Origin of the sequence: Paenibacillus sp. GSMTC-2017 (assembly GCF_016019935.1) — a bacterium.
Classification (GTDB): domain Bacteria; phylum Bacillota; class Bacilli; order Paenibacillales; family Paenibacillaceae; genus Pristimantibacillus.
On sequence record NZ_JAECMT010000003.1, the window covers coordinates 403,701 to 519,043 of the forward strand.

Annotated in this window: 102 protein-coding genes (1 of these 102 only partly in view); 72 read left to right on the forward strand and 30 right to left on the reverse strand. The window is 41.0% G+C overall.

Annotated features, from left to right (window positions below):
* Nucleotides 1-76: 76 nt before the first annotated feature.
* The 6 genes from I6N90_RS13840 to I6N90_RS13865 all read left to right on the forward strand — a co-directional run bounded on the left by I6N90_RS13840 (nucleotide 77) and on the right by I6N90_RS13865 (nucleotide 4,506).
* Entirely contained in the window at nucleotides 77-838 is a 762-nt protein-coding gene (locus tag I6N90_RS13840; RefSeq protein ID WP_197936194.1) for a class I SAM-dependent methyltransferase, read from the forward strand.
* A gap of 104 nt (nucleotides 839-942) precedes the next feature.
* Nucleotides 943-2,238 carry an MFS transporter gene (locus I6N90_RS13845; RefSeq protein WP_197936195.1) on the forward strand — a complete coding sequence of 432 codons (1,296 nt, stop codon included), beginning with the start codon at nucleotides 943-945 and terminating at the stop codon, nucleotides 2,236-2,238.
* Entirely contained in the window at nucleotides 2,228-2,887 is a 660-nt protein-coding gene (locus I6N90_RS13850) for an HD domain-containing protein (protein WP_197936196.1), read from the forward strand. The genes I6N90_RS13845 and I6N90_RS13850 overlap by 11 nt, the downstream gene beginning before the upstream one ends.
* 105 nt (nucleotides 2,888-2,992) lie before the next feature.
* A complete protein-coding gene (locus I6N90_RS13855; protein WP_197936197.1) occupies nucleotides 2,993-3,337 on the forward strand; it encodes a hypothetical protein in 345 nt (114 codons plus the stop codon).
* Between the two features lie 135 nt (nucleotides 3,338-3,472).
* A complete protein-coding gene (locus I6N90_RS13860) occupies nucleotides 3,473-3,826 on the forward strand; it encodes a hypothetical protein (protein ID WP_197936198.1) in 354 nt (117 codons plus the stop codon).
* 131 nt (nucleotides 3,827-3,957) lie between these two features.
* On the forward strand, nucleotides 3,958-4,506 hold the full coding sequence (locus I6N90_RS13865; RefSeq protein WP_197936199.1) for a GNAT family N-acetyltransferase: 549 nt from the start codon (nucleotides 3,958-3,960) through the stop codon (nucleotides 4,504-4,506).
* Between the two features lie 1,213 nt (nucleotides 4,507-5,719).
* On the opposite strand, the gene I6N90_RS13870 is transcribed toward I6N90_RS13865, so the two are convergent.
* Both I6N90_RS13870 and I6N90_RS13875 read right to left on the reverse strand, forming a co-directional pair.
* Nucleotides 5,720-7,315, reverse strand: coding sequence for a copper amine oxidase N-terminal domain-containing protein (locus I6N90_RS13870; protein ID WP_232242987.1), 1,596 nt, complete (start codon nucleotides 7,313-7,315; stop codon nucleotides 5,720-5,722).
* Between the two features lie 111 nt (nucleotides 7,316-7,426).
* Nucleotides 7,427-8,197 carry a MerR family transcriptional regulator gene (locus I6N90_RS13875; protein WP_197936201.1) on the reverse strand — a complete coding sequence of 257 codons (771 nt, stop codon included), beginning with the start codon at nucleotides 8,195-8,197 and terminating at the stop codon, nucleotides 7,427-7,429.
* A gap of 189 nt (nucleotides 8,198-8,386) precedes the next feature.
* Here I6N90_RS13875 and I6N90_RS13880 point away from each other — a divergent pair, with 189 nt between their 5' ends.
* From I6N90_RS13880 to I6N90_RS25095, 3 genes are all read left to right on the forward strand, one after another.
* Nucleotides 8,387-9,148, forward strand: coding sequence for an SDR family NAD(P)-dependent oxidoreductase (locus I6N90_RS13880; protein ID WP_197936202.1), 762 nt, complete (start codon nucleotides 8,387-8,389; stop codon nucleotides 9,146-9,148).
* 24 nt (nucleotides 9,149-9,172) lie between these two features.
* Nucleotides 9,173-9,532, forward strand: a complete 360-nt coding sequence (locus I6N90_RS13885; protein ID WP_197936203.1) for a Lin0512 family protein — start codon at nucleotides 9,173-9,175, stop codon at nucleotides 9,530-9,532.
* A gap of 110 nt (nucleotides 9,533-9,642) precedes the next feature.
* Nucleotides 9,643-9,774: a hypothetical protein gene (locus I6N90_RS25095; RefSeq protein ID WP_269669508.1), complete on the forward strand. Its 132-nt coding sequence runs from the start codon at nucleotides 9,643-9,645 to the stop codon at nucleotides 9,772-9,774.
* 39 nt (nucleotides 9,775-9,813) lie between these two features.
* On the opposite strand, the gene I6N90_RS13890 is transcribed toward I6N90_RS25095, so the two are convergent.
* On the reverse strand, nucleotides 9,814-10,986 hold the full coding sequence (locus I6N90_RS13890; protein ID WP_197936204.1) for an acyltransferase: 1,173 nt from the start codon (nucleotides 10,984-10,986) through the stop codon (nucleotides 9,814-9,816).
* A 151-nt stretch (nucleotides 10,987-11,137) separates the two neighbouring features.
* Between I6N90_RS13890 and I6N90_RS13895 the strand changes: the two genes are divergently transcribed.
* Entirely contained in the window at nucleotides 11,138-12,034 is an 897-nt protein-coding gene (locus I6N90_RS13895; protein WP_197936205.1) for a helix-turn-helix domain-containing protein, read from the forward strand.
* A gap of 98 nt (nucleotides 12,035-12,132) precedes the next feature.
* Here the strand turns inward: I6N90_RS13895 and I6N90_RS13900 are convergent, their stop codons facing one another.
* Together I6N90_RS13900 and I6N90_RS13905 are read right to left on the reverse strand one after the other, a co-directional pair.
* Complete coding sequence (locus I6N90_RS13900; protein WP_197936206.1) at nucleotides 12,133-13,983, reverse strand: ABC transporter ATP-binding protein; 1,851 nt, start codon at nucleotides 13,981-13,983, stop codon at nucleotides 12,133-12,135.
* Nucleotides 13,983-15,761 (reverse strand): ABC transporter ATP-binding protein, encoded by a 1,779-nt coding sequence (locus I6N90_RS13905; RefSeq protein ID WP_197936207.1) that lies wholly within the window; start codon nucleotides 15,759-15,761, stop codon nucleotides 13,983-13,985. Before I6N90_RS13905 ends, I6N90_RS13900 begins: the two co-directional genes overlap by 1 nt.
* Nucleotides 15,762-15,950: 189 nt before the next feature.
* On the opposite strand from I6N90_RS13905, the gene I6N90_RS13910 reads away from it, so the two are divergent.
* Entirely contained in the window at nucleotides 15,951-16,634 is a 684-nt protein-coding gene (locus tag I6N90_RS13910) for a TIGR00266 family protein (RefSeq protein ID WP_197936208.1), read from the forward strand.
* A 47-nt stretch (nucleotides 16,635-16,681) separates the two neighbouring features.
* Here I6N90_RS13910 and I6N90_RS13915 read toward each other — a convergent pair whose 3' ends face one another.
* Nucleotides 16,682-17,437: an exodeoxyribonuclease III gene (locus I6N90_RS13915; RefSeq protein WP_197936209.1), complete on the reverse strand. Its 756-nt coding sequence runs from the start codon at nucleotides 17,435-17,437 to the stop codon at nucleotides 16,682-16,684.
* Between the two features lie 20 nt (nucleotides 17,438-17,457).
* Nucleotides 17,458-17,919: a DUF4190 domain-containing protein gene (locus I6N90_RS13920; protein WP_197936210.1), complete on the reverse strand. Its 462-nt coding sequence runs from the start codon at nucleotides 17,917-17,919 to the stop codon at nucleotides 17,458-17,460.
* A gap of 135 nt (nucleotides 17,920-18,054) precedes the next feature.
* On the opposite strand from I6N90_RS13920, the gene I6N90_RS13925 reads away from it, so the two are divergent.
* Nucleotides 18,055-19,812, forward strand: a complete 1,758-nt coding sequence (locus tag I6N90_RS13925; protein WP_232242988.1) for an ABC transporter ATP-binding protein — start codon at nucleotides 18,055-18,057, stop codon at nucleotides 19,810-19,812.
* Nucleotides 19,809-21,581, forward strand: a complete 1,773-nt coding sequence (locus I6N90_RS13930) for an ABC transporter ATP-binding protein (RefSeq protein ID WP_197936211.1) — start codon at nucleotides 19,809-19,811, stop codon at nucleotides 21,579-21,581. Before I6N90_RS13925 ends, I6N90_RS13930 begins: the two co-directional genes overlap by 4 nt.
* 67 nt (nucleotides 21,582-21,648) lie before the next feature.
* On the opposite strand, the gene I6N90_RS13935 is transcribed toward I6N90_RS13930, so the two are convergent.
* The 3 genes from I6N90_RS13935 to I6N90_RS13945 form a co-directional block, all read right to left on the reverse strand.
* Nucleotides 21,649-23,850 (reverse strand): MMPL family transporter, encoded by a 2,202-nt coding sequence (locus tag I6N90_RS13935; protein WP_232242989.1) that lies wholly within the window; start codon nucleotides 23,848-23,850, stop codon nucleotides 21,649-21,651.
* A 66-nt stretch (nucleotides 23,851-23,916) separates the two neighbouring features.
* Entirely contained in the window at nucleotides 23,917-25,296 is a 1,380-nt protein-coding gene (locus I6N90_RS13940) for a sensor histidine kinase (protein WP_197936212.1), read from the reverse strand.
* A complete protein-coding gene (locus tag I6N90_RS13945; protein WP_197936213.1) occupies nucleotides 25,293-25,973 on the reverse strand; it encodes a response regulator transcription factor in 681 nt (226 codons plus the stop codon). The genes I6N90_RS13940 and I6N90_RS13945 overlap by 4 nt, the downstream gene beginning before the upstream one ends.
* Before the next feature lie 201 nt (nucleotides 25,974-26,174).
* Here I6N90_RS13945 and I6N90_RS13950 point away from each other — a divergent pair, with 201 nt between their 5' ends.
* The 9 genes from I6N90_RS13950 (at nucleotide 26,175) to I6N90_RS13990 (ending at nucleotide 39,195) form a co-directional block, all read left to right on the forward strand.
* Nucleotides 26,175-28,061 carry an LTA synthase family protein gene (locus tag I6N90_RS13950; protein ID WP_332262457.1) on the forward strand — a complete coding sequence of 629 codons (1,887 nt, stop codon included), beginning with the start codon at nucleotides 26,175-26,177 and terminating at the stop codon, nucleotides 28,059-28,061.
* 215 nt (nucleotides 28,062-28,276) lie between these two features.
* Complete coding sequence (locus I6N90_RS13955) at nucleotides 28,277-28,849, forward strand: TetR/AcrR family transcriptional regulator (RefSeq protein WP_197936214.1); 573 nt, start codon at nucleotides 28,277-28,279, stop codon at nucleotides 28,847-28,849.
* 163 nt (nucleotides 28,850-29,012) lie between these two features.
* On the forward strand, nucleotides 29,013-30,419 hold the full coding sequence (locus tag I6N90_RS13960) for an aldehyde dehydrogenase (protein WP_197936215.1): 1,407 nt from the start codon (nucleotides 29,013-29,015) through the stop codon (nucleotides 30,417-30,419).
* Nucleotides 30,420-31,011: 592 nt separating this feature from the next.
* Entirely contained in the window at nucleotides 31,012-31,467 is a 456-nt protein-coding gene (locus I6N90_RS13965; RefSeq protein WP_232242990.1) for a hypothetical protein, read from the forward strand.
* A 595-nt stretch (nucleotides 31,468-32,062) separates the two neighbouring features.
* The gene (locus I6N90_RS13970) at nucleotides 32,063-33,043 is read left to right on the forward strand and encodes an ABC transporter permease (RefSeq protein ID WP_197936217.1); all 981 of its coding nucleotides are present in this window, start codon (nucleotides 32,063-32,065) and stop codon (nucleotides 33,041-33,043) included.
* Between the two features lie 34 nt (nucleotides 33,044-33,077).
* Nucleotides 33,078-33,974 (forward strand): carbohydrate ABC transporter permease, encoded by an 897-nt coding sequence (locus tag I6N90_RS13975; RefSeq protein WP_197936218.1) that lies wholly within the window; start codon nucleotides 33,078-33,080, stop codon nucleotides 33,972-33,974.
* 67 nt (nucleotides 33,975-34,041) lie between these two features.
* A complete protein-coding gene (locus tag I6N90_RS13980) occupies nucleotides 34,042-35,724 on the forward strand; it encodes an extracellular solute-binding protein (protein ID WP_197936219.1) in 1,683 nt (560 codons plus the stop codon).
* A 133-nt stretch (nucleotides 35,725-35,857) separates the two neighbouring features.
* On the forward strand, nucleotides 35,858-37,426 hold the full coding sequence (locus I6N90_RS13985; RefSeq protein ID WP_197936220.1) for a response regulator: 1,569 nt from the start codon (nucleotides 35,858-35,860) through the stop codon (nucleotides 37,424-37,426).
* Complete coding sequence (locus I6N90_RS13990; RefSeq protein WP_232242991.1) at nucleotides 37,423-39,195, forward strand: sensor histidine kinase; 1,773 nt, start codon at nucleotides 37,423-37,425, stop codon at nucleotides 39,193-39,195. The genes I6N90_RS13985 and I6N90_RS13990 overlap by 4 nt, the downstream gene beginning before the upstream one ends.
* 79 nt (nucleotides 39,196-39,274) lie before the next feature.
* Here the strand turns inward: I6N90_RS13990 and I6N90_RS13995 are convergent, their stop codons facing one another.
* The 7 genes from I6N90_RS13995 to I6N90_RS14025 form a co-directional block, all read right to left on the reverse strand.
* A complete protein-coding gene (locus tag I6N90_RS13995; RefSeq protein WP_197936221.1) occupies nucleotides 39,275-40,126 on the reverse strand; it encodes a carbohydrate ABC transporter permease in 852 nt (283 codons plus the stop codon).
* A 55-nt stretch (nucleotides 40,127-40,181) separates the two neighbouring features.
* Nucleotides 40,182-41,090 (reverse strand): carbohydrate ABC transporter permease, encoded by a 909-nt coding sequence (locus I6N90_RS14000; protein WP_197936222.1) that lies wholly within the window; start codon nucleotides 41,088-41,090, stop codon nucleotides 40,182-40,184.
* Between the two features lie 77 nt (nucleotides 41,091-41,167).
* On the reverse strand, nucleotides 41,168-42,535 hold the full coding sequence (locus tag I6N90_RS14005; protein WP_197936223.1) for an extracellular solute-binding protein: 1,368 nt from the start codon (nucleotides 42,533-42,535) through the stop codon (nucleotides 41,168-41,170).
* A gap of 273 nt (nucleotides 42,536-42,808) precedes the next feature.
* A complete protein-coding gene (locus I6N90_RS14010; RefSeq protein WP_197936224.1) occupies nucleotides 42,809-43,648 on the reverse strand; it encodes a PRD domain-containing protein in 840 nt (279 codons plus the stop codon).
* Nucleotides 43,635-45,137 (reverse strand): PTS transporter subunit EIIC, encoded by a 1,503-nt coding sequence (locus I6N90_RS14015; RefSeq protein WP_197936225.1) that lies wholly within the window; start codon nucleotides 45,135-45,137, stop codon nucleotides 43,635-43,637. Before I6N90_RS14015 ends, I6N90_RS14010 begins: the two co-directional genes overlap by 14 nt.
* A 159-nt stretch (nucleotides 45,138-45,296) precedes the next feature.
* A complete protein-coding gene (locus tag I6N90_RS14020; protein WP_197936226.1) occupies nucleotides 45,297-46,208 on the reverse strand; it encodes a DMT family transporter in 912 nt (303 codons plus the stop codon).
* A gap of 18 nt (nucleotides 46,209-46,226) precedes the next feature.
* Nucleotides 46,227-47,036, reverse strand: coding sequence for a 3'-5' exonuclease (locus tag I6N90_RS14025; protein ID WP_197936227.1), 810 nt, complete (start codon nucleotides 47,034-47,036; stop codon nucleotides 46,227-46,229).
* Between the two features lie 167 nt (nucleotides 47,037-47,203).
* On the opposite strand from I6N90_RS14025, the gene I6N90_RS14030 reads away from it, so the two are divergent.
* Nucleotides 47,204-48,445, forward strand: coding sequence for a multidrug effflux MFS transporter (locus I6N90_RS14030; protein ID WP_197936228.1), 1,242 nt, complete (start codon nucleotides 47,204-47,206; stop codon nucleotides 48,443-48,445).
* A 144-nt stretch (nucleotides 48,446-48,589) separates the two neighbouring features.
* Here I6N90_RS14030 and I6N90_RS14035 read toward each other — a convergent pair whose 3' ends face one another.
* Nucleotides 48,590-49,267, reverse strand: coding sequence for a class I SAM-dependent methyltransferase (locus tag I6N90_RS14035; protein ID WP_197936229.1), 678 nt, complete (start codon nucleotides 49,265-49,267; stop codon nucleotides 48,590-48,592).
* 115 nt (nucleotides 49,268-49,382) lie between these two features.
* Entirely contained in the window at nucleotides 49,383-50,510 is a 1,128-nt protein-coding gene (locus tag I6N90_RS14040) for a winged helix DNA-binding domain-containing protein (protein ID WP_197936230.1), read from the reverse strand.
* A gap of 232 nt (nucleotides 50,511-50,742) precedes the next feature.
* Between I6N90_RS14040 and I6N90_RS14045 the strand changes: the two genes are divergently transcribed.
* Both I6N90_RS14045 and fumC read left to right on the forward strand, forming a co-directional pair.
* Nucleotides 50,743-51,411, forward strand: coding sequence for a bifunctional 2-keto-4-hydroxyglutarate aldolase/2-keto-3-deoxy-6-phosphogluconate aldolase (locus tag I6N90_RS14045; RefSeq protein WP_197936231.1), 669 nt, complete (start codon nucleotides 50,743-50,745; stop codon nucleotides 51,409-51,411).
* A gap of 99 nt (nucleotides 51,412-51,510) precedes the next feature.
* Complete coding sequence (gene fumC / locus I6N90_RS14050; protein WP_197936232.1) at nucleotides 51,511-52,896, forward strand: class II fumarate hydratase; 1,386 nt, start codon at nucleotides 51,511-51,513, stop codon at nucleotides 52,894-52,896.
* Nucleotides 52,897-52,987: 91 nt separating this feature from the next.
* Here the strand turns inward: fumC and I6N90_RS14055 are convergent, their stop codons facing one another.
* A complete protein-coding gene (locus I6N90_RS14055; protein WP_197936233.1) occupies nucleotides 52,988-53,545 on the reverse strand; it encodes a guanylate kinase in 558 nt (185 codons plus the stop codon).
* A 146-nt stretch (nucleotides 53,546-53,691) separates the two neighbouring features.
* Here I6N90_RS14055 and I6N90_RS14060 point away from each other — a divergent pair, with 146 nt between their 5' ends.
* Together I6N90_RS14060 and I6N90_RS14065 are read left to right on the forward strand one after the other, a co-directional pair.
* Nucleotides 53,692-55,632 carry an ABC-F family ATP-binding cassette domain-containing protein gene (locus I6N90_RS14060; RefSeq protein WP_197936234.1) on the forward strand — a complete coding sequence of 647 codons (1,941 nt, stop codon included), beginning with the start codon at nucleotides 53,692-53,694 and terminating at the stop codon, nucleotides 55,630-55,632.
* 59 nt (nucleotides 55,633-55,691) lie between these two features.
* Nucleotides 55,692-56,327: a fumarylacetoacetate hydrolase family protein gene (locus I6N90_RS14065; protein ID WP_197936235.1), complete on the forward strand. Its 636-nt coding sequence runs from the start codon at nucleotides 55,692-55,694 to the stop codon at nucleotides 56,325-56,327.
* Nucleotides 56,328-56,456: 129 nt separating this feature from the next.
* Here I6N90_RS14065 and I6N90_RS14070 read toward each other — a convergent pair whose 3' ends face one another.
* Both I6N90_RS14070 and trxB read right to left on the reverse strand, forming a co-directional pair.
* Nucleotides 56,457-56,891 carry a Dps family protein gene (locus tag I6N90_RS14070; protein ID WP_197936236.1) on the reverse strand — a complete coding sequence of 145 codons (435 nt, stop codon included), beginning with the start codon at nucleotides 56,889-56,891 and terminating at the stop codon, nucleotides 56,457-56,459.
* Nucleotides 56,892-57,225: 334 nt separating this feature from the next.
* A complete protein-coding gene (gene trxB, locus I6N90_RS14075; RefSeq protein WP_197936237.1) occupies nucleotides 57,226-58,167 on the reverse strand; it encodes a thioredoxin-disulfide reductase in 942 nt (313 codons plus the stop codon).
* Nucleotides 58,168-58,391: 224 nt separating this feature from the next.
* On the opposite strand from trxB, the gene galU reads away from it, so the two are divergent.
* From galU to I6N90_RS14090, 3 genes are all read left to right on the forward strand, one after another.
* The gene (gene galU, locus I6N90_RS14080) at nucleotides 58,392-59,261 is read left to right on the forward strand and encodes a UTP--glucose-1-phosphate uridylyltransferase GalU (protein ID WP_197936238.1); all 870 of its coding nucleotides are present in this window, start codon (nucleotides 58,392-58,394) and stop codon (nucleotides 59,259-59,261) included.
* 198 nt (nucleotides 59,262-59,459) lie between these two features.
* The gene (locus I6N90_RS25275) at nucleotides 59,460-60,737 is read left to right on the forward strand and encodes an FxLYD domain-containing protein (RefSeq protein ID WP_197936239.1); all 1,278 of its coding nucleotides are present in this window, start codon (nucleotides 59,460-59,462) and stop codon (nucleotides 60,735-60,737) included.
* A gap of 12 nt (nucleotides 60,738-60,749) precedes the next feature.
* Nucleotides 60,750-61,886 carry a S1C family serine protease gene (locus tag I6N90_RS14090; RefSeq protein WP_197936240.1) on the forward strand — a complete coding sequence of 379 codons (1,137 nt, stop codon included), beginning with the start codon at nucleotides 60,750-60,752 and terminating at the stop codon, nucleotides 61,884-61,886.
* Nucleotides 61,887-61,975: 89 nt separating this feature from the next.
* On the opposite strand, the gene I6N90_RS14095 is transcribed toward I6N90_RS14090, so the two are convergent.
* Entirely contained in the window at nucleotides 61,976-63,088 is a 1,113-nt protein-coding gene (locus I6N90_RS14095) for a hypothetical protein (RefSeq protein ID WP_232242992.1), read from the reverse strand.
* A 200-nt stretch (nucleotides 63,089-63,288) separates the two neighbouring features.
* On the opposite strand from I6N90_RS14095, the gene I6N90_RS14100 reads away from it, so the two are divergent.
* From I6N90_RS14100 to I6N90_RS14120, 5 genes are all read left to right on the forward strand, one after another.
* On the forward strand, nucleotides 63,289-64,614 hold the full coding sequence (locus tag I6N90_RS14100) for an extracellular solute-binding protein (RefSeq protein ID WP_197936242.1): 1,326 nt from the start codon (nucleotides 63,289-63,291) through the stop codon (nucleotides 64,612-64,614).
* 101 nt (nucleotides 64,615-64,715) lie between these two features.
* The gene (locus tag I6N90_RS14105; protein WP_197936606.1) at nucleotides 64,716-65,573 is read left to right on the forward strand and encodes a carbohydrate ABC transporter permease; all 858 of its coding nucleotides are present in this window, start codon (nucleotides 64,716-64,718) and stop codon (nucleotides 65,571-65,573) included.
* A gap of 19 nt (nucleotides 65,574-65,592) precedes the next feature.
* Complete coding sequence (locus tag I6N90_RS14110) at nucleotides 65,593-66,426, forward strand: carbohydrate ABC transporter permease (RefSeq protein ID WP_197936243.1); 834 nt, start codon at nucleotides 65,593-65,595, stop codon at nucleotides 66,424-66,426.
* Nucleotides 66,427-66,453: 27 nt separating this feature from the next.
* Nucleotides 66,454-68,286: a sensor histidine kinase gene (locus tag I6N90_RS14115; RefSeq protein WP_197936244.1), complete on the forward strand. Its 1,833-nt coding sequence runs from the start codon at nucleotides 66,454-66,456 to the stop codon at nucleotides 68,284-68,286.
* Between the two features lie 37 nt (nucleotides 68,287-68,323).
* Nucleotides 68,324-69,493 (forward strand): response regulator, encoded by a 1,170-nt coding sequence (locus tag I6N90_RS14120; protein WP_197936245.1) that lies wholly within the window; start codon nucleotides 68,324-68,326, stop codon nucleotides 69,491-69,493.
* A gap of 114 nt (nucleotides 69,494-69,607) precedes the next feature.
* Here the strand turns inward: I6N90_RS14120 and I6N90_RS14125 are convergent, their stop codons facing one another.
* The gene (locus tag I6N90_RS14125; RefSeq protein WP_232242993.1) at nucleotides 69,608-70,219 is read right to left on the reverse strand and encodes a superoxide dismutase; all 612 of its coding nucleotides are present in this window, start codon (nucleotides 70,217-70,219) and stop codon (nucleotides 69,608-69,610) included.
* Between the two features lie 341 nt (nucleotides 70,220-70,560).
* Here I6N90_RS14125 and I6N90_RS14130 point away from each other — a divergent pair, with 341 nt between their 5' ends.
* The 8 genes from I6N90_RS14130 to folE all read left to right on the forward strand — a co-directional run bounded on the left by I6N90_RS14130 (nucleotide 70,561) and on the right by folE (nucleotide 75,375).
* Nucleotides 70,561-70,983 carry a GNAT family N-acetyltransferase gene (locus I6N90_RS14130; RefSeq protein ID WP_197936246.1) on the forward strand — a complete coding sequence of 141 codons (423 nt, stop codon included), beginning with the start codon at nucleotides 70,561-70,563 and terminating at the stop codon, nucleotides 70,981-70,983.
* Between the two features lie 113 nt (nucleotides 70,984-71,096).
* Entirely contained in the window at nucleotides 71,097-71,654 is a 558-nt protein-coding gene (locus tag I6N90_RS14135; RefSeq protein ID WP_197936247.1) for a DUF402 domain-containing protein, read from the forward strand.
* Entirely contained in the window at nucleotides 71,651-72,178 is a 528-nt protein-coding gene (gene lepB, locus I6N90_RS14140) for a signal peptidase I (protein WP_197936248.1), read from the forward strand. Before I6N90_RS14135 ends, lepB begins: the two co-directional genes overlap by 4 nt.
* A 33-nt stretch (nucleotides 72,179-72,211) precedes the next feature.
* On the forward strand, nucleotides 72,212-72,646 hold the full coding sequence (gene rnhA, locus I6N90_RS14145; RefSeq protein ID WP_197936249.1) for a ribonuclease HI: 435 nt from the start codon (nucleotides 72,212-72,214) through the stop codon (nucleotides 72,644-72,646).
* A gap of 3 nt (nucleotides 72,647-72,649) precedes the next feature.
* Complete coding sequence (gene queG / locus I6N90_RS14150; protein ID WP_197936250.1) at nucleotides 72,650-73,831, forward strand: tRNA epoxyqueuosine(34) reductase QueG; 1,182 nt, start codon at nucleotides 72,650-72,652, stop codon at nucleotides 73,829-73,831.
* Nucleotides 73,832-73,878: 47 nt separating this feature from the next.
* A complete protein-coding gene (locus tag I6N90_RS25100) occupies nucleotides 73,879-74,418 on the forward strand; it encodes a methylated-DNA--[protein]-cysteine S-methyltransferase (RefSeq protein ID WP_269669509.1) in 540 nt (179 codons plus the stop codon).
* 106 nt (nucleotides 74,419-74,524) lie between these two features.
* The gene (locus tag I6N90_RS14160) at nucleotides 74,525-74,746 is read left to right on the forward strand and encodes a YneF family protein (RefSeq protein ID WP_197936251.1); all 222 of its coding nucleotides are present in this window, start codon (nucleotides 74,525-74,527) and stop codon (nucleotides 74,744-74,746) included.
* Nucleotides 74,747-74,781: 35 nt separating this feature from the next.
* On the forward strand, nucleotides 74,782-75,375 hold the full coding sequence (gene folE / locus I6N90_RS14165) for a GTP cyclohydrolase I FolE (protein ID WP_197936252.1): 594 nt from the start codon (nucleotides 74,782-74,784) through the stop codon (nucleotides 75,373-75,375).
* Nucleotides 75,376-75,462: 87 nt separating this feature from the next.
* Here folE and I6N90_RS14170 read toward each other — a convergent pair whose 3' ends face one another.
* Entirely contained in the window at nucleotides 75,463-76,539 is a 1,077-nt protein-coding gene (locus I6N90_RS14170) for an alpha/beta hydrolase (RefSeq protein WP_197936253.1), read from the reverse strand.
* 336 nt (nucleotides 76,540-76,875) lie between these two features.
* On the opposite strand from I6N90_RS14170, the gene I6N90_RS14175 reads away from it, so the two are divergent.
* Together I6N90_RS14175 and I6N90_RS14180 are read left to right on the forward strand one after the other, a co-directional pair.
* The gene (locus tag I6N90_RS14175) at nucleotides 76,876-77,619 is read left to right on the forward strand and encodes an IclR family transcriptional regulator (RefSeq protein WP_197936254.1); all 744 of its coding nucleotides are present in this window, start codon (nucleotides 76,876-76,878) and stop codon (nucleotides 77,617-77,619) included.
* A 54-nt stretch (nucleotides 77,620-77,673) separates the two neighbouring features.
* Nucleotides 77,674-78,090, forward strand: a complete 417-nt coding sequence (locus I6N90_RS14180) for a DUF5984 family protein (RefSeq protein ID WP_197936255.1) — start codon at nucleotides 77,674-77,676, stop codon at nucleotides 78,088-78,090.
* A 267-nt stretch (nucleotides 78,091-78,357) separates the two neighbouring features.
* Here the strand turns inward: I6N90_RS14180 and acnA are convergent, their stop codons facing one another.
* Nucleotides 78,358-81,081: an aconitate hydratase AcnA gene (gene acnA, locus I6N90_RS14185; RefSeq protein WP_197936256.1), complete on the reverse strand. Its 2,724-nt coding sequence runs from the start codon at nucleotides 81,079-81,081 to the stop codon at nucleotides 78,358-78,360.
* Nucleotides 81,082-81,342: 261 nt separating this feature from the next.
* Here acnA and I6N90_RS14190 point away from each other — a divergent pair, with 261 nt between their 5' ends.
* From I6N90_RS14190 to I6N90_RS14230, 9 genes are all read left to right on the forward strand, one after another.
* Nucleotides 81,343-82,608, forward strand: a complete 1,266-nt coding sequence (locus I6N90_RS14190; protein ID WP_232242994.1) for an amidase domain-containing protein — start codon at nucleotides 81,343-81,345, stop codon at nucleotides 82,606-82,608.
* 103 nt (nucleotides 82,609-82,711) lie between these two features.
* A complete protein-coding gene (locus tag I6N90_RS14195) occupies nucleotides 82,712-83,896 on the forward strand; it encodes a D-alanine--D-alanine ligase (protein WP_197936257.1) in 1,185 nt (394 codons plus the stop codon).
* Between the two features lie 23 nt (nucleotides 83,897-83,919).
* Nucleotides 83,920-84,237: a hypothetical protein gene (locus I6N90_RS14200; protein ID WP_197936258.1), complete on the forward strand. Its 318-nt coding sequence runs from the start codon at nucleotides 83,920-83,922 to the stop codon at nucleotides 84,235-84,237.
* Nucleotides 84,238-84,240: 3 nt separating this feature from the next.
* Nucleotides 84,241-85,263 carry a UV DNA damage repair endonuclease UvsE gene (uvsE, locus tag I6N90_RS14205; RefSeq protein ID WP_197936259.1) on the forward strand — a complete coding sequence of 341 codons (1,023 nt, stop codon included), beginning with the start codon at nucleotides 84,241-84,243 and terminating at the stop codon, nucleotides 85,261-85,263.
* Between the two features lie 22 nt (nucleotides 85,264-85,285).
* Nucleotides 85,286-86,104 (forward strand): sulfite exporter TauE/SafE family protein, encoded by an 819-nt coding sequence (locus I6N90_RS14210; RefSeq protein WP_197936260.1) that lies wholly within the window; start codon nucleotides 85,286-85,288, stop codon nucleotides 86,102-86,104.
* A 119-nt stretch (nucleotides 86,105-86,223) separates the two neighbouring features.
* Entirely contained in the window at nucleotides 86,224-87,078 is an 855-nt protein-coding gene (locus tag I6N90_RS14215) for an inositol monophosphatase family protein (protein WP_197936261.1), read from the forward strand.
* Between the two features lie 103 nt (nucleotides 87,079-87,181).
* Nucleotides 87,182-88,324: a PQQ-dependent sugar dehydrogenase gene (locus I6N90_RS14220; protein ID WP_232242995.1), complete on the forward strand. Its 1,143-nt coding sequence runs from the start codon at nucleotides 87,182-87,184 to the stop codon at nucleotides 88,322-88,324.
* A 97-nt stretch (nucleotides 88,325-88,421) separates the two neighbouring features.
* Entirely contained in the window at nucleotides 88,422-91,538 is a 3,117-nt protein-coding gene (locus I6N90_RS14225; RefSeq protein ID WP_197936263.1) for a GNAT family N-acetyltransferase, read from the forward strand.
* Entirely contained in the window at nucleotides 91,525-92,382 is an 858-nt protein-coding gene (locus I6N90_RS14230; RefSeq protein WP_197936264.1) for an amidohydrolase family protein, read from the forward strand. Before I6N90_RS14225 ends, I6N90_RS14230 begins: the two co-directional genes overlap by 14 nt.
* A gap of 350 nt (nucleotides 92,383-92,732) precedes the next feature.
* On the opposite strand, the gene I6N90_RS14235 is transcribed toward I6N90_RS14230, so the two are convergent.
* Nucleotides 92,733-93,551, reverse strand: a complete 819-nt coding sequence (locus I6N90_RS14235; protein WP_197936265.1) for a DUF6060 domain-containing protein — start codon at nucleotides 93,549-93,551, stop codon at nucleotides 92,733-92,735.
* Between the two features lie 86 nt (nucleotides 93,552-93,637).
* On the opposite strand from I6N90_RS14235, the gene I6N90_RS14240 reads away from it, so the two are divergent.
* Both I6N90_RS14240 and I6N90_RS25460 read left to right on the forward strand, forming a co-directional pair.
* Nucleotides 93,638-94,105, forward strand: a complete 468-nt coding sequence (locus I6N90_RS14240) for a hypothetical protein (protein ID WP_197936266.1) — start codon at nucleotides 93,638-93,640, stop codon at nucleotides 94,103-94,105.
* A gap of 451 nt (nucleotides 94,106-94,556) precedes the next feature.
* On the forward strand, nucleotides 94,557-94,739 hold the full coding sequence (locus tag I6N90_RS25460; RefSeq protein ID WP_442950962.1) for an IS3 family transposase: 183 nt from the start codon (nucleotides 94,557-94,559) through the stop codon (nucleotides 94,737-94,739).
* A 132-nt stretch (nucleotides 94,740-94,871) separates the two neighbouring features.
* Here the strand turns inward: I6N90_RS25460 and I6N90_RS14245 are convergent, their stop codons facing one another.
* Nucleotides 94,872-96,182 carry a glutamate-1-semialdehyde 2,1-aminomutase gene (locus I6N90_RS14245; RefSeq protein ID WP_197936267.1) on the reverse strand — a complete coding sequence of 437 codons (1,311 nt, stop codon included), beginning with the start codon at nucleotides 96,180-96,182 and terminating at the stop codon, nucleotides 94,872-94,874.
* Nucleotides 96,183-96,307: 125 nt separating this feature from the next.
* Nucleotides 96,308-97,384, reverse strand: a complete 1,077-nt coding sequence (locus I6N90_RS14250) for an LCP family protein (protein ID WP_197936268.1) — start codon at nucleotides 97,382-97,384, stop codon at nucleotides 96,308-96,310.
* 321 nt (nucleotides 97,385-97,705) lie between these two features.
* Between I6N90_RS14250 and I6N90_RS14255 the strand changes: the two genes are divergently transcribed.
* From I6N90_RS14255 to I6N90_RS14310, 12 genes are all read left to right on the forward strand, one after another.
* Nucleotides 97,706-98,734 (forward strand): ABC transporter ATP-binding protein, encoded by a 1,029-nt coding sequence (locus tag I6N90_RS14255; RefSeq protein WP_197936269.1) that lies wholly within the window; start codon nucleotides 97,706-97,708, stop codon nucleotides 98,732-98,734.
* Nucleotides 98,731-99,525 carry an ABC transporter permease gene (locus I6N90_RS14260; protein ID WP_197936270.1) on the forward strand — a complete coding sequence of 265 codons (795 nt, stop codon included), beginning with the start codon at nucleotides 98,731-98,733 and terminating at the stop codon, nucleotides 99,523-99,525. Before I6N90_RS14255 ends, I6N90_RS14260 begins: the two co-directional genes overlap by 4 nt.
* Nucleotides 99,526-99,531: 6 nt before the next feature.
* On the forward strand, nucleotides 99,532-100,323 hold the full coding sequence (locus I6N90_RS14265; RefSeq protein WP_197936271.1) for an ABC transporter permease: 792 nt from the start codon (nucleotides 99,532-99,534) through the stop codon (nucleotides 100,321-100,323).
* A gap of 21 nt (nucleotides 100,324-100,344) precedes the next feature.
* A complete protein-coding gene (gene bcp / locus I6N90_RS14270) occupies nucleotides 100,345-100,815 on the forward strand; it encodes a thioredoxin-dependent thiol peroxidase (RefSeq protein WP_197936272.1) in 471 nt (156 codons plus the stop codon).
* Nucleotides 100,816-101,014: 199 nt separating this feature from the next.
* Entirely contained in the window at nucleotides 101,015-102,355 is a 1,341-nt protein-coding gene (locus I6N90_RS14275) for a polysaccharide deacetylase family protein (protein ID WP_197936273.1), read from the forward strand.
* A 101-nt stretch (nucleotides 102,356-102,456) separates the two neighbouring features.
* A complete protein-coding gene (locus I6N90_RS14280; protein WP_197936274.1) occupies nucleotides 102,457-103,500 on the forward strand; it encodes an AAA family ATPase in 1,044 nt (347 codons plus the stop codon).
* A complete protein-coding gene (locus I6N90_RS14285) occupies nucleotides 103,497-104,867 on the forward strand; it encodes a DUF58 domain-containing protein (RefSeq protein WP_197936275.1) in 1,371 nt (456 codons plus the stop codon). The genes I6N90_RS14280 and I6N90_RS14285 overlap by 4 nt, the downstream gene beginning before the upstream one ends.
* Nucleotides 104,854-108,054, forward strand: coding sequence for a transglutaminase-like domain-containing protein (locus I6N90_RS14290; protein WP_232242996.1), 3,201 nt, complete (start codon nucleotides 104,854-104,856; stop codon nucleotides 108,052-108,054). The genes I6N90_RS14285 and I6N90_RS14290 overlap by 14 nt, the downstream gene beginning before the upstream one ends.
* Before the next feature lie 139 nt (nucleotides 108,055-108,193).
* Nucleotides 108,194-109,732, forward strand: coding sequence for a glutamine-hydrolyzing GMP synthase (gene guaA / locus I6N90_RS14295; RefSeq protein ID WP_197936276.1), 1,539 nt, complete (start codon nucleotides 108,194-108,196; stop codon nucleotides 109,730-109,732).
* A 65-nt stretch (nucleotides 109,733-109,797) separates the two neighbouring features.
* Nucleotides 109,798-110,145, forward strand: coding sequence for a hypothetical protein (locus I6N90_RS14300; protein WP_197936277.1), 348 nt, complete (start codon nucleotides 109,798-109,800; stop codon nucleotides 110,143-110,145).
* A complete protein-coding gene (locus I6N90_RS14305) occupies nucleotides 110,139-110,348 on the forward strand; it encodes a hypothetical protein (RefSeq protein WP_197936278.1) in 210 nt (69 codons plus the stop codon). The genes I6N90_RS14300 and I6N90_RS14305 overlap by 7 nt, the downstream gene beginning before the upstream one ends.
* Before the next feature lie 315 nt (nucleotides 110,349-110,663).
* Nucleotides 110,664-111,842, forward strand: a complete 1,179-nt coding sequence (locus I6N90_RS14310; protein ID WP_197936279.1) for a DUF418 domain-containing protein — start codon at nucleotides 110,664-110,666, stop codon at nucleotides 111,840-111,842.
* Between the two features lie 217 nt (nucleotides 111,843-112,059).
* Here I6N90_RS14310 and I6N90_RS14315 read toward each other — a convergent pair whose 3' ends face one another.
* The gene (locus I6N90_RS14315) at nucleotides 112,060-112,914 is read right to left on the reverse strand and encodes a LysR family transcriptional regulator (RefSeq protein WP_197936280.1); all 855 of its coding nucleotides are present in this window, start codon (nucleotides 112,912-112,914) and stop codon (nucleotides 112,060-112,062) included.
* A 114-nt stretch (nucleotides 112,915-113,028) separates the two neighbouring features.
* Between I6N90_RS14315 and I6N90_RS14320 the strand changes: the two genes are divergently transcribed.
* From I6N90_RS14320 to I6N90_RS14335, 4 genes are all read left to right on the forward strand, one after another.
* Entirely contained in the window at nucleotides 113,029-113,538 is a 510-nt protein-coding gene (locus I6N90_RS14320) for a GNAT family N-acetyltransferase (RefSeq protein WP_197936281.1), read from the forward strand.
* Between the two features lie 171 nt (nucleotides 113,539-113,709).
* Nucleotides 113,710-114,231, forward strand: coding sequence for a hypothetical protein (locus I6N90_RS14325; RefSeq protein ID WP_197936282.1), 522 nt, complete (start codon nucleotides 113,710-113,712; stop codon nucleotides 114,229-114,231).
* A gap of 313 nt (nucleotides 114,232-114,544) precedes the next feature.
* Complete coding sequence (locus tag I6N90_RS14330; protein ID WP_197936283.1) at nucleotides 114,545-114,943, forward strand: hypothetical protein; 399 nt, start codon at nucleotides 114,545-114,547, stop codon at nucleotides 114,941-114,943.
* A 17-nt stretch (nucleotides 114,944-114,960) separates the two neighbouring features.
* Nucleotides 114,961-115,343, forward strand: partial view of a hypothetical protein gene (locus I6N90_RS14335; RefSeq protein WP_197936284.1) — the 5' portion only. 178 nt of this gene lie beyond the right edge of the window; only the first 383 of its 561 coding nucleotides appear in the window; the start codon lies at nucleotides 114,961-114,963; its stop codon lies beyond the right edge, outside the window.

Below are 115,343 nucleotides of genomic sequence, written 5' to 3' on the forward strand. Positions count from 1 at the left end.
TTACACGATCCAAATGGTATCGGTTAAGTTATCATTTTGAAAGTAGCATATAGATAATTTTGGAAGGTGCGGTGTAATGTCTATGAATGGGTCTTATGAAGGAATTGAAGCCGATACTTATGATTTGTGGTTTGTAGGAGACAGCTCCGAAGAATCTGATTTTTACGAAACCTGTATGAAGGAAGTACCTGGGCCAGCGCTTGAAATAGGCTCTGGTACGGGTAGATTACTGCTACCTTATCTTCAAAAGGGATATGATGTCCACGGTGTAGAACCTTCAAAACAGATGAATGATATTTGCAAAGCGAAGGGGAAACAAATTGGCGTAGATCCAGTGCTCTACGATCAGTATATGCAACATTTGGACCTTACTTTATCCTATAAAACGATCTACATTCCGCTAGCGTCATTTATGCTTGTTGCTGATCGTGATGAAGCGATTAAAGCATTAGAACTTATGTACCTTCATTTGGAAGAGGATGGACAAGTTATTATTCCTCTATTTATCCCGCGCGAGCAATTGTCTAGCCCTAAGAAGGAGTGGACTATTCGCCGATGTGGAGAACGTGAGGATGGCGCTACTATTGTCGTGAATCAATCGTCGGACATCGCCTTCAATGATCAAATTCAAACGAATTGGAATAGATACGAGATTTATCATGCGGGCAAGTTGGTAGAATCTAACTTCGAAGTTATGAAATTACGTTGGTATTACCGCTATGAGTTCGAAATGATGTTAGAGCGCGCTGGCTTCCGTGACGTTTCCCTATATCGGGGTTATGATCGTAGCCCGTTATCTGCCGATCAGTCGTTTATGATCTTCCGAGCTCGTAAGTAAGCGTCCCTATTGAAATTGTCAGCATAACTAATGATTGCAACGTTATAGCAATCGCAGTATGCTTTAGGAAGAGTTTGACAATTTCAAATGGGCGGGTGAGACTTATGTCACAGAACAGAGCAATTAATTCACCATGGATGTATGCGTTCGGGATGTTAGCGATGATGATTCCAAGCCATGCATTTAGTACGTTTTATGTGTTTTATTATTCCGATGAACTAAATTTAGGTCTTGGACTGCTTACACTCGGTCGTTTGATTTATTTAATTTGGGACGCTGTTAATCAACCGCTAGCTGGTTACTTATCGGATCGAACAAATACGAAATACGGACGTAGAAAGCCATGGATAAACATCTCGATTCCGCTATTTATGCTTTCCTTTATTATGGTGTTTAGTCCACCAGGGGGAATGTCGGAGTTCGGTTTGTTTACATGGTTCCTTATAACGCTTCTAATATTTGAGGCGGTTGCTACAATTCTTTGGGTCAATTACGGTGCGTTATTCCCTGAGCTATTCCGAGGTGGAGAGCAACGTGTAAAGGCATCCTCTATCCAGCAGGCTTATCAGATCATCGCCATTCTTATCGTGTCGGTAGCTGCTCCAATTATCATTGACGCACTAGGATACGGAAAAATGTCCATCATCTTAGCCCTGCTATTTGTCTTATTTATGTTCATATGTATGCGCTTTACTAAAGAGGATGAGAATGCTCGAAGTGCCCCGCAAATGAAATTAAAGGAAGCTTTTTCTTCAACACTTACGAATAAACCTTTCTGGATTTTCAATCTATCCAACTCATTTGCCCAAACAGTAAATGGCTTACTTAGTGCAACGATACCGTTTTATGCGAAATATGTCCTCAAAATACCAGTAGAGCAAGTTACCATTTTACTCGCTTCTATATTCGTTTCAGTTATACCATTGGTTGGGGTATGGTACTACCTTATTCGGAAGATGGAGCCCGTTAAAGCATGGCGATTATCATTGTTCGCCTATGCATTGTCCGTTATTCCGCTTTGGTTCGGCAGCAGTTTAGTAGGCGGTATTATTGCTGGTATCATTGTTGGTTTTGGTTTGGCTGGTTTCTTTGTTACTCCTGCACTTGTTAATAGTGTCATTATTGATCGTGATTTTGCTGCGACAGGGCGTAGAAGGGAAGGCGTCTATACTGCGGTAGCTGGATTTATCAACCGTTCAAGTGGCCTAATTTCGGCACTTGCTTTCCTTATCGTTGGTGTTATATTTGGATACGAAAATGGAGATAACCCAGGTAATGACCCAGAAACGACGTTCCGAGTTCTTATTAGTTTAATTCCATTTATTTTGCTTACGATTTCGATTATTTTATCTTATTTTGTAAAGCTTAAGGGCGAGGGAAACAAAGGTTATGACAATTAAAGAGGAACAAAAGAAGATTATTGAAGCCGCAACGAAGTTTGCTAGAGCGTTCCATGAAAATGATGTAACTGGTCATGATTGGTGGCATATTCATCGTGTAGTGGCAATGACGGAGCGTTTGGCAAAAGAGGAAGGTGCAGATCAGTTCGTTAGCCTTATCGCGGCACTTCTGCATGATGTAGCTGATGAGAAGCTGAATGATTCCAAAGAAGCTGGAATACGTAATGTAGAGGATTGGATGTTAAGTCAGCAGATAGGGACAGAGGATAGAGAGCATGTCATAGAGATTATATCGAGGATGTCGTATAACGGTGGGAAAAACCCGCCTATGCGTACATTGGAAGGCAAGGTCGTTCAAGATGCAGACCGACTAGATGCGATAGGCGCGATTGCAATTGCAAGATGTTTTCTGTATGCCGGGTTTACAGGTGATCAGATATACGATCCTTCACTCGCTCCGCGTGAGATGATGACGAAAGAGGAATATCGGAACGGGAAGAGTACGGCAATCAATCATTTTTATGAAAAACTATTAAAGCTTAAAGATCGTATTAATACGGTCTCAGGTAAGCGGATTGCTGAAGAGCGGCACCGCTTTATGGCGAACTATTTGGAGCAGTTTCATTTGGAATGGGATGGGCGTGTTTGACGATAAAGGTTCAAGAACATAATTGCTGACTCCCATCTTGCGTGTTTCTGTGCGGATGTGGTAGGGTAGACAAAATAACTACCCGATGAATAGGAGTTAGCGCCGATGTACGAAATAACGATAGATTTGGTGAATGATTGGATCAACACAGTGAAGGAAGTGCTGCGCGGATCTGGATATACGCTAGAGGATGGATTGACGAATGAAGAAATCGCTTTGCGGTATTTCTTGCATTCTCAACCTGAGGAACAAGCGCTTGAGCTTGCAACAGATACGATGAATCGACTGCGTGAGATGCAAGAGATTGTGATCAGTCATATTGAGTCTACAATTGTCCCAGATATTCGTAGCAGAACAAAGTATGAAGGTAATGTGTTTCAGTTCAATTGGGTTTACGATCAAGGTGAACATATTGTTGAACTCAACTCGGAATATCGAATTCCACTATAGACAAGTTAGCAGAGTAAAGATCGCACTATCCGGCTCAATGAGCTTGGTGGGGAGCGGTCTTTTTTGTTAAGGAAGTTGTTGATACTGTACTGTTGTAATAATATAACAAAAAATATTTCGAAAGGGGTGCACAATATGGGCGTTTCACTTTATTATAGCGTAGAACGTTCAGTACCATTAACAAATGAAGAAGATAGCGCAATTGAGGAAACGGTTAGTAAGTTTCAACAATCTTTTGAGTTTCAAGACGAGGGAGAAGATTTCTGTATTTATGAGCTAAATTCATCCGAACCTCAATATATTTTCCGTGGAGCGACAAAATTGCCAATGGGAGATGTTGAGGATATGTTAAGTGCTTGCTTGCATTGGGCAGCTTGTTTAACAGCGATTCGTCATATTATAAAAGATGGGGATTGGAGCGTTCATTTAGACGATCACGACTTGCTTTGGTGTGATGAAACAGGTTGGTATCTATCGGACGAGTTTTAATTAATAATCGTTTAATTAATGAGGCAGTTCCAGTTTGGTTATATCTGTTTGTTACCATAAAACCCAATAATGAAATGATAAAATAAATAGGAGTGGGTAAATAGACAAACTACGGCTGGGAGTGTGAGGTTGTGATTTTATTAGGAGATCGATTAGTGCTTACCCAAATAACGCATAATGATTTAGATTTTGTTTGCAATGTAGAATGTGATCAAAACTTATGGTACTACGAGGACTTTGTACATTCAGATTTAGATGTTGTACGGGAAAATTACATAGAGAAGATTGAAGAGGAAGGGGAGCGAAGCAGCTACGATTTTATCGTATCGATAAAAGGGGATGACCATAAGACACCAATTGGCCTAGCGCAGATTTGGCAATACGTTGATAATCGAAAGAGCTGGGAGTTAGGTTTTGCGATCCTTCCAGGTTTTGAGAGACAGGGGTATGGGCAAGAATCAGTTAAGCTCCTGATGGACTTTGCGTTTAATCAATTAAATGCACATAAAGTAGTAGGCATGTGTAACTCACTTAATATACGATCAGCAGCCATTATGGAACGTTTGGGTATGACTAAGGAAGCTGTATTTAAGGAAGAATTGAATTGGCATGATCAGTGGGTGGATCAAAACTTTTTCTCTATTTTGGAAAAGGAATATTATTCAAAGGTGCGGGAGTAAAGGAAACATAGTTTCATGAATAAACATAAGAGGGATTATTTTGAATAAAGAAGAGACGCTGGAAGACTTGGTCATGATTGAAGCTAATAAGGCAATACGCTGTTCAACGGAACACGATACTTTGTTGAAGCATACCGTTTGGCAGGAGAGTCATTGCTTGATGGGCTAGATGTTGATGAACGAGATTTTCTGATTAAGATAATTAGGGATGATGATATACAGAGTTAATGCTGTTCCCAAGAGGACATAGGATCCGTTATATATGTAAAAATGAATCAGAATGACATCTACGAGGACACAGGTTCCGTTATTTAGTCTATATGGAGCTAAAAAGCAGTAGATTTTCTGAATAAGAGATCCTATTTCCTCCAAAATAACAAAACAGGCGATATGTAACAAATAAGAGATCTGGTGTCCTCATCAATCTACTGTAATGGAAGATACTACAAGCCATTATAGTTAGGTTTTTTGCTTTATAGCAGTAGACTCAGTTAGTTCCCGTTGTAGGTTTCTGTGTTTTAATCAAAGTATAAGAAATGAGTGGATAAATAAAGGAGCCTTTAAATGACTAATGATCTATATAAATTTGAAATTTAATTTAATTTCGGATCATATACCTTGCTTCAGTGTAGTGAATGTGAACTTCATCAGATCAGTTAATTATTATATAGACTATAATAATTATTATGATGAAGTATCCTATTTGGAAGTGAGGTATGTTTATGAGGATCAAATTCTACAGAAGAGTTGAATCTCTTACTTAAATTCACTGACGTATCGTCATTATCTTTATCAAGATTTGGGGCTTTAATCAAATATCAGGTTTCAAAATAGATGATATGAGAGAACAGGGTTGGGGTAATGATTTGAGATATTTTGTACATGATTATGAAGAAAGTATAATGGAGTTTTATTGTAGTTTAATCGAAGTTCTTTCTGTTGAAGAGGTAATCTTCTAGCCAATATTTTTTTATAAATGAATTCTTGATTAATATGAAGGATATTGGCGATAGTGTTTTTTATATGATATTTTTGGTTTTCAGAAAAAAAAAGACGTTTACTATTGCCACAAAAGCTTTTGGTTATAGTTACAATAAATATTCAAACTCGATTCTCGGCTATCGCTTTTAACCTAATAAAATCACTTAAAAAGAAACCTCACATCCGCATTGAAAGTGGATGCGAGGTTTCTTCATTTATTGCGATAGTGATCTTACTTCCAATGCTTCTCTTCAAAACGCAATTGCGCTTGAAGCCTTAATTGAGCTAGCTGTTGCTTGGTTAATGCAGGCAACTTAGGATCAGTTTTTATGAGTACAAGCTTTGATTCTGCGTTCCAGTTAACCGTTGCACCGAACGCTTCGGCTATCACTTTTGCAGGTGCATAGGTAACGCCAGATGTCGTCTGAGGTGGAGCACTGAGCGTATGTGCTTTACCATTAATATAAGCTGTCTTTGAACCAATCGTTATGGCAACTTTAACATCGCCTTTAGTAGCTGTTAGTTTCTTCTTAGCGGGTTCCCAGGTAACCTTAGCACCAAACTTCCCTACTATTTCACGGAATGGAACGAGTATCACTCCTTTACTATTAATAGGAGTGTTCTTGAGCTCAGCAAGCTCATTGTTCCATACGACAGCGGCTTTATAGTCAATATCTTTAGGAGCTGCTGCTAGGTCAATTAGCCAGTCGCTCGCTGGTGGAAGCTTAACGGGAAGCGGTTCATGAAGAAAGTTTAACCACTCACCTGTCTGTGCGTCAATATAAGGATGTGGCTCTTGATAATATAATGGCACTCCGGCTTTTAATTGCAATCGATATGCAAGTTCGGCTTTATTAGGTGTTGTGTCCAAATAATAAAGTTCAAGATCATATAAAGCGAGCAGTCTATGTTTTGCATATTCTGCCGGATACTTCGCTTTTACTTTTGCAGGTGGTGGTGGATTTATAGGCTCATGGCCTTTAAAAAACTTCCCGTTTGCATTTAGCTTGTAAGAACCTTGTGTCGTATAAATAAGCTTGAACTTGCCAGGCTCTTTGAGTGATTCATGATTAACTAGTGTAGGTTTGATCGCATTAAACAAGATTCGGCCAGCTTCGGAAGCGCTGATTTTAGTTTTAGGGTTCACGAAATCAACTTTAGACCAGTGGGTATAATATTTAGCTACCTTACCAGTCCATCCATTTAAAGATATCGTAATATTGTTGGAAGGATAAATAATGCCGTTATGCGTTCGGTCGAATTTGACAAAAGGTCCAGTACCATGTCTGTATAGCTCATATTCAGAAATTGGATCATCACTAAGTTTCCAATCAGCATCTATTTTCCATTGATGACTTTTGAAAAATTTGGTTGCTGCTACTGTCGCTTTGGACAGAGGTAATTTTGGGCTATCGATTGTACAGGGTTCGGGACACGCTTCGTCACCAACAACAACTTCCTCTGAAAAATGTAGCAGCTCACCCGTAGCTGCGCTAAGTGAAATAAATCCTCGTTCATTAATAACTAATTTATTAGTTGGATCTTCAACCGTATAACCGATTTGCCAACTCTCAATTGGCTTTGTATATTTAATAACTTCAATTTTAGCTTCTTCTTCAGGCAATAGCTTTAATTGCTTTGCTCTTTCAATAGCCTGCGTTTTGTCAGTAATCTTAACTGCTGAAAGCGTAGTTACGGAATTTGCAGCTTCTACCTTAGGAAGAATAGTAAATGTGGAGCTCCCGAGTGTAATTGCTACAATTAGAAGCAACTTCATTAATAAATCTCTCTTCTTCATGGGGTCGGCTTTTTGAGTATGATTCATCATGCACCACCTTTATCCATTTTATATAAAAATTATATAAATGATTAGACGGTCATTTTTATGAAAGGTTGCAGTGGGATGCTAGTTTTTTCAACAAAAGAAGGTTAAGGAATCTCAAAACAGCCCCTTATCCTTCATATAATGCTCCATTACTTGTTGTATCCACACATCCTCGTCTGGAGTAAAAGGCGAGGGTGCCAAAGCTTCGAGTTCTTTAATTTTGTCTTCGTCAATTTCGGCTAGTCCGGCTAGCGCTTCAAAGGTATCTTCTCCTACATAACCTAAATTCAACTTGATCTGCTCGTCTACCATTTGCTGAACCTCAGGATCTTCAACTGGTCTGCCTACTAAGCGCCTTACCTCTTGAATGAGCTTTACATATTGTTTGTCGAGCTCCTCCATCTCTTCATCAGATCGGTCAAATAGCCCCTTTATCGTCTTCGACTCTACATATTTTCCAAGCCATTCTCGTTGCTCCTTCTCTGTCTGAATACTACGAATGATGCTGATAAGCACTTCACTATCAATGACTTTGGTTTCATCAAGTAACGCTATTGCCCGTTGGATCGCTTTTAACGTCGTATCGATATGTGCCTTTTTTGCTTCCAACTCACTTTTCTGAGCAAGCAGTGTTTCTTGCAAGTCGGCATCGAATTGTTGCTGTTTTACGAGTGTAACGATTTGCTCTAAGCTATAACCAAGAAATTTGAAGGTAACGATCTTTTGTAAGGTTACAAGATCTGTATGGGCATATTGACGATGTCCGGACTTCGTGTCTTTATTTGCTTTAAGTAAACCAATCTCATCGTAATAGTGAAGAGTGCGAATAGAAATGCCAGTAAGTTTAGAAAATTGTCCAATCGAATAAATAACAGGTTTAGTCATTTCATAACCACCTTTGATCGTATCAACTATGTACTTGTTATCATTTTACAACCTCACGTAACTGTAGGTACAACATTTTTTTAGTTGATTCACGTTAAGTGGTGCCATCTTCAATATGGTAAAATGAATACAGCTGTGAAATAGTGGAATTTTCATATAAAAGTAACTATATGGAGAGGTGAATTTAAGTTGAAGCCAAATTTCAGTATCGAAGGTAAAGTTGCAATCATCACAGGCGCAAGCAAAGGAATCGGTTATGGGCTGGCGAAAGCAATCGCTGAATCGGGTGCGAAGGTAGCTCTTACTGCAAGAGATAGTAATGATCTAACACAACTAGTTTCGGACATTCGTGCCGAAGGAGGAATAGCTTCAGCATATTCCCTTGATGTACGCGACATTGGTGCAATTCGTGATGTGTTTCAGCAAATAGTAACTGACTTCGGACATATGGATATTCTCGTTAATAACGCAGGTTTAGGCGAAGGTATGTTAGCTGAGGATGTTACCGAGCAATATTGGGATGACATGCTTGATGTTAATTTGAAAGGTGTATTTTTCTGTTGTCAGGCTGCAGGTCGTTACATGTTAGAGCAAGGTAATGGAAAGATTGTTAATATAAGCTCACAAGTTAGCATCGTCGGAATTCCAGAAGGGGTTGCGTATTGTGCTTCGAAAGGCGGAGTTAATCAATTAACAAAGGTGCTTGCGCTTGAGTGGTCTAGTCGGGGAGTCAATATTAATGCGGTAGGACCAACATTCATACATACGCCGGGCACTGCTGAGCGGCTAGAAATACCAGAATTTAAGGCGAATGTACTTTCACGTATACCGATAGGCAGAATCGGAACGATAGAAGATGTTGCTGGAGCAGTTATTTACTTAGCATCTCCAGCGTCTGATCTTGTAACCGGTACCTTGTTAGTTGTAGATGGCGGCTGGACAGCACAATAATTTTTTAGGATGGGAGACAACATAATGGATAAATTATTGTTCGTAGAAATTGGAATGGGGATCGATCTTCATGGGCAAAATGTGACCAAAGCAGCGGTTCGAGCGGTACAAAACGCTATTCATCATAACTCAATGCCAGGCATTAGATCCGTATTGCCTGATGGTGACTTGAACAATATGAAAGTTAATGTAAGACTTGCTGTGCCTGCTGACAAAGAAGCTTTGGATTTGGGTATAGTCCGAAAGGAACTTCCATATGGAAAAGTCAGCTTTGAAGTAGTAGATGGCGGCATGCTCACAACTAGCGGAATCGTATTAGCTGACAAAGAAGATCGTAATGATCTTGCTTATGTCGTCATAGCATCTGTTGAAGTAGGTTATTAAAGAAACAAATGTGACAACTTTGTAATGTGCCCTGCAAGAAAGTTCGATGGTTGCTAATGGTGTTCTGAATTATGATAAGAACAGGCCAAAGACAAAGGGGAGATTACAAAATGAACAACCGTACACTTCGATCAGCTTGTATCATTATTAGCAGCCTGTTTAGTATTGTCTTTACAGGTCGCAACAATTCAATTTTTATGGAAGAACAACATATAAAACATATTTCCAAAAGAAGTGCTTAATCGATAGTATGCCCATTTAGAGTGGGGAAAAGTGATGATCTACACGGAAATGTGTGGATTGTCGCTTTTTTTTGTTTCATCCTTACCGAACACCATCCATGAGAATGGCAAATAACGATGTACAGCAGAAACGATATACCAAGAGCCGATAAGGGCAAGAAAGAATCCGATTACATACCAGAAATGAAGAATAGTGGTATTACTCGTTTCAGGTCTAAACTCGCGATATGCAGCGAGTAATAGAGGGTGGAACAAATAAATACCGAATGTTAGATTACCGAGCTCACGGAATTTCCGAAATACAAAGTTGTTGCTCCATTTACGTTGAACATAAAAGGCTGTTTGCATAAAAACAAGGGCGGAAGCAATAACATAAACATTCCAAAGTAGAGTGTATAGATAAAGCGGCTCAGCGATGTTATTAACTCGCAGTTCATACCATATGATGGTATGCCATATTCCTATAAACAACCAAAAACCCCAAATGGCGATGGATAACGCACTTAATATCATCCGTTTACGATTTTTGATCATAGTTGCTACTGATTTTTTGATGGTATTAAACCGGATACCGACATATACGCCGAGCATATAGATGCTAAAATAAGAGAATGCCCAACTTCCGTCATACGGAATGTTTAAAAGCTGATTAAGTCCATAAAATCCCCACTGAATGACAAATCCGAGTGGAATGCACCAATGTATGAGTGTGGGTACCTTTTTGAACAGTAGAAGTACAATAGGGAACAGCAAATAAAATTGAATGCTTATAAAAATAAAATATAGGTGAGTGTACGCAGTGCCAGTTGTCAGCTTAATTATGAAATCAGTAAAAAGATTTGCAGGCAATTCGCCTTTTTCTCTAGTAACTGCAACGGCTACATAATAGATTGTCGAAAAAACGGCAAATGGTATAACAATGTAAATCAATCTTTTTCTATAAAAGGAAGTTAGCGTTTTCTTTGATAATGGTTTGTGAAAATAATTATGAAATAATACAAAACTACTTAAAAAAATAAAGACAGCTGTTCCGAATTTCATAAATATATTTATAAAGTTATAGATGAAATAACTAGAAGGGTGGGACAACATTTCAACAGTAGCAAATGAAGTGGCGTGTACGGCAAGAACACCTATTATGGCAATCGCACGAACGAGTTCAATTTCAGTTATACGGCTATCTTTTGAGACAATAGTTGGATGTTTGCTCATAAGACCTCCGATAATATACTTAAATATTTGTACAGCTTCTATAGTAATATATTGTATTATTAGGTTAAATTAGTCAAGATTTTAAACTTAGCAAATGAGATCAAAATGCCTATACATCGTTATGATAAAGTTTTAAACAAGAGGTGATCACGTGAGATACCATCCTATGATTCATCAGGCGTTAAGCTATATCGAAGCACATTTGGAAGAAGAATTGACATTGGAAGATGTAGCGGCCGCTGCAGCATTTTCGATGTATCATTTCCATCGTATTTTTCAACAGCAAGTAGGAATAACGGTTGTAGATTATGTAAGAAGTAGACGTTTAGCTGGAGCAGCATCGCTTCTCATGTATACGTCAGAAGCGATAATAGATATCGCTTTTGGGTGCCGCTTTGAATCTCAGGAAGCTTTTACACGAGCATTTAAGAAAGAATATGGGATGCCGCCAGGCCGCTACCGTAAGGTGATGGGAAGTATCAATGGACGAGCAGAGATACGGGAGGAACAAACGATGACTAATGAGAGAAAAGGGATGAAAGGCTGGATACTCAGTGGTACTAATCCATCACTTTATGAGATGGGTACGGATCGGGAAACGGTTCATATGGGCAAAGTGTCCGGTTATTTGAAATCTGTTACTGCAACGTCTGCCGACCAATTCGCGACAATTATGCAACAGTTCAAGGCAGATAGATTTAGAGGAGAACGTATTAAATTATCCGCTTTTATTCAATCGGCAGATGTAGAAGTATTTACAGGACTATGGATGCGTGTAGATAATGCAGCAGGGGATACGATTCAGTTCGATAATATGAGTGATCGACCGATTATCGGTACGAAATCTTGGAATTTATATTCGATTGTGCTTGATGTACCTACAGGAAGTGACACCATTTCATTTGGCGTATTGCTCAGTGGGAAGGGAAAAGTATGGATGGATGGCTTTACCTTCGAAAAGGTAGATCATCGAACAGAAAGCACAAATATGCAGATGAACAGTGAAATATTAGATGAACCTATCAATCTTTCATTTGAAGAGGAATAGTTTAGCATAAGGAATGGATTTTAATGATTATCAACTAATTGAGGTTAAACGATTTGTGGGATATCCATTAAAGTGGATATCCCTGTTTAATAGAAAATCTAACCGGAATGCGTGTAGACGGCTTCACTACCCTCCATCTGTTGCCATAACTTGCGATAGATACCACCCTCACGCTGAAGAAGCTCACGATGTGAACCTTGCTCTTTAATGACGCCAGACTCCATTGCAACGATCACATCTGCTTCTTGAACGGTCGTTAGGCGATGAGCGATAACAAGTAGAGAACTGCTACGTTCACGGATACGAGATAATATACCTGCCATTACACGCCGCTCTGTTTCAAGATCTAGAGCAGAGGTAGCTTCGTCAAATATCCAGATCGGCCTGTCTGCAAGCACTGCACGGGCAATGGCTAACCGTTGTTTTTGTCCTCCGCTAAGCGAATTTCCATGTTCATTTATACGTGTGTCATAACCATCTGGAAGAGCTTCGATAAACGTATGTGCTTCTGCGATTTTAGCTGCTTTTATGAGATCAGCTTCCTGTGCGTGAGGCATCGCCATTAGCAAATTATCTCGAATTGTTCCCGAGAATAGATAAGGATTTTGTGGTACATATGAAACATTTTGTCTAGCAAGTTCTGCATTGATTAGAGAAGATGTACCATAGATATTTACCGAGCCATCAATAGGGAAAAGTAGTCCAGCGCCTAGCTTCGCGACAGTCGATTTTCCTGAGCCACTTGTTCCAACGATAGCGGTGAACGAACTTGGCCCGAGGGAGAACTCGAAATCGTTTAACAACTGTTTATTTGCCGTGTAAGCATCGACATTGTCTATACCATCCATCTCTTGAATACCCGCGCGTTGCTCGTATTGAAAGGATACTCGATTCCAAGTCAGAACAGACATATCGCTAGTATAGGCAACGGTTTGGGGTACATCAACTTCCTCTGAAGGCTCCTTCTTAGCTCGCCATATGCTTGCTATACGAGCTGCAGCACCTTTTGATTCCTGTATTTCACCCCATAAGCGTCCAAGATTGAGTAGTGGATCGTATACTCTCCAAATGAGTATAAAAAATGCCATAAGTGCTCCCAGTTGTAACTTACCCTCCACAGCTAGCCATGCAACCGCTAGAATAGAGCCCCATGAGATGAATAGAGCTAGTGTAGTCGTTAATACGTTTACAAGCTGCTGAAGCCACATTCTACGCATGTATAACTTGTTAAGATGGTTCCGCTGCTTAATGAAACGATCCATCATCCAGTTTTCGGCATCGAATGCTCGTAACGTATCCATACTTTGTAGAGCATCTTGTTGGCATTGCCGGAAGATTCCTTCTGCATCTGCGACTTCTTTTCCAATTCGTTGAAGACGATGACGTAGCAAATGGCTACCGATAAGGCCAAAGGGCATAAGAAGCATAATCCCAGCAGTAACTTGCCATTGAAGTGTTAGCATATAAAGACAAGCGAGAATTAGCATGAAAATTTGGGTACCCATGTTATTGAATATGGTGACAAGCAATGTGGTCACTTTACTGGAATCCCACATGATTCGCTGAGAAAGATCCGCTGAATGCGAGGCTTGAGATTTTTCAAGTGGTAACCGTTGCGTATGATCAACCAATTCTAATGTGATAGCCCGATGAAGTTTGCTCATATTATTTTGTTTAAGATAATGACCAAGAAGTCCCAGTCCAGTTAGTGCTAGTAGAAGAACATTGAAAATAATGAGTGCTGTTTGAACTTGTTTTAGATCTCCATCTTCTAATATATTGAAGTAAGTCTCCAGTACAATTGGGATCATCATATTAATAATCAAGTCGCTTAAGCAGAACAATATAGCGATAATAAACCACAATCGATTTGAACCAAGTCGATTCCATAGCATAGGGACAAGTTCGCGGATTTTTGGTGTAGCACTTAATCTATTATTTGATTGCATTATGCCAAACTCCTTTCAAGCACTTCATCCCCATCAGCCCATTCACCTGCTTGAACAAGAGAAGCATAACGCCCTTGTTGGCTCATTAATTCGTAATGAGTTCCAGCTTCCATTAATTGTCCATTCTCTACGTACAAAATGCAGTCGGCATCTCTCACCGTCGATAACCGATGTGCAACAACGATAACTGTCCGATCTTGTTTCATTGCCTGTAATGCTTCCTGCATAAGTGATTCATTTGTTGCGTCAAGTGCAGAAGTAGGTTCATCTAACAATAAAATGCGAGGATTACGGACATAAGCTCTTGCTAAAGCTAGCCGTTGTTTTTCTCCACCGGAAAGTCGTCCGCCGCTTTCGCCAAGTCGGCTATTATATCCATCTGGTAAAGCTTCAATAAAGGAGTGTGCATTAGCCAGCTTTGCAGCTTCTACAATGTCATCATCCGTAGCATCTTGTCTGCCGATACGGATGTTTTCTGCTACAGTAGCATCAAGTACAGCAGTATCTTGTGGTAAATAAGCTGCTTGCTCCCGCCATTGCTTCCAGTTCGCATCATTCAGCGCTGATTTTCCGTAGTGGATCGTCCCTGAGTCAGCAGGATATAAACCGAGCAGTAGTTTGAGTATAGTGCTTTTGCCGCTTCCGCTAGGTCCTACGAGTGCTGTAGTTCTGCCTTGAGCGAAGCTGGCAGAGAAGTTTGAAATAACGAGTTTATCGCCATAACGGAAAGTTACATTGTCGAGATGAATATCAGCTTGAGAGGAGAGATTGTTTATATCGATGGTGTTCGTATTTTGTTTCGCAGGTGACTCTTCTGTTAATTCCAATACGCGTCCAGCATGGGCAATGGCATCCTGAACCGCAGCCCAGCTGTTAGTGAGATGTGCCATAGGAAATACAAGCCTCTCATAAGATAGAATAAATGCTGCTATCGCACCAATACTTAATGTACCGTTAACGACCATCCATGCTCCCATACCTAAAATATATGCTTGACCAAATGAAAATCCGATCATAATAGATGAATTCGTTAGTGTACGAAGAAAATCAGTACGAAGCCATCTCCGCCGAGTCGTTTCTACACTGCTTCCCCATTGCTCATTAAATGATGCGCGAAGGCCATAACTACGTGTAACCTCTCCGCCTTGAAGTTGATCAAGTAAAGCAGCATCGGTTTTTGCTTGTGACTCGTTCGTCAATTCTTGATTTTTCCTGATTGGTTTACCTAGCCAGTTACTTAAGAGAGGAATTAATAGAGCAACAACAATGGCACCAGCCATAAGCTCCCAAGAGAGGACAGTTAAATATATAAATAAAAAAACGATGGATAATGAATTTTGAATCAGTTCTGGCAACTTTTGATTCATGCCTGTTTGTGCACTTGTTGCGGATTGATTCATTCGTTGGAGCTTATCTCCAGTATGCCAGCCCATAAATTTAGCCATTCGCATAATAAATAATCCGTGAAGTACTTCCCGTTGCAGTTCTAGTGTTGTGCGATTAGATAACTTTTGCATAAGAAATGCTCTAACTGTAGATATGAAGAGTTCAGAGGCGAATAAGATCCCGAACAATATAGCAGCAGCTTTTAGTGCGCTTTTATCCATCTCTTTGGCAGCATCGAACAATTGGCGCATAGCTTCCGCCCAGCCAACAGGCAATAATGATGCAGATACTGCGATCACACTTACACCTAAATAAGATAACCAATGTTTTTTTGCACGCTTCATCATGTTCATTAAAATGCGATAAGAGCTAGATTTGGCCGAAATAGTCAAGTAAGCACCTCCGAAATGTCCATCTAGTTATTCATAATGCCATAAAATAGCATAAGTGCATAGATACTCTAGTTGGAACCGTCATCGGTCTAGAGAATGAGGACTCTTGCAAGTGACTCCCCCTAAAAATGGAAATAGGCTATAATGGTTATAGTAATGAGAGAAAATGCTAACAGGAGTGATCAGAATATGAAGTACGAAGTTTTGAATAAAGGTGCTTTCGCTATGCTTAGTCTAAAGCTCTCACAAGGAGATCGAATAAAAGCGGAGTCGGGAGCAATGGTTTCTATGTCACCTTCTCTTGATCTAAAAGGTACGACAGAAGGTGGGATTATGAAAGGGCTTGGGAGACTGCTTAGTGGTGAAAGCTTCTTTTTCCAAGAAGTTAATGCATCGATGGGTGATGGTGAGCTAGTGCTTGCTCCCAGGTCATTAGGCGATGTTCAAGCAATCGAATTGGATGGCAGCCAAACACTACTTGTACAGAAGGATGGATTTCTTGCAGCCACGGATGGAATAGAAATTAGTACAAAAATGCAAAATCTGAGTAAAGGTATATTTTCTGGAGAAGGCTTTTTTATCGTAGAAATAAGCGGTAGAGGAACTGTGTTCCTATCCTCATTTGGTGCCATCCATGAGGTAAAGCTTGCGCCAGGTGAAGAAATTGTTATAGATAACGGACATCTTGTTGCTTGGCCCAAAACAATGCAATATAGTATCGAGAAATCGTCTAAGGGCTGGGTGTCTAGTTTAAAAAGTGGTGAAATGCTCGTCTGCCGCTTTAAAGGTGAAGGAGTTATTCTTGTCCAAAGCCGCAACCCAGGCAGCTTTGGTAACTGGCTTCGTCGTTATATTCCAACAACGTCAAGCTAGTAACAAAAAACAGTCCTTAATCGATATTGCATCGATTAAGGACTGTTTTAAGCAAGCTCTAGCGTGATTGGGCAATGATCGCTACCCATAATCGATGAATCGATACCTGCCGCTGTTATCGCAGATGCTAGCTTATTAGAAACGATAAAATAATCGATACGCCAGCCGATGTTCCTCTCTCTCACTTTCGCCATATAGGACCACCATGAGAAGGAGTCTGTACGTTCAGGATGAAGATGACGGAAAGAATCAACGAATCCAGCGTCAAGGAAAGAAGTCATACATGATCGTTCTTCGGCAGTGAATCCCGAATTTCCATGGTTAGACTTTGCATTTTTGATATCGATTTCTGCGTGAGCTACGTTCAGGTCCCCGCATACAACAACAGGTTTGTTAATATCCAATTTCCTAACATACTCGAGGAACCGACTTTCCCATTCCAAGCGGTAGGGGAGGCGTGAAAGGTCTCGTTTAGCGTTAGGTGTATATACATTTACGAGATAGAAAGTTTCGAATTCGAGCGTTAACATTCTGCCTTCGGGTTCTTCATTCTCTTCCAAGCCATACCAGACGGATAACGGCTTTTCTTTTGTAAATACTGCTGTACCTGAGTAGCCTTTTTTCTGTGCATAGTTCCAGTATTGATGATATGCTTCGCCGAGATCGAGGTCGATCTGACCTTCTTGCAGCTTCGTCTCTTGGAGACAAAAAATGTCTGCTTGAGCGCTCTGGAAATAGTCAATGAAACCTTTGCCGACACATGCGCGCAGACCATTAACGTTCCAGGATACTAGCTTTGTCATTGTAGGCAATCTCCTTGATTCTAGTAATAGTTATAGTTATTGTAATCTGAGGAAGCAGCGAAGATGACTACTACTATAACGAATACAATGACAACTAACCAAAGTAGGGAGCCTGCGATGCTGCAAATAAGACCAGCAATTGCTAAACCTTTTCCTTGTTCATTCGTTTTCTTAATTTCTTTGAGTGACAATGCACTCAAAATAATGCCAACTATACCAGGTAAAAATCCAATATAAGGTATAACAATTGCAAGTATGCCTAATACAAGTGCAGCAATTGATTTTCCGTTTGTTTTTGGCGGATTCGCATAAGGTTGGTAGTTTGGCGGATAACCATAGTTTGGTGGTTGCTGCCCGAAAGCATTGTATCCATTATTTTGATTCTGATCTTGAAATTGATTTTGATTCTGATCTTGAAATTGATTTTGAAACGGATTCTGATTCGGGTTCGAATTAGGGTTTTGATTCGAGTTTTGATCCAATGTATTTCCTCCTTATTTAATCTAGGTTGAAGATTGTAGAAAATTGTAGAATAACAATCTAATCTGTAAAAATAATATCAGACATGGCTATTGCTTACAACAAATGATTGTAAAGCATGTGAGGAAGGAGTAACAATGAGTAACTCTAAGGGATCAAACACATTTAACCACTACTACAGTATGCTTAGCAAATACTTGTTACCCCATAAGTCTTCATTAATTGGTTTGACGATTTTATTGTTTGGTTCAATTGGGCTTCAACTCGTCAATCCTCAAATCATTCGCTATTTCATCGATACGGCGGGATCTGATAAACCAATCGAACTTTTAATGTACGCAGCATTACTATTTATCGGCTTCTCTCTCGTACAGCAGATTATCGCTGTTATTGCTACATATGTAAGTGAAAACTTGGCTTGGCGTACGACAAACAAGCTACGAGGTGATTTAGCAGAGCATTGCTTGCGACTCGATATGTCCTTCCACAAATCAAATACATCAGGTTCTTTGATTGAACGAGTAGATGGTGATGTGAATGCGTTAGCTAATTTTTTCTCTAGTTTTATTATTAATATGGCAGGCAATTTATTTTTAATGCTCGGTATAATCATTCTCTTATTCCGTGAAAATATGTGGATTGGCGCTGGGATGCTTGTTTTCGTTATTTCAATATTTTCGATTGTGAAATGGATTCGCAAAATAGCAGCTCCTGTTTGGCAGAACTGGCGTCAAGCTAATGCAGAGTTTTACGGCTTTATTGGAGAACATTTGGAAGGCACGGAAGATACTCGCGCGAATGGAGCTTCTGGTTTTGTTATGAACCGGTTTTATTCTTTGTTAAGAAGGATGTTTCCACTTAGAAAGAAAGCATTTTTAGGATTTGCATCGATGTGGATTTCGACGATTATTGTGTTTGCACTTGCAAATGCAATGGCTTTAGTTATTTGTGCTCATTTGTGGAAAACAGGCCAAATTACGATAGGTACGATTTATCTTATTTTCTTTTATACGGAGCTGCTTGCTAAACCGATCGAAAAGATTCGACTCCAGCTTGAAGATTTACAAAAGGCTGATGCAAGTATGAAGAGGATTAGAGAGTTGTTTAACTTAAAGCCAAAGGTACAAGATGGGCCTGGCGTATTATTGCCTGAGGGACCGCTTGCAGTCGCTTTTCATGATGTGACGTTTGGCTATGATGATCAACCTAACCTCTTAAGTCTGAACATCGATCTTAAGCCTGGTCAAGTGCTCGGTTTATTGGGACGTACAGGAAGCGGGAAGACGACGATAGGACGTTTGTTGCTTCGTTTTTATGATCCTCAGGATGGCCAAATCACACTGAATGATGTAGATATTAAACAATGCACGCTATCAGAGCTAAGGAGTAAGGTGGCGCTAGTTACGCAAAGTATTGAAATATTACAAGGCAGTGTAAGAGATAATTTAACCTTCTATAATAGAAGCATTTCTGATGAAGCGATTGTAGCTGTGCTTGGTGATTTAGGGTTAACTGAATGGTATGCAGCATTACCGAATGGACTGGATACTTTATTAGACTCCGGTGGAGGAAGTTTGTCTGCTGGTGAAGCTCAGTTACTTGCGTTCGCACGTGTATTTCTGAGTGAGCCTGGCCTAGTCATATTAGATGAAGCATCCTCTAGACTTGATCCGCTAACTGAGCAACGATTAGAGAAGGCAGTCGATAAGCTGCTTCGAGAACGTACGTGTATTATTATTGCACACCGATTATCTACCATTGAACGTGCTGATCAGATTATCATTCTTGATCAAGGTGCAATTGTGGAGTCAGGTGAACGAAATAAATTAGCGACAGACCCATCCTCTAGATTTAACCGTATGCTTGCAGCAGGACTTGAGGAGGTGACAGTATGAACACATTTCAATATATGATGCGGTTAATCGGATATCGCAAAGGCTGGTATATCGCTAACGCACTTGTATGGACGATTATTTACTTAATGCCTATTTTCCCCGGACTTATAACGAAAGCTTTTTTTGATTCTTTAAAGATCGATGACCCAGTTATTTATGGAACAGGGATGCTGGTGGCCTTGTTGATTGGGGTTGCGCTAGCGCGCGGAATAAGTGTGTGGATCGGCTTTATAACCGACGTGAATTTCAGATTTAGAATGGGGATGCTCATTAGACGTAATTTACTCGAGCATGTCCAGAAAGAGCCTGGGGCAAAGGCAATTCCGTGCTCACCAGGAGAAGCGATAAGTTACTTCCGTGATGATGTGGATCAATCAGAGGAAGCGACAAGCTGGTCGGTCGATGTGTTCGGTATGACTTGTTTTGCGGTAGTAGCTTGTTTTATTCTCATTCGCATAGATGCAACTATGACGCTACTCGTATTTCTACCACTTGTGCTTGTTGTTATTGCTGCACAGCTTGCGACGACAAAGTTGCAGAAATATCGTACGGCAAGCAGAGAAGCGACATCACAAGTAACAGGAGCGATAAGCGAAATGTTTGGCAACGTTCAAGCGATACAAGTTGCTGGCGCTGAGAAACGTGTAGTTGACCGTTTTAGAGGACTTAGCGATAATCGGCGCAAGACGATGTTGAAGGATAAGCTAATGACAGAAGGGCTGGATTCGATCTTTTCCAATACAGTAAATTTAGGAACAGGACTTATTCTTCTGCTGGCAGGGGCGAAAATGCGAGGCGGTGAATTCGCCATTGGTGACTTTGCACTATTCGTATATTATTTAACGTTCGTCACACAATTTATCGCAAACTTTGGCAGGTTTCTAACTTACTATAAACAAATGGGCGTTGCATTTTCACGACTGACTTGGATTTTACAAGGGACATCAGCTCGAGTCCTTACATTGTATCGTTCTTTGAATTTGAAGAAGGGTGAAGGCAAAGTACCAGTAACAGCTACACTTAAGGAAAATGAAAAGCTGGAACTGCTTAAGGTTAAGGGACTTAGCTATCGTTATCCAGAGACAGGTAGAGGTATCGATCACATTAATCTTCATATGCCGAGAGGTTCTTTTACAGTCGTTACAGGTCCAATTGGCTCAGGTAAAACGACACTTGTACGAGTGCTACTTGGATTGCTTCCCAAAGATAGTGGAGTAGTACAATGGAATGGCCAAGATGTAGATGATCATGGATCATTTTTTATTCCACCAAGAAGTGCATATACAGCTCAAGTGCCAAGACTATACAGTGATTCTCTCAGAGATAACATTTTGTTAGGACAGCCGGAGAATGAGGATCAGATGCGAAGAGCTATTCATACTTCAGTAATGGAAGAAGATTTACGTCAACTGCCTCATGGCTTAGATACAATGATCGGGCCTCGAGGTGTTAAGTTATCGGGTGGTCAAGTTCAGCGCGGGGCAGCAGCACGTATGCTTGTAAGAGAAGCTGAGCTATATGTATTTGATGATTTATCGAGTGCATTGGATGTTGAGACTGAAAAGAAGCTTTGGAACAGATTGTTTGAGGAGCGAGGAGATGCAACATGTCTTGTTATTTCACATCGCAAAGCCGCATTATCTCAAGCCGATCACATTATTGTTATGAAAGATGGCTACGTTGAAGCCGAAGGAACGCTTGATAAACTGTTGGAAGAGAGTGAATCATTGCGTCAGTTATGGCATGGTGACCAAGAGATAAAGAGTTAAGTGTATAAAAAAAGGCGCCATTTCCAAAGATAGATCGTTATTCTTTGGTAATGACGCCTTTTTGAAATTATTTAATCCATTTTCCAATCAAAACTAGAATTGCTGGAAGCAGCATACCTCGAATGATGAACGTGTCTAACAAAATACCAACAGCCATTATAAAACCGAATAAAAACAGTTCTTGCAAAGGCTGGGTCATTAAGACACAGAAGGTTGCTGCAAGTATAATACCAGCAGATGAAATGACACCTCCAGTACGAGATACCCCGAGCATTACAGCATCCATCCATGGTCGCTTACGAGATTCTTCGAGAATACGAGAAACAAGCATAATGTTATAATCTACCCCTAATGCAATTAGGAATACGAAGGAGTATAGTGGCAGTCGGTAACTAATTGCATCGTAACCGAAGCCGATGTTCACTATTGCCCAGCTTATCCCGAAGGTCGCTGTAAAAGAAAGTAACATCGTTCCCATCATAGTCATTGCAATAAGCAAGGATTTGGCCTGAAAAACAAGCATAATCGTTATAAGTGCAATGACTAAAGAAAATACGACAATGACATCACGTTTGTTCATATCACGAACATCAAGCTGCTGTGCGGTTTGTCCTGCAAAATGCAACTTTGAACTCGCTGGATCGAAGCCGCTTGCGCTTAAGAGGGCGTCGCTGTTAGCTCGAAGCTCTTTGAGTGTTTGAAGAGAAGAAGCTTCGTACGGATGTTCCTCCAAAATCATTTCTAGCTGAACGAATCTGCCATCCTCAGATAAGAAATTCCGAGGTAGCGAGTTACTTGAGTCATCACTTGATAAGGCTGTTAGATTTGGTGATATTTTTCCAATACCATTTAACTTTTCAATATTATTTTTCAAATGGATGATACGATTTAGCTCTTCCTTACTAGTCGAATCAAGCTTATGATCGCTTTCCAGCAATATCGTTACCGGTGCTAATCGCCCTTTGGGAAAGTGTTGTTCTAGAAGCTCGAAGCCTTGTCTAGATGATAACTCTTTAGGAAAAGACTTCATCAGATTATAAGAGAAATCAATACTCCACACATTTAAGGAAGCAGCAATCATGAGAATAACAATACTTGATGCGACAACCGCTGGTTTCCTTGTGACAAACCGAGCAATTGATTTCCATAAACCATTTTCTTTGTTCGACTTTTGAGCTGTTTTTGGAGCAAATGGCCAGAAGGCTACCCGACCAGTTAATGTGAATATTGCAGGGATGAGCGTTAATCCTCCAAGTAGAATAATAACCATTGCGACTGCAAATACAGGAGCAAAATAATGATAAGGCTGGAAGATGGCTGCGAATAATACGATAACCGCAAGCAAGACCGTTCCTCCGCTAAATAAAATAGGTTCACCTACTTCGGTCATCGCAGCTTTCATTGCTTCATGTTTTGACTGATGTTTTCCTAGTTCTTCCCGATATCTTGCTACAACGAATAAGCAATAATCGGTCAATACGGCGAAGAGCAGAATCATCATAATAGATAGCGCTTGTTTGTCTACTTCGAACCAACCGGTTGCTGCCGCAAGTCCTACTATTCGATCCACCACCTGATAGACGATTCCTGCAATAAGCAGAGGGAGGAGTGCGATTAAAGGAGATCGGTAGATGACGATTAGGATGACAACAATTATTGCAACGGTAGAGAAGAGTAGAATAAGATCCGTTTTGGAAAATAGCTCGATCGTATCCGAAGCGATACCTGCTGGTCCTGTAATCTCCAATTGCAATCCATTTAGGCCAATTGAATGAGCATAGTCTCGAATTTCATCCAATGTATCGTTAATCGTAGCGGAATCTATATCTTTTGTTAGAGCAGCATTGAGCAACATCGTACTGCCATCTTTGGAGTAGAGACTATCTTTAATGTTTTGTGGAAATTGGTGATAGGGCATCGCACCTGAAATGTAGTTTGGTTGAGTATCGGATGATAGCCATTTACTTATTGCTTCAATCGTTTGTTTTTGCTCTTGTGTAATAGCAGCTGTATTGTTGTGAAATACCAACAAGGCGATTGAGCCGTTTTCCGATGGAAAATGTGCCTCTGCAAGCGCTCGAGCTTTTGCCGAAGGTGTATTGAGATGAATACTATTTTCACTGCTACTTATTGCGTGTTCTTTGGCACTTGGGGCACTGAAAGAAAGGAGTAAAACAAAGGCGAGCCAAACGATAACGGTAATATAACAGCCTTTGCGACTACTTACGATTTCAGCTAAACGTTGGAAAAAGGGTTGCATGGTGTTCATAACCTCCTGTAAGTTCGATCAGTTAAGATCGTAGAACAGGAATATGAACACGCGATGAACGGAGTATTACAAGGAAGGAAGATTTATTGTAAAGCGGGTTTCTTGTCCAGGTACACTACTTGCGTCGATTGTTCCTCCATGCAATTCAATGATTTTTCGACTGATAGACAATCCAAGACCACTTCCTGTCAAAGCTCGATTTCTCGCTTTGTCCGCTTTGTAGAAGCGATCAAAGATAAAAGGAAGCTCAGAAGGCGGAATTCCTATTCCAGTGTCGGTGAATGTTACTTCTATAGTTTTTGCTACGGAAATATCGATACGGATATGAGCGCCATTTTGAGAAAATTTGATGCTGTTAGTCATTAGATTCAGCCATACTTGATGCAATAGGGCTTCATCCGCTGTAATTGTAATTTCCGGCAGTTCTAGGGTTAGCTCCAGATTTTTTTGGGACCATTGCCATTCAGTAATAATAAGGATTTGGCGTAATTGCTCATCCAACCTGTAAGGTTGTTTATTTACAATTGTTGATTCAGAATCCAATGCCGCTAACGTTAGAAGCTGCTTGCTGAGAGAGGAGAGACGTTTGCTTTCCTCATTAACAATTTGCAAAAAATGTCGTTGCTCATCTTCTGTCGTTTCTCCATCAATAATAGCTTGTGTGAAGCCTTGAATGGAGGTAACAGGCGTTTGAAACTCATGAGAAACGTTAGCGACAAATTCCTGACGCATCTCGTCTAATCGCTCTAATGAAGATGCCATCTGGGAAAAATGTCTAGCTAGATCCCCGATCTCGTCCTTGCGTTTAACATCGAGCTCCATCTTATAGTTTCCACCGACAATTTTTTTAGTTGCGGCTTTTAAAGCTTTAAGCGGTTTAACGATCGTCCGAGTCAAAATAACGATAAAGGCAAGACTAAGAATAAAGGCATATCCAAGTAAAAGAGCGAGTAGTACTCGTATTTCCCCGACCTGTTGCTCTAGATTAGGACGTAAAAACATTGCATAAGTATCACCGTTCCACTGAATCGGCAAGCCTACCGTATTACGGATACTATTTTCGAAATAACTTGTTATCTCCAATAATCGTTGTTCTTCAAGTTTACCCAGATAGGTCTCACCTTGAAGTACGAGGTTAATTTTTTGTTGGTCAAATGCTGTATGTTTGAATGGGTCTCCATATACGGTGCTCTTTAACGATTGGTCAACTAAATAAATTTGGAAGCCCATCTTTGCAATTCTGTTCAAATAAGCAGGGAGGCTAGTGTTTGGAGCTGTAGATTCAAAAATGTCACGGACCTGCTCAGCGATAGGGAGAACTTTGTCTTCGTTGTAATGTTGAAGTCTAGTGGTGTAAAAAGAATTAGCAAGAAGCAGTGCAATGAATCCACTGACTACCGTAATGAATATAAAAATGGATACGATTTTTACATAGAGCGTTTTCAATTGCTTCGAACCTCCAGCTTATAACCAATTCCCCTAACTGTAGTGATAACAAAATTATCACTAACATGTATGAAGCGATCCCGTATTCTTTTGATATGGACATCGATCGTTCTGCTGTCACCGTTGTAATCAGCTCCCCACACTTGACGGAGAAGTTGCTCCCTAGTAAAGAGTTGCCCGGGATGACTGGCAAGCTGAGCAAGAAGCTCAAACTCTTTAAGTGGAAGCTCGATAAGCTCGCCATTCACTGTAATTTCATAGCTTCTTCGATTGATAACTATCCGATTTAGTGTAATGAGGTCGGCGGATACAACTTGATATCTACGTAGAAGTGCTTTTATCCGATAGAGAAGTTCAGCGGGATCAAAAGGTTTAACCATATAATCATCCGTTCCAGAGATAAAACCTTTTGCTTTATCCTTTTGTTCACCCTTTGCAGTAAGAAGGATAATAGGTATATCATAGTATCTGCGTATTTCCTCACATAATTCCCAGCCATCTTTTAGAGGCATCATGACGTCGATGATTGCAAGGTGCACACTGTTATTTTCCAAGATGGTTGCAGCGAGTTCCCCATTGTCAGCTTCAAATACGACGTATCCTTCCTTATTTAAATAGAACCGTAGAAGTTCACGAATATGATTGTCATCGTCAGCGATTAGAATGTTTAATTTCAACTATTTCCACCATCTTCCTTATAATTGTGAAGCTAGATTAGCACTGGCTTTGATTAGTAATTCCAATCGCTGTAAGTAGATTCCTATTTATTTCTGTTGCTAGATAAGTTAATATTAGATTAATCGTCAAAAAAACATGCGACCGTCGATTTTTGACGGTTTTTCTTATTTTGCATAGTAAATGATCAAGGAGTGAGTAAGTTGAATTCGATTTTGAATATTTTTCGTAAGTCACCTTTTTGGACAACCTTTATACTTGTCATGATAAAAATGGTCTTATTCCGTCAATTTAACTTCCAAGGTGTTCAAGTCGACAGATTGTTATCTGATGTCGCTTCCGTTCTCGTATTGCTTTGCGTATTCGAATTGATCACGACTTCAAGATGGAAGTCGCTAGTGTTTAACAGTGTAAATATTATTTTATCATTGCTATTGTTTTCATGTACCGTCTATTTTACCTTCTTCGGGAGTATACCAACGTATACAGCGCTTCACGGTCTGGACCAAGTTGGTGGAGTAAAAGAAAGTATTGGATCAGCAATTAACTTGAAGTTTTTCTTGTTCTTCTTGGATATTGTCATTATAGCTCTTCTTTACATCTTTACATTGAGAACGAGAGAAGATAAAGCTAAAAGTAAGTCAGTAGCGAAGCCGATCTATGTCGGTATTGCGTTAGTAGTCGCTATAGGAGCTTCTTTCCTATACATTCGTAATGATTTGGACATTAGCAACGAACTTGTGCAAGCGGAAAGACTTGGTGTTCTGAACTATCAAGTTGCAACTGCTATAAATGAGGCAAAAGAAAATAAAGCAATTCGTGAGGGTTCTACAGAAAAAACAAAAGAAACACTGGCTCAGCTTGAAGAAGGTTTTAGCGGTGAAGTTGGCGTTGTAGATACTGAAAAGCAGAATTTCTTTGGAGCCGCTAAAGGTAAAAACGTCATTGTCGTTCAATTGGAGTCATTCCAAGATATGATGGTTGGCCTTAAAGTAGGTGGACAGGAAGTTACGCCGGTACTAAATGGTCTTATAAAAGAAAACAGCTTCTACTTCCCGAATATGTTCCAGCAAATTGGACAAGGAAACACGTCCGATGCTGAGTTTATATCTAACACAGGACTATATCCTGTAGGTCATACTGCAATGTCAAAAGGTTTTGGCGATCGTGAAATTCCGAGTATGCCAAGACTACTAGCTAAACAAAATTATGTTTCTAACACGTTCCATATTAATGATGTAACTTTTTGGGATCGTCAAAATTTGTATCCAGCTTTAGGATTTGATAAATATTATGAACGTCCTAGTTTCGTTAATGATAACTTTAATGGCTTTGGTGCTTCTGATGAAGAAATGTATCGTGTAGGTATGGAAAAGTTGACTGAACTTCACAAACAGAACCAACCTTTTTATGCTCAGTTCATTGCAACTTCTAGTCACCATCCTTTCTGGATGAAGCAAAAGTTTATGAGTATTGATATTCCGAAGGAACTTAGTGGTACACAACTGGGTCACTATGTTGGTGCTACAAACTATGCAGATAAAGCATTAGGTATTTTTATCGAAAACTTAAAGAAAAATGGCATGTGGGAAGATACTGTATTAGTTGTTTATGGTGATCACCATGGCTTGCAGATCAAAGAAAATGATGCAGCTTGGGTTGAGAAAGTGCTTGGAATCAACTATCACGATCAAATCAGCCGCTTTAACGTACCGTTCTTGATCCATGCTCCAGGCGTGGAAGGAAAAACGTATGAAGGTGTAGCAGGTCAAATCGATATGATGCCGACACTTGCTAACTTGCTTGGTATTTCCCTTAAGGACGAAGGTTATACTGTATTCGGTAAAGACTTGCTTAATACAACAAAAAATGTCGTTGGTATGAGATATTATAGTCCGACAGGTACGTTCTTTAATGATGACATTATGTTTGTGCCTGGTAAAGGTTTTGAAGATGGAACAGCCATTGATTTGAAAACGATGGAGCCAGTTGCAGATTTCAGCAAGTACAGAGCGGATTATGATTATGTACTGGAACTTATGAAGCTTTCAGATGGTTATGTAAAACTGCTTCCTAAACGGACAGAATAGAGTTAAAATGTGCGAATTGTGAGGATGTCCCAAAAGCAGAAGTTTCAGCTTTTGGGACATCCTATTTTTAAATGAAAGAAGTAATGATGTTGGTTATAGATGTTTCAATTTTGAAAGGCAGAGTGTGTTCATTTATTGTTGTTTTGGCAGTTGAAACATGTTAGAGTATTTTTAATTGACGAACGTTCGTTAGGATCGCTTGAGGAGGACGATTTATGAGTACTGTGCTGAAAGAAGCGGCATTACATATATTTTCACAATATGGTTATGAAGGGACTTCACTATCGCAAATCGCTGATCAAGTTGGACTTAAGAAACAATCGATTTATGCTCATTTTAAGGGAAAAGATGATCTTTTCCTTCAAGTGGTTCGTGACTCGTACTGTATAGAGCTAGATCGTATAACTGCGTTAATAAGTGATATCGCTGAACTTCCCTTGCAGGAAAGTTTGTTTAAGATGTTGCGTAGTTACATTGATAGCTTTCAAAATTCTAGCCATCTTCGCTTCTACTTACGTGTATCCTTTTATCCGCCACCTCATCTATATGATGAAATCAATGGGTATTCCAATGATCACGTCGATCGCATAAGTGAACTTTGGTTACAATTATTCAAACGAGCGGCAGAAAATGGTGAACTAGCTGGACTCGACCCTGAGGTAGCTAACATGGCCTATTCCTCCTTAGTAGACTCAATTTGCCTAGAATTAGTCTATGGTGGATCTGAGCGTACTGAAAGACGGCTGAAAGCCGCGTGGTATGTATATTGGAAAGGAATTTCCAACTAAGTAATAACACTCATACGATTAATTCATAACTCTGCAAAAATAAATGAAACTTCCTTGAGTTACAACCTTTATACTAAAATAAAAATGTTACATAGATCAGTGAGAGTACTTCGAAAAGATAAGGTATGGATTGACTAAATGGAATAGGCAAGGAGGCCCTGAAATGACGATTAATACTGATGTTGATGCCCTTCAAATGATTGAAGAGCATAGACGATATTTCTATTCGGGCTCAACTAGAAGTTGCGCTTTTCGATTGGAGCAACTAGCGAAGCTTCGTTCTGCGATTATCCATTATGAAAAGGAACTGTCAGAAGCACTATATAAAGACTTACGGAAAAGTGAAACCGAAGCTTATGCTTCTGAAATCGGATTAGTTTTGAATAGTATTTCAGCTGTTTCTAAACAACTTAAGAAGTGGATGAAGCCTACAAAAGTAAAGACACCGATTCAACTTTTTGGGACAAAAAGCTACATTAAAGCAGAGCCTTATGGCACGGTTTTGATCGTTAGCCCATTTAATTATCCTGTTCAACTAGTGTTTGAGCCATTGATTGGGGCTATTGCGGCGGGTAATTGTGCTGTTGTGAAGCCGTCGGAACATACACCATTTGTAACTGCAGCTATAAGTAAGTTAATTAAAGAAACTTTCAATTCTTCGTATATTCGGGTTGTAGAAGGGGAGAAGGAGACAACTTCTTCGCTGATTAATGCACCTTTTGACTATATCTTTTTCACGGGAAGTGTAAGTGTCGGGAAGATTGTAATGGAGGCTGCCGCAAAAAATCTTGTTCCTGTTACGTTGGAGCTTGGAGGGAAAAGTCCAGTCATCGTAGATCGTGGTGCTAACTTAGAGCTCGCGGCTAAACGTATTGTTTGGGGGAAATTCCTTAACGCGGGGCAGACGTGTATCGCACCGGATTATATGCTTGTACATGAGGATTTGAAGTTGCCGCTAATTACAAAGCTTCGTGAAACGATTTATGCTTTTTTTGGAGAGAATGTGCAAAATAGTAGCGACTATGGACGGATTATAAATGAAAGACAATTTGATCGGTTGGCGGACATGTTGAAATCGGACAATGAGCGTGTTTGTCATGGCGGTGGACAGGATCGGTCAGATTTGTACTTGGAGCCAACTTTGCTCGATGTTGGGATGGTGGACGATAGAGGAATGGATGTCGCTTCCATGGCGGATGAAATTTTCGGTCCGATATTGCCTATATTGACCTATTCACATATTGATGAAGCGATCGAAATGATTAGGCAACGACCAAAACCACTTGCGCTATATCTTTTTACAGAGGATCGTGCAATTGAATCGCTTGTTATGGATACACTATCTTTCGGCGGTGGTTGTGTGAATGATACACTCTCACATATTATCAATCATCATCTGCCTTTTGGTGGAGTCGGAACTTCCGGCATAGGTGGTTATCATGGGAAACATAGCTTTGACTTATTTTCACACCAAAAAAGTGTGTTAAAAAGAAGTACTCGCTTCGAAATTGGCATCATGTTCCCTCCGTATAAAAATAAGCTTAAGTTGATTCGTAAAGTGTTGAAGTAAGAGGAGAGTATTGCGTTCGCGGTTTTGTACGCGAACGTGCGCGGGTATGCACGGAGCGGTGTGGAGTAACCCGATAAAATCGGGTTAGCGGTGGGCGCGAGCACGTGTGGAGCGGTGTAACCCGATAAAATCGGGTTAGCGGTAGGCGTTAGCACGCGTGGAGCGATGTAACCCGATAAAATCGGGTTAGCGGTGGGCGCGAGCACGCGTGGAGCGGTGTAACCCGATAAAATCGGGTTAGCGGTGGGCGCGAGCACGCGTGGAGCGATGTAACCCGATAAAATCGGGTTAGCGGTGGGCGCGAGCACGCGTGGAGCGGTGTAACCCGATAAAATCGGGTTAGCGGTGGGCGCGAGCACGCGTGGAGCGGTGTAACCCGATAAAATCGGGTTAGCGGTAGTCACGCGTAAGCAAGGAGAGCGCAACCATATCCTCTCTAATTAGTAAGGTTGATATTTTTCGAAATTAATATTGTAAAATCATTCGTAAAGCTCTATAATTTCCATATATAGTTTATTGTGCGTAAAGCATACGCCGTTTATCTCCATAGAGGAGGTACGCGGCGTTTTTTTTTATTACTATTGGAGGAGATATGATGTTTGAATCGGAGTTTCAGAAGTATGTAGAAAGTCAAAAGAAAAACGCAAAAGGTAGACGGTTGGAACTATTAGAGAAGGATTTAACAGGTGAAGAAAAACTATTTAAAGAGGTACTTTGGCCTGTATTTCAAACGTTTGATGGATTTATTATGCAGTATGAAATGGTCAGTATTACAGGAATAACGATGTATATTGATGCATTTTACGAACCATTAGCAATTGCATTTGAAAGTGAAGGATTTATCGCACATGCAGAAAATATTAGCCGGGATCGATTCGATTTTGAAAGAAGTAGAATTAGAACAATGGCTAGTAAAGGGTATATTTATTATCCAATCACTTGGGACGAACTAAGTAAAAAAGCAGAGTCATGTCGAAGTAGTTTGTATGCTTATTTGGGCAAGTACATTGGTATTAGTCATAAGGATTTGTCTGAGGAATGCGATTAGTTTAAATCGACCATTTCGGATTTCTGATGTTCGTAAATGTATACAAAAAGGAGAGGATTTTAGTAGAGAAGTTTTAAAAAGGCTAGTATCTAATAAGTTGATACGACCATTAGGGGGCAATCAAACTCGACACCATAAGTATGTAATAGAAAAAGGTGCGTATAACTATTTGCGCAACAGATAAATTCATGTTAGTTAATTTGCTAAGAGATTCTTGAGCAATCCGACCTATTTAGTAGTTGAATCATTATCAAAGTATCACCAAACGAGAACATCGCATTAATGATTATATTGAACTAGAGGGGGCTTAAGTTGCGATTTTATGATAATCAAAAAAAATGATACAAATCAATGATGGCAAGACCGCAACTTATGACTAAAGTTACAGTCTATTTATGATGGAGAAGGGCAATTGTCAGTAACAAATGCCCATCTATCATTTAAAGTAGTGATTTTATACAAACTACTTTCAAGAATCTGTATTTTTATATACAATCGTTGATATGTATCATTTTTTGTTGATCAGACAAATAGTATCCGATATGCAAACTCCTTTACAATAGCTATATCAACTTAGCAGCAAGGGAGGATACACATGTCGCAAACATCGGCAGAGCAAAATATTGGATCATCGCTGAAGATACAGAAACCGAAACCAAAGAAGAGCGGAATCAAGCGATTTATTAAGCAATGGGATATTCAACTTATGGTATGGCCGGGGCTATTACTCATAATTGTATTCTCGTATTTACCAATGTATGGAATCCTAACGGCTTTTATGGATTACAACATATTCACTAAAGGCGATATTTGGAAAAATCCATGGGTAGGCTGGAAGCATTTTGAAATGTTTTTTGCTTCACCAGACTTTGATCACGTAATGAGAAATACAGTTGTTATTAGTTTATTGAAATTTTTATTTGGATTCCCAGCACCGATTATTTTGGCACTTATGCTTAATGAGATTCGTCATATGATTTTCAAACGTGTCGTTCAAACGATTACGTACTTGCCTCACTTCTTGTCATGGGTAATTGTTGCAGGTTTGACGATGTCTATGTTGTCTACTGAAAATGGTAGCGTAAACATGATACTCGAAAAGCTTAGACTTATCGATGAACCGATAACATTCTTGTCCATTCCAGAATACTTCTGGACGATATTAGTGTCAGCGAATGTATGGAAAGAGATTGGTTTCGGATCGATTGTATACTTAGCAGCGATCGCTGGCGTTGACCCTCATTTATATGAAGCAGCGGAAATCGATGGGGCTAGTAAATTTAAACAAATTTATTTAATTACAATTCCAACGATTATGCCGGTTATTATAATATTCATGATTTTATCAATTGGTAGCTTACTTAATGCGGGTTTCGAAGATATATTATTGCTTGCGACAAACCCAGTATTAAGGCCAGTCTCAGACGTTGTTGATACCTATGTTTATCGAGTCGGATTGTCAAACTTCCGTTATTCTTACGCAACCGCAGTTGGTTTGTTCAAAGCTGTAATTAGCGTCGGATTGCTAACCCTGGCGAACTATCTAGCTCGCAGATCTGGAAACAGCTTATGGTAGTTAGCAAAATTAATAATCAGGGAGGGTGACCAATTTGAAACGCATAGCATTCGGAGATAAAGTACTAATTTTTTCAATATACGCTTTTCTAATACTTCTTTCATTCAGCGCATTCTATCCTTTCTGGAATGCATTAGTAGTATCCTTCAACTTGGGGTTAGACACCTCAAAGGGCGGCGTGACGTTTTGGCCGCGGGTTTTCACTCTTGAAAACTACAAAATCGTTTTTCAAGATGACAGATTAGTAAAAGGTTTTATCGTATCAGTGTCTCGTACTATCGTCGGTACAATATCAGCTATTCTAATGACGGCAATACTGGCATATGGTATGACGAAAAAAGATTTAATGGGTAGAAAGTTTTATATGGTAGTCTTCATATTTACAATGTATTTCGGTGGAGGACTTATACCTACATTTTTGGTAGTTCGTTCCCTTGGTTTGATGGACAGCTTTTGGGTTTTCATCATCCCATCGCTTATCAGCGTATGGAACATGATTATATTCCGAACATTCTTTAAGACACTTCCAAATGGTTTGGAAGAGTCCGCACAAATTGATGGTTGCAGCAACTGGGGAATTTTCTTCAAGCTGGTACTTCCATTGTCAGGTCCAGTTATTGCAACGTTAGGTTTGTTCACAGCAGTTGCTCATTGGAATGATTGGTTCTTGCCAAGTATCTACATCACTAATCCAGATCTTGTACCAATTCAAACAATGCTTCGTCAGATTCTGAATGCCAATATTGTTACAGAATTAACTAACAGTATTGATACAGCTTCTATAGCACGTTTGGATGGCATGAGAACGATCACAACCAAATCACTTACAATGGCTACGATGATGGTTGCAACTCTACCTATCATTATGGTATATCCCTTTGTTCAAAAGTACTTCGTTAAAGGCGTCCTAGTAGGTTCGTTGAAAGAGTAGTATTAATCTCGGTTTAAGGCGATTTCGCTTTGGACATATAACAGATTATGAGAGGGGTAGTACAAGCATGAAGAAAGTTAGAAAGTCATCGCTGCTCATCGTAACAGCAATTCTTTTGCTTACGACAGTACTGGCGGGTTGCAGCTCCAACAAAGGTAAGGTAGAGCCAAGTGCATCACCAGCCGAGTCTGCTGCAGCTACTGCTACTGCTGATGCTGGAACAGAGAAACCAGCAGATGTGTGGGAGTTTGGTTCTGAGGCGCTTGAATTCAGCATGTACGGTCACTACAACTGGTATGATGTTCCAGCTTGGGACAGCACAGTTGCAGGTAAATGGTTGATTGAAAACAAAAAACTTAACATTATCCCAGTATCCGCTGGTGGTAATCCTGAACAAAAATTGAGCACAATGATCGCTTCTGACAGTCTTCCAGATGTTATGTGGCTAGATCGTGGTGCTGATGTAGAAAGACTTCGTGTAGCTGGTCAACTAGTAGCATTTGATGACTACCTAGACAAATATCCAAACCTTAAAAAATGGATGGGTAATGACCTTAACTTGCTTCGTTCCGAAGACGGTAAATTGTATCAGTTCCCTAACTGGTACACTGGCCGTGCAAATGGTAACGCAGGTTATGTAGTAAACAAAAAGATTTACGAAGAGCTTGGTTCACCTAAGCTTGAAACAACAGATGATCTTTATGCTTACTTGGGTTCTGTAAAAGCTAAATACCCGGATGTAGTTCCTTTTGAGCCGCATCTTGCAAAAGATATGCAAGGTCTTGGCGTATTGTACACAGCTTTCGGTGAGAATGCATTGTACACTTACCTAAATGCAGGTGTTCGCGCAATTCCACAAGGCGACAAATTGACTTCTGTATTCACAGATCCTACTTTCCGTGAAGCTCAGAAGTATATCGCTAAATTGTACAGAGAAAAATTGATTTCTCAAGATGCTTTCACACAAACAATTGACCAAGTAGAAGAAAAAGTAATGCAAGGCCGCGTAGCAGTATACGCTGGAGCTAACCCTACAGTAGTAGCTATGAACGCTCATACAGATTTGGTTAAACAAGATCCAAACGCTGGTTACTTCATGATCTGGCCAATCCACAAAGAAGGATTGGACAAAAACAAAATCTTCCCAGGTACTTACACAGCACTTGGTTGGAACGTAAACGTTATTACTAAAAAAGCTAAAGATCCAGAAAAAATCTTCGCATTCCTTGACTGGTACACTGGACCTGAAGGTCAATCCCTATTGTTCTTCGGACCTGAAGGTAAAAACTGGAAAGGCTTCGATGCTGATGGCTTCCCACAATTTACTGGTGAATACAATGCAGAAGAAGTTCTAAAACTTCAAAAAGAGCATGATCCAATTATGTGGAATGGTAACACTGGCTACATCGATCCTGCTAAGATGAAATACGAGAGCACACTTCCGCCTGAAAAACAAAACTGGGCAGCTCGTTACCAAAGTGAGATCACATGGCCTACACAAGCAAACGCTACTGATCTAATCAACTTGAACCCTGCTCCAGACAGCGAGCTTGGAATTATCAAAACGAACATCGACGAAATCTTTACTCAAGCATATGCGAAGTCAGTAATGGCTAAGTCTGATGAAGAAGTAGATAGCATTTTGGATAAAGCACAAGCGGATGCAGTAGCTGGTGGCTACGATAAGTTGCTTGAGTTCCGTACTGAAGGCTGGGCGAAAAACAAAGCAATCATTGCTGGTGGCAAATAATCTAATTGTATAAACAAAAAGAGTATACTATACAAAAGTATACTCTTTTTGTATGATTTAAATTGTATAGATCACTCAATATATGATAACACGATCATTTACTACTAGCCTTGTAGACCTGGAGATGAAACCAATGATTAAAGTATTGCTGGTTGATGATGAAGTACTCGACCTTAAAGGAATGCAAACATTTATCCCATGGGGCGAATTAGGGATGGAAGTGATTGCAGCAGTAACAAGCGGCTTTGCTGCTAGTGAAATCATTGAGAGAGAATCTATTGATATATTGGTAACTGATGTTCGAATGCCTAATATGTCAGGGCTTGAACTTGCAAGAAAAGCGCTGGATATTCAAGAAAACGTTAAAATAATATTTGTAAGTGGGTATCAAGATTTTCATTATGTCAAACAGGCACTATCACTTAACGCTTGCAGTTACATAGTAAAACCGATGGATGACAATGAATTAATAGAATCGTTAAGGAAGCTTCGAATAGAACTAGATGAAGAAAAAAAATTAATAGAAACAGAACTCATATATAAACGGATGGTTCCGATGGTGAAAAATGAGTATTTATTGCAATTGCTTGAAGGAACCTGGAATATAGAAACGCTTGATGTGCTGTTAGTAGAATATAACCTTAGCAAAACACAGTGGCCAGCAAGTATAGTCGTTATAGAGCGTGATGATTGGATTACGCAAAAGCATACCGATGTAACGTTTGATGACTCTGAAATATCAAGCGTTTTTTGGAATGTGCTTTTATCGTTATGTAAGGAACTCGGCATAGATCATTTCTGCAGACTTTCAGACAGAAGATTAGGATTAATTATGGACTGTAGTGTAGAGATAGAAGCTATTAGAAATTCGCTTAGCGGAGAGCATTTAAATGCACCTTTCACTGTTACTATCGGAGTAGGCGATAAAGTGACAAGTCTTTATGATTTGAAAGATTCATTCCGGCAGGCTAAATCTGCTCTCGACTACAAAGTATTTTATGGAAAAGGGAAAGTTATTCATCACGAAGCAGTTCAATCCACACAGATGAAAGATGTTCAGAGTCTGGATATTCAACTTGATGCACTGCTTGTGGCTATGACGAATTACGAGCTAGTTAAAGTACATGATGAACTCAATCTATTATATGGCATGGCTAATAATATGCGGTCCAAGTTCACAATTCAAAACTTTACTGTCTTTTTGATCATGAAGTTGGAAGCGCATTTGCAAAAAAATAATGAAGATTTATTTCAAATGCTCAATCTAGATTTTAATAGTTTAGATGTATTGCTCCAATATGAGACGATCGATGAAATTCATTCATGGTTGCGATATAGAGTTTACGAGTTATCAGAAAGACTACAAATAAAGAAACAAAAGAAAAATTGGAAGTTAGTTCAAGATATCGTAAACGATGTAAAGCTTAGACTTCATGAAAATATTACTCTTAAAGATGTAGCTGATAAATATTCGTTTTCACCTAACTATTTAGGACAAATTTTCAAAGAAGAGATGAAAACAAATTTTAGTGATTATGTTTCATTGCTACGTATGGAAAAGGCGGGAGAATTGTTACTAAATACTAATTTGAAAGTATATGAGATTGCTAATTTGATTGGATACCGCTATCTTCCCTATTTCAGCAGACAATTTAAGGATTTCCATGGTAAGACACCACTGGAATACCGTAGAAAACTATGAATATATTCCGAAAATATCGATATATGCCATTTGGCTACAAGTTGATGTTATCCTATTGTCTCTTTATCGTGATTCCGGTGTTACTTATTGGCTATTTCGCAAACTCCGTTTATTTAAAGTCTATCAGCGAGCAAATTGAAAGTAGTGTTAACGGTACGTTAGTTCAAATGAGTGATAATGTATCTTACAAAGTCGAGGATGTTAAGCGTGTATCAAGTTTTTTCTACTTTGATAACACATTTGCTACCCAACTTCGCAATTTTGAAGAAGGATGGGTAGGATACGAAGCAACAATCAACTTTTTTGTTCCGAAAATAGTTGCGTATAAAGACGCCTCAAATAGTAACATGTGGTTATCGCTATATTTTCATAATAAGCTGATCCCCGAAGTATATAGAGACTATAAGGGTGATCCACTTAGACTGTTAGATAAACCTTATGACATATATCGAATAACTAGAATTAAAGATAAGGATTGGTATAAAAATTACCCAGAAGAAAAGTATGGTAGTACGATGCAGTGGGTTCAAATCGAAGACGATAAAAAATTTAATCGAATTTCACTTATTCGTCGATTAGTAAATCCTCAAGTTAATAGCCAAATCGTAGAGTTTGGTTTTTTAAGACAAAGTGTTTATTTATCTGATTTGTTTGATACTATAGATCATACGAAGATTGGAAATAGTGCTTCGATCTATGTTGTCGATGAAAATAAACAAATTATGTTGAGCTCTGGCGATTCAAAAACAAGTGTTAATGGTGTATGGAATGCAGAGAATTTTGCAGATCATATGGTCATTGAAAAAAACATTCCTAGTTTAAACTGGACTATAGCAGCAGTAATTCCAAATACAATCTATGAGGAAAAGATTAAGGAAGTTAGACTTCTGACATTTGTTATTTGTCTTATATTCGCATTTGTCTTTTTAATTTCGGGTGCGTTAATGTCGAACTATTTCTCTAGAAAAGTAAATAAGATTGTTTCTGTATTAAACTCTTTCCAGGAAGGAAACTTCCATAAACGTATTAATTTCAAAGGCAATGACGAGTTTAGTCAAATTTCATTGGCACTTAATGAGATGGGTCAAAACATTGGTGAACTTATACATAAAGTGTATGTAGCCGATCTTGAGAAAAAAGAAGCAGAATTAGATATGTTACAAGCTCAGATTAATCCGCATTTTTTGTACAATACGTTGTCATCGATTAATCGACTTGCTAAGTTTGGTGAACTGAACAAGTTGCAACAAATGGTTATGGATTTAGCCAAATTCTACAGATTGTCCCTAAATGAGGGTCGAATTCTTATGCCTGTAAGTGATGAGCTGGATCAAGCAAATGCCTATGTGAATATCCAAAAAATTAAGTATGAAGAACGTATGGGAATTAGCTATCATATCGATCCAGCTATATTGGGATTCACAACGATCAAACTAATTATTCAACCATTTATTGAAAACGTACTTGAACATGCGTGGTGCGCTGACCGTATTCATATTAGAATTGTAGGTACACTTGAGACAGATCATATTCTCTTTAAAATAATTGACGATGGAGTAGGCATAAGTGCATCGATTCTGCAACAAATGGAGGACCCTGAAGAGAGTACGAATGTTGGTTATGGCATACGAAATGTAAACCAACGGATTAAACTCTACTATGGGGCAACGTACGGTGTTAGTATATTTAGCAGGTTAGGAATTGGGACAACCGTTTCTATTCGGATACCGCTTGAGAAGCCAAGGGACTTTAAGTCAGATAGATATTAAAAAAACATCACCTTGCGAAAGGAGCTGTGCGATACAGCGAATCCTACGCAAGGTGATGTTTTTATTCGTTCAACAATTATTATTTTACAGCTCCGGCAGTTATTCCACCTGTAATTTGCTTCTGGAATAGGGAGTAGACGATGATAATTGGAACCATTGAAATAACTAGCGCCGCAAATAATGGTCCCCATTCTGTTCGATATTGCATCTCACCTTGCATAACTGCAATTGCAACTGGTAAAGTATAAATCTTTTGCATCGGATCGTTCATAATGATTGTTCCCAGGATGTATTCGTTCCAAATTGTTAATACATTCATAATTGCAACTGTAATAAGACCCGGTTTGGAAAGAGGGAGCATAATACGGAAGAAGGTACCAGCTTCAGAGCTACCGTCGATAGCGGCAGCCTCTTCCATTTCTTTAGGTAAAGACTTGTAAAAGGAAACTAAAACGAATATACCGAAAGGTAGTGCGCCAGCACCATAAACAAGAATTAGACCTAGTAGATTATTTGTAAGTCCAATACCATCAAGTAGGAAGAAAAGTGGAATTAAGCTAAGAATAATAGGAATCATCATGGCCGAGATATAGATGAAATACAAGAAATTGCTGCCTTTAAACGGATATCTAGCTATAACGTAAGCTGTCATAGCGGACAATAGTAGAGCAAGCGCTGTACTAGCAACAGTAACAGCTACGGAGTTGAAAAAGTAACCAGCAAATTTGTATTCGGTCCATACGTAAGAAAAGTTTGACCATTGAAGTGGAAACTCAGGCAGTGACCAAGGTTTGTTTCCATAGAATTGCTTATTGTTCTTTAATGAAGAAAGTAATGTCCAAACTAAAGGATATACGACTGCTACCGTCCACAGAAGTAGAAGCAAGCGGACAATCCACGTGACCAAGGACTCTTTTTTCGTAAGTTTCATGATGGCTGCCTCCTAAAATGGTATAAAGCAAAGGATGCTTCGCGCGAAAAAATGGTTACATCTGCACGGTTTCACGCTTCATTAAGCGATTTAATATAATCGATGTAGTCAGTGTAAGAACAAGGATTAATACACCTATCGCAGAAGCGTAACCCATATGATATTGTTTGAAGCCAATTTGGTACAAATAGGAACCCATAACTTGAGTTGAGTTGTCCGGGCCACCTTCTGTCATTAGCCAAATGATAATAAATGAACCGTTTAGTGTCGTTATAACGATATGAATAATGGATACTTTCATTTGCTCCCAGATTAGGGGGATAGTAATATGCTTGAACTGATGCCATCTGGAGGCACCGTCGATATTAGACGCCTCGTATAGCGACTCAGGTATATTCATAATTGCGGCCATCAATAAAATCATATAAAAGCCAATACCAGCCCATACGGCAGGTGCAAGGATTGACCACATAGCCGTATTTGTTTGTCCAAGCCAAACGGTAGTAACGGGGTCACTTGAGAACAATGAAAGAAAGGCATTCAAAAATCCGATGTCTGAAGGATTGTAGATGTATCTCCATAACACACCAATTACGACGACAGAAATTAGATTAGGGAAAAAGAGAATAATTCTAAATAGTCCAGAACGTTTTATATTTAAACGTGTTAAAGCGACTGCTAGAAAAGTAGCAATAATAAGGATTAATACAACCTTTCCGATAACCAAGAAATAATCATTGAAAATAGTTGTACCAATAATTTCATCCTGAAACAGACGCTTATAATTATCAATACCGATAAATGTCATATCTCCTGAATAACCGGACCACTTGAAGAAACTTATGTATAACCCCTTAAGTAGTGGATAAGCAGTCAAGAAGCAAAACAAGATGAAGGTCGGTAAAATAAAGCCTAGTATAAACAAGGCACGTCTCAGTCGATAGGATGTTGGTTTGGCTGTCATGGCTCACACGCCCCTTGAAAGTCATAATACAAGCAGAGGAAGGAGGGAGCCTCCACCTCTGCTTGTTGTTCATTTAATTATTTCCTAGCAGCTGCAGCTGCTTTCTCCATACGCTCGCCCCACTCAGCAGGTGTAATACGTTTGTCAAGCAATGCGATGATACCATCTTGTAGCGCTTTCTCTACATCTGCGTTAACGATAAGTGCAGGTGCTACAACTAGGTCTGGACTATTGAAGTATTTCATAGCTGTCTTAACGACAGGACCAGCTGAAGAACTTTCAAGATCAGCTTTTACGTTCATAATTGCGCCAGTCATCTCAGCCCAATCTACAGCAAATTGCTCTGTAAAGATGAATTGTAGGAATGCTTTTGCTGCTTCAGGATTTTTTGCTTTTTCAGCAATTGCAACGGAAGCTGTGTAAGGGATTGCAACATACTTTTCACCTTTGTCTTGCAATACAGAAGGGATAAAATCGAACTCAAAACCTGCTGGAACATCTTTGCTCATTTCGTTCTCAAGCCATAGTCCGTTAGGGATAAAAGCTGCTTTATGTTGTAGGAAAGCCATTTGAGAATCAGTATGGTTTAGTGCGATAGAACCTGGGTCTATGAAGCCTTTATCACGCAATTGCACGATTTTGTCTAATGCTTTCATAATCGGCTCGCTCTTGAATACACCTTCTTCTAAACTAGCCATTCTTGAGATGATGGAGCCGTCTCCGCCGTTCTCAGATACGATTGCGGAGTTAAGTAGTCCGCCATTAATGTAGTAAGGGTATACGCCAGTGTGGATGTAAGGAGATACGCCAGTTGCTTTAATCTTTTCACCGACAGCTAGGAAACTTTCGAAGTCAGTTGGTTTCTCCCAGCCTTGCGCTGCGAACCATGCTTTGTCATAGAAAGTTCCCCATGATCCGAATACAAGAGGCATTGTGAAGTTTTTGCCAGAATAATCTGTTGGTTGACCGATAGCGATATCAAGAAGAGCTTTACCATCTTTGTTTTTTGCTTCTTTTAGGAATGAAGTGAGGTCTAGTAGTTGGTTGTCAGTAACCATTTGTGCTTCGTTGGAGCCTGCTCCGTCAATGTAAACAAAGTCTGGAGGAGATCCTTGAATCCAACGAGGTCTCATTTGTTCGTTAATTTGTGAACCAGCTGTTTCCGTAATTTTTAATTCAGGATTAGCTTTTTGGAATTCAGCGAGCACATGTTTCCACCACTTATCACCATAGCCGCCAACAAAGTATTGAACTTCGAATTCGCCGGTAAGACCTGCGGGGGTTCCTTCTGGCTCTTTTGTTGCTGTTGTTTCAGAGCTAGCTGGTGTGGCGGTAGCAACTGGCTTTTCTGTATTTTTATTTGCACCTGAACACGCTGCAAGCATACTAACTGCAAGTAGTAAAACCAAAGTAACGAATACTGATTTTTTCTTGACGTTTTTCATCGTTTTATTCTCCCCTTAGCTTTTAATTGTTTAACATCTTATTGCAAACGATCTAAACCTCACTTACGTTCACAGTCTCAAATGTGATTACGATCCCCCTCTCAAGAAAAACAAAAAAGAGCATTAGAAACGAAGCAGAAAATAGCTTCGATAACTAATGCCCTTGCGGTAACACATTATCGTCAGTCGGTATTTTGTTTTACGATGCAATATTATTAAATATTTACTTTTATGTCAATCATTATTTTTCATTTCTGTGAAAGTAATCAATTTTTAAATCCCTTCACGTTGATTTAGTCGTTCAATATGAAGGGTGAGAAAGCCTATTTCATCATCTGGAACGACCTTTTTGAGCTGTTCTTCGAGAATTGAAGAAAGGATTAATGAATATTTATAGGATTGCGGATATTCGATCTTAATTTTTTGTAATAACGGATTTTTAATATGGGATTCTTTTCTGACTCGGTCGATTAATCCCTTTAGATGCGAAATAAACCGTACGGAGGAGAAGGAATCGTTAAATTGTAAGCCTATTGCTTTAGCTTCGTCCATTACTTTTGCTACTAAGCGTACGACAGCAAGTGTCTCTGTACCACGTTCTCGGTTGCGTGCACCGTGGAAATGCATCGCAAGGAAAGAAATTTCATCCTCAGGAAACTGAGCATCTAATTTCTGATTCAAGTAGTTAACTGCTTCGGTGGCGACATCATACTCATCTTTGTACATCATTTTAATTTCATAGGCAAAAGGATTAGTTATGAGAACACCTCTGCGACAACGTTCTATTGCAAAATTAATATGATCGACTAAGGCAGCATGAATCGTTTCCGAAAATTCACCTTCTAGTCGTTGTTGTGCCATAGCGATAACTTCTTCGGTAATACCAACAATGCGAGTGTCGACATTGTTTAGAATTTGCTCGTAATGTTCAATCGTCTCCATAGTGTGCAATAAAAACTCCTGTGAAATTTCTTTTTCTGAAACATTCATACCAGGCTGCTTCTTAAATCCGATTCCTTTGCCGAACACAATAGAATTTTTGCCTGAGGATAGTTTGGTCATCACGACATTGTTGGAAAGTACATGGATAATCCTTCTATCAATTGCGGCCATCACCTAACCCCCTTGCTTCAATTGCGTTCTGGCTAATCAGCCTTTGAATTTCTTCTTTAATAAGTTCGGAGTCGGTGCCGAACACAACATGTACGCTATCTTTGCCGATTCGAATGATACCGGCGGCTCCTAGTTCTTTAAGTCCATGCTCATGTACAATACCTGCGTCATTTAACGTTAAGCGAAGACGAGTAATACAGGCATCAACTTCTACTATATTTTCAGTACCACCGATAAATTCCAATACATCGACGGCTTTTTGGATCATTAATTTAGGACTCGTGTTTCGTGATATCGGCATAGTACGAGAATTCATAGAAGTAGAAACTTGAGCTGCACGGTCTGGAATATCCGGTATTCTGCCGGGAGTTGCAAGATTGAAGTAGCGGATAGAAAAATAGAAAGTAAAATAATAAATGACAAAGTAAGCAAGTCCAACAGGGAAAATCAGCCATGGATTAGAGGCATCGTTCCAGTTGATCGCAAGATCAATGAAACCAGCTGAAAATCCAAATCCCATCTTGACCTCTAACATATACATAATCGTCATCGATAAGCCTGTTAGCAAGGCATGTACAACAAACAGGAAAGGTGCAAGCAGCATGAAAGCGAATTCAATTTGTTCTGTAACTCCAGTAAGGAAGGAGGTAAAGGCACTACTTAACATGATCGACATAATGACTTTTCGATTTTCTGGTCTTGCACATTTAATCATTGCAAAAGCAGCACCTGGTAGACCAAACATCATAACAGGGAAAAAACCAGTCATATACGTTCCAGCAGTTGGATCTCCAGCATAGAAACGAGTTAGATCTCCTTGAACAAAGTTGCCACCTGGTTCAGCATATTCACCAATTTGAAACCAAAGGATATGGTTAATGATATGATGCAGTCCGGTAGGGATGAGCAAGCGGTTAATGGTGCCGTAGAGGAAAGTTCCTATCCCGCCGGTTGATTCAAGCCATAAGCCGAACACTTGAATAGTGTCTTGTATGGGCATCCATATAAACCCTAATGTGCCGCCAAGAACGGTCATCGTTAAAGAGGTGATGATAGGTACGAATCGCCTTCCCGAAAAAAAACCAAGCGCTTGAGGCAACTGGAAATCTTTGAACCGATTGTAGAGATAGGCGGTTATTCCCCCAGTTATTAAGCCTCCAAGTACGCCCATTTGAACATTGGTATCTGCTAAATCATTAGTTTGTACAACTTCGAACGTACGCATGACCTCTTGAAAGACCATATAACCTATAGCAGCGGACAATGCTGCAACACCTTGACCTTGCGTTAACCCAATAGCTATTCCAATAGCAAATAGTAGTGGGAGATGGTCAAAGATTGCCCCCCCGGCTGCCTCGCAAATTGCGGCTAACTTAATAAGGAAAGGATGATCAAATTCGATCTTTCCGAATCGGAACAAAATGGCAGCAGCAGGCATAACTGCAATGGGAATCATTAATGAACGGCCAATTCGCTGGATGTAACTCATCTTTTGCCCAACACCCCATTTTATGGTAAGAAAAAAAGAGCATAGCTCAAGAACAACATCCCTTCTTGAACTAATGCCCTCTAAAGGTAACACGTCCATCCTTTATGAATATTCACAGAAAATTATACCTTTTACGACTAGATCTTGTCAAAGTAAAGTTTAATTGGCCGATAGAGTAGGAGCAGCCTTTGGCTTGTCTACACCGTATCGAATAAACAGCCAAACCCCAAATATAATGAACGCTCCAGCACCTAATTGATAGCCGGTTAATGATTCTTTGAGTAGTATCCAAGCGAGCAACGAAGCGATAACGGGTTCACCAAGTACAGCCATAGATACTGCAGTAGCATTCATATATTTTAGTAGCCAGTTAAATAAGTAGTGTCCAAACAAGGTTGGGACGAGAGCAAGCAGGAAGAAGATACCCCATTCATTTGCTTCATAACCTGTAAAAGCATTGCCTTTAAACACATTATAAATAGCTAATGCTGTAGCAGCGATAAAAAATACCCAGAAGTTATAGGCAAAGGCGCCCATGTTTTCTCGAAGTCCTTTACCAATAAGCATATGAATAGCAACTGCTACTGTCCCAAAGAAGGACAAGGCATCACCGAGTAGTGCTTTGCCCGATAAGCTGAAATCACCCGCTGCTATAACAATGGAACCTGCAATTGCAATACCCATGCCCCATAACATCATCTTGTTTGCTTTTATTTTATAAATCCAATATGACCCAAGCATAACCATAAGAGGCTCAAGTGTAAGGATGACAGTCGAACTTGCTACAGTAGTATAACTAAGAGAGGCCATCCATAGTAGGAAATGTAAGCCAAGCATGATGCCAGATATTGTTATTAGTCCCCACTGGCGTGGTGTTAAACCAAATAATTCGTGTCGATACTTCCAAACTAGTGGTAGTAGCAATAGATTCGTTAAATAGAGTCTATACATAGCGATGACTGCGACATCTGCATCTGACCATCTAACAAAGATAGAGGAGAAGGAAATCGCAACAATCCCAACAATGTATAACAGTTCATACCCAGTGAAGCTTTTCATGCTGCGATTCATGACGTTGATTCTCCCGACTTATTGGTGTGGTTCGTCTTGATTCGTGTTGCTGGATTTAGGAGGACGTGGAGTAGACTCTACCTTCTTCACTAATTCTGCTTCGAAATAACTTCGCATCTCCGCAGCTTTTTTCGGATTTTCCAAAGAAACTTTATCTTTTAATACATGCTCTACAAACGATTCCCATGTTGGCTCCAGCTTTTGTGAGCGAAGCAGACGAATTGCATTTTTGATCAGTCTTCGTTCTTTAGCGTTCGTGTACATGTCTTTGTAGTATTGCGTTTTACTGAAGTCGAGTTCTGTAAATACACTTTTGAAAATGTCTGCTGTCATTCTAGCGTCATCAAGCGCTCTATGGGCTGCACCTTCAGATGATAGTCCTAACTCTTTCAGGGCACCTTCCACACTAACATCATTTGTTAGTCCTTTGACACGAAGGAAACCTTTTAGCAAATCGAAATAGGGGGTAGTCATCCAGTAAGCATCATCAAGCTTATGCATGCGTGTATCCAAAATAATTCGTTTCATATCCTCACCACCCCAAGTGACGAGCAGAACTTTCTCACTACGATCTAACCACCCTAAGAAGTCGGTGATCACTTTCGGAAAGTTTGCAGCAGTGTCAATAGACTCTTGAGGAATGCCGGTTTTTTTCTGTATAAAATGATTCAGCTTAGCAAAATACACCGGTTTAATAAAAGCAGTGTATTCATCTACAAACTGAAGGGAAGCGTCTAGTCTAGTCGCACCGATTTCAATCACTTCCATCGGAAGTTCGCTTGCAAATTTACGTCCATTAAATTCAATATCTAATACGATATAGTCCAAGTAAATAACCTCCGGTTTATGACTCGCAACATCCATTCTAACAGATATTTGTCCAAATTGCGCCCAGTAGAATTCGTTAATGTAAAGATGAGGGGAGAGATACGTAAATAGTTGTCAACATGGAATATCGGAGTTAGAATTATACTAATAATTTTAGAGTAGCTTTAATGAAGAAAGAAGGGATCATCACGAAGAACGCAGCTCAGTCTATTTCAAGTTCTAATCCAATGCATCGTTCGAAAAGACTATGGATCGCCATTATATTAGGTACCATAGCGAGCATTGGACCACTTTCCATCGATATGTATTTGCCAGCGCTGCCAGCACTTGCAGGTGAACTAGGAGCATCGGCGTCCGTTACTCAGCTTAGTTTAACTGCTTGTTTACTTGGTATTGCACTTGGACAATTAATTGTAGGTCCAATCAGTGACGTTCGTGGACGGAGAATGCCACTCATAATCGGTATAGCGATCTATTCTATCGTTTCATTATTATGTGTTATCGCTCCTACGATCTGGACGTTTATAGCACTTCGTTTTGTGCAGGGGTTAGCAGGAGCGGCGGGAATTGTAATTGCCAGGGCAAGTGCACGGGATTTATATTCTGGAGTAGAACTTACAAAGTTTTTTGCTCTGTTAATGTTAGTAAATGGCGCAGCACCAATACTTGCTCCAATTGTAGGAGCGGAAATTTTAACGTTCACTTCTTGGAGAGGCGTCTTTGCAGTTCTGAGTGTGTCGGGGCTGTTAATGCTCGCTGCGATTTTGTTCGGACTTAAGGAAACGTTACCGGCTGAACGACGTTCAACTGGAGGGATAGGGAATACACTTCGAACGTTCAGGGGTCTAGTTAGCAACTCCGTGTTTATGGGGTATGCAATGACATCTGGGCTAATGATGGCGGCAATGTTCGCGTATATTTCAGGATCATCATTTGTATTGCAAGAAATGTATGGAGTGTCACCGCGCATGTATAGCTTTGTCTTTGGATTGAACGGAATCGGGATCATCTTGAGCAGTCAAGTTGCTGGCCGCTTAGCAGGACGCATCGAAGCAAGAAAGCTACTAGGCAGCGGACTAGTGATGGCTATGTCAGGAGCAGTATTGCTGCTTATTGCAGCGCTACTGGAGCTTAGTCTTCCAGTTGTCATTATTGCGTTTTTCTTAGTTGTATCGAGTATCGGTGTTATCTCAGCAACGACAACTTCATTAGCTTTGCAGGATCAAGGGCAAACGGCGGGAAGTGCTTCAGCATTACTTGGTATGCTATCGTTTATTTTCGGAGGTGCAGCAGCACCGTTAGTTGGGTTAGGTGGCGAAGGGACAGCAGTGCCACTTGCTCTCGTTATTTTGCTGCTTGTAAGTGCGTCGATGGGTAGCTTCGTATTTTTGACGAAGCGCAGACGGTAAGGGGGCGCTGTGCAAGTGGCAGCGTACTGAAGAAAGTGCCCGCCAGCGGGCTCCTAGCCCGAAAAAATCGGGTTAGTGCGCCGAAGAAAAGGTCTGCTGAGGAAGTATCAGCAGACCTTCTTTTTTCCAATAAATGCGTACATGCTACGCCTTACATGCCACAAACACAGTGAATTCACGATGTTTGTATACGCAATCCACTTCCGAAAATCCTGATTCACGCAGCCAATGTAGCTGATCCTCTAAAGTAGCGCTTTGATCCAATTTTCTTCGTGTTTTGGAAGCTTCAATTAGTGGTTGCTCTAATCCACTTGCGATTACGGCTTGCTCCCATAATACGCTGAATTGCTTCTCGATAGCAGGTGAAGTACCCAAAGCTTGATCTGCGTTAACGAATATACCGCCTGGAACTAGATTGTTATAAATATTTTGGAATAATACACGCTTGTCTTCATGGGACAGATGATGAATAGAAAGAGATGAAACGATGGCATCAAATTTCGTATCGAATGGATGTGTGATGTAGTCATCTACAATGTAAGTTACCTCGTTGTTATCAGAAAGTCTGGACTTTGCCTGTTCCATCATAACTTCACTAAAATCGATTAAAGTAAGCTTAGCATCTGGAAATTTGTTCAGCATCATAGCGGAGAGAAGCCCAGTTCCAGCGCCCAAATCTAGAATTGCAGGTGTAGTAGTTGAAACGTTGGTCCAAGTTACCGCAGAGCTGTAAAAGTCATTGAAACATGGAATCAAACTGTGGCGCTGAATGTCATAGTCTTTTGCCCCTAGATCGAAAAGCTCCTTCAAAATGTTTGTCATCGTCCATCAACTCCCTTCAATTAATGTAATCTTATTCCAGTTACACTTATATGTGAAATATATAAAATGAATAATCTAAATAGCTTTAGCCTATAAACAAACGAAGTGCGTCAATCTATTGATCAACGCTAATTCGATGTATATGTTCTGGAGTAGCAAATTGAAGCAATCGTAGCCCTTCATCCATTAAAGCTTCAAGGTCTACTTTATGAAGAGCTTCGAATGGTTTTATCTGAAGAACAGCTTCTTTATTAGTTTGCTGAATCGACCAAAGACCTTGTACAAATCCGTCGATTAAGAAGGTAGCACGAACGATACCATTGTTAGTGAAAACAAGTGGTTTATAAGCGGGGGACATAATCCGGCTACGATCATTAAATGAAATGAGCATATTATCAAATTCAGATAAAAAACGCGGCGGGGCAGGAGTCTCACAATCCGGTAAGGAACATTCGAGCAGATCGAATAGCTGAATACCTTCTTCATTTTTCCAAACTCGAAGCAGTGGCATTAAATTATTAACAATTGGCTGAAGTTTGTTCAAACCAGACCAAGTCTGCATATCTTTAACGGATGCGGGACCAAATGCTTTTAAAAATCGAAGTAATAATGAATCTATTTCGGCTCCTTTAACAAGCCCTTCACGTAGCCAATTATCCATTGTCGTATGTATAGCAGCACCACTTTTTTTCCATAAACCTCTTGGTGGCACCTGAACAAGTGGAAGTAAGTTTCTTGCGACGTTAGCAAGTAAGCCTGCATCATAATTCGGCCAATGTTCCATTAATCGTTTCCCTAGCTCTTCAAAAGTTAGAGGTTTTTCTTCTACTAATACCTGTGCTGTTGCTGCTAACATTGCTATATCGATACCTTCTAGTTTACGACCGAAGTTACTATGCAAAAGTCGTTTCATCATCGGTTGCAGGGCAGATCGGAATGAGAGGCAGTCTCGTGCGGATACGAGGTGAATCGTTGAACGCATTAATGCGATTCGTACTGCTCGGCGGTTTAGGATAAGCTCAGCCAATTGTTCTTGCTCAAAGTTAACCAGTCTGCTCCATAGTGCAAAATAGGGTGGTGTAGGTGATTGAGCTTGTATTCCAGCTAATTGCTCTATCGCTTCTAGCGGAGAAAGCGAGGATCGGTGCAATAGCAGTTGCCTGTCGAGCAGTGCTCGATTCAACCTCTTTTTTGTAACGATTTGACCGCTAGGTATGTTAGTCGAATGAGAAGATGGAGTCATTCCGTACCTCCTTAATATAGCAGCATGAATCACCATTGTATGAAACGTATTAAAACGAGTATATCATTTGCCTACATCATAGATAGAGAGAATTGTCACAAAATGTACAAGTCAATAGACATCATTCCATACGTCTAATAGATTGAAGGGGGGCTCGAAAAAGTCTATAATGAGCCGTAGGTTATTTGAAATTTCACACAATAATATTGAAATATGAAAGAGGGGTTCAATAATGAAAAAGCTAAGAGTATTACAACAATTAACTGAAGCAGGTGTTGTTGCTGTTTTGCGAGCTGATTCGGCAGAAGAAGTAGCTGAGATGGCCCGTCGTTCGATTAAAGGTGGCATTAAAGCGATTGAAATTACGATGACTGTGCCATTTGCTTTACGAGCGATTGAACAGTTGTCAAAAGAATATTCTAGTGATGTATCTCCGGATGCAGATAATTTTGCGATTATTGGCGTAGGAACTGTACTTGATCCTGAGACAGCTCGTGCAGCGATACTTGCGGGTGCTGAATATGTTGTATCTCCAGCATTGAACCCAGATACGATCAAACTTTGCAATCGTTATGCAGTACCTGTCTTGCCAGGTACAATGACGATACATGAAATTCAAACAGCACTTGAACTTGGTGTTGATATCGTTAAGTTGTTCCCTGGCAATTTGTATTCACCAAGCGTTATTCCTTCTATTAAAGGGCCATTGCCTCAAGCGAATATTATGCCAACAGGCGGAGTATCACTAGATAATTTGAAAGATTGGATCAAAGCAGGTGCTGTTGCAGTTGGTATTGGTTCCGACTTAACGAAAGATGCAGTTAAAACAGGAGACTTCTCTATTATTGAGCAGAAGGCTGCCGCTTATATTGCAGCTTATCGTGAGGCAAAAGGCTTATAATTGAATGCTACTCTCTTGATTCTGAGAGCGAATAGCGTTATAACAGAAACAGGGTTGTCAGCTTTGGACTAATATGATCGTAAAGGAGTCGTTACTTTAATGGAATACCGCATTGAGAAGGACACTATGGGAGAAATTAATGTTCCTGCAGACAGACTTTGGGGAGCGCAAACGCAGCGCAGTTTACAGAACTTTAAAATTGGCGGCGAACGTATGCCGATTGAAGTTGTATATGGTATGGCCATTGTAAAGAAAGCGTCTGCATTTGCCAATCATAAGCTTGGCGTTTTGGATGAAGAAAAAGCAGTCGTTATCGGCGAAGTTGTAGATGAAATTTTGAGCGGCAAATGGGACGACGAATTCCCGCTTGTTGTATGGCAGACGGGTAGCGGTACGCAAACAAATATGAACGTAAATGAAGTTGTTGCTAACCGTTCTAATCAATTACTTATCGAACGTGGAAGCGCTACACGTGTACACCCTAACGATGATGTAAACCGCTCACAAAGTTCCAACGATACGTTCCCGGCAGCTATGCATATCGCAGGGGTAATTGCAGTGGAAGATCGTTTGATTCCAGCAATTGACGTACTGAATGGTACACTCCGTGCTAAAGCTGAAAAATTTGCTGACCTTGTGAAGATTGGCCGTACACATCTTCAAGATGCGACACCAATTACGCTTGGACAAGAAATTAGCGGCTGGTATGCGATGTTAGACAAAACACGTGCGATGATCATTCAAAGTGTAGACACAATGCGTGAACTTGCTCTAGGTGGTACAGCTGTAGGAACAGGTCTTAATGCACATCCAGACTATGCGGTAGCAGTTGCAGAACAAGTAACGGCTCTAACTGGTAAACAATTCGTAACAGCAGCTAACAAGTTCCATTCACTCACTAGCCATGATCAAATGGTTTATACGCATGGTGCTATCAAGGCACTAGCTGCGGACCTAATGAAAATTGCTAACGACGTTAGATGGCTTGCAAGCGGGCCACGTTGCGGCATTGGCGAAATTACGATTCCAGAAAACGAACCGGGCAGCTCTATTATGCCAGGTAAAGTGAACCCAACTCAAAGCGAAGCATTAACGATGGCAGTTTGCCAAGTTATTGGTAATGATACTGCGATCAGTATGGCGGCAAGCCAAGGCAACTTTGAGCTTAACGTCTTTAAGCCAGTTATTATGTATAACTTCATTCAGTCTCTTGCACTAATGGCGGACGCAATGATTTCGTTCAACGATAACTGTGCAATCGGTATAGAACCGAATGAAGAAGTAATTAAGCGTAATCTTGATCAATCGCTTATGCTAGTTACTGCACTTAACCCACACATCGGATATGAAAATGCAGCAGCAATCGCGAAGAACGCTCACAAAAAAGGTTTGACGCTTAAGGAATCAGCTATTGCAAGCGGATTGCTTACGTCAGAACAATTCGACGAGTACGTTCGTCCAGAAAATATGATCGGTAAACGTTAATTTTATTAACGTTATAAATAGGAAGAGGTTTGCAGAGGCGATAGATATGCCTAGCAAACCTCTTTTTTCTATTAACTATTTTATAACATTATCACCCGTAACTTAAAACAATCTCTCGTATCTTCTTGATTGTTTGCTCTATATCTACATTTTCTATTACATGTTCACAGCTTTTTCGATAAGTTACTTCTTCACTGTAATGACTTAAATATCGATCAATGATTTCATAAGAAGTTCCCTTAGCTTCTAGTCGCTGTAAAATAGTGTTTTTATCTACATATATAAAGATTCGAACAACTTGTTCTCCATATTGCTCTCGAAGCTTTTCTGTTCCTTCACGGTTTACAATTAAATAGACGCTTTTGCCAGCGTTTAAAGATGCCTCAAGACTGCGTCGACCAATACCATAATGATAGTGGTCAATTTGAACGGATTCTGCGAAAAATTGGTTAAGAAGCATAAGCTCAAATTGTGCAGTACTTACATAACGGTAATCGCTATCTGGATGTTCTTTACTTCGAGGAGGTCTATCCGTACAGGAGGGTATATGTACAATTTCGTTCTCTTTCAATGCCCGATGTGCTGCAGTTTTGCGGCCTGATCCGCTTGTACCTGTGAAGACGAACAAATAGGGGGAATGGCTACTCATAACGGTTCGCTCCCTTCTTTGATACTTATATCGACATTTCAAGCCATTAACGTTATGGCATCATCGTGCGGAAGCAAACCTATCTATGATATGATACAGATAGCTGTGCAAACGGCACTATCATATAACAAAAGTAGGTTAGGACGATGCACTTATTATCGGTTGAACATATAACAAAAAGCTATGGGGAAAAGATGTTGTTTGAAGATGTCACCTTCGGTTTGGAAGATGGCGACAAGATTGGCATCATTGGTGTCAATGGCACGGGAAAATCAACTTTTCTTAAAGTTATAGCGGGAATGGAACAAGCTGATTCGGGCTCTATATCGGTAGGTGGACGTGTTATCGTTCGTATGCTTGCACAAGACCCAACGTTTCTACCAAACGAGACTGCACTTGAGCATGTTCTTGGTGGGGATTCCCCGCAACTTCGTGCTGTTCAAGCTTATGCAGCCGCGATGGAAGCAATCGGGCTAAATCCAACAAATGAGAAGCTGCAAGAAGATTTGATTAAAGCGAATCAAATGATGGATGAATTTGATGCGTGGCAATTGGAGAGCGATGCGAAGACGGCTTTGTCAAAGCTCGGTATCCATCAATATGATGCTAAGGTAGAGACATTCTCTGGTGGGCAACGTAAGCGTGTTGCTATGGCTGCGGCGTTGCTGCTTCCGTCAGACGTACTCATATTGGACGAGCCTACGAACCATATCGACAATGATTCAGTAGCTTGGCTAGAAGGTATGCTTCAGAAGCGGCGCGGTGCGCTACTCATGATTACGCATGATCGTTATTTCCTTGATCGAGTCAGTAATCGTGTGATCGAGCTAGATCGTGGTAAAGCTCATTTCTACCAAGCGAATTATAGCCATTTCCTAGAACTTAAGCTAGATCGAGAAGAACGGGAATCTGCAACCGAGTCGAAAAGACAAAATTTACTTCGTACTGAGCTAGCATGGATAAGACGTGGTGCAAAGGCGCGTACGACTAAACAAAAAGCTCGTATCGATCGTTTTGAGGCACTAAAAGCAGCAGGACCTAAAGGCTCTGACGGAAAGCTTGATTTGTCTGTTGCTTCATCACGACTTGGTAAAAAGATCGTGGAAGTAGAAGGCATATCTAAAAGCTACGGTGACCGCACACTTATTCAAGATTTCAGCTATATTGCTGTCCCAGAGGATAGAGTTGGAATCGTTGGTCGTAATGGTAGCGGAAAGTCGACACTACTTCATCTGATCGCGGGTAGACTGGCTCCAGATAGCGGAACAGTAGATATTGGTACAACCGTTAAGTTAGGCTGGTTCTCGCAGGAGAGGGAAGAGATGAATGAATCGCTTCGCGTAATTGAATATATTCGCGAGGGTGCTGAACAAGTGAAGACTGCCGACGGTTCCATGATATCTGCAGGTCAAATGCTTGAGCGATTCTTGTTCTCGCCGACTATGCAATGGACACCAATTGCTAAACTTTCTGGTGGAGAGAAACGAAGACTTCAACTACTGCGTGTTTTGATGAATGCGCCAAACGTATTGCTTTTGGATGAGCCTACGAATGATCTAGATATAGCTACTTTGACTGTATTAGAAGATTATTTGGACGACTTTCCAGGTGTCGTGTTTGTCGTTTCCCATGATCGTTATTTCCTAGATCGGACAGTTGAGAAAATAATAGCGTTCGAAGGTGACGGTATCATTACTCACAACACGGGGAACTATTCGGATTATCAGGCTGCAACAGAGAAGAAGGAGAAAGAAAAGGCTTCGACTACTGTAATGAGCAATAGCGCGCCGGCTGGAAGCAAGGGATCTTCTCCTGCTGAAGTGAAGCCACAGAGCAAAGAACGATTGCTCAAGATGTCTTATAAAGAACAAAAAGATTTTGATGAAATTGATGACTTAATCGCAGCTGCTGAGGAAGAAATTAACGCGACTTCAAAGGCGATGGAAGCAGCAAGTAGCGATTCATCCAAACTGCAGGAGCTTTCAGCTAAGTTGCAGCAACAGGAAGAGAAGCTGGAGACACTTATGGAACGTTGGACGGAGCTAAACGAGTTGGCAGAGCGAATTGCTGCTCAGAAGCAAGGTTAATAAGATACAACTAATGGGCACGACAATTCCAAATTATACGATAAAGGCGGTTATTCATTATGTTCAGCAATCGTGATATTAAAAACATATATTGCATCGGGCGCAACTATCGCTTGCATGCGCTTGAGCTCGGGAATGAAGTACCTGAACAACCGCTCGTATTTACGAAGCCTTCTCATTCGGCAACTTTGATGGACGGTAATACGATTACCTTACCCGCAAATGTAGGCGAAGTGCATTTTGAATTGGAAATTGTCCTTAAGATTAGTGATGTTTATATCGCTGGCGCTCCTATAGAAGAAAGCATTGATGCAATAACTTTAGGTCTCGACCTGACCTTGCGTGATGTGCAATCAAAGCTGAAAGCGAAGGGACAACCATGGCTAGCAGCCAAAGGCTTTAAACAATCGGCACCACTTGGAACATGGATACCGTTTCCGGGAGAAGCGGAGCTTGGCAACGTTGACTTTAAGCTCATTCGTAATGGTGAAACGGCTCAGATTGGCAATGCAAAAGATATGCTGTTCGGCATTAGTGAGCTTGTAAAACATATTGAGGCTAACTATGGTCTTGGTGCTGGAGATATTATCTTCACAGGAACTCCAGCTGGTGTTGCAGCTTTGCAGGATGGAGATCAGCTCGAAGCATATTGGGGAGAGCAAGAGCTCGGAAATTGTTCTGTTAAACTTGCATAAGTACTAATGAAGCGGTAACTAGAATTAGCAGGATTTTTGTACAAGGCGCCATTTCGAATGTAGGTTAATCTACTTTTGAAATAGCGCCTTGTTTGTTTTCACTTGCAAGGACTATGCGATATGAACGGTTTATCTACCATTGAATGCACTTAGCATCCAAACATGTTTCTCTAAAGTAGTATGGATAGCAAGCAACGCATCAGCTGTTGTTTCGTCATCTGCCCCTTGTGCAGCTTCCATACCTTCTTTCAACTCACCAATAATGAGTGTAAAGTCAGCGATTAGCTGATCGACCATTTCGACAGCAGTTTCTTCTCCGTTTGCTTCTTTCACACTGGAAGTTTCCAGATAGTCGCTCATTTTGGCTATCGGTTGACCCTTTATCGCAAGCAGACGCTCTGCTAGTTCATCGACATGTAGAGCAGCCTCTTCATAAAATTGTTGGAACTTTTCGTGAAGTGTGAAAAATTGGCTACCCTTCACATACCAATGATAATTGTGAAGCTTAATGTAAAGTACGCTCCAGTTGGCAATTTGGCGGTTAAGATGTTGTTGAACAGTCATGATGATCATCCTTTCAAAATGGTCATTAGTTATGCGATACGTAATATTCCGTAAGCAACATTGGTTTTCGTGTTAGTTTGTTCCAAAGCAAGGTACGGAATACGGGCTAGACGAACAAACCATGTTAAAAATAATATTTAGATCAATTCCTTATTTATAATTATTATAAATTAATAGACGTTTGTCAAGTGTACTTCCTATGTCTAAGAAATTGTACCCAACTAGTTGATTGTTCAACCAACCCGAAAAATAGTTTATCGTTTGTAAAAAGAAAAAAAGATACAACTTTGGCTCATTGTTCGCCAAAGTTGTACCTGTCCTATGCTGTCCATATTTAAGCCAGTTGCGTGTTATGCTCCAATGTTTCCAAGTAACGCTCGCAGTCGAGTGCAGCCATACAGCCACTGCCAGCAGCGGTAATGGCTTGACGATAAGTTGTATCTTGTACGTCCCCACAAGCAAATACTCCTGGAATATTCGTAGTTGATGTACCAGGCTTCACGATAATGTAACCTTGCTCATCCGTATCGATCTGACCACCTAGGAAGCCAGTGTTCGGCGTATGACCGATAGCAATGAATACACCGTCAGCTTCAAGCAATTCTTCTTCACCTGTTTCATTATTACGAACGCGAAGGCCTTTGAGGCCAACATCTCCAGCAACAACTTCAAGCGGTGTACGGTTGAGGCTCCAAACGACTTTTTCATTGTTCCGGGCACGGTCTTGCATGATTTTGGAGGCGCGAAGCTCGTCGCGACGATTAACTAGACGAACTTCAGTACCAAAACGAGTAAGGAAGCCAGCTTCCTCCATAGCGGAGTCTCCACCGCCGACAACGATAATCTTTTTGCCACGGAAGAAAAATCCGTCACAAGTTGCGCAAGTGCTGACACCTCGGCCGATGTTGTCTTGTTCACCTGGAATGCCTAAATATTTTGCAGACGCACCTGTTGATATGATGACGGACTCAGCTTGTAGTTGACCTAGACCTTCGACTTCAAGCGTGTAGGGGCGTTTGCTAAAGTCAACGCTTTTTACCGAGCCCGTTTTGAATGTTGCGCCGAATCGTTGCGCTTGCTTGCGCATATTAGACATTAGCTCGCTACCGAGTATACCTTCTGGGAAACCAGGAAAGTTTTCAACTTCAGTTGTAGTCGTTAATTGTCCACCAGGCTGCCAGCCTTCGATGACTAGTGGCTCCATGTTAGCACGTGCAAAATAAATAGCTGCAGTTAGTCCTGCAGGACCGGTTCCAATAATAATGGTTTTGTGCATATAAATATCCCCCAATAACATTAGAGTGAAAATAATGATTTCTACTTTAAAACTATTACAAACTGTAACAAATGTCAATACAGTTCATCTAACTTTCATCTTCGTATAATAATGACATTTTGCGAATAATAAAGAAGATTATAATTGGCATCCATTAGCAAAAGGAGGTATAGTGGAGGGAAATACGTGACTCCCAATTAAGGGAGAAAGGAGCATTGTCATTAATGGCTAACAAGATTAGAAAAGCAATCATACCTGCGGGTGGACTTGGTACACGTTTCTTACCTGCGACGAAAGCTCAGCCCAAAGAAATGTTGCCAATCATTGACAAGCCAGCCATTCAATATATCGTAGAAGAAGCTGTTCAATCTGGTATCGAAAGTATCGTTATAGTAAGCGGAAGACATAAACGTGCTATTGAAGACCATTTTGATAAGTCTGTAGAGCTTGAAGCTGAGCTAGAAGCAAGAAACAACGAGATCTTATTATCTGTCGTGAAAGAAATTTCACAGCTTGCGGATATTTATTATGTGCGTCAGAAAGAACCGTTAGGTCTTGGACATGCTGTATTATGTGCTCGCCGATTTATTGCAGATGAGCCATTCGCGGTATTGCTTGGTGACGACATATTAACGTCAGAGCCGCCATGTCTGAAGCAGATGATGGACATTTATGAAGAAAAACAATCATCTGTTGTAGCTGTGATGGAAGTGCCATGGGATCAAACACATAAATATGGAATTGTAGATATTGAACGAGGCAGGCAAGTATCTGCTGTCCGAAATATAGTGGAGAAACCTGCACTTGGCGAAGCACCATCTAATTATGCAGTCGTCGGCAGGTATGTTCTGAGCCCTACTATATTTCATTTGCTAGAACATGCTAAACCGGGGAAAGCAGGAGAGATTCAACTGACGGACAGTTTGCAGGAGCTCAGACGATTGGAGTCTCTCACAGCATTCCGATTTGATGGACGTCGTCACGATGTAGGAGATAAACTTGGCTTTGTAAAAGCGACGATCGATTTTGCACTTGAGCGTGAGGATCTGACGGATGATATTCGGAAGTATATGATAGAAAGACTAGGTTTGTAGTCGTATATCTTACATGGAATGAACGGTGCAGGAAATAATCTGTGCTGTTTTTTTATATTTTTCAACGAATAGGACCGAAGTTCGGATTTTTACGTTTCCACTATTTTGAAATGGTGATTATTTACTTTTTGTTATAGAATAGAGAGAGTGAAAAGAAATTGATAGAGATAGAGAATACGTAATAGGAGTTGAATGTAAGTGTATTGCCATCATTGCGTCAGAGAATTTTCGGATGAAGCAATTTTTTGTAGTCAATGCGGCAGAAAGCTGCATTCTTATAAAATAATAGAAGTAGATAGAAAAATAATAGATCCGGACGAGCATGAAGAAGAATCAGCTTCACTTGAAATAGTTAGCGATAGATTCACACCTCAATTAATAGCTATATCAGGTACGGCTACTATAGATGATGAAAATATAGTTCTATCAAAACGGACTTGGTTAATGCCTATAAGTTTACTTTGTGTAGCTTTTATCGTTGCAGTAGCTGTGTTCTGTTATTTTCAATATGAAAAAAATAGGAATGAGAAGGTACTTAAGCTTCAAGTGGAAGCGAAATCCGCAGCACTTGGAGGGGAATACGAGAAGGCGCTCGGGTTATTAAATGAAGCAGCAGAAATTCGTCCAGCTTTCACGTCTCTTAAAGCAGACGAGGATATCATTCAGCACGTAATGGAGTTAAAAGAGATAACGAATGATGTAGAAAAGAATCTGTCTAATAATAAGATGAAAGAGGTCGAGGAAGGAATTACTCTTTTAAAGTCTGAGTTCAGTGGGCATAAGGAGCCGATCTACGACAAGCTTAGAGAGAAACTGGATTCTTTACAATTAAAGATGACACTAGAGCAATTAAAGAAGCAAGTAGGTTCGCTTGTTACACTTAACGAGCATATTGATATGCTTCAAAAGGTGAATGGACTAATCGGAAAAGAAGCAGTCATATTGAGAGAACAAGTTGTTACGGGTATTCGTAAAATCACATTAACGGATGTTGAACGGCTTTTGGAAAGGAAAAACTTCACTGCTGCAATGACTGTCGTTGAAAAGTCACTAGCAATTGTAAAAGGGGACGAAAACCTGCTAGCCCTTGAGCAACGTATCGAAGACGAGCAAAGACGATATGAAAGAGCGGAGCAGCAACGGATAGAACAAGCCATGCAAAGAGCTGCCAAAGAAGATTTAATCAATCAAACAGCAGCTGTTGAAGTGGGCAGCACAGAGAAGACATTAGATGAATTTGGCGATTTGACTATTGTAGGACACTTGAAAAACGTTGCAACTAGACCCATTTATTCCGTTACAGTTGAATTTACTGTTTTAAACAAGGAAGGTGAAGTACTAGGTAAAGGATCTGCTACCGCTAATCCAAATTATATTGAGCCAGGCGAACAAATGAGCTATACAGCGACAGTTTATGGCGTTTATACAGAGGATGTTGACATTGTTGTAGATCCTCCTACTTATTACTTGGACTAGGAGGGACATAGAATGAAAAAAAGAATGTGGATTGGCATTCTGGGCTCTGTCCTTATCCTTTGCGGGGGGATTGGAGCGGGCATTACGATACGGCTAGAAATCCCGAAACAATTGAACGGATCACCATTACTCGCAATTGGAGAAGTTAAGAAGACACTAAAGGATGTTATATTTGAAACTCAGAAGTTAGTCGTGATGATTGAGACAGATACAGGTTCACAAGGCTCCGGATTTCTGTATAACAAACAAGGAGATCTCATAACAAATGCGCATGTCGTCTCCGGTGTTCGCAATGTTCGAGTGAAGACATCTGATGCGCGCGAGCTTTCTGGTGAAGTTATTGGCATAAGTACAAATGTAGATTTAGCGGTTGTTCGTGTAAAAGAGCTTGCTGGTATAGAACCGTTACCGCTTGTACGTTATGAGAATGGTGAAGTTGGAGACGACGTAATGGCTGTTGGAAGTCCGCTAGGATTTCAGAATACAGTAACGACTGGTATTATAAGCGGTGTCGGTCGAAGCTTTCAAATTGATCAATATACCTATAACGATCTATATCAAATCTCAGCACATATTGCACCGGGTAATAGTGGAGGACCGCTTGTAGATATGAAGACGGGAGCAGTACTTGGTATAAACTCTGCCGGATTAGAGGAAAATGCAATTGGATTTAGTATCCCAATATCAAAAGTTCTTCCGTTGGCAGAGGGTTGGTCGAAGGAACCGATGACGATGTTGCCTGATCTTTCGTTAACAGATGAACTAGGTGAAGAATCAGATGAAAAGTCGAAGCTGCAACAAGATGGATCATCCATTGATAAACTTGCCAGTTATTTAGTCACTCACTTCTACGACAGTCTTAATAATCGGGATTATGTCTACGCCTATTCACTGCTTGGAGGGAATTGGAAGGAAGGCACTAGTTACGTTAAGTTCCGTGAAGGTTACTTGACGACTCGTAATGTCGTCATTGATGATATGCATGTGACCAGTAAAGATGAGGAAGCTGTTGTAACAGCGGTTATTTCAGTAGACGAGCGGAAAGATGGGGAGAACGTACTGAGCAAGTACCAAGTGACTTACAAAGTCGCTTATGAAAATGACCAAATTAAACTAATATCGGGCAAAGGCAAAGCGATAAGTAAATAGAGAACGGGGTGTTCCAAAAGCGATAAGCTTTAGGGACACCCCTTTTTTATGATCATGTTTATCTAAAAGCTAAAGTGTTGACGGAACTTCTAGCTATAGATGAGCGAAAGTGTCAACGTATCTGTGCGTTGTATTGGGAAACCCAGCAGATTAGCAGGAATGAACCGTCCGTTCAGCTGCAATTGGTAGTTAATATTACCGCTAATAGGAACACCGCTTACTGATGTGATGTTTCCGGTAGGAGAAAAGGTTACAGCTCCGGTCTCAGCTAATGCACCACCAACAGTTAAGCCAGGGCGGAATCGAACAGTGTAACCATTCGTAATGTTCGGAAAAGTAGGTCCCCCGTTAATAACTACAGTTACGAATGCCTGTTGACCTGGAGGATACGGTAAAGGTACCGGCAGTGGAATTGGCAGTATTCCAGGTCCTTGCCAAGGTCCTGGATGCCAATGTCCCGGATGACCGTGTCCTGGATGTCCATGACCCGGATGTCCATGGCCCGGATGTCCTTGACCATGATGTCCTTGACCATGATGTCCTTGACCATGATGTCCTTGGCCATGATGTCCTTGGCCATGATGTCCTTGACCTTGATGCCCTTGACCTTGATGCCCTTGACCTTGATGTCCTTGGCCGTGATGTCCTTGGCCTTGATGCCCTTGGCCTTGTTGTCCTTGGCTTTGCTGTTGTGATTGAGGGCGTAATTGCTCTATTTGCTCCTGCTCAAGATGAACTTGATCTTGTTGAATCTGCTCTGTATGATCTTGCACTTGAAGATCTCGATCTAATTGATCTTGTTCTAATTGATCTTGTTCTAGTTGCAACTGTTCAAGTTGCGCAAGCTCTGGGCGTCCCTGTCCGCCACCTTGGTGTCCGCCACCTTGGTGTCCGCCACCTTGGTGTCCACCACCCGGATGCCATTGACCTGGATGCCCGCCGCCCGGATGTCCCCACGGTCCCGGATGCCATGGACCTGGGTGCCACTGACCTGGATGTCCCGACCATGGTCCTGGCATCCAAGGACCTGGATGCCAAGGTATTGATCCTGGAGGGAGCCAGCCTGGGCCACCTCCTGGTATTGGTAATATTACTCGTTGATCTGTGCAGCCACAATTGCTGCCCGACACTGCGTACGTTCTTTGCAATGCTGGATTGGGCTGTAGATTAGAGTTGTCGTAAGTATGTGTCATGCGAGTCATCAGTCTCCTTCACAAATTCATTAGGCATTTACCCTGATGTATCCTATGCGGCATCGGCTTAACTCGTGTTGAGGTGTTTGGAAAGACAAAAAGAAAATAGAAAATTTCAACACAATAAGTTGATTTTTTGTATTACCGAAGCGTGTTATAAAGAGTAAAGTAAGGGCTATAAGGAACGATGATGCCAAAGGGGGATACAAATGATAATAAAGAAACGAGTGATCAGTTTGTTACTTGTAGTGGCATTGACACTACTACTAGCAGCATGCGGGGACAAAAATGAAGGAACATCCGTCAATAAGCCAGCTGAGAGCAAGCCCGAAGGCAAAAAGATTACGTTGACACTTCAAACACTCCAAACGGATAAGTCCACACCTCAATATCAGGTTGAGGAAGAGATCGTAAATAATTACATGAAGGAATATCCGAATATAAAAATCGAGTGGGATCGTCTTGATACGGAGCAGCAAAAAGTTAAATTAAAAACGCAAGCAGCGTCAGGTGAAGTTGCGGACGTAACGATGGTTAACCCAGGGGCACAATTGTTACCTTTCGCAAATGGTAAAGTACTTGCTCCGCTCAATGACATAGTAGAGGGAGAACTGGGGGACAGCTTTCTAGAGGGGGTGCTTGATTACTATACTGTCGACGGAAATTTATATGCGCTTCCTTATGATATGAATATTGCTGGCATTTTCTATAACAAAGAGTTGTTTGAAAAGGCTGGCGTCAACGTTCCGACGACGTTTGAAGATATCATTGCTTCGGTACCGAAATTCAAAGAAGCGGGTATTCCAGCAATGATGCTAGGCGGTAAAGATAAGTGGCCTTTATCTTTTATGTTTACGAACGTGCTGCAACGCATAAATGGTGGACCAAAATTTTTAGATGAAGTAGTAGCCGGTAAAAAACAGTTTACCGACCCTATATTCGTTGAAGCGTTACAAAAAACAAAAGAACTGATCCAAGCTGGTGCATACCAAGAGGGGGCGGCTACTTACGACAATAACACGGCTTCCCAACAGTTCCGCGACGGTAAAGCTGCTATGTATTTTATGGGGTCTTGGGAAATATCTTCAATTGAAGCGTCTGAGGCAGTGAAAGGAAAAGTAGGTTTTCTACCGTTCCCGACCGTAGCTGGTAAAGGTGATCCTAAAGATTACGTTATTGCCCCAGGAACTGCGTATGCGCTAGGAGCAAACAGTGAACATCTCGACGAAAGTAAAAAGTTTCTGAAATATTTTATGAGCAACTATCCAAAGGTAGCCTTTGAGAAAATGTCAGCTGTAGGTAACGCTCAGAAAGTAGAAGGAGACTTTAAAGCAGCTGGATACTCTGATCTTGCGATAGATGTAATGGGACGTTTCAACGAAGTAAAAGGCGGAGATATGAACTTTGACAACGTGATTGAGCCAGCGACAACGCAGACACACTTAACTGGTTTGCAAAGCTTGTTGATCAAAGATGTTAACGTGGATGAATTAGCTGCCGAGCACCAGAAGACATGGGAGCTTAACAAAAAATAAAAAGAGAAACATTAAGGGAGCCGTGAGGTTCCCTTAATCAATTATGTGGAAGGGAGGGCAAACAAGTGAACGGTGTTTTGAGGGTAAGCAAAGGAACGTTAATGGTGTTCGTCCTTCCTTGTTTATTGTTTTATTTAGCATTTGTTTTTGTTCCAATCCTTGTGTCAGTAAATTATTCTTTGGTTGAATGGTCAGGAATGGACAAACAAGTTTTTGTAGGTTTGGACAACTATAAGGTGTTGTTTACGCAAGACTCTATTTTTTGGCCATCTGTATTAAGGACACTTTACATTTCAGTAGCTTCTATGGCTCAAATTCCGATTGCAATAACGGTTGCAATATTACTGAGCCGTTATGTAAGACGGCCTAGTTTCCTCGTTTCTAGTTATTTCTTTCCTGTTATCTTATCAGTTGTAGTTATCGGTCAATTATGGAAGGCCATATACAACCCAGCATCGCTTGGGGGAATGCTTAACCAGATGCTCGTGAAGACAGGACTCGAATCATGGACGAAGACTTGGCTTGCGGATACTGATGTTGCGATTTTTGCTCTAGGTTTCGTTATTTTCTGGCAATATATTGGCTATCATGTGTTGATTCAGTTTACAGGTGTTCAAAATATTTCAACGGACATTTACGAGGCAGCTAGCATCGATGGTGCTGAAGGTTTTAAAGCAGACCGCTATATTACACTTCCACTACTTTCACCAGTTATAAAAATTTCGACTATCTTAGCAGTCATTGGTTCGCTTAAAGCGTTTGATCTCATTGTCGTTATGACCGGTGGAGGACCTGCTAATACAACTGAAGTTATCTCAACCCATATGTACAATATGACCTTCAATTCATTCAAATATGGCTATGGAAGTGCGATCTCCACGTTTCTTGTCATCTTCTGCCTTGTGATGACCATAGTGTTGAACTTGTTATTCAAACGTGCTGAGGAAATCGCCTCATAGAGAGGGGAGAATGGAAGTAATGAAAGATTATCGGCTTGCCAGACGTATTGGGGCATGGGTATTGATGAGCATATTAGCCGTTACGCAGCTTTATCCGCTGTTATGGTTGCTACTGTATTCGTTCAAGACGAACAGTGAGATATTGTCTGGGCAATTTTTTGCTTTACCAAAAAAGTTTATTTGGGAAAATTATAGTGATGCATTTACGTCTGGCAACTACTTAAAGTATATTGGCAATAGTATAGTGGTTACAGGTATCACTTTGTTGCTTACGATCGTGCTCAGTGGAATGGTATCTTATGCGATTACAAGATTTAAATGGCGTTACGGAAATATAATTATGATTATCTTTATGGTCGGCATTATGATCCCCATCCAATCAACATTGTTGCCTCTTATGATTATTTTTAAAAAGATAGATATTCTTAACACACATGCATCTATCATTATTCCATATGTAGCGTTCTCGATTCCGCTTGCTGTATTCATTTTATCTGGATTTTTGAGGAGTATACCAAGCGAAATCGAAGAATCTGCCATGATAGATGGTGCGAACATTTATCGTATATTTTATTCTATTATTATTCCAATTACTGTACCCCCGATTATGACGGTTATGATACTAACTTTTATTTCGATATGGAATGAATACATTATTGCAGCCACCTTCTTATCCAGCGATTCTCTCAAGACGCTCCCATTTGGACTAAACAGCTTTGTTGGTCAATATACGGCTAATTATGGAGCAATAGGGGCGTTTCTTGTACTAGGGGCATTACCGGTCGCTACCTTTTACTTTATCCTCTCTGACAAAATAACGAAAGGGATGGTTGCAGGAGCTATTAAAGGATAGAGATGTTTGTTGCGAGGGGGAATCGACTTGCTTGGACTTCGATTTAATTCGTTTCACGCGAGGTTACTGCTCTGGATTTTGTTGTCTACGCTAGTGCTGCTAATTGGGCTTACTGGCGTTTTCTATCATTATACTGCAGGCCAGATTGACTTGCGGGTTGGTGAAGCAGCGCAACGTAACGTCTCACAGGCGATGGATAACTTCTCACTGATGTCACGAGGTTATGATAGTTTAGGTAAATCCATTATGAGCAATTCTGAAATTCAACGACTATTATCCCGCGAAGCGGCAAACGAACAAGATGAATTTGATAAGCAGCTGCAGATGATGGCGGCATTAGGAACGATCTTTTACAGTTACAATGATGTAAAGGGTATTCATATCATCTCTAACGCTGGAAACGTATATAGCTATGAGTCTACGACTCATGGCATCAATGATAAGTTTATGAAAGGTGATTGGCTATCGGAATTGCGTCGTTCGGACGGCACACTTGAATGGGGAGGAATGCTCGGGGATCAATCGCTCACAATTCGTGAAGACTCCGTATTTACATTCGGTAGGTTAATGAGCAATCTATACACGACAAGACCACTTGGCGTTCTAATTATTGAGGCTGATCCTCGTACCGTTCTGTCTTCCATGAACAATTTGATGATTAAACCGGAGAGCCGAACTTATATTTTTGCTGCGTCAGGCACACTCCTTGTCTCTTCGCACCCGGAAGAGAAGGTGGAATCTTCTTGGCTAATAGATCATTCTCAATATCCATTCGGTGAGTCAGTCCTTAATGTTAGTACCAGTAACCATCTCATCTTAACAGCAAATGATTCAAAGCTTGGGTGGAAGCTGTTGTCCATTACACCAAAGCCAGTAGCTAAAGTAGAGCAAGCGGCTGCCAATCGTTATTTTATTATCGTTACAATCATTATCATTATGGTTGCAATAGCAATTGCTTACTTTCTTTCCCGATCTGTATCTAAGCCGATTAAATCTATCGTGCAGGAGGTGCGACGTGTAGAACGAGGAGATTTGAGCACCAATCTTCATGCGAGTGATTCATATGAAGAAATTAATTATTTGAATGAACATTTTAACCGTATGGTTAACGAAATTAATGGACTAGTCGAACGTAACAAAATTGCGACAGCTAGTGAAAAGAATGCTCAAATACATGCATTACAATCGCAAGTGAATCCGCATTTTTTGTACAATACGCTTGACATGATTTATTGGCTGCTAGACGAAAAAGAAAATGAAAGGTTGTCCAATCTCATATTGTCTCTTTCATGTATGTTCCGATATAGCAGTGATTGGCGAAGTTCGGTTGCAACGCTTGGCGATGAGCTTGAGCAGATTAAACACTATATGACGATTATTAGTGCTCGGTCGGACGGTCGAATACATGTAAACCACCATATCGACAACAAATCACTTATGGTTTCATTACCTAAAATGACACTCCAGCCATTAATTGAAAATGCGGTTATACATGGCCTTTCGGGACGGACAGGAGAAGGGGCTATTACTCTCACATCAACAGAAGAAGGTCAAAAGGTATTTATCTACATACATGATAATGGTGTAGGAATATCCGAAGAGAAGTTGGTGGAGCTTAAGAACTCGCTCGCAAGAGCAGAAAGATTGGAATGGAATGAACTTTTGGAAGAAGAGCGTCAGAGTATGACGGTTGAGCCAGCTATTTATGGTACGTCTCATGGTTCTGGAGCGGGCTTTCTAAATGTTCATCGGCGCCTCGTTCTAGAATTTGGCGCTGGATATGGCCTTCGTGTTGAAAGTAAGGAAAACAACGGAACGACGATTATTGTTATGGTACCGAATGTAATGCCTAGAGTATAGCCCATGCAAAAAGTCGATAGTCAGAGGAGGGAACGGCATGCATATTCTAATTGTCGATGATGAAAAAGTGATTCGGGAAGGTTTTAAACGAACAATTTCCGGAGCTTTCCCTGATATTCGGATCAGTACAGCAGCCACAGCAACTGAGGCAAACCATATGTTGCTAAGCGAACGAATTCACAGCGTATTCCTCGATATTATGATGCCGGGCATGAATGGATTAGAGCTACTTGCTAAAGTACGCCATACCTATAGAGGAATCAAGTGGATTGTAGTATCCGCTCATTCTGAGTTTGCATATGCACAGGAAGCGTTGCGCCTTGGTGCCAGAGACTATATTTTAAAACCTCTAGGTAAAGAACAGATTGTAAAATACGTCGCCGAGCTATTTGAAGAGTGGTCACAAGAGCAACACAATGATACCGATACTAGCCTATTGATGCTCAATTTGAATTATTTGCGTGAGGCTGTCTTCCGGAGATGGATACAGGGACTAGATTTAGGGCGATTTGATTTGAGTTCTATTCGTGATGAACATGAACATTTCCATCTGCTGGCTGTAAAGCTGGAGAGTCATTCTGAAATAGGTTTAGGCAATTTTATTGTAGAAAATGTGATGTCGGAATACATCCATCGATCGGGCAAAGGATTTATCGTTAGTTTGGATGGTGATTTCCTTGTAGGTGTCATTACATTAGCGGATCAAGTAGAGGCTGACCTATTTAGAGAAGGAGCGATTACAAATCTTAACCGATGTCTGAGAGTTCCTTTTCGATTTATTATGAGCGAGCAACTGACTGACTTTTACACAATACCTTCCCAAATTAAAAATTTTCATATATCCAGCATTATAGTAGAGGACGAAGCTTCAATTGATAATAAAAATGATGTAGCGGAAATAGCTATTCAGTATATAAAAAGTAGCTTCCAAAAAAATTTATCTTTGGAACTTGTTTCTTCTATCGTATACCTCAATCCAGTATATTTCAGCAAATTGTTCAAACAAAAAACAGGAACCGGTTATAAGGAATATGTCACGAAACTGCGTATGGAAAAGGCGGAGGAACTGCTCGCTGATTCTGAATTATCGATTACTAAAATTGCAGAGACGGTAGGATATCCTGATGTTAGACATTTTACGCAAGTTTTCCGTAAAAACTATGCGTGTACCCCCAGCCAATTTCGTCTGGGTAAGGTTCGAGCATAAGAGTGCTGTCCGTATATTTATAGTGTTAACTAAGCTGGTTCTCAAAAGAAAAAGGCGCTATCCTACAAGTAGATTACTCTACTTATGAGGGCAGCGCCTTTTATGTAAGCTTACTTATTTAACAGCAGCTTCGTAACGTTTGCTAACTTCATCCCAGTTTACTACGTTCCAGAACGCTGCGATGTAATCAGGGCGTTTGTTTTGGTAGTTCAGGTAGTAAGCATGCTCCCAAACATCAAGACCAAGGATAGGTGTTTCACCTTCCATAATCGGGCTGTCTTGGTTAGGAAGGCTGTATACTTTCAATTTGCCGCCAGCTACAGCTAGGAAAGCCCAGCCACTGCCGAAACGAGTAGCAGCTGCTTTAGCGAAGTCAGCTTTGAAAGTGTCTAGGCCGCCTAGTTCGCTTTCAATTGCCGCTGCAAGAGCGCCAGTTGGTGCGCCACCAGCATTAGGAGCGATTGTTTCCCAGAACAAGCTATGGTTAGCATGTCCGCCGCCATTGTTGCGAACAGCAGTACGGATAGCTTCTGGAACACTTGCAAGATCAGCGATCAATGCTTCAATTGATTTGCCTTGAAGCTCAGGTGCAGACTCAAGTGCTGCATTAAGGTTTGTTACATATGCATTGTGATGGCGTCCGTGGTGGATTTCCATCGTTGTTGCATCGATATGCGGTTCAAGTGCGTTATGTGCGTAAGGTAGAGCAGGTAGTTGATGTGCCATTATTCATTACCTCCTGAAATATATAGTTAGAACATGTTCATTATCTCTTATCCACACTAATAAATCAACATTGTTGTTTAAAAAGTCGGAACCGCTTCATAACCTACTTAAGATAACAATTTGAACATAGATTTATTCGAAAAGAGAGTACAAATGATTAATTATGCCAACGAAAAGCGCTTAAATGAATGAAAGCGCTTAAATAATAGCGCTTTCAAGAGTAAATTAGCGATTTCTTTGTTTTTTTAAAGAAATTACGATAAAAAAGAAGGATTTTCGGGAATATTCGTCGTATAATAGTTTGGTACGAGACTATGACATGATATAGAAGGTGTTATTTAATGAACGTTCGTTCCTTCCAGTTGTCCGATTATAAACCACTTACTACTTTGCTCGAAGAAGTTCTAACAGCTGAATGCTATGAGCAAACAATGGAAGCATTTGCAAGGCAATTATCATGGGATAGCGATCTTGTTCTAGTCGCTGTCAATCAATCAGAAATCGTAGGAATGATTATCGGCACGATCGATAACAACAAAGGTTATTATTATCGAATTGCAGTTTCACCTGATCATCAGCGAATTGGAATTGGTAAAGCTCTAGTAACTGCACTTCGTCAACGTTTCGAGCAACGTAACGTAAGCAAAATACTCATTACTGCGGACGAGCATAATGAGCCAGTATTGCCGTTATACGAATCGATGGGTTATGTAGCTACAGATTTCTTTAAATCGTTCCAGAAGCTAAGTATTGTTACAGGATAATTTGTGTTTTTCGCAATTCGTGTTTGATGAGAGGCATATCTTCGTCGCCATTGCAATTGGTGTCCGGATATGCTTTTCTTATTACTATAAGGAATTTGAGGAGCACGAACAGTATGGAACGATATGAACAGTGTATTATAAAGAGTTTTAAGCATAATGGTCATATTCATCGATTATGGCAGCAGAACTGGGTCGTTCCAAGTCAATCCCTTATCGCGCAGCATCAAGAAGAATCAATTATTGTACTTATAAATCGGCAAACGCCAATACTCGAATCGGATGGGAAACAATGGGTAAGCAGAGTGCCTGCAGTTTCTTTTTTTATCCCTGGACAATGGTATAATATCGTTGCCCTCTTAGAAGCAGGGGGAGTTCGTTATTATTGTAACATTGCGTCCCCACCCTATTTACAAGGTGGGGTGCTTACTTACATTGATTACGATTTAGATGTTATCCGGACAGCGGAGGGCAATAAATATATCGTGGATCAAGATGAATATGAGCAACATAAGGTACTTTACCATTATCCACAAGCGGTTCAAGATAAAGTTGGTGAAGGTTTAAATATGTTGCTGGATCGTATGGAAAGTGGAATTACACCATTTTGTGATGATTCAGCAAAAACGTATTATCAAGAATGGCTAACCGCTTTCGGAGAGGTAGATGAATGAGCATTTTTAAACTATTAGTTGATTGGTTGAAAACTATTGTAACTGCGCTTGTTATTGTACTTGTTCTTCATTATTTCGTATTCAACTTATCGACGGTACAAGGTGATTCAATGAAACCGACTCTTGAGGAAAACGAATGGCTTTTCGTAAATAAGATTGTCTACCTAATCGGAAGTCCGAACGTAGGCGAGGTTATCATAATGAAAGATCCGAATGGTGTGCCAGGTAAAGAGAAGTTTTTTGTTAAACGAATTGTAGGTATGCCTGGTGATCGTATCGAAATTTCGGGACAAAAGTTGTATAGAAATGGGAATCTTGTGGACGAGCCTTATACAGATACATTAATAGAGGATATGGATTACGGACCAGAAGTGATAAGTGATGGTCATTATTTTGTTCTGGGTGACAATCGTCATGCTGGGGCAAGCGAAGACAGTAGGTCTTTTAATGCTGTCCCTAAGAAACTGATTCAAGGCAGAGCTGATTTTATTTTATGGCCGATTGGGAAAATAGAAGCTCTATAACTTAGCAAGAAGAAGCTTTGATGGAGGTGCAAGATGAAAGAAGTAATGATCTATACAGATGGTGCATGCTCAGGCAATCCTGGTCCTGGTGGCTGGGGGGCAGTGTTGTTTTTTGGCGGGCACCAGAAAGAAATATCGGGTGGAGAAAAACATTCAACCAATAACCGAATGGAAATTCAAGCGGTAATCTCCGGGCTTGAATTGCTCAAAGAACGTTGTAAGGTGACGGTTTATAGTGATTCGGCATATGTTGTCAACTGTTTTGAAAAGGGTTGGATTCATGGTTGGTTGCGAAATGGTTGGAAAAATAGCAAAAAAGACCCGGTAGAAAATCAAGATCTATGGAAGAGACTGTGGGAACTTATGAACCAGCATACAGTGAATTATGTAAAGGTAAAAGGCCATAGCGACAATGAATGGAACAATCGATGCGATGAACTAGCTCGTGAAGCTATTAAACGGTTTTAAACGATGATGGATAGATGGGACAGACTAAAGCAAGAGATGAAGGAAGCAGCAGCGAGCCTAGGAATAGACGATATTGGTGTCGCCTCTGCAGATCCATTCGTAACGCTAAAACAACGTTTAATACGACATCGTGAGCTTGGAAGAGAATCTGGTTTCGAGGAATCAGATTTGGACAAGCGAACAAACCCAGCACTATTGTTCGATAATCCGCAGTCCATTATCGCAATTGCAGTTGCATATCCATCCAAATTGATTGATCCGCCTAAGTCTGAACCGGGAGCACGAAGAGGCATCATGTCTCGTTCTGCATGGGGTGAGGATTATCACCGTGTGCTCAGAGATCGACTAGCTAAGCTCCACGCCTGGCTACAGGAACGTGTACCTGAGATGAGAGCAGAAAGTATGGTAGATACAGGAGCGTTATCGGATCGGGCGGTAGCTGAACGTGCCGGTATTGGCTGGAGTGCAAAAAATTGTTCTATTATATCGCCAAAGCTAGGGTCATGGATTTATTTAGGTGAAATGATTACTAATTTGCCATTGCAGCCGGACGAGCAAGTAACAGAAGGCTGTGGTTCCTGTACAAAATGTATTGACGCTTGTCCAACAGGTGCTATCGTTGGCCCTGGTCAACTCGATTCTAATAAATGTATTTCGTTCATTACACAGACAAAAGGTATGATCTCAGACGAGTATATGCGTAAGATTGGCAACCGACTTTACGGCTGTGATACTTGTCAGATCGTCTGTCCAGAAAATAGAGGGAAAAATTGGACACAGCATCCTGAGCTAAAGCCGGATGTAGAGCTCGCTAAGCCTTTATTAATACCTTTACTTACAATCGGAAATCGTGAATTTCAAGAACGATATGGTTCAACATCCTCTGCATGGCGGGGAAGAAAGCCGATTCAACGTAATGCGGTAATTGCACTAGGCAACTTTAAGGAAGCTAGCGCTGTTCCCGATCTAATTCGTGTTCTTGAAGCTGATCCTAGACCTGTTTTAAGAGGAACAGCAGCTTGGTCACTGGGCCGAATTGGCGGGGAGCTGGCTGAAGATGCGTTACGTACTGCTGTGGTCAAAGAAACTGATGCAGAGGCCAATGACATGATCGTTAAAGCTATAGATGCGATACGTTTAGAGCGTTCTAATCGCGAAGAGGCTGGCGAGGAGAACAAGGTGTAGCAGATTGTGAAATAGGTGATTAGCTAGAAGGGAGACGGATACTTTAAATGACAGCGCTCATTGCTACGGAGATCACGTCTCCATTAGGTGGAATTGTTCTGATGGCAACGGATGAAGGCATCTGTCATCTTAGTTTCGGAACGTATGAAGAATCTAAAGAGTATTTAAATCTATGGAGCAAGAGTCATGTAGATGGAGATCATAAGGAACCAACGCTAGTGAGTGAGCAAGCCCATCCAATTATACAAGAAGCAGTCCGACAATTGGAGCTGTATTTCGCTAAAGAACTTCAAGTGTTCGATCTTCCTATTCATATGATAGGCACACCTTTTCAGCTTAAAGTATGGGCTGCTCTTCAACATATCCCTTATGGGGAAACATGTTCTTATTTAGATATAGCAAATCGAATTGAGCAACCAAAAGCAGTACGAGCAGTCGGAGGGGCGAACAACCGAAATCCTGTTTCTATTATTGTTCCTTGTCACCGTGTAATTGGAGCTAATGGGAAGTTAGTTGGATATGGCGGAGGTTTACCCAAAAAGACTGCATTACTTGAATTAGAGAGCCCTCAAATGTATCTCATCTGAGGGTTATTTGATCATTTCATTTCGTTGCGGAACAAGCATGAACATGCTATGATACAGGGATGTAATTCTACAAATTTCATACTATACGAAGGGTAAGGTGACATAGATGGAGTGGTACAATATTGTTATTCCTATCGTGACATTAGTCGTTGGTGCTGTTGGTGGTTTTTTCGGTGGGGTATACTACTTGCGTAAGCAAATTGAAAAGATGCAAAGTGATCCTGAGATGATTCAAAAAATGGCTAAACAAATGGGATACAACATGAACAAGCAACAAATGAACCGTGCTCAAAACATGATGAAAAACCAAAAATTCCCTCGCAAATAATAGAGTAGTTAAAAGTCCGGAAGGAGTGGATACGAATGGCGGGTAAAAAGGATTACGTCAATTCGAAAGTTACGGACAACCGGGAACAGATCGAATTTCATGTAAAAGAAATTTTGAAGCTAATCGGAGAAAATGTAGAACGGGAAGGTTTGCTTGAAACACCTGCTCGTGTTACACGGATGTATGAAGAAATCTTTGCTGGCTACGAGGTTGAACCACGCGAGGTGCTCGGAGTAACTTTTGATGAGCAGCATGAAGAACTCGTTATCGTAAAAGATATTGTTTATTACAGTCAATGTGAGCACCATATGGCTCCATTTTTCGGTAAAGCGCATATCGGCTACATTCCGAGTGGGAAAATTGCAGGTCTTAGTAAACTAGCTCGCCTTGTGGATGCGATCACACGTCGTTTGCAAGTGCAAGAGAGGATTACTTCCCAAATTGCAGATATATTAGATCAGGAGCTTGCTCCGCATGGCGTTATGGTCGTTGTGGAAGGTGAACATATGTGCATGTGTGCTAGAGGGATTAAGAAATCGGGAAGTAAGACGGTTACGTCTGCTGTTCGTGGAGAGTTCCGCACTAGTTCAGCATTACGATCAGAATTTCTTGCACTTCTGAAGCAATAAGCGAATACCTAAGTTTCTGCTACTAAAAAGAGCGAGCTTGCTCGTTAGGTGTACAAATGTACATTTGACGAACAGGCTCGCTCTTATTTATTTCGTTATACGTTGTTCATTCAATTGTCCTTCTACTTGACTGAGGAATAAGGCTGTACGTTGAACATATTCTTGTGGATGTTTACGGAACAGCATCTCATGTTGGCCATCTTGGACGATCCATGACCTAGACAATGAATCTCCTTGATTCAAAGCAATCGCTTCAGCAGTATTATGAGATGCTTTTACATCATCGGTACCATGAATTATAAAAGTTGGAATCGAAAAGTCGTTAGCTATAACTTGTTCCGCTGGTACTGATCCAAAGCTACCTCCCGACCAAAGTGGGATCATCGATTCGATAAGTGGCAATGAAGGAAAACGTGGCAGTGGTACAAACTGATTAATGTTATCGAAAAGTGCTTCTGAGCTTGGAATAAATAGACTGTCCAATATCATAGCATCAATTTCATTCGTTACTAGAGCAGTTTGAAGTGCAGTTCCTGCACCCATTGAGAAGCCCCAGACGATGACATCCTCAGCTCCTTTGTATTTGGCGTAGTCTATTGCAGCTAGAAGTTGTTGTGACTCCTCACGCCCCCCTGTAGCTGGTGCTTTGTATTGCTGCGAAGCATAACCATAATCAAAGAGAAGAACATTATAATTGAGATCATGCAGCAGTTTGGTCAGATCGTACATAGGAACCCAGTGTTCTTCACGGTTCGCACCATAGCCATGACTAAATACTACTGTTCGCTTAGAAACTGTTTCGACATTCCTTTGATCAGTAGAAGTTGGAGCCGCAGGCACATACCAACCGCTAACCGTCGTTTGCCCGCTATGACTTGGAAAAATAACATCTTCATAGGCGACGCCAATGGCCTCTTGCGGATTAGACGCTAGTGGAGCAACATACGGATAAGCAAGACTCCAAGCTACATAACCATGAAAGATAATAACAACAATGAAGCATACAGACAGAAGAGAAGCGAGTGAAGCAACTAGAATATGTTTGCTTCTTTTCGACGAATGCAAAGGTGCGATCGTTGGGTAAGGCAACTTTACTGGTGGAAATACTGGAACAGCAGGGGCTAAACTCTCCATTGCATGTGTAGTTGAAAGTGTTGTGCTCATTTGGTAGCCCTCCCTCTGCATGATAGTCATTCGTTCACTTGATGAAAATATATGGTTAAGCATAAAGAGAAAGTGAAATTGTTTATAAAATGTAAGCGCTATATAAATAGGTTGTGTTCTAATCGTAGTAGGGAGCTTGCGACCTGTCAATTCCTGTCGATACATTGTTAACAGCCTGTAATCGTCCTGTAATGTAATAGAACTTCTTTACGATATTAGGCTGTATAAGGTATACTAAATGAGAATCAATTTCATTGAGTTTGAAAAAGAGTTTCAGCGAATGAAACTAGAATGATATATAATTAGATATAGGAAGATGGATGGAGGTGTAACGGTATGGAGGAAGGTAAATCAACGGTGCGCGCAGTAGATCGTGCGTTAGATATATTGCTTTGTTTCACGTCTAAGACAGATTGGGCGATGACAGAAATAGCTGAGTATGTTGGACTACACAAGAGTACTGTACACCGTATGTTAGCGACACTTGAAGAGAAAGGTTTTATTGAAAGAGATCGCTCGACTGAGCGCTACCATCTGGGGTTAAAGGTGTGGGAACTGTCCGCAAACTTGTCACGTACAGATGATCAAGCAACAATCTGGTTGCCAGAGATGGTCAGAATCCGCGATGAACTTGGGGAGACGGTAAGTATTTATGTTCGGGATGGCTCAGAGCGGATACGTATGCAAGCAGTGCAAAGCAACCAGGCAGTAAGAAGGGTGGCACCTGTTGGTGTAAGGCTTCCTTTATATGCTGGGGCATCAAGTAAGGTGTTAATTGCTTATTCTGATCCTATCGTTCAGGATAATTTGCTCCAGGCGCCAACGTGGCCTTCTTATATAGATATGGAGCAGTACAGACGACAGCTACAAGAAATTATGGTGAACGGTTATGCGACAAGCTTTGAGGAGCGTGAACCTGGAGCAGCCGCGTTATCATCACCAATCTTAGACCGTAATGGCAACCTAGCAGCAGCACTATCTGTCTCGGGCCCAGCGAGCCGAATGACGATGGATACGATGCGCGCATACGCTCCAATTATGATGGATGCGGCTAGACGGATGGGGACGATGATTCGTTAGGGGTAAGCGAAGGTTTCATTTGTATAACTATTAGGAACATTAGGAGAAGTTTAAATGATCAATTTTCAACTTAAGGACTTGTTGAAGATAACCCCTTGGGGTGAAAATAATGACTTAACCTTGCATTGGTATGGATTATCGGATTCATACTACTGGTTCGTTTTAGGTGACTATGAACTTCTTAGATACAGCGATGAGTTTGAAGTGAAGTATCGGGGTGTTACAAACCTGCCCTATGTGGATTATCAATTTATAAGGTTATATCAGGATATTAGAGATATTTTGCAAAATATCGCTATACCGATTCCTGCTGATGTATTTGAATTTATTAATACTTTGGAAAAACAAGAATCATTTCTAACTTCATTGACTTATTGGTTAAATAACGTATGGAACGATAGTGATGAGGAATATGATGAGATATATGAGCCAGTGAAACTGTGGATTTATAATAGGAAACTAATATTATAAATAATCCAATAGAAAATGTGTTTGTTGACTATAAACAATTAACAAAGAACCATGTTCAATTCAAAGAAGAGTTAACCTTATCAGGAAAGAGTTTTAGCTCCATTGAAGTAGTAAATTGGGATGACGTCATATCTAAGATGGATATCATCCAAAAGTCAAAAAAACTGTAGAAACTAGAATTTCAAGCTGATCGCATAGCCAACATCTTAAATCATACAAAAAGCCTGAGAGGATGTTTTTCAACATCTTCCCAGGCTTTTCGCTTAATTACTTAGTTATTTCCATGTTAGCGATCATTTGACGAAGCACCGTTTGCAGGATGCCTCCGTTGCGGTAGTAGTCTACGTCCACTAGGGAGTCAAGACGAACGATAGCCGGGAACTCGAAATTTGTACCGTCTTCACGAGTTGCACGAACGTTAACCGTTTGGCTCGGCTGAACATCGTTTGATAGACCAGAAATATCAAACGTTTCGCGTCCAGTAATGCCAAGCGTTTTCCAACTTTGGCCTTCTGGGAATTGAAGCGGAAGAACACCCATACCAACCAAGTTGGAACGGTGGATACGCTCAAAGCTCTCAGCGATTACAGCTTTTACGCCAAGCAAGAAAGTTCCTTTTGCTGCCCAGTCACGGGAGCTTCCTGTGCCGTACTCTTTACCAGCAAGTACAACTAGGTTTTTGCCTTCTGCTTGATACTTCATGGAAGCATCATAGATGGACATTACTTCGCCAGTTGGCAAGTAAGTTGTTACGCCGCCTTCAGTACCAGGAGCTACTTGGTTACGAATACGGATGTTAGCGAACGTACCACGCATCATTACTTCATGGTTACCACGACGGGAACCGTAGGAGTTGAAATCTTTGCGCTCTACGCCGTTGTCGATCAAATATTGGCCGCCTGGGCTGTTAACTGTAATGTTACCAGCAGGAGAAATATGGTCAGTCGTAACGGAATCGCCCATTAGTGCAAGTACACTCGCTGAAGGAATATCTGCAATATCAGTTAGATCAGGACCAAGACCTTCGAAGAACGGAGGATTTTGGATGTAAGTGGATTTTGCATCCCACTCATAGCTTTCGCCTTCCGGTACGTCGATCGCGTTCCAACGCTCGTTTTGTGTAAATACGTTTTCGTATTTTGAACGGAACATTTCTGGGTTAAGGGAAGAAGCTACAGCAGCCTTAATCTCAGCGTTTGTTGGCCAGATATCTTTCAAGAATACAGGTTGACCGTCTTGGTCATGTCCAATTGGATCAAGAGCAAGATCGATATTAACCGTTCCAGCAAGTGCATAAGCAACTACAAGCGGTGGAGATGCAAGGTAGTTAGCTTTAACCTGTGCGTGAACACGGCCTTCAAAGTTACGGTTACCGGATAGAACAGCAGCAACTGTCATATCATTGTCAGCAATCGCTTTGCTTACTTCGTCTGGCAATGGACCGGAGTTACCGATACAAGTAGCACAGCCATAACCTGCAACGTGGAAGCCAAGAGCTTCAAGCGGCTCGATTAGGTTTGCTTTAATTAAATATTCAGTAACAACGAGTGAACCTGGAGTTAGTGAACTTTTCACATAAGCAGGTTTCGTAAGGCCACGAGCTACTGCTTTTTGTGCAACAAGACCAGCAGCAAGCATTACGCTTGGGTTGGACGTGTTTGTACAGCTTGTAATCGCAGCGATTACGACAGCTCCAGCACTCATTTTCGTTTGTTGTCCATCATTATGTTGAACAGCAACTACTTCTTCAATTTTCTCTTCCGTTAGACCATAACCGCCTTTGTCGATCGGCGTACGGATGATGCTGTTGAAGTTTTCCTTCATAGCAGTCAATTCGATACGGTCTTGTGGACGTTTTGGACCTGCAAGGGAAGGAACAATCGTTGATAGATCAAGTTCAACAATATCCGTGAAGATTGGATCTGGTGTCTCGTCTGTACGGAACATGTCTTGTGCTTTGTAATAAGCTTCAACAAGTTCAATTTGCTCGTCTTTACGGCCTGTTTGACGCATGAAATCAAGCGTTTCACTATCAACAGGGAAGAAGCCGATTGTAGCTCCATATTCTGGAGCCATGTTAGCAACTGTTGCACGGTCAGCAAGACTAATGTTGGATAGACCAGGACCGAAGAACTCAACGAATTTACCAACTACGCCTTTTTTACGAAGAATTTGTGTAACTGTTAGTGCAAGGTCAGTTGCAGTAGAACCTTCAGCTAGGCTGCCAGTTAGTTTAAAGCCGATAACTTCTGGCATTACGAAGTATAGAGGTTGACCAAGCATACCTGCTTCAGCCTCGATACCGCCAACGCCCCAACCTACTACGCCTAGACCGTTAATCATTGTTGTATGGGAATCCGTACCTACAAGTGAATCTGGATAAACGACAGTTTCGCCGTCAATTGTTTTTGTAGCTGCTACGGATGCAAGATACTCAAGGTTAACCTGGTGAACGATACCTGTCCCAGGAGGAACCGCACGGAAGTTATCAAATGCTGTTTGTGCCCAGCGAAGGAAACGGTAACGCTCTTCGTTACGCTCAAACTCAACTTTAGTGTTGTACTCAAGTGCTTCAGGGCTACCGAAAGCATCAACCATGATGGAGTGGTCAATAACAAGATCCACGGGTACAAGCGGGTTGATTTGTTTCGGATCTCCACCAGCTTTTTTTACTGTATCGCGCATTGCTGCAAGGTCAACAACTACTGGTACGCCAGTGAAATCTTGAAGAACGATACGTGCAGGAATGAAAGGAATTTCTTTGTCCTCGCGGCCCTTTGTCCAGTTGGCCAATTGTTTAACATGTTCAGGTGTAATTGCGCGGCCGTCGAATTGACGAACAGCTGCTTCAAGTAATACTTTGATGGAAAAAGGAAGCTTGGAAATATCACCAAGACCTTGCTCTTCCAATCCGCCTAGACGGTAGTATGCATACGAATTTCCGCCAGCTTCGAGCGTTGTGCGAACAGAGTACTGATTTTGTTTAGGCATCGCTATTCTCCTCATATCAGTTAGTAGGGGGAAAAATGTTTCATTGTATGAAACGCAATTTCAAAAACCTTATGTTTATAGTATAGCTTTAAAACAGTCGTTCCGTAAAGTCCAATTATGTCCTATCGAAACTCTCTTTTTTGAAGAATACACATATTAAAAAATTACATGAAAAGCTCACCGCACTCATATAATGAAGCAGTTATTCTGTGCCGTTTATACGACCAAGCTAAGCCGATTATAAAGTTAGGGGGGATCGTGATGTCAAAGTCAAGTAGCCGCAATAATGGGATGAAGCGGGCTAAGCGTACTTATCATTCAAATAAATCAGGCTCTTTATCATCTAAACGTCAAGTAAAGTCGAGTTCAACGTATAGCCAACGTGAAAAACAAGGAGAATTTCATCATGTTAACCAGCCGCCGAAACCTTCCCAGCCTCAATCGAAGCTAAGTTCATTAATACAATCCTCAGATTACACGAGACGGCCCCCCTCAACTAAAGAGAAAAGTTGGAAGGCTGCCGTTCAGCGGTATGTTAGTCTCTATAATCAGGCGGAGACTGAGCAGCATGCTCGCGTGTTAACTGATTTTGTTGTTGATCAGGTCCATCAGGAGCGGTTATGCAACAGACTTGATCGTATGCGAGAACGCGATCTTCTGCGTGGTGCATTGCCGGCAGGAAGCGAAACGAAAGCTGAACTCGTTCGTGTTAACGAGTCAACACATGAAACGTCCGTACTACTACGACTACATATTAAAAGAAAGATGGAGCAATCTGGCACTGTTTATATGGAAGAAAGATATGAGTACGAACGACTTTGGCTAACAATGTCCGGTGGGCAATGGGAAGTCAATCAAGTTGAGCCAATTATCGCTGAGCGTAGGCCGCGTTATGGAGCATCCGTACAACAGTGGGGGGAAGAAGAGGAATCATTGGAAGTGGACTCCTTGCCTCTAACACCATCTTTGCCATACTTAAATTATGACCTAATGCCGCAATTCAAACTCAGAGATAGAGGTAATCGCTACAGGAGAGATTTGGTTGCTGCTTATGCGGACCGTTGGTGGAATGCAGGCAATCCAGGTTATGAAACATTTGAGGATAATTGCACCAATTACGTCTCGCAGTGCATCTTTGCAGGTAATGCTCCTATGAACTATACTGGTAAAAGGGGAAGCGGCTGGTGGTACAAAGGACGGAATAATGGAGGAGAATGGTGGAGCTTTAGCTGGTCCGTCTCTAACGCATTATCGGGCTATTTGTCCAAAGGACGCAAAACCGGACTTCAAGCTGTCGTCGTACATTCAGCTGATCAACTTCAACTCGGCGATGTTATTACATACGATTGGAATGGTGATGGCCGTTTCCAGCACAGCTCAATCGTAACCGCTTTTGATTCTGCAGGACAGCCGTTAGTTAATGCCAATACAGTCGCCAGCAGGCACCGTTATTGGGACTATCGTGATTCCTATGCATGGTCGAAAGGAACGAAATACCGTTTTTTTCATATTACTGACTTGTTGTAATCGTATATAATGACTTGCGCCAGATGTAGCTTTGTTCAAATGGTTGTCTGATGGGATAGAGTTTGAATCAAGCATGAAATTTAATCGTACCGGAGGATATGCTATGGGGAGCAAAGTAAGAGTAGGACTTGTTTATGGGGGGAAATCCGGAGAGCATGAAGTGTCATTGCAGACGGCATTTGCCGTAATGCGTGAATTTGACTATAACCAATATGAAATTAAACCTTTTTATATTTCAAAACAAGGTGAGTGGAAAACGGGCGATGTCCTGTTAGCTGCACCGGATAGTGTAGAAGCATTGCGTTTCGGTTCAGAAAATGGAGGTACATCGAATCATTCACTTGCTCCGTTATTCCGCACACTGGATGGAGCAGCTACAATAGCTACACCAGAACCAGCATCATCACTGCAAGAAGCGAAAATTAGTGGTCATAGCGTTTCTCCAGCCGCTGATCAAAGTGATGAAACCATTGATGTCATGTTCCCTTTGCTTCATGGTACATTTGGTGAAGATGGAACGATTCAAGGATTGTTTGAGATGGCTAATATTCCTTACGTAGGTGCGGGCGTTCTTGCATCTGCAGTAGGGATGGACAAGATTATGATGAAGAAAGTTTTTGCGCAAGAAGGTCTGCCGCAATGTGTGTTCCGTTATTTTAATCGTACACAGTGGGAGAAGGACTCATCTTATTTTGTAATGGAATGTGAAGTGTCTCTTGGTTATCCTTGTTTCATTAAACCTGCGAATTTGGGATCTAGTGTTGGTGTGTCCAAAGCTAGAAATCGGGAAGAGCTGATCGAAGCAGTTAATTATGCTTTCCGTTTTGACAGAAAAGTTATCGTTGAAGAGTTTGTTGATGCGCGCGAGATTGAAGTTAGCGTATTAGGCAATGATGAAGCGAAAGCATCTGTTGTAGGGGAAATTGCTCCTTCTAATGAATTTTATGACTATAAGGCAAAATATATCGATGGCAAATCAACGATGATCATTCCTGCGGAATTGCCGGAAGGCGTTGCTGAATCCGTCCGTGAAATGGCTGTTCGCGCATTCCAAGCTATCGATGGTTCAGGACTATCCCGCGTAGATTTCTTCCTTCGGAAGGAAGATAACGTCATTTTCATAAATGAAGTTAACACATTGCCTGGCTTCACACCGTTCAGTATGTATCCATTGCTATGGCGTGAGACTGGCGTTCCTTATAAAGATCTGCTTAAAACATTGATTAACCTTGCACTTGAGCGTCATTCGGAGAAACAACGTATCGATTTCACTGGTGAGTCACTTTAAAGGGCAGAAAGGAAGATTATAAAATGGGTTTCGGAACAGAATTTAACTCCGTTTGCAAATTTAAGTCAGAGCAGGAGCTTTACGAATTGTTGGAGTACGGCAAGGGCAAAATGGTAAAGAGCGGATTCCGTGTTTATCCGACAGGACAGAAAGTAATTGCTTATACACCGAACAATGAAGCAATAGCAATTGTACGTATATCAGCATCTATTGCAGAAATTAATTTTCAAGGCGAAGAAGTAACACAAGTTGAAATGCAATTAGTTAGGAAGTTGACAGCGGAAGAAGCGAAAATTCAAACTTCACTTGCTTACGAAATGTTTTTTGGGGAGAGAGCCTAAACGATGATCGTTAGATTCGGCTTCGTTGCGATGAGCCTGTTGCTCGAAAATGCGTCACCATCACGAACTATGACCTATGCGACGCTTTCCAAGCTCGATGATCGAGAGGCAGGCATTCGTAAACTGGAACGAATCGCGGAGGAGAATTTGCAAAGTACACTCCGTATTTTGAAACATAGTAAAGCACATGAAATAGCGATGTATCGATTTTCCTCTAAGCTGATACCACTTGCAACACATGAAGGAGTAGCACCTTGGAATCCCTATGAGGCGCTAGCTCCAGCATTTCGTGAAGTTGGCGGGTTCGCCAAAGAGAAGGGGATTCGCGTTTCCTTTCATCCAGATCATTTTTGCGTTTTCAGTACACCTCGGCCTGAGGTATTGCAAAATTCGGAGAAGGATTTAATTCATCATGTTCGAATGCTGGAACTAATGAATCTGGATGAAACGGCTAAGAACAACATTCATATGGGTGGTGCTTATGGCGACAAAGTGGTTGCAAGTGAACGTTTCATCGAGCAGTTTAGTCGGTTATCGCCCACTTACAAACATAGAGTTACACTCGAAAATGATGACAAAACGTTCAATGTTAAAGAGACGCTAGCGGCTGCAGAAATTGTAGGTGTACCTATGGTGCTGGATATTCATCATCATGCTGTCAATCCGGGAGACATTCTAGAGGACGAGCTCATCGAAGCGCTTTGGCCCCGCATTGATCATACTTGGCAAATAGAACGAATACGATTAGGATTAGCAGACATAAGTCAGCTTCCCCCTAAGATTCATGCATCCAGTCCCAAAAGCCTCTCAGACCCGAGAGGCCATGCTGACTTTGTAGAGGCGGAACCGCTGCTTCATTTTCTTAGAGGTGCGGCTCGTACAACTTCCTATCTAGATTGTATGCTTGAGGCGAAAAGTAAGGATGCTGCATTGCTTCAGCTGATGAAGGATATGAAAGAGCTAGAACAGAATGGACAAGGTGTCCGCGTCATAGACGGTGGAACGATAGAAGTTACTCCTCTGTAACGAAATAAGGTGGTTTCTCATCATGGAATGGATCATATTAGTTCTTATTGGTGTAGTTGCAGCTATGTTCGGCAGTATCGTAGGGCTAGGTGGCGGGATCATTATTGTTCCCGCTGTTCTTTTTATCGCCCCATCGTTAATTGGCGAGCCAGTAGACCATGCAACTGCGGTTGGTATTTCCCTCACTGTACTAATCATAACGGCACTTGCCTCAACACTTACCTATGCAAAAAGAAAAATAGTCGACTTTCGAACAGCAATGTTGTTCTTCATTACAAGTGGTCCCGCAGCAATTATAGGTTCAGCTGTAACAGGATATTTGAAAGCGGGTACATTTCAACTTGCTTTCGGTATATTTATGTTATTAATGGCAGGCTTACTTATTGCTAGAGATTACATGAAACCTTTTACAAAAGAGTGGCCTGTCGTAAGATCAATAACTGATGCTACTGGACAGACACATACATACAGTTACGGGATTGTACCTGCGCTTGTAATCGGTTTTGGAGTTGGACTTATTTCGGGATTATTCGGTATCGGTGGGGGCTCATTATTTGTCCCATTGATGGTTCTTCTATTTAGGTTCCCACCGCATATCGCAACAGCAACGTCAATGTTTGTTATTTTTCTGTCTGCTATATTGGGAAGCGGAATGCATGTTGCACTCGGAGAAATAAATTGGCTGCTTGTACTAGCACTTGCACCGGGTGCATGGATTGGTGGGAAGTTAGGGGCTTGGATTGCGCTTCGAATGAGTGGCAAGTGGTTGCTCTGGCTGCTTCGTGTTACGTTGCTACTATTAGCAGCACAGCTGATTATAGAAGGCATTAGTAAGCTATAAACTAGCGGAATTTAGCTCGTCTGTGCGAAACTTGTAACAAACTTCATACGTATTATAATAAGATATGCAGTGTTAATAAAATCCAAATCATATAAACAGAGCAAGGGGAGTGATAGAGCGTGAACGAAGGAAACAACGCTTTTGTTGTAGGCGGCAAGAGCTTCACAGCTGTCGCTATCAACTGCGCTGCGAAGGCAGGAGAGTGGATTACTTCCAAGCTTGGTAATCACTCAAGTCTTCAAACGAAGCATTCATCGCATGACCTTGTCACAGAAGTGGACAAGGGTGCCGAACGACTCATTCGCAACTTGATCGGAACACACTTTCCTCACCATTCATTCCTTGGTGAAGAAGGCGTTGAGCCTGGACCGGAAGCTTCTGTACAAGCTCTGGAAGAAGTCAGCGATGCAGAATATTTATGGATCGTAGATCCAATCGATGGAACAACAAACTTTGTACATGGTTTTCCTTTTTTCTGTGTGTCAATAGCACTTGCTTACAAGGGAGAGGTCATCGTCGGAGTTATTTACGATCCGATAAAGGATGAGCTGTTCGTAGCCGAAAAAGGTAAAGGTGCATATGTGCATGGCAAGAGAATGAGAGTTTCTAGCGACAAAACATTAAAAGATAGTTTGATCGCTACAGGGCTGCCTGCAGACCAGCAGTATGCATTGCCGCTTAACTTGAGAGGAATTCAGCAAGTAGCACCAGAAGTTCGTAATTTGCGTATTGTAGGATCTGCTGCTCTTCATATGGCGTATGTAGCTGCTGGACGTCTATCAGGATTCTGGGAGATTGGATTGAACAGTTGGGATTTGGCTGCGGGTGCACTACTAATCAGTGAATCTGGTGGCACAGTGACCGATACAAAAGGGGCTCCATACACACTTAGCGTTCGAAATGTGACAGCGACGAATGGTCATATACACGATGAACTTCTTCAGAAACTTGCAAAAGTAGAAGCAAATGAATAGGACAAGACTTAATAGAACATGACTGAATGGACAACATGCGGCAGCTAGTGCGTAATGTTGTCTATTTTTTTATTACCTTTTAAATGAGAAGGAGATGATAGTTTTGTTGTATCGGAATGTAAAGCTAGCGGTAGTAGTGATTGGAAGTGCACTTATCGTAACAGCGTGCAGTAATGATAAAGATGTCACGCCCCCAAATCAAAAGAAGGGGGAGGAGGCTGTTGCAACAAAGGTGCCTACACAACCTGCGGAGAGTGCAAGCCCAGCAACTGTAGAAGGCGATAATGTCGTTATTGGTTCAGGACTTCGAATTCCTTGGTCGATAGAGTTTGCTGGCGATACGATTTATTTGAGCGAACGAGAAGGTACGATTATGAAAATTGCGAAAAAAGAACTTTCTAGACAAACAGTTCGTCTAACGAAGGCAGTTCATCATGATGGAGAAGGCGGGTTTTTAGGATTTGTTCTTTCGCCGGACTTCAATGATACTGGGCTCGCTTTTGCTTATCATACGTATCAAGATAACGGGAAAACGTTGAATCGTGTCGTTATGTTAAAGCAAGAAGGTGCTGAATGGTCAGAACAACGTGTTTTATTAGATAAAATACCTGGGGATCTCTATCATAATGGCGGACGCCTTGCTATTGGACCTGATGGTTATTTGTATATAACAACTGGAGACGCAGAGGAGAAAGAACTTTCTCTTAATAAAGATAGTCTAGCAGGCAAAATATTACGAATGAAGCTTGATGGATCGATTCCAGCGGACAACCCGTTCCCTGGTTCTTATATGTATTCCTATGGTCATCGCAACCCTCAGGGACTTGCTTGGACGAAGGATGGCGTTATGTATAGCTCGGAGCATGGGCCATCAGGACGACCAGGCGGACATGACGAAATTAATGTGATCAAGCCTGGTGATAGCTACGGCTGGCCCGCTATTATCGGGGATGCTAAGCAGGAAGGAATGATCACTCCGATTTATCACACGGGGGAAGAAGCAATTGCACCTTCGGGTACGATTATTGATGACAAAGGGCGCATACTTATCGCCGCCTTACGTGGTGAAGGAATTTACTGTTATACGCCAGAAACTGGCCACATGGAGCTATTCTATAAAGGATATGGACGTATCCGTGATCTCGAACTGCGTGACGGAAAGTTATATTTTATAACAAATAATCGTGATGGGCGAGGTCAGCCATCGAACGTAGATGATCAACTTGTGGCTATACAATATCAATAATCGTTTATAGTCAACTAATACCTATCTCCTTACGATGTAGAATGATAATCTAGTGTAATATACAGAAAATTACAACGTAAATGAGGTGCGTACAACTATGAATCCAATCACTATCGTCCCTTACCACCCTGATTTGGCTGGCCAAGTAGCAGATATGTGGAACAACAGCCGTGACAGTTGGGGAGACAGCAACTCGATCTCAACTGCAGAACAGGTTAAGCAGGAAGAATCGAGTTCGGACTCTCTAGCACTCTACTTGGCAATGGATGGTGAGAAAGTAGTCGGCTATTGCAGCTTAGGGGAATACCGTGAAGATACGGGAGCACTTTATATCCCTCTGCTTAATGTACGTCCTGATTATCATGGCAAAAAAGTAGGTCGTATGCTGCTTGACTGCGCACTAACCAAAACGATTGAACTTGGTTGGCCACGACTTGATCTATATACATGGGCAGGCAACACAAAGGCTGTTCCGTTATACAAAAAGTTCGGTTTTTTCTGGGAAGATCGTGACGATTGTACACATTTAATGAACATGATACCTACAGTGCTTCGTACAGAAGCTATCGCTCACTATTTCAATGAGCTTGACTGGTATCAAGATTCCATTAGAGACATTGTAATCGAACCAGACGGACGTAAAGAAAATGAATTTGATTATTTCGCTTACTCATGGGCAAAAGGGTCAACGAAGTTGTGTGTAGAGTTTGAGCGGCTTGGTCGTGGTATGCGTCTGATCGAGACAGATGATTATTTGATCTCTGCTGAAGTAGAAAAGATGGAGCTGGTTTTTGGACGGGAGTATCAGATTTTATATCGTATCACGAACAAATCAGGCAAATCGCTGCAGTTATCGTTGAGGGGTGAAAGCAGTGAAAATATACGTTTCGATTATGAGCACAATGTTGAGGTAATAGGAGAAACGACGCTAACAGCAACCTTTTTTGTTGACGAGATCAAGGAAGAACAAAGTGTCTGGCGTACGCATCCTCGTGTCAAAACAATGTTACTGATTAATGGTAAGTCAGCGCTGTTTCAAGTTGGAATAGTTCCCAAGTTTCCTGCTTCTTTGTCGTTGCAAGTACATGGGCAAACGTATATCGGGCAAGCGGCACCACTTTATCTCGATGTGGAAAATAACTTTGCTGAAGATGCGGAGATTTCATTCCAATTGCCTTCATCTTCATTTCTTAAACTTAAGGAGAATAGTTATAGCCTTCATATGAATGCCAAACAACGGATTTCACTTCCCCTTTCTGCTGACTTGCTGCAACACGGCTTTTATGAAGCGGATATAGTAATAACAGCTAAACGATCAGATGGAAGTTCCGTCTCTTTTGATAAGAAAATAGGTGCTGCATTTCCTGGATTAGGTGTTATGTTGTCAGGGGAAACGGAGCAAACGTGGCAAATTCATAACGGACGTTACACTCTCTCCTTAAACAAAGACGATAACGAGATTACCGTATCTTGTGGTTCTGGCAAATCTACTAACCTCAGTTATCCGAAGCTCGGCAAACCGTTTTCAAGTGAATTTTCCAAAAAACGTGCTGAGCAAGTCGTTTTCACACAGGAGCAAGGAGCAATCGGCATAAATGTTACGTATCGGTCAAGTTCATATCCACAAATCGAGCTGATGGAAAAATCGCTGTTGTTCGGCGATGGTACGGTCGAGCACGTAATCGAGATAACGAATCTTTCAACTAATATAGCAGCTTCTGAGCTTTGGCTTGCGCAAGGCTTTGGACATCATCTGCAGCGTCCAATATTGCCATATCAAGGTCGATATGTTGAAGTACCAGCATCTTATGGCAGTGAATATGAATATTGGGACGGAGAGCTTTTTAGTGAAAATTGGCTGTTTTCTAGAGATGAAGAGGGCCCGTGGGGGATTTGTTGGCCAGAGGAGTATCTCATCAATTTTCAATATTGGAATGTTTCTCTAGAAACGAATCTTGGCACTCTAGAGCCGCGTAGCAGCAAAAAGTACGGACCAATCTACCTCACTCATGGGGGTTATCCGAGTTGGAAGGAGTTTCGTGCATTTGCACGTAAGGAAGCTCTTCAAGCTGATCTATCGTTAACATCACATCTGGAGCTGACGGCGAATAAACGAAACCCATTTGTCATAGCGGATGAAGTTGATATACAGGTGAAAGAGTATAAAATGCAGTATTTGGAAGGGGAGTTAATTGCTTCGCTACAAAATGGAGCTTCTTCCAAGCAATCGCAGCTTATTACTGAGGACGAGGAGAAGGCGGAATCGAGCTTTACTATATCCCGTTGCGAGAGCTCATATGACATCGTAAATGTAGATGGACGATTTGCTACACATGAGATTCAATTGCGAACCGCAATTTTCCCAGTTGGTCATGGCAAAGTGAAAATGGAGTGTACGGAGGAGCAGGGAGAACAAGTTTTTGTGGCGGACAACGGTCTAATACAAATAAAAGCAGCTCCGAATTTCTTTTCGTCACTTTATTCGTTAGTCAGCAACGGTCAACAATGGCTCGCAAGCTCATTCCCGAAAAGGCAGCCTAAATCATGGTGGAATCCATGGGCAGGTGGGGTTGGCAATTTCATTGAAGAACTAAGTGCTTACTCCATAGTTAAGGAAAAACGAGAAGCTTCTTTTGCCGAGCTTGTCGATAACAGAGGGAACCTTTGGCAAGGCATTAAGGTTAGTTATTCCGTACAAAAACAAGAAAAGTATCGTGGTCTAACTTGTCATCAATACTTTTTGCTTATGCCGGGAGTGCCTGTACTATGCCATACGGTGCAAATTGTTCAACATACGGGAACCTATTTCGCTGGGAAGAGCTGGAGTACTGATATCTTTTTACAAGCAGAAAGTAACGGGGATGAGGTTAGGCTCAAGACAGTTGGAGTATCCGGTGAGGAACTGAACTACAAGCTGGGACAAGGCGGATTGTCCGTTAACGAAGTTTCCGACTATGTAATATCCTCACCATCAAGGAAAGAGCAATTGCACATCGTAACGGATCAGAGTGCAGCAGAGCTGGATGTGTACTCGAATAAGGAAGTCGTATGTGCTTCCGTTGTACGGGAGTTAAACTTGCCAGACAACAGCGTTATGTTTACACCACCTGTCTTTTTCTTGTTTGCTGACAAAATGATTCCAGCTGATTCCTTGACTGAATTAAGGGCATTAAGATTTGACGACAAAGGGAGGACAGACAATGAAGATCATTGATGCACATATGCATTTGTCTCATATTGAAGAGTTCAAGCGTACAGCTAAAGAAAAATCGTTTGTAGATTATTCTGTTAGAGGTATTTTGCAAGAGTATGCGGAAAATAACGTCGTATTAGGAATCGGTATGGGGCTGACGGAAACGAAAGCAGATGGTTTCCCTGATGCGGAGTCTGTTACACCGATGGGGCTGGATCTAGCTGATGAGCTTCCGCCTCAGCTTGTCTATTGCCTCGGAATCAATCCTTTTAAACTGGATGCTGCTGCACTGGCTAGAATTAAAGCAGATATGCAAAAGCCGAATGTTGTTGGACTGAAAATCTACTTAGGCTACTATCCTTTTTTTGCGTATGACAGTGTTTATGATCCGATCTACAAGTTAGCTGCCACATACGGGATGCCTGTCGTATTCCATACGGGTGATACATACTCGGAGCGGGGATTATTAAAGTATTCGCATCCACTTGCCCTGGACGAGGTAGCTGTAAAGTACAGAGATGTTAACTTTATGATGGCTCACTTTGGAGATCCATGGGTGTTAGATGGGGCAGAGGTCGTATATAAAAACCGCAATATGTTTGCTGATTTATCAGGCTTAATGGTAGGTGACGAAGCGAATTGCGAGCGGTTAAAGGACTCTCCGCTCTTTTTCTCCCATCTGCGACATGCCATTACGTATTGTGATCACTATGAGAAGTTCCTGTTTGGAACGGATTGGCCGCTTGCTCCAGTGAAACCTTATATTCAATTTGTGAAGGAGCTTATTCCGGTAGAGTACCATGAGGATGTATTTTACAAAACGGCACTAAAGGTGTTTCCGAAGATAAAGTCGTTGGTTGAGTAATATACTCAGCTACAGGATCATATTGATTGAATAAGATAGAAGAATTGATTAGAAATTATTAAGAATTAAATTAAAAAGGATCCACCTATTATGGACTGCTAATAGGTGGATCCTTTTTATTAACTATCTTTCTCTGTCAGCGTGATATGTAAAGTTCCATAGCTGTTTGGATGAACATACCAACGAATATATTGCATGATTCTAATAAAGTAATTTGAATCTTTGCTAATAGTTGTCGCACAGCATATTAACCTCATAAATTCTTCCGAAAATAATATTTTAGCTCAAGCTCTGCAGAAGAGTCTTCTACAAAGGTTGAGCATAAATACAAATTTAATTTAATTTAAGTTTTAGTTTTGTAGAGGCAGACCTGTAGTATAGTCAATAAGTAGGAAATAACCAGCTGCATTACCAAGTGGTGATTTTAATGGGCGAGTCACATATCCGTATTCTGTACCGAGTAAAGTGTCAGTGTTATTATAGCGATGCCAATGTTGTAAATCACCAGTATCAGTTTTCATTTTTGGATGAAATCCTACGTATGCTTTTTTTCCGGGAGGTATAGGATAAGTGTATGTTATTTGTTCTGAAGTTGCGGATGAGTAGTTGTAGCCAGCAGCTGCTTGCACAGCATCTTTTTTAATTGTATTGTTCACATTAGCGCCAAAGGTATGTGTTTTAGTAATAGTATACGTTACAGCAAGCGGACAATGAGTTGTAGTATTACACAAGAGTGGTTCACTGACTGCCGCGTATGGATCGTAATGTTCGTATGATCTATTAATAATAAACTTGTAGTAATAAAGGTTAATAGTACCACTTGTCGGATAAACGTTATTAATAATAGTGCGTTGTGAAGCTGATTCGAAATATTTAGCAGTTTGTGCTAGATATAAATCTTCTTCTAATTTGTTTTTTTCTAATTCGGATTTCTGTATCTCTGCTTTATAAACCTCCATAGGAACTTCTACTAATCTACCATCTGGATCAACTTCATATACTGCCAAAATTACGTTCCCTGTTTTTGGATCATGAAAAGTATTCGCCTGATGAATACTCTTTTGTACTGTATTCAGTTGTTCACTTGAAGGCGATTCACTTGCATAGATAACAGTACTAAGACTAAACATGAGGCAAATCGTAATAAGTACTGAGCTAAACTTTTTCATTATTCACCACTCCATCTATTGTATTTTTGTTACAAATAATATAATATATTGAAAAAAAAGATATGTAAAGAGGGTGGCTAAAAGGTATGAAGAGATTGGTTATTATGATAGTTTTAATTATTGTTACACTCTTGATATCAAGTTGTAATAAGGTGTCCGAACAAAAATGGTTTGAAACAATAGATGAAACTATTCAAAAAGGATTAACAGATTCAGATTCTATTGAAATACAAAGACTATCAATAGAAAATGAGATAATAGTTCTTTTTAAACTAAATGATGCAGATGCCGTTGGAATAGGCAGTGTAACGGTATCTGATAAGGGATATAGTTGGTACCCAGGGATACATCCTTTTAACGCTAGTTTCCTACAACTTGATTATCAAACAGAATCTAAGAAAGTTATTTCGTTAACAATAGGCAAAGTTAGAGATGTAACAATAAAAGAAGTTATACTAGAAGGAAAGCTAAATAACTACGAATTAAAAGTAGTTAAGGGATATTACATTGGAACCAATATAGAACCATTTTATATGTACAAGAGCCTGCCATAGGAAAAAAGTTTTCTTTAAACATTCCCCTACTCAAACAGATGCGGAATAATCTTATAACAAGTAAAAGTATAAAACGGTTGCAACTGATGATAAACTCACATACAGAACTGAACCGTTCCCCAAAAATAGACATTAGCCCCCGGTGATAATCTAAATTATTTTAGGGGGCGTTTGGCATGGCGACAAAAGGGAAAAAGTTAAAAAAGTATAGTCAAGAGATGAAATTGAAAGCTATTAAAATAAAACTACAAGTAAAGACATAACGCCAAAATGTAGAAGAACCTGGTATAGATAATAGTGATTGTGATAAGACTTAGATGCGTATGTATAAGCAGTTTAGCATTACAGAGAATCTATTAAACTCTGATTTCACAGCTGACCATTCATTGTATTACACACGTTAGAAAGAGTATTTAATAAACAAAAGAATTGTGGACAAATACTCAGTTGATTGTACGTAACGATCAACTCAGTATTTGTCTTATGCTTACCACGATATGCTACCACAGATTCATGCCCAAATCAGCCTGTCTATAATGAAGAACGAATCAAGAAGAAACTAAAGAAGCTGACTCCGGTTGAGTACCGTCGTCAGCTTGTGATCAATGGCTTTATTCGTTGTCTACTAAACTAGCGCTTGAAAAATTGCATCGGATATACCCAATCTCAATACTAAAGGGGTACACTTCATAGCGGTTATCAAGGGTTTTCTAGTGATTCAGAGAAGAGAAAATCAAATGCTCCTTAACCGCATTTTTAAGTATTTTTATAGTGCAGCCATCGCTTTGCTCGCCGCTTCAATCGTAGCATCAATATCCTCATCCGTATGAGCAATTGTCATAAACCATGCTTCATATTTGGATGGTGCTAGATTGATGCCTTGATCAAGCATAAGTCGGAAGAACTTGCCGAATATTTCACCGTCAGTGTCTTGAGCTTCGTCATAGTTCGTGATCGGGTGGTCACAGAAGTGAGCAGAGAAGGAGCCACGAATTTGATTGATCGTAAGCGGTATGCCGTTCTTCTTCGCAGCTTCGTTAAGTCCCGCAGCAAGCTTCGTCGATAGTGCATCCATACGTTCGTAAATGCCTGGTGTTTGAAGAATTTCAAGACATGCGATACCAGCAGAGATTGATGCAGGGTTACCTGCCATTGTTCCTGCTTGATAAGCAGGACCTAGTGGAGCAACCTGTTCCATAATTTCACGACGACCGCCATAAGCGCCGATAGGTAGTCCGCCGCCAATGATTTTGCCAAGCGCAGTTAGATCTGGTTCAACTGATGCATGATTAGGGAAGAAGCTATATGTTTGAGCCGCGCCGTAATGGAAACGGAAAGCACTGATTACTTCATCGTAAATAACGAGTGCACCAGCATCTCTTGTTAGCTTGCACAACCCTTCAAGATAGCCTTCATGGGGCATAACCATACCGAAGTTGCCAACGATAGGTTCCACCATTACAGCCGCTGTATCGTCACCCCAACGCTCTAGTGCTACAGCCAAAGCATCTAGGTCATTAAATGGAACAGTAATGACTTCATGTGCAATGCTTGTCGGAATGCCCGCACTGTCTGGAATGCCAAGAGTGGAAGGGCCAGAACCAGCCGCAACTAACACTAAATCGGAATGCCCATGGTAGCAGCCTGCGAATTTGATGATTTTGTTGCGTTTTGTATAAGCTCTTGCCACACGGATTGTAGTCATCACAGCTTCAGTTCCTGAATTAACAAAGCGAACCTTATCTAACGATGGGATCGCTTCTTTCATCATGCGAGCAAGCTTTATTTCTAGCTCAGTAGGAGTTCCGTAGAGAACACCATCTTGTGCAGCACGTACAATTGCATCTGTTATGTGTGGGTGAGCATGTCCTGTAATAATTGGCCCGTAAGCAGCCAAATAGTCGATGTAACGGTTATCGTCCACATCCCAGAAATAAGCGCCTTCAGCACGTTTCATAAATACAGGTGCGCCACCACCAACAGCTTTATAGGAACGAGATGGACTATTCACTCCACCGACAATATGTTGAAGTGCTTCTTGATATAGTTTTTCGGAAGTTGGTCTGTTTGAACTCATTATTCCATTCCTTTCAAAAAAGAAGTTTTTGTACAAGCTGAGGACAGCCTACTCGTTAGTCGAGTAGGCTGTCCATGAACATTGGGACTAATTGTTAACACAATATAACTCAAAGCTGAATATTGTTATCTGCTCGAACTGCTGTTGAGTGACTCCCCAGAAGTACTTGTGCTATCGCTATTGCTTTTACCATCTGGAGATGGTGATTCAGTTGGAGGAAGCATCGTGTCATCCTTAAGTAGAACTTCTTGTACGTAACCAATGAGCGCATCCGTATCACGAATACTAATAACTGATGCACCGCCAACATGCGTTTCGCCTACAAGCTCCATCGGAGGAATTTGGGCTGTGCCGCCAATTTGGGTCTCAACGCCAAGTTGTCCTAACTTAAGCATGTCGCTGACAGATAAGTTAGTTTCAATATAAGGAGACACACTCTCTAATATCTTTTTCATCTGTACGATGTTCCAAGTCGATTTCATCTCTTTGGCTACTGCTGTAAGGAAGTTCCGCTGTCTTTCTGTACGAGTGAAATCACTCATCGCATCATGACGGAAACGAACATATTGCAGAGCTTTATCGCCATCAAGCAATTGATATCCTTTTTTTAAATCGATATCATAACGATTCCCGTCTGCATTATCACGGTATCGCATATCTTTTTCGACTTCAAAATTAACACCGCCAATTGTGTCAATTAATGCTTTGAAGCCTTCAAAGTCGGTATATACAAAATATTGAATTTCAAGACCAAGAAGATTACCGACTGTTTTCATCGCAAGTGGTGGTCCACCAATTGTAACAGCGGTGTTGATTCTTCCATCTCCATGGTCTGGAATTTCGGCATACGTATCACGAAGGACAGAGAAGAGATGTCCTTTTTTCGTTACAGGATCGATTGAAGCAACTAGGATAGAGTCTGAACGTGCAATATCTCCGTCTTTGGCATCACGTGCATCGCCACCGAGCAACATAATGTTGACGCGTTCCGTTCCTTCCCATTTCGGCACTTCCACAACATTTTTGGGTTCAACCACTTTGAAGATGGATTCCTCAGGTGTTTTTTTGAAATTGTCTAAAGCACTATATATACCAGCGCCCCAAATGATCGCTGCTGTTAAAATACCAGCAGCGATGATGGAGAGGATAATGATTAGCCATTTCCATCTGAATTTTTTCTTTTTTTCCGACCCTGTACGCATTGCGTTTATTGGTCTCCTTTCAAGTGCGACAAATTAGTTTAATTCGTTCATGTAAGTAAGGTGGAAAGCATTGGTTATATGTGTGTACATGCGAAAGAGGTATCTGCGATCGATTTCGATGATTACAGATAATGGCGACTGTTCGCAAATACAGGCGCACACTGTGCATGCACCATTTACGCATATAGATAACTGATGTATGATTACATATCATAAAATTATAAAGCTCTTGGTAGACTTGTTGCAAGTTTTATCGTTTTGGGCATAATAAAATCGTTATTTCCCAGGAAATGTCGATAGGAGAGGGGTTGCTACAACACAATGTTAGCAATTGATGTTAAAGATCTGCGCAAAGATTTCCGTGTGCAGAAAAATAGAGAAGGATTGTCTGGTGCACTGCAGGATTTGTTTAAGCGAGAATATAGAGAAGTTCGTGCCGTTAAAGATATTTCATTTCAAATTCCGCAAGGTGAGATTTGCGGATATATTGGTGAGAATGGGGCAGGGAAATCGACAACGATTAAGATGCTTACAGGCATCCTTGTACCAACTGCTGGCGAGCTTAAAGTGAATGGTTATGTTCCTTTTAAAGATAGGGAGAAATTTGTTAACGGCATTGGTGTCGTCTTCGGACAACGTTCCCAGCTATGGTGGGATATCGGCGTTATTGAATCGTTCCAACTACTTCGTAAAGTATACAAAGTGTCCGAACCTGATTTCCGTAAGAGGTTAGACAATTTGGTTGAGCGCCTTCAGCTTGGAGACTTATTAAACAGACCCGTTCGTAAGTTAAGTCTAGGCCAACGGATGCGCTGTGAGCTCGTTGCGTCTTTATTACACAATCCGTCTATTTTGTTTCTGGACGAGCCTACCATTGGACTTGATATTGTTGTTAAGACCGAAATTCGGGACTTCCTTATGCAAATGAACAAAGAAGAGGGCACAACTATCCTGCTAACGACACACGATCTGCAAGATATCGAAGCACTATGCTCGCGCGTCATTATGCTTGATGATGGCAAAATTATTTATGATGGTGGACTAGATGATTTGAAGACGAAGTGGAGCAAAGGACGCGAAATACAGTTCCAATTCGGAAAACAAACACCTCTAGACAAGCTTAAAGCTCTGACCGATGGAATTAATGCAAGTTGGACAATCGAAAACGATATGACTGCGAAGCTGTTTGTTCCTCATGAAGTTAGCTTCTCAGATGCGATGGCTAGAGTTGTAGGCGGTGCTGACATTCGGGATATCAAAATCTTCGAAACGAACACAGACGATATTGTTAGAAGTATCTATCAATCGGGATCTGCAGAGGCAACGAAGAAAGAAGTCGCTTCATCATGATGAGCGCTTATATCGATTTTATCCGCATTCGTTTTATTATGATGCTTGCATACCGAGTTAATTATTATAGCGGTATTATTATTTATGCGATTAATATAGGTGCGTATTATTTTCTATGGCAAGCGATCTATGGGGAACAGGACACACTTGCAGGGTTTACAGTAGCTCAGATGACAACCTACATTGCGGTGTCATGGATGGCGAGAGCTTTTTATTTTAATAATTTAGACCGCGAGATAGCCAATGAAATTCGTGATGGCAGCGTTGCTGTTCAACTTATTCGTCCTTACTCTTATCTCCTTGTAAAGATGATGCAAGGTTTTGGGGAAGGTTTGTTCCGACTGCTGTTGTTTATGGTTCCGGGACTAGCTATCGTTTGTCTCATCTTCCCGGTATCTTTGCCTACTGATCCTGCCGTGTGGCTTATTTATCTCGTTATGTTGTTTTTCAGCTTTTTAATTAATTCTCAAATCAACATCTTAACGGGACTTTTTGCATTCTTTGTGGAAAATAATGAAGGTATGATGCGGATGAAACGCGTTATGGTTGATTTATTTTCTGGAGTAGTAGTTCCGATCGCCTTTTTCCCTGGGTGGTTGACTGGTATTATGGAGTGGTTGCCATTCCAAGCGATAACGTATTTGCCAAGCTCAGTATTTACAGGTCGAACTCCGCTCAATGAAGCGGCAGGCGTTTTTTCTATTCAAGTGATGTGGTTTGTAATATTGCTTATTCCAATCTGGCTAACATGGCGTGCAGCGCGTAAGCGACTGATCGTGCAAGGGGGGTAAGCGAAGATGAGATATGCATCATTATTTTGGGAATACATTAAAAACTATGCGAAGACAAGACTAACATACCGTGCGGATTTCTGGATTGAAGTTATTTCTGATCTATTGTTCCAAGGGATGAATTTGATCTTTATTCTAATCGTGTTCCAACATACACCGACGCTTGGCGGTTGGTCCCAGTTAGAAGTTGTTTTCGTATACGGCTTCTTCATGATTCCATATGGCGTGTTTAGCACGTTCTTTAGTATTTGGAACTTTAGCGAACGGTATATAGTGAAGGGCGAGATGGACCGTGTCCTGACACGGCCAGCCCATAGTTTATTTCAAGTGTTGTTCGAAAATGTTGATCCACAATCGCTCATTGGTTCGTTCGTAGGAGCGGGCATAATGGCATATTGTTGGTCCCAAATGGGTTTGCCGTTTGAAATAGTAGACTTACTCATTTTACTCTTGTTTGTATTCGGTGCAGTACTCATTTACGCAGGTATTTATACGGCGCTTAGTGCCATCTCATTTTATTCAGATGCGCCTACAGGGATTGTTCCGCTTATGTATAACATTCAAAACTACGGACGTTATCCCGTTAACATTTATAATAAAATGATCCGATTCGTACTCACTTGGCTGCTTCCATTTGCGTTTGTTGGTGTCATTCCAGCGTCTTACTTCTTAGAGAAGAAAACAGATGATTTATCGCAATTAGCGATGCTTACACCTGTAGTGGGTATTGTCTTCTTCAGTTTAGGTTTGGCGATCTGGAACCATGGCGTGAAGAAATATCGCGGGGCAGGTTCGTAAGGAGAAGGGAGGAAAGTAATAATGTCACTCCAATTAGGAAAAAAAGCTCCAAAGTTCAAACTCCCTGCTTCGAATGGGGAGATCATTTCGCTAATGGACTTGCGCGGGAGAAATGTCGTTATATTCTTTTACCCGAAAGATATGACGCCAACTTGTACAGAGCAAGCTTGCGATATGCGAGACGCTTATCATCAGTTCAACGATGAAAATACGGTTGTTCTTGGTATTAGTCCAGATCCTATCAAATCGCATTTGAAATTTATTGAGAAGAAGGAACTTCCTTATTTACTCCTCTCTGATGAGGGAAATAAAGTTTGTGAGCAGTATGGTGTCTGGCAGATGAAGAAGCTGTACGGAAGAGAATATATGGGCATTGTTAGATCAACTTTCTTGATCGATGCTTCCGGTAATCTAGTTCGTGAATGGCGTAAAGTAAAAGTGAAAGGCCATGCTATTGAAGTACTTAATGCAGTTAAGGAATTAAAAAAGTAGAATCATTATGGTAAGGAAATACATCATTAATAATGAAGAGGCTTAACGCATCGTTTCGAATGCGTTAAGCCTCTTTTTTTGTTGCTATTAACCAAATTAATATTAAGCGATGTTGTCATTTACTAGAATAAAGGTTCATATACTCTATCAATTCGATGATGTGCAATTATTTTGATGATAGAGAAGGGTGGCAATATCGATGCGGAGATTCGTACAAGCATCCATTTGTTTAGTCGTCATTTGGTTCGGTATTTTGGAAATTGGCAGTGGAATGCTTGATAAGAGCGAGGCAGCTAGAGAAAATAAAGAAGGTTATACGACTAATTTGGTCTCCTATCAATATGAAACAAGACCTTTGTTAGGTGAGCCTAGTCAGGCTATTGATGAAGTTACGTTAGCTAAAGAAACGAAAGAGAAAACGGTGACAACTGCTAGAGACGAAAGTAGTGAATCTGTGGCAGGTCATGCGAATCTCGTTTTTAATAAACCCCAAGAGGGGAAAATCATTTATTTAACATTTGACGATGGACCAAGCAAGCATACACCTGAAGTTCTTGATATTTTAAGGCAAGAGGATGTACGTGCAACGTTTTTTCTTCTTGGGGAACATGTGCTTCAAAATCCTTCAATCGCGAAACGAATCGTAGAAGAAGGTCATGCAGTTGGCAATCATTCTTTTAATCATAAATATGATCAATTGTATGGAAGCTTCGACAAGTTCGCCGATCAAATTATGCAGACCGATGACGCGATTTATGAAGCAACTGGTATTCGCACAACTTTACTGAGAGCGCCGGGTGGTACTCATACTAATTTTGACCAAGGTTATTTCGATGCACTTTCTGAAGCGGGTTATCGCGTCCATGACTGGAATGTTGACAGCGGTGACTCAAAGCGTAGAGGTGTGCCAGCAGGAGAGATTATAGTGAATGTAAAAAGTTCTAAGCTTCCAAATACGCTTAATGTATTGCTGCACGATAGTGTAGGGCATGAACAATCGGTTAAGGCATTACCTGAAATTATTAGCTATTACAAAGGACTTGGCTACCGATTTGAGATATTGAATGAAAACGTAAAGCCGATGCAGTTCCAAACAGCAAAACGTTTGAAATGGGAAAGAGATCCAGTTACAAATAGACAACAGAAGAAGTTACAAAACTTTGCGAATAAGTTGATTGTTAGTGGTGAGCGGACACTTTCCAAGCTGGAGGGGCCTGCATTAATTGTAAATCGTGGAGATGAGCAATTAATACTTGGGGCGGAGGAATATAAGCTTATTGATGGTTCGATTCATGTGCCATTGCTCAAGCTTACGGAGTGGTTAGGTGGTGAAGCTGAAGTTGATGAGAAATCGGGTATAGTAGAAGCTAATCTTCAAGGTAAAAGTGTGTTTTGGCTAGCAGACGCAAGATCAACTTCCTCTCATAAATCAGTTCAATTAATTGATGTTCCGATTAGAGCAACACTTGGTGAGTTCGGCATCTCGATTGCGGACTATGTCTATAACAACGATCAAAGAGAGGTCTGGATAAAAGAGTAACAGAAAGCTATGTAAGATTGGAATCTAGTAGGTCTAAATTATGAGTAACCTGGGGAAACTGAAAAATAGATAGATTTATTTTTCAGGAGGCGAATAACGCGATGATAAATCCCCAATTATTCGAAAATAGCGATAGTGAACAACAAACAAATAGTTTCAGCCACTGGCCAGAGTCGCCGCAAGTGCTGCTAAATCGTCTACTCTTGAAAGTAGAGCAAGTATTGCTAGGAAAGCAAGAGCTCATAAAACATACGCTCGTTTCCATGCTCGCTGGAGGACACGTATTACTAGAGGATGTTCCTGGTGTGGGGAAAACGATGTTAGCACAAGCCTTTGCACGTGCAGTTGGCGGAGACTTTAAACGAATTCAATTTACATCCGATATGTTGCCAGCTGATGTCGTTGGCGGTGTTGTGTTAGAGCCTCGAACAAATGAACTAGTGTATCGTGCAGGACCTATTATGGGTAATGTCGTACTTGCAGATGAAATTAACCGTACATCTCCGCGGACACAATCAGCGCTGCTTGAGGCAATGGAGGAACGTAGAGTTACGATTGAAGGAAAAACAAGACGTCTCCCTGTTCCATTTATGCTAATTGCTACACAAAATCCACTTAGCTTTGAAGGAACAAGTCATTTGCCGGAAGCGCAGTTAGATAGATTTATGATGCGTCTTACAATAGGCTACCCAGGCGCGAGCAATGAGAAGCGTATGCTTGAGCAATATGCTGAGGGAAAACGGATAGAGCCAGATCGTATTAGACCTGTTATTGCTATTGAAGAATGGCTGCAAATGCAAGCGGAGGTTAGACAGGGCCATACGCATCCTGCCTTGCTAGAGTACATGGTGCGGGTAGCAGAGGAAACAAGACGTTCGTCTGATATATTGCTTGGTCTTAGCCCGAGAGCGTTACGTGATTGGCTTCGAGCTTCGCAAGCAAGCGCGTATTTGGAGGGGCGTAGGTACGTTATCCCAGACGATCTCTTATCTACAGCAGAGGCAGTATTGACTCATCGCTTAACTCTTCGTGGGAGTAGCGGACTTGCTGGATCGGATGCAGCAACACTTATTCGCCGAATAATTAGAGATACTCCCTATCCGCCAGAAGCAGGAGTAGGCTTTGGAAGCAGGAAGTCGAGATGAGTTCTGTGAGCGGGAAAATGATAGAGCCACTTGTTTACGAAAAAAAGTCAGGAGTAAACTATCGTACTAGATGGGGTGTTTGGTCGGTTGTTTGTATTGCTTTCATTGGGACACTATATGCTGCATTGACTCGTGGAGGAGCTGTCGAATGGTATGTTCTAACTGTACTTGCCGGACTTTTTGTGTTCAGCGGACTATTACCGATAGTTGCTACATGGGGTATTGCAGTCAATAGAAGTTTATCCTGTATGGAAGCTAAAGAAGGTCAAGATGCTCAAGTTTCGTTAACCTTTAAGCGCTACTGGCGTATTCCTTTTGTTTGGATTGCGATAGATGATAGTGAACGTAATGAAAGTGAAATAGGCGAACGGAGTGTTCACTTCCGGGATGTTCAGGTGCCTCTGTTTAGTAAGGAATTAACGATCGACTATTCACTTCATTCTTTGACTAGGGGCGTTCATCGTTTTTCCCCCATTAAAGTTATTATTGGTGACTGGCTCGGATTAACAGCAATTAAGTGCACGATTATGTCCGAGAAGGAGATCGTTGTATTACCGGCTTTACCCCGAGAACAGTTGCCGATGGCAACAAAGGTGATTGGATCAGATGGGCAAGTAAGCGGGTATGCTAGGCAACCGTATGAAAGTATTCGATCAAGCGGGGAAAAAGGATTGGTTGATTCGTCACTATCTTGGGCGTCGGCAGGTGGAGGTCCAGATAGCAGACCTTATCGTGATGGCGATCCGCTAAGGAATTTAGATTTTCGAGCTGCAGCACGTGGACGTGGATTATTCACTAAAGTATTTTCCGGTGATGACGTGTCCGAAACATTTATCATTATTGACCAGCATGGCGATGCTTATAAAGGAGACAATCGATTATTTGATGCTTGTATAAGCTGGTCATTATTAGGTACTAAGAGCAGTTTAGAACGTGGGAATGCTGTAACGGTTATTACAAATAATTGGTCTTATGAATTAGGACGAAATTCGAACGGGGATCATCGTGTCAACATGAATGAGATAATGAATTTACTCGCCTATCTTCGTGCAGATGGAAATCATTCAATGGCAGAAAAGATGAAGGAAGCATGTGATAAATTGGCTAAGGGTGGCATGTTGAAGCTATTTTCGCCTGCTTGGCAAGATGCCGGGGGTTGGTTAACACTTGCAAGCTACGCGTCTGAACGCAGTATACGTATAGAACTATATTTTTTAGTTAGAGGTACAGTTGCAACGTTCGCAATGCGTGAGCAAGGTCGAATATTGGACGGTAGCGGTATAAAAGTGAAATGGCTCTCGATGTCCGAAGGTTACGAAACAACAGCTTCTTCTGAGGAAGGAGTGAGTAATTATGCCTTTGGGTAAATGGAGTAAATCCACTTCAGATTCTACTGATGCTAAGTCTGATAGTGACGGGAAAGGCAAAAGAATAGGTTCATTGGAGTATGTTAAAGAAGGCAATGTAGAAGAGGATGTTGCTAGGGAACAGGAAAATGAAGGAACGTTAGTCTTTCGTTTCGTGACGTCAATTCTCCTATTCGGATTACTAACAGAATGGCTACTACCTTGGGTTAGCGCAGGAGAATGGTCCGTCATCTATCAACCAGTACCACTCATCATGGTCATCGGATTAACACTGCTCGTTGGTATATTTAGACTGCCATGGGGAATCTCGTTACTGTTAAATATACTCATTATGTCGTTAAGTTTGATGTTACTGTTCAAAGGTGACGGTCAAAATGGGCTCCATTGGCTAATTGGATTTCCTAGCTTGCTCGGTGAACAAATGAATCTAATGGTTAAACATGGACTATGGGCAATGTCTGAGGAGATTCGTACTCTCTTGTTGTTCATAGGCTGGACGATGCTTGCCCCAGCACTTCAAGCATTAGTATGGCTGAAGCAAAGTGCGCTTAGTGTAGCTGCACTTACGTTGCTTTATTTGGTAACGCTACATATATGGCTCGGCATGGATATAATGGATGGGCTATTACGAACTACAGCTGAGGGGTTGCTATTAACAGCAGTCGTTGCTGTACCTCGCGTTCGCAGAATAATGGATGTCGACGTTAAGCGGTTAAAAGGGCCAGGCAGCAGTTGGCTTGCTGGTTCGTTGTTCCTGACATTAATTATTGTCGGATGCTCACTTCTCGTAAGTGGAGGGAAAGAAAGTGAAATGGCTCCCGCAGCTTGGACAGTTGCGATGACTGAGCGCTTGCAACAAGAAATGGATGCAATAAGTTCGGAAGGCGACAGTTTGTCAACGCTTAGAAATATAAACGTAGGGCAAATAGGAAAAGGGTTAACGGGGTATGGGTTTGACGACACCCAGCTCGGTATGTCGCTTAGTGATGACTCTACTGTCATTTTTAGAGGATACTCTCCTGTTCGGGCTAATTGGCGAGGAGAAGCGAAAGTAATCTATGACGGCAGAGGATGGAACAATAACGCAAGTGAGTTAACGTTACTACATGTGAAATCGGACGGAAATGGGATAAGCGAAGCGGGTATACACTCCGAGGGTAGTAGCGAGTCAGTAGGGGGAAATCTGCAAAATAGCAGACCTCTTATTAAGCAAACGATCATTTGGGAGAAGCCTTTACCTGCAATGCCGCTGTTTGCATCTGGTCAAGCAGGACAAGTAACTGACATGATAGCATCCAATCCAAGGCGCAAGTTAGGCAGTTATTTGGAGGATTCACTCTTAGATTCGATATATGCACAATCGGAACTAACAAAAGTGGAGCAATATACGATTCAAAGTTATTTGCCAGTAACAGGTGAAGCGGAGCTTCGAGCTTTGGACGATAGTTTTACTTTTAGGCATAATAATGATGAGACAAACCATGTAAGTGAGAGTTTAAAATTAGATGCAGAAGAGATCATTTTTGAAGCAAATGAAACAGAAATTAATTTGGGATCAAATGTGCAAAAAACAAGTGTTAATGAAAGCTTGCGTTTAGATGTGAACATAACCAATACAGATCCAAATATTGAAGCAAATGCAGGACAAAATGCAGTGCGAAATGCAGAACGAAATGCAGAACGAAATGCAGAACGAAATGCTGAATCAGATATAAACACGGTTAGCTTAGTATCTCATGCTAGGGAAGTGCAGAAGGGATTAAGTGAAAAGGAGCTGGAAGTGTTTTTGCAACTTCCTGAATCGTTGCCCGATCGTGTTATAGCGTTAGCAGCTGAAGTTTCCGGCGGAGGAGTTACTAGCCGCTATGACAGAGTGAAGGCGATTGAGCAATTTCTTGAGAGCAGCTACACCTATACGAAAACAGAAAGCAAAAGTCCCCCTGCTGGAACTGATTTTGTTGATCATTTCCTGTTTGATCAGAGAAAGGGCTACTGCGTTCACTTCTCAACCGCGATGGTTATTATGCTTCGAGCAGAAGGGATTCCTGCCAGATGGGTGAAAGGATTCGCTCCAGGTACTGTTGTTCCAGCAACGGAACGAGTTGCCGCGAGTAAAGAGGATGTTTCTTTAGCAGCAGGCGATGCCATTTATGAGGTAAAAAGCTCGGACGCTCATGCATGGGTAGAAGTGTATTTCCCAGGCGCAGGCTGGGTGCCCTTCGATCCGACGCCGGGTTATGACGGCGCGACTGCAGTAGCATCGTCCCCTGTTGATCATTCAGGGGACGGCACAGATGTCGCAGCGAACGGAGAAGCCGCTTCGGACACTGGCAGCGAGATCAGCTTCGCGAAGCTCGCTGATCGGTTTGAGGCGGCGGCTGAACTTGCCGCCTCAGCTCTTGCGCGCGGGGCGAGCGCCGTTGCCCGCGCTGCGGCTAGCGCCGCTGACGGGGCGGCTGCGTCGCCACTCGCAGCCGCCGCCATAGGCGTCGCCGCGCTGGCGCTCGCATGCGCGGCGGTAGCTGCGGCGCAGCGGAAGCGGCTGCGCCTGAGGCTCGCGCTGCGCCGCTATGGCGCGGCTTGCGCGCAGCTGGCAGTACTAGCGCCAGCCGCGCCAGGGTCTGCGCTGCAGGCGCAGCGAGCACCGCAAGAGCTGCGCGCGTTACGAGCGCAGCAAGCGGAGCTTGGCGACGCTGGCGAGCACAGCATCAGCGAAAGCGAGCCGGCGCAGCACGAGCCGCGCGAACACGCTGGCGAGCGCTACTTAGCGCGAGCGGGCGACACTGGCGCAGAGGCCCTGCTTGGGCCGCGTCGCGAAGCTTCGGCGAAGTCTGTGCTTAGCGTGGCTGAGCGGCAACGGAGCTGTCTGATCAATGTCGCGGAAGCGCTCATTGATTTGCTGCGAAGCCGAAAAGGTAGTGCTCATGCATTTTCGCAACAATATGTGGGAATAATGACGATTCGTGAGCAAATTCGTTCGCTTGGTGAAGATATGAATACAGATCAGCAAGCAGAATTGTTTACATTAACGCAATGGTTGGAGGATGCAAGTTACGGTGTTCCAGGGCTTTTACCAAATGCACCCACAATAGAAGAACTGCAAATGGTTTGCAGTAAACTTTTAAATCAGAATAATAAGGATAATCGCAAAATTAAGATTTCACACCGTATACAAGGTGAAAACTGAGTATTAATGACAAAAAAGCCGTTCCTTAGGTAACTATTCTAAGGTTCGGCTCTTCGTTTTCAATAGGTTGTCCCTCGAACCTTGACTCTCTTTAAGCGCCTTATATATAATTACTACATCAATTGTAGGAGGCTCGGTAATGACTAAGCATAATGAAATAATTGTTGTTCTGGATTTTGGAGGACAATACAACCAGTTAATAGCGCGACGTATTCGCGATTTGGGCGTTTACAGCGAATTGTTGCCTTATAATACGTCGGTGGATCGGATCCGCGAATTGCAACCGAAAGGTATTGTTTTCTCGGGAGGACCGGCAAGTGTTTATGAAGAAAATTCTCCAATGGTAGATCCAGCTATTTATGATTTGGGTATTCCAATTTTCGGTATCTGTTATGGTATGCAACTTATGTCGCATCAGCTTAAAGGTAAAGTTGAGCGTGCTGGCAAACGTGAATACGGTAAAGCAGAAGTTGAATTTGTGGAAGGTTCGCAAATCGGCTTTGGCTTAGATAAAGTACAAACAGTATGGATGAGCCACGGCGACCATGTTGTAGAACTTCCAGAAGGTTTCAAAGTAGATGCAAGCACTGATCATGCTCCAATTGCTGCTATTAGCAATGCTGATCGTGGATTGTTTGCTGTTCAATTCCATCCAGAAGTTCGTCACTCAGAGTTCGGTAACGAAATGATTCGCAACTTCCTTTACAACGTTTGTGATTGTGATGGAACGTGGACAATGGAATCATTTATCGAAGATGCTATTCGTGACATTCGTAATGAAGTTGGCGACAAAAAGGTTCTATGCGCACTTTCAGGCGGCGTAGATTCCTCTGTTGTAGCTATCCTTCTTCACAAAGCGATCGGCGATCAACTTACTTGTATGTTTATCGACCATGGCATGTTGCGTAAAGGCGAAGCTGAAGGCGTAATGGACACATTCGTCGGCAAATTCGATATGAAAGTGCTTAAGATCGATGCGCAAGAACGTTTCCTTGGTAAGCTTAAAGGCGTAGAAGATCCAGAGCAAAAACGTAAAATTATCGGTAACGAATTTATCTATGTATTCCAAGAAGAGTCCGATAAACTGGATGACTTTGAATTTTTGGCACAAGGTACACTTTACACAGATATCGTGGAAAGCGGTACAGCTACTGCACAAACGATCAAATCTCACCACAATGTTGGCGGATTGCCTGAGGACATTAAGTTCAAACTTATTGAGCCACTTAAAGCGCTATTCAAAGATGAGGTTCGTAAAGTCGGCGAAGAGTGCGGTCTTCCAGAAGCAATCGTTTGGCGTCAACCGTTCCCAGGTCCAGGTCTTTCGATCCGTGTACTTGGCGAAGTAACAGAGGACAAGCTTCATATCGTACGTGAATCCGATGCAATTCTTCGCGAAGAAATCGCTAAAGCTGGTCTTGATCGCGAGATCTGGCAATACTTCACGGCTCTTCCTAACATGAAGAGTGTTGGCGTTATGGGCGATGCTCGTACGTATTCCTACACAGTAGGTATCCGTGCAGTAACATCCATCGACGGCATGACAGCAGACTGGGCACGTATCCCTTGGGATATTCTAGAAAAAATCTCAGTTCGTATCGTAAACGAAGTCGACAACGTAAACCGTATCGTTTATGATGTGACATCGAAACCGCCTGCTACAATTGAGTGGGAATAGTAATTAGATAGCATTTTAAAAGCTTGGAAAGCCTATGTAGATAGGCTATTCCAAGCTTTTTTTTGTTGGGTGAGAAGGTTATTGTATTGCTCGCGATTGGTTTTGCGGCAAACCTAGGAGAAGATGAACAGAAGGAACAGCAACCGAATACAAACGTGGTGTTAAATGATTCCACAACAGAAACTTCTAAGCAAACAGAAGTTCCAAATCAATCTGAACAACCGAAGCAAACAGAACAACCTATAAGTGAATCAGTGCAAGTAACAAAATCAGGAGGTTTAGGGGATTCACAAGTAATTATCGAAAAGAATTATGGTCAAAATGAAAATAGCCGGACGCTGGCATATCGGCATATAAGAATAAGACCATTCTCGCGATGTACTACGATGATATTGCTTGGAATGTTATGCTAGCTTTTGAGGCAACGGATAAGAAGAGAAGAACTAAAGATGAAGCACTAGCAGAAGCACAAAATTTAATTCCAATTGATGCTGTGAAGGTAAAAGAATACAAAGCTGATGACAATCGTGACATCATTCAGTATGAGAGCAAAGCCCTTGCCGAGTGTCGCTTAGTTGGAAAAAAGCGGCGCTATAATCGTACTTTCCCTTCGTGATTAAGGATTACTATTGGTTTTAACGTCATTGTGTATACACTGTTTACAATAATAGCGATGATTACTCCCATGTATTTGCGTTGATTAGCAAACACATGGGAGTATTTTTGTACGAAATCAAGAGATAATTAATGATTCCAAGTTAACAAAGAAATAGTTCACAGAGAAATCTAGTTCGTTAAAACTATATATGGTAACATTTAACTATACATCCAGCGGCGTCATACTATAAAATTTGATTCTATCGTATTGGAATTAATCTTCTTAAAGACGTATAATTAATATTTTGCAAGAAAGAAAGGGTGTTTGAACACAATGCAACAAGGAAGGCAACAAATCGTAGATGCGATTAGAGGGCTAAGTTTATTAGGTATTCTGATTGCTAATATGGCAGTTTTTCAATATGGGACCGCTGGCAGTCAACTGTTAGAGTCATTTGACATTTCCTCGTTTGATATGGGTGTACAGTCTTTATTGGAAGTTGTCATTATTGCAAGTTTTATGCCAATTTTTATGTTTCTTATGGGCTATGGATTGTCTGCAATGTCTATTAGTATGACTGCAAAAGGCCGTAACTTCTACACCGCTATGATTCGGCGTTTCTCTTTATTAATTATTTTGGGAGCAGCACATATCGTATTCCTCTGGGAAGGTGATATATTACTTATGTATGGTATAGCGGCGTTTCTTCTACTGCTGTTCCTAGAACGTAAGGCAAAAACGGTTTTAGTTTGGTTCATCATTTCATTTGTTTTGTTGGTTCTCAGTAATGCTGGTGGAAACGCAGACTCTGGATGGGTGGAAGGACTTCTAATGCAATATGCAGATATTGCAAATAATGTATACGCAAACGGTTCCTATTTTGAGGTAATTGGACTCCGTTTAAATGAAGCCCCTATGTTTGGTCCAGTCATTTATCGAATAATTACTACATTATCGATTTTCATCTATTTGCCAATGTTTCTACTGGGCATTTATGCGTCCAAAAAACAATGGTTCCAGCAAGTTGAGAATAAACGCAAAACATTCCTATTAACATCATTCCCGCTTATTTTGGTGGGACTTGGAATGAAGTCAATCAAAGTAATTTCGCCAGACGCCGTTCATGGAGAAGGATTGTATATAGTTGGAGGAAATGTACTTGCGGTCGGCTATATTTTATTATTCACTTGGATGTTGTCGTTAACAAAAATGGAATGGCTAAGTAACAGATTTGCGGCTGTTGGAAAGTTGTCTTTAACGAATTATTTGATGCAGTCCGTCGTTTGTACGACCATATTTTATGGATACGGGTTAGGTTGGTTTAGCGAAATAGGGATATTGCTCGGATTGCTCCTCGCTATCGCTATTTATACAGTGCAATTATTCACTAGCCATTGGTATTTGAAGCGTTTCCGAGTTGGGCCAGTGGAGTGGCTACTTCGGGCTTGGACTTATTTGAGCTGGAGTGGCAGTTCCAAAGCAGCATCTAAAAAAGATACGGTAACGATGTAGATATTTGTTCGCCATAGTTTTCGATTTTCCAGCAGCTACCGTATGATTTACAACAAAATAGAGTATTTGAACACTCTCTTTTACTTGCGCTTAGTAGCAAACAAAAGAGAGTTTTTTGCGACCAATATAAATCTAACTAATTAACTCTGTTGAAAACTTAACGATGCATAGATGATGACTTTAAATAGTGATTTGAGAATGTTTATTAAGGGCTCGCCTAAAGAACGCCGAGCAATTTTAAACCTAATTGGACATTCGGATGGTCACGATTTTCAGTTAAGTAGAGCCCATAAGCCTTCGTAATTGGAAAAGGTACTTCACAGCGTAGCTCATACAATTGTTGAGTGTCTAAAAAGGATTGTGCAATTGTTCGTGGAAGAAATCCAAATCCTTCACCGTGTAGAATCATAGTGAGCATAATAGTAGAATGATCCAGCTCAAAGGTAGGTAGAAAACTCCCCCCAACAATTGCTTCGAACCACTTAGTGAACGAGTGTCCCCAATCTAAATGATAATACTGGCCAGATAAAAAGTCAGATTTAGTATGTAGATGTGTATTTGCTCGAGATGATACAAGTATGATTTCGTCCTCAAATAGTAATTGTTTAGTGACATTAGGACGATCTGGCTCGTCATATCGGATGGCAACTTGTACAACACCATCAAGCAAAAGATCACGGATCATGTAGCTTGAATCGATGTAGCTTAGAAATTTAAGAGCCACCTTTGGGTGCGTTTGTCTAAAGGTGAGTATATGTTTGAAATAATAATAATGCCATACCGATCCTGGTCCGCTCATAACAAGATAAGATTCTGCCCCTTCTGCTAAAGTTACTTTGCTCTCTTCAAATAAGATCAACATTCTTTCGGCATAAGGGAGGAAGTGGATGCCAGCTTGCGTTAAGCTCACATTACGATTATCTCGTAGAAATAGTGACTTGCCGATAGACTTCTCGAGCGCTTGTATTCTTGCTGTAACGGCAGATTGAGAGATATGTAAATACTCTGCCGCCCTAGTGAAATTTCTAATCTTGCTCACCGATAAAAAAGCTTCTAATTGTGAAATGTCCATCGTAGCACCTCGATTGATTTGATTTATGAATGATTACGATCGCTATTATTCGTTATACAAATTATACTTCTTTCATTATTATAAAACTATATAAGTAAAATTGGAGGGTTTATAATGACGAATGAAGTGAGTATTGAGCAATTACAATCTGTTGGTAAACACGTTGATTCTCTTTCTGAGCTTTTGATACAAGTTGTAGAGGATGGCGCTTCGATAGGATTTTTGCCTCCAATGATGCATTCAGAAGCTATAGCGTATTGGAATCAAGTAGTGAGTCCAGAAGTGATTTTATTCGTTGCCAAAATGGATGATCGGATCATCGGGAGTGTGCAACTACATCTTTGCACGAAGCAAAATGGCGGACATAGAGCGGAGATAGCAAAATTAATGACTCATCCCGACTATCGCCGTAAAGGGATTGGTCGCAACCTTATGGAGCAGGCAGCGAGGAGAGCGACGGATGAAGGAAGAACATTACTCGTTCTTGATACAAGGGAAGGAGATCCTTCGAACGATTTGTATACTTCGCTAGGCTACTTGGAGGCTGGACGAATTCCTGACTATGCAAAATCTGCAAGTGGCAAATTGGATGCGACAGTTTTTTATTTTAAGAAGTTAATATAAGGTTTTATGCAGAAAGCTCTCTTTACTTGCTTTTATAAAGCAAATAAAAGGGAGTTTTTTATGATCGATAAGAACAGAAAGTAGAAAGAATGGAGCAAAAGAACGACTCCAAGGTATGGTATAGTTGATTAAAGTATAAAAGAATAATTAAATGAAAGATGTGCATATGTAATGATTGATTTCCTTAAAAATAAAGGTATTAAGGCATATAATGAAATAATCGAAATAGCTGAACAACCTAATTTATTGTTTTCGAATGATAGAGGGCAATACAATTCCGAAGCTAGTTATAATGTATACACTATCCATAAATTAAATAAATTGATTAAGAAAAACAACATTTCAATCAGTGAATTGGATAATATATTTCTCTATATTGAAGCATCATGGTCTTCGTACTTGAACAAGTATTTCAAGGGGAAATCATTTGTTTTTTATCTATGGGGAGATTATCAGATACCTGCCATCAGAGTTTCAGTTGTTTCATTTTATGAGGGATTAGAATTGCCCTTTACGTGCGTATTAAACAAGGTAAATGACTTAAAAGAACTACTCGGTCAGTATAAAAAGGAAGCACAATTTGAAGGGATATGTATTAATCAAATAGACGAATCAGACAGTAACATCAATAACATTCATGAAATAGAAGCTGAATACACACTCACTATCTATTCTAAGATGATTAATTGTTGAAATGAGTAGCTAGATGGTGCTCGATAAGTTTCTAATTAAAGAAATGTCTTGCATCTAATGCTTCCGAGATGTTCATAAAAGGCAATTAGATAAAAGTTAAAGAGGATAAGACGGGTTAATTAGCACCATTAACGATTTTTGATGAACATGAGGGGGTTGGGCCTGGTGAAATTATTAAAGTTTGGTGTGCAACTGGTATTGAGTTCTGGTACAAACCTTGAGGGGATAGGGAACAAAACGTATTTTATCAAAATATTTATGAAAATTGGGATCTATTAATCCAAGTAGAAGTCAATGTGAGGAGATAGTTTGTATGAAAACCAAAAACCTTGTGTTTAAGCTAATATCACATTTATTAACGCTAGCAACGCTTGGATTTGTTATCTACTTATACTTAGATCTATTTGTATTTGTAGTAGGGGATAGCCCAGATGATGGATATAAATTGTTTCATTTAATCATTACAGTACCTTTTCCAATTATAATAGCGATTGTGCTTAACGCATTTATTGATAGAGAGATCAGAAACGATTACAAAAGAGAGGTTAGATTTCTTCTATTATTTTTTCCACTTATTTGTTTGGTAAGTACAGTAGGACAATTTTTATTACTATCTTTTACTAATGCTTCAAACCTATTTTATATTGTTTTTTCAATTATATTATTTTGTATAAATGTTATTCTATTTATATATGATCTAAGACATCGCTAAATGTGGAGGACTAATAAATGCAGATTACAATAGAAGACAATTCACTTGTGTACATATATTTGAAGGATGCTGGAAAAGAACGACTTAAAAGCGACTCATTAAACTTTATAAAGTGTCACTTACTTTATGATGGAAAAAATAATTTCATTGGAATGCGGATTTTTAATGAAATCGAGGACTCTGATGAGAGTATTATACTTCCTTTAGTAGGTGAAATTGAGTTCCCACTTCATAACGCCAAGCTTGAGGTCAACGAGTCAGAAATCCAAATATTATTTGCTGGAGAAGTAATGGCTGAAAAGGAAGTAGTTTGCGAATGTACAATTGATGTTTGCGAAGAAGGCATGGTTGGTATAGAGCCAATGCTCAGAGAGAAAATTGGAGGTAAAGAAGTTATCAA

Excerpts from the sequence above, each read along its gene's own strand:
- trxB (WP_197936237.1), bottom strand. The coding sequence starts at position 58,167 with ATGCACAAAACCATTATTATTGGAACCGGTCCTGCAGGACTAACTGCA.
- I6N90_RS13875 (WP_197936201.1), bottom strand. The coding sequence starts at position 8,197 with ATGACTAAACCTGTTATTTATTCGATTGGACAATTTTCTAAACTTACT.
- I6N90_RS14315 (WP_197936280.1), bottom strand. The coding sequence starts at position 112,914 with ATGGACATTTCACAATTAGAAGCTTTTTTATCGGTGAGCAAGATTAGA.
- I6N90_RS25100 (WP_269669509.1), top strand. The coding sequence starts at position 73,879 with ATGACAGCGCTCATTGCTACGGAGATCACGTCTCCATTAGGTGGAATT.
- I6N90_RS14030 (WP_197936228.1), top strand. The coding sequence starts at position 47,204 with ATGAAGAAAGAAGGGATCATCACGAAGAACGCAGCTCAGTCTATTTCA.
- I6N90_RS14095 (WP_232242992.1), bottom strand. The coding sequence starts at position 63,088 with ATGACTCGCATGACACATACTTACGACAACTCTAATCTACAGCCCAAT.
- I6N90_RS13990 (WP_232242991.1), top strand. The coding sequence starts at position 37,423 with ATGAATATATTCCGAAAATATCGATATATGCCATTTGGCTACAAGTTG.
- I6N90_RS14015 (WP_197936225.1), bottom strand. The coding sequence starts at position 45,137 with ATGAGTTACATCCAGCGAATTGGCCGTTCATTAATGATTCCCATTGCA.
- I6N90_RS13855 (WP_197936197.1), top strand. The coding sequence starts at position 2,993 with ATGTACGAAATAACGATAGATTTGGTGAATGATTGGATCAACACAGTG.
- queG (WP_197936250.1), top strand. The coding sequence starts at position 72,650 with ATGATGGATAGATGGGACAGACTAAAGCAAGAGATGAAGGAAGCAGCA.
- I6N90_RS14130 (WP_197936246.1), top strand. The coding sequence starts at position 70,561 with ATGAACGTTCGTTCCTTCCAGTTGTCCGATTATAAACCACTTACTACT.
- I6N90_RS14325 (WP_197936282.1), top strand. The coding sequence starts at position 113,710 with ATGATTGATTTCCTTAAAAATAAAGGTATTAAGGCATATAATGAAATA.
- I6N90_RS14065 (WP_197936235.1), top strand. The coding sequence starts at position 55,692 with ATGTTCAGCAATCGTGATATTAAAAACATATATTGCATCGGGCGCAAC.
- I6N90_RS14005 (WP_197936223.1), bottom strand. The coding sequence starts at position 42,535 with ATGAAAAACGTCAAGAAAAAATCAGTATTCGTTACTTTGGTTTTACTA.
- I6N90_RS14060 (WP_197936234.1), top strand. The coding sequence starts at position 53,692 with ATGCACTTATTATCGGTTGAACATATAACAAAAAGCTATGGGGAAAAG.
- I6N90_RS14160 (WP_197936251.1), top strand. The coding sequence starts at position 74,525 with ATGGAGTGGTACAATATTGTTATTCCTATCGTGACATTAGTCGTTGGT.
- I6N90_RS14010 (WP_197936224.1), bottom strand. The coding sequence starts at position 43,648 with ATGGCCGCAATTGATAGAAGGATTATCCATGTACTTTCCAACAATGTC.
- I6N90_RS13980 (WP_197936219.1), top strand. The coding sequence starts at position 34,042 with ATGAAGAAAGTTAGAAAGTCATCGCTGCTCATCGTAACAGCAATTCTT.
- I6N90_RS14285 (WP_197936275.1), top strand. The coding sequence starts at position 103,497 with ATGAGTTCTGTGAGCGGGAAAATGATAGAGCCACTTGTTTACGAAAAA.
- I6N90_RS14055 (WP_197936233.1), bottom strand. The coding sequence starts at position 53,545 with ATGAGTAGCCATTCCCCCTATTTGTTCGTCTTCACAGGTACAAGCGGA.
- I6N90_RS14120 (WP_197936245.1), top strand. The coding sequence starts at position 68,324 with ATGCATATTCTAATTGTCGATGATGAAAAAGTGATTCGGGAAGGTTTT.
- I6N90_RS14320 (WP_197936281.1), top strand. The coding sequence starts at position 113,029 with ATGACGAATGAAGTGAGTATTGAGCAATTACAATCTGTTGGTAAACAC.
- I6N90_RS13860 (WP_197936198.1), top strand. The coding sequence starts at position 3,473 with ATGGGCGTTTCACTTTATTATAGCGTAGAACGTTCAGTACCATTAACA.
- I6N90_RS14200 (WP_197936258.1), top strand. The coding sequence starts at position 83,920 with ATGGGTTTCGGAACAGAATTTAACTCCGTTTGCAAATTTAAGTCAGAG.
- I6N90_RS14040 (WP_197936230.1), bottom strand. The coding sequence starts at position 50,510 with ATGACTCCATCTTCTCATTCGACTAACATACCTAGCGGTCAAATCGTT.
- I6N90_RS14035 (WP_197936229.1), bottom strand. The coding sequence starts at position 49,267 with ATGACAAACATTTTGAAGGAGCTTTTCGATCTAGGGGCAAAAGACTAT.
- I6N90_RS14195 (WP_197936257.1), top strand. The coding sequence starts at position 82,712 with ATGGGGAGCAAAGTAAGAGTAGGACTTGTTTATGGGGGGAAATCCGGA.
- I6N90_RS14190 (WP_232242994.1), top strand. The coding sequence starts at position 81,343 with ATGTCAAAGTCAAGTAGCCGCAATAATGGGATGAAGCGGGCTAAGCGT.
- acnA (WP_197936256.1), bottom strand. The coding sequence starts at position 81,081 with ATGCCTAAACAAAATCAGTACTCTGTTCGCACAACGCTCGAAGCTGGC.
- fumC (WP_197936232.1), top strand. The coding sequence starts at position 51,511 with ATGGAATACCGCATTGAGAAGGACACTATGGGAGAAATTAATGTTCCT.
- I6N90_RS13915 (WP_197936209.1), bottom strand. The coding sequence starts at position 17,437 with ATGACAAAGCTAGTATCCTGGAACGTTAATGGTCTGCGCGCATGTGTC.
- I6N90_RS14175 (WP_197936254.1), top strand. The coding sequence starts at position 76,876 with ATGGAGGAAGGTAAATCAACGGTGCGCGCAGTAGATCGTGCGTTAGAT.
- I6N90_RS14125 (WP_232242993.1), bottom strand. The coding sequence starts at position 70,219 with ATGGCACATCAACTACCTGCTCTACCTTACGCACATAACGCACTTGAA.
- I6N90_RS13885 (WP_197936203.1), top strand. The coding sequence starts at position 9,173 with ATGGATAAATTATTGTTCGTAGAAATTGGAATGGGGATCGATCTTCAT.
- bcp (WP_197936272.1), top strand. The coding sequence starts at position 100,345 with ATGTCACTCCAATTAGGAAAAAAAGCTCCAAAGTTCAAACTCCCTGCT.
- I6N90_RS14260 (WP_197936270.1), top strand. The coding sequence starts at position 98,731 with ATGATGAGCGCTTATATCGATTTTATCCGCATTCGTTTTATTATGATG.
- I6N90_RS14255 (WP_197936269.1), top strand. The coding sequence starts at position 97,706 with ATGTTAGCAATTGATGTTAAAGATCTGCGCAAAGATTTCCGTGTGCAG.
- I6N90_RS14330 (WP_197936283.1), top strand. The coding sequence starts at position 114,545 with ATGAAAACCAAAAACCTTGTGTTTAAGCTAATATCACATTTATTAACG.
- I6N90_RS13890 (WP_197936204.1), bottom strand. The coding sequence starts at position 10,986 with ATGAGCAAACATCCAACTATTGTCTCAAAAGATAGCCGTATAACTGAA.
- I6N90_RS13910 (WP_197936208.1), top strand. The coding sequence starts at position 15,951 with ATGAAGTACGAAGTTTTGAATAAAGGTGCTTTCGCTATGCTTAGTCTA.
- I6N90_RS13925 (WP_232242988.1), top strand. The coding sequence starts at position 18,055 with ATGAGTAACTCTAAGGGATCAAACACATTTAACCACTACTACAGTATG.
- lepB (WP_197936248.1), top strand. The coding sequence starts at position 71,651 with ATGAGCATTTTTAAACTATTAGTTGATTGGTTGAAAACTATTGTAACT.
- I6N90_RS14180 (WP_197936255.1), top strand. The coding sequence starts at position 77,674 with ATGATCAATTTTCAACTTAAGGACTTGTTGAAGATAACCCCTTGGGGT.
- I6N90_RS14305 (WP_197936278.1), top strand. The coding sequence starts at position 110,139 with ATGCTAGCTTTTGAGGCAACGGATAAGAAGAGAAGAACTAAAGATGAA.
- I6N90_RS14230 (WP_197936264.1), top strand. The coding sequence starts at position 91,525 with ATGAAGATCATTGATGCACATATGCATTTGTCTCATATTGAAGAGTTC.
- I6N90_RS13955 (WP_197936214.1), top strand. The coding sequence starts at position 28,277 with ATGAGTACTGTGCTGAAAGAAGCGGCATTACATATATTTTCACAATAT.
- rnhA (WP_197936249.1), top strand. The coding sequence starts at position 72,212 with ATGAAAGAAGTAATGATCTATACAGATGGTGCATGCTCAGGCAATCCT.
- guaA (WP_197936276.1), top strand. The coding sequence starts at position 108,194 with ATGACTAAGCATAATGAAATAATTGTTGTTCTGGATTTTGGAGGACAA.
- I6N90_RS14020 (WP_197936226.1), bottom strand. The coding sequence starts at position 46,208 with ATGAATCGCAGCATGAAAAGCTTCACTGGGTATGAACTGTTATACATT.
- I6N90_RS14135 (WP_197936247.1), top strand. The coding sequence starts at position 71,097 with ATGGAACGATATGAACAGTGTATTATAAAGAGTTTTAAGCATAATGGT.
- I6N90_RS13870 (WP_232242987.1), bottom strand. The coding sequence starts at position 7,315 with ATGATGAATCATACTCAAAAAGCCGACCCCATGAAGAAGAGAGATTTA.
- I6N90_RS14290 (WP_232242996.1), top strand. The coding sequence starts at position 104,854 with ATGCCTTTGGGTAAATGGAGTAAATCCACTTCAGATTCTACTGATGCT.
- I6N90_RS13845 (WP_197936195.1), top strand. The coding sequence starts at position 943 with ATGTCACAGAACAGAGCAATTAATTCACCATGGATGTATGCGTTCGGG.
- I6N90_RS13840 (WP_197936194.1), top strand. The coding sequence starts at position 77 with ATGTCTATGAATGGGTCTTATGAAGGAATTGAAGCCGATACTTATGAT.
- I6N90_RS14235 (WP_197936265.1), bottom strand. The coding sequence starts at position 93,551 with ATGAAAAAGTTTAGCTCAGTACTTATTACGATTTGCCTCATGTTTAGT.
- I6N90_RS13960 (WP_197936215.1), top strand. The coding sequence starts at position 29,013 with ATGACGATTAATACTGATGTTGATGCCCTTCAAATGATTGAAGAGCAT.
- I6N90_RS13900 (WP_197936206.1), bottom strand. The coding sequence starts at position 13,983 with ATGCAATCAAATAATAGATTAAGTGCTACACCAAAAATCCGCGAACTT.
- I6N90_RS13935 (WP_232242989.1), bottom strand. The coding sequence starts at position 23,850 with ATGAACACCATGCAACCCTTTTTCCAACGTTTAGCTGAAATCGTAAGT.
- I6N90_RS14210 (WP_197936260.1), top strand. The coding sequence starts at position 85,286 with ATGGAATGGATCATATTAGTTCTTATTGGTGTAGTTGCAGCTATGTTC.
- I6N90_RS14225 (WP_197936263.1), top strand. The coding sequence starts at position 88,422 with ATGAATCCAATCACTATCGTCCCTTACCACCCTGATTTGGCTGGCCAA.
- I6N90_RS14070 (WP_197936236.1), bottom strand. The coding sequence starts at position 56,891 with ATGACTGTTCAACAACATCTTAACCGCCAAATTGCCAACTGGAGCGTA.
- I6N90_RS13985 (WP_197936220.1), top strand. The coding sequence starts at position 35,858 with ATGATTAAAGTATTGCTGGTTGATGATGAAGTACTCGACCTTAAAGGA.
- I6N90_RS14250 (WP_197936268.1), bottom strand. The coding sequence starts at position 97,384 with ATGCGTACAGGGTCGGAAAAAAAGAAAAAATTCAGATGGAAATGGCTA.
- uvsE (WP_197936259.1), top strand. The coding sequence starts at position 84,241 with ATGATCGTTAGATTCGGCTTCGTTGCGATGAGCCTGTTGCTCGAAAAT.
- folE (WP_197936252.1), top strand. The coding sequence starts at position 74,782 with ATGGCGGGTAAAAAGGATTACGTCAATTCGAAAGTTACGGACAACCGG.
- I6N90_RS14000 (WP_197936222.1), bottom strand. The coding sequence starts at position 41,090 with ATGACAGCCAAACCAACATCCTATCGACTGAGACGTGCCTTGTTTATA.
- I6N90_RS14105 (WP_197936606.1), top strand. The coding sequence starts at position 64,716 with ATGGTGTTCGTCCTTCCTTGTTTATTGTTTTATTTAGCATTTGTTTTT.
- I6N90_RS13850 (WP_197936196.1), top strand. The coding sequence starts at position 2,228 with ATGACAATTAAAGAGGAACAAAAGAAGATTATTGAAGCCGCAACGAAG.
- I6N90_RS14240 (WP_197936266.1), top strand. The coding sequence starts at position 93,638 with ATGAAGAGATTGGTTATTATGATAGTTTTAATTATTGTTACACTCTTG.
- I6N90_RS14045 (WP_197936231.1), top strand. The coding sequence starts at position 50,743 with ATGAAAAAGCTAAGAGTATTACAACAATTAACTGAAGCAGGTGTTGTT.
- I6N90_RS13970 (WP_197936217.1), top strand. The coding sequence starts at position 32,063 with ATGTCGCAAACATCGGCAGAGCAAAATATTGGATCATCGCTGAAGATA.
- I6N90_RS14275 (WP_197936273.1), top strand. The coding sequence starts at position 101,015 with ATGCGGAGATTCGTACAAGCATCCATTTGTTTAGTCGTCATTTGGTTC.
- I6N90_RS14245 (WP_197936267.1), bottom strand. The coding sequence starts at position 96,182 with ATGAGTTCAAACAGACCAACTTCCGAAAAACTATATCAAGAAGCACTT.
- I6N90_RS14100 (WP_197936242.1), top strand. The coding sequence starts at position 63,289 with ATGATAATAAAGAAACGAGTGATCAGTTTGTTACTTGTAGTGGCATTG.
- I6N90_RS13965 (WP_232242990.1), top strand. The coding sequence starts at position 31,012 with ATGATGTTTGAATCGGAGTTTCAGAAGTATGTAGAAAGTCAAAAGAAA.
- I6N90_RS25095 (WP_269669508.1), top strand. The coding sequence starts at position 9,643 with ATGAACAACCGTACACTTCGATCAGCTTGTATCATTATTAGCAGCCTG.
- I6N90_RS14310 (WP_197936279.1), top strand. The coding sequence starts at position 110,664 with ATGCAACAAGGAAGGCAACAAATCGTAGATGCGATTAGAGGGCTAAGT.
- I6N90_RS13930 (WP_197936211.1), top strand. The coding sequence starts at position 19,809 with ATGAACACATTTCAATATATGATGCGGTTAATCGGATATCGCAAAGGC.
- I6N90_RS14280 (WP_197936274.1), top strand. The coding sequence starts at position 102,457 with ATGATAAATCCCCAATTATTCGAAAATAGCGATAGTGAACAACAAACA.
- I6N90_RS14265 (WP_197936271.1), top strand. The coding sequence starts at position 99,532 with ATGAGATATGCATCATTATTTTGGGAATACATTAAAAACTATGCGAAG.
- galU (WP_197936238.1), top strand. The coding sequence starts at position 58,392 with ATGGCTAACAAGATTAGAAAAGCAATCATACCTGCGGGTGGACTTGGT.
- I6N90_RS14090 (WP_197936240.1), top strand. The coding sequence starts at position 60,750 with ATGAAAAAAAGAATGTGGATTGGCATTCTGGGCTCTGTCCTTATCCTT.
- I6N90_RS14110 (WP_197936243.1), top strand. The coding sequence starts at position 65,593 with ATGAAAGATTATCGGCTTGCCAGACGTATTGGGGCATGGGTATTGATG.
- I6N90_RS13995 (WP_197936221.1), bottom strand. The coding sequence starts at position 40,126 with ATGAAACTTACGAAAAAAGAGTCCTTGGTCACGTGGATTGTCCGCTTG.
- I6N90_RS14170 (WP_197936253.1), bottom strand. The coding sequence starts at position 76,539 with ATGAGCACAACACTTTCAACTACACATGCAATGGAGAGTTTAGCCCCT.